This is a genomic window from Ruminococcus sp. 1001136sp1_2201st1_G3_2201SCRN_220225, from assembly GCF_040924365.1.
Classification (GTDB): Bacteria; Bacillota; Clostridia; order Lachnospirales; family Lachnospiraceae; genus Blautia_A; species Blautia_A faecis.
In genome coordinates this window covers 73,861-159,491 of sequence record NZ_JBCOME010000001.1, presented here as the reverse complement: position 1 = coordinate 159,491, position 85,631 = coordinate 73,861, and the positions used below count along the sequence as shown (strand labels likewise).

At 43.6% G+C, this 85,631-nt stretch carries 79 protein-coding genes, 1 tRNA gene and 2 pseudogenes; 66 read left to right on the top strand and 16 right to left on the bottom strand.

Going from position 1 to position 85,631, the window contains the following annotated elements; genetic code table 11:
• From AB5642_RS00785 to AB5642_RS00735, 11 genes and pseudogenes are all read left to right on the top strand, one after another.
• The coding region (locus tag AB5642_RS00785; RefSeq protein ID WP_368371410.1) for an HU family DNA-binding protein at positions 1 to 169 on the top strand (169 nt) is incomplete at its 5' end.
• A 72-nt stretch (positions 170 to 241) separates the two neighbouring features.
• Positions 242 to 481 carry an RNA-binding S4 domain-containing protein gene (locus AB5642_RS00780; RefSeq protein ID WP_173719375.1) on the top strand — a complete coding sequence of 80 codons (240 nt, stop codon included), beginning with the start codon at positions 242 to 244 and terminating at the stop codon, positions 479 to 481.
• A 101-nt stretch (positions 482 to 582) separates the two neighbouring features.
• The gene (yabP, locus tag AB5642_RS00775) at positions 583 to 864 is read left to right on the top strand and encodes a sporulation protein YabP (protein ID WP_173719376.1); all 282 of its coding nucleotides are present in this window, start codon (positions 583 to 585) and stop codon (positions 862 to 864) included.
• Positions 865 to 867: 3 nt separating this feature from the next.
• Positions 868 to 1,371 carry a spore cortex biosynthesis protein YabQ gene (gene yabQ, locus AB5642_RS00770; protein WP_368371402.1) on the top strand — a complete coding sequence of 168 codons (504 nt, stop codon included), beginning with the start codon at positions 868 to 870 and terminating at the stop codon, positions 1,369 to 1,371.
• Positions 1,325 to 1,639, top strand: a complete 315-nt coding sequence (locus AB5642_RS00765) for a septum formation initiator family protein (RefSeq protein WP_227198940.1) — start codon at positions 1,325 to 1,327, stop codon at positions 1,637 to 1,639. Before yabQ ends, AB5642_RS00765 begins: the two co-directional genes overlap by 47 nt.
• A 328-nt stretch (positions 1,640 to 1,967) precedes the next feature.
• Positions 1,968 to 2,030, top strand: a pseudogene (locus tag AB5642_RS00760) (DUF6783 domain-containing protein); the annotation flags it as partial.
• A 15-nt stretch (positions 2,031 to 2,045) separates the two neighbouring features.
• Entirely contained in the window at positions 2,046 to 3,536 is a 1,491-nt protein-coding gene (locus AB5642_RS00755; protein WP_227198939.1) for a SpoIIE family protein phosphatase, read from the top strand.
• A 122-nt stretch (positions 3,537 to 3,658) separates the two neighbouring features.
• A complete protein-coding gene (gene tilS, locus AB5642_RS00750; protein WP_173719379.1) occupies positions 3,659 to 5,194 on the top strand; it encodes a tRNA lysidine(34) synthetase TilS in 1,536 nt (511 codons plus the stop codon).
• On the top strand, positions 5,187 to 5,714 hold the full coding sequence (gene hpt, locus AB5642_RS00745) for a hypoxanthine phosphoribosyltransferase (protein WP_148463169.1): 528 nt from the start codon (positions 5,187 to 5,189) through the stop codon (positions 5,712 to 5,714). Before tilS ends, hpt begins: the two co-directional genes overlap by 8 nt.
• Positions 5,715 to 5,730: 16 nt before the next feature.
• Positions 5,731 to 7,581 carry an ATP-dependent zinc metalloprotease FtsH gene (gene ftsH / locus AB5642_RS00740; protein ID WP_148463170.1) on the top strand — a complete coding sequence of 617 codons (1,851 nt, stop codon included), beginning with the start codon at positions 5,731 to 5,733 and terminating at the stop codon, positions 7,579 to 7,581.
• A 342-nt stretch (positions 7,582 to 7,923) separates the two neighbouring features.
• Positions 7,924 to 10,056, top strand: a complete 2,133-nt coding sequence (locus AB5642_RS00735; RefSeq protein WP_227198937.1) for a glycoside hydrolase family 13 protein — start codon at positions 7,924 to 7,926, stop codon at positions 10,054 to 10,056.
• Positions 10,057 to 10,511: 455 nt separating this feature from the next.
• On the opposite strand, the gene AB5642_RS00730 is transcribed toward AB5642_RS00735, so the two are convergent.
• Positions 10,512 to 10,593: transfer RNA gene (locus AB5642_RS00730), tRNA-Tyr, on the bottom strand.
• Positions 10,594 to 10,795: 202 nt separating this feature from the next.
• On the opposite strand from AB5642_RS00730, the gene fba reads away from it, so the two are divergent.
• The 8 genes from fba to AB5642_RS00690 all read left to right on the top strand — a co-directional run bounded on the left by fba (position 10,796) and on the right by AB5642_RS00690 (position 21,485).
• Positions 10,796 to 11,665 carry a class II fructose-1,6-bisphosphate aldolase gene (fba, locus tag AB5642_RS00725; protein WP_148463679.1) on the top strand — a complete coding sequence of 290 codons (870 nt, stop codon included), beginning with the start codon at positions 10,796 to 10,798 and terminating at the stop codon, positions 11,663 to 11,665.
• A 312-nt stretch (positions 11,666 to 11,977) separates the two neighbouring features.
• On the top strand, positions 11,978 to 13,255 hold the full coding sequence (locus AB5642_RS00720) for an ABC transporter substrate-binding protein (protein ID WP_368371401.1): 1,278 nt from the start codon (positions 11,978 to 11,980) through the stop codon (positions 13,253 to 13,255).
• A gap of 194 nt (positions 13,256 to 13,449) precedes the next feature.
• Positions 13,450 to 14,304 (top strand): carbohydrate ABC transporter permease, encoded by an 855-nt coding sequence (locus AB5642_RS00715; protein ID WP_148463677.1) that lies wholly within the window; start codon positions 13,450 to 13,452, stop codon positions 14,302 to 14,304.
• Positions 14,304 to 15,140: a carbohydrate ABC transporter permease gene (locus tag AB5642_RS00710; protein ID WP_118581591.1), complete on the top strand. Its 837-nt coding sequence runs from the start codon at positions 14,304 to 14,306 to the stop codon at positions 15,138 to 15,140. Before AB5642_RS00715 ends, AB5642_RS00710 begins: the two co-directional genes overlap by 1 nt.
• A 271-nt stretch (positions 15,141 to 15,411) precedes the next feature.
• On the top strand, positions 15,412 to 16,956 hold the full coding sequence (locus AB5642_RS00705) for a response regulator (protein ID WP_173770007.1): 1,545 nt from the start codon (positions 15,412 to 15,414) through the stop codon (positions 16,954 to 16,956).
• Entirely contained in the window at positions 16,847 to 18,748 is a 1,902-nt protein-coding gene (locus AB5642_RS00700; RefSeq protein WP_243880113.1) for a sensor histidine kinase, read from the top strand. The genes AB5642_RS00705 and AB5642_RS00700 overlap by 110 nt, the downstream gene beginning before the upstream one ends.
• On the top strand, positions 18,732 to 20,579 hold the full coding sequence (locus tag AB5642_RS00695) for a sugar ABC transporter substrate-binding protein (protein WP_368371400.1): 1,848 nt from the start codon (positions 18,732 to 18,734) through the stop codon (positions 20,577 to 20,579). The genes AB5642_RS00700 and AB5642_RS00695 overlap by 17 nt, the downstream gene beginning before the upstream one ends.
• Before the next feature lie 3 nt (positions 20,580 to 20,582).
• On the top strand, positions 20,583 to 21,485 hold the full coding sequence (locus AB5642_RS00690) for a radical SAM protein (RefSeq protein WP_173770002.1): 903 nt from the start codon (positions 20,583 to 20,585) through the stop codon (positions 21,483 to 21,485).
• 222 nt (positions 21,486 to 21,707) lie between these two features.
• Here the strand turns inward: AB5642_RS00690 and AB5642_RS00685 are convergent, their stop codons facing one another.
• The 4 genes from AB5642_RS00685 to AB5642_RS00670 all read right to left on the bottom strand — a co-directional run bounded on the left by AB5642_RS00685 (position 21,708) and on the right by AB5642_RS00670 (position 23,822).
• Entirely contained in the window at positions 21,708 to 22,340 is a 633-nt protein-coding gene (locus AB5642_RS00685; protein WP_173719384.1) for a manganese catalase family protein, read from the bottom strand.
• A 6-nt stretch (positions 22,341 to 22,346) separates the two neighbouring features.
• Entirely contained in the window at positions 22,347 to 22,622 is a 276-nt protein-coding gene (locus tag AB5642_RS00680) for a spore coat protein CotJB (RefSeq protein WP_148462539.1), read from the bottom strand.
• Entirely contained in the window at positions 22,619 to 22,741 is a 123-nt protein-coding gene (locus AB5642_RS00675) for a spore coat associated protein CotJA (protein ID WP_226815951.1), read from the bottom strand. The genes AB5642_RS00680 and AB5642_RS00675 overlap by 4 nt, the downstream gene beginning before the upstream one ends.
• Before the next feature lie 427 nt (positions 22,742 to 23,168).
• Positions 23,169 to 23,822: a restriction endonuclease gene (locus AB5642_RS00670; RefSeq protein WP_148462538.1), complete on the bottom strand. Its 654-nt coding sequence runs from the start codon at positions 23,820 to 23,822 to the stop codon at positions 23,169 to 23,171.
• 602 nt (positions 23,823 to 24,424) lie between these two features.
• Here AB5642_RS00670 and trkA point away from each other — a divergent pair.
• The gene (gene trkA, locus AB5642_RS00665; protein ID WP_148462537.1) at positions 24,425 to 25,783 is read left to right on the top strand and encodes a Trk system potassium transporter TrkA; all 1,359 of its coding nucleotides are present in this window, start codon (positions 24,425 to 24,427) and stop codon (positions 25,781 to 25,783) included.
• A gap of 12 nt (positions 25,784 to 25,795) precedes the next feature.
• On the top strand, positions 25,796 to 27,235 hold the full coding sequence (locus tag AB5642_RS00660) for a TrkH family potassium uptake protein (RefSeq protein WP_148462536.1): 1,440 nt from the start codon (positions 25,796 to 25,798) through the stop codon (positions 27,233 to 27,235).
• Positions 27,236 to 27,335: 100 nt separating this feature from the next.
• Here AB5642_RS00660 and AB5642_RS00655 read toward each other — a convergent pair whose 3' ends face one another.
• Both AB5642_RS00655 and AB5642_RS00650 read right to left on the bottom strand, forming a co-directional pair.
• A complete protein-coding gene (locus tag AB5642_RS00655; protein ID WP_148462535.1) occupies positions 27,336 to 28,109 on the bottom strand; it encodes a DUF6062 family protein in 774 nt (257 codons plus the stop codon).
• Positions 28,110 to 28,144: 35 nt separating this feature from the next.
• The gene (locus AB5642_RS00650; protein WP_148462534.1) at positions 28,145 to 28,765 is read right to left on the bottom strand and encodes a TetR/AcrR family transcriptional regulator; all 621 of its coding nucleotides are present in this window, start codon (positions 28,763 to 28,765) and stop codon (positions 28,145 to 28,147) included.
• Positions 28,766 to 29,113: 348 nt separating this feature from the next.
• On the opposite strand from AB5642_RS00650, the gene AB5642_RS00645 reads away from it, so the two are divergent.
• The 25 genes from AB5642_RS00645 (at position 29,114) to recN (ending at position 56,446) form a co-directional block, all read left to right on the top strand.
• Positions 29,114 to 32,695 (top strand): hypothetical protein, encoded by a 3,582-nt coding sequence (locus tag AB5642_RS00645; protein ID WP_368366717.1) that lies wholly within the window; start codon positions 29,114 to 29,116, stop codon positions 32,693 to 32,695.
• 389 nt (positions 32,696 to 33,084) lie between these two features.
• Positions 33,085 to 34,305 (top strand): FtsW/RodA/SpoVE family cell cycle protein, encoded by a 1,221-nt coding sequence (locus AB5642_RS00640; protein ID WP_330589330.1) that lies wholly within the window; start codon positions 33,085 to 33,087, stop codon positions 34,303 to 34,305.
• A gap of 102 nt (positions 34,306 to 34,407) precedes the next feature.
• Positions 34,408 to 34,641 (top strand): acyl carrier protein, encoded by a 234-nt coding sequence (gene acpP, locus AB5642_RS00635; RefSeq protein ID WP_021924300.1) that lies wholly within the window; start codon positions 34,408 to 34,410, stop codon positions 34,639 to 34,641.
• Positions 34,642 to 34,972: 331 nt separating this feature from the next.
• Positions 34,973 to 36,427 (top strand): glutamate--tRNA ligase, encoded by a 1,455-nt coding sequence (gene gltX, locus AB5642_RS00630; protein ID WP_148462532.1) that lies wholly within the window; start codon positions 34,973 to 34,975, stop codon positions 36,425 to 36,427.
• 19 nt (positions 36,428 to 36,446) lie between these two features.
• Complete coding sequence (locus tag AB5642_RS00625; RefSeq protein ID WP_148462531.1) at positions 36,447 to 38,276, top strand: ATP-dependent helicase; 1,830 nt, start codon at positions 36,447 to 36,449, stop codon at positions 38,274 to 38,276.
• 263 nt (positions 38,277 to 38,539) lie between these two features.
• A complete protein-coding gene (locus tag AB5642_RS00620) occupies positions 38,540 to 39,688 on the top strand; it encodes a hypothetical protein (protein WP_148462530.1) in 1,149 nt (382 codons plus the stop codon).
• 87 nt (positions 39,689 to 39,775) lie between these two features.
• Positions 39,776 to 40,699 (top strand): stage III sporulation protein AA, encoded by a 924-nt coding sequence (gene spoIIIAA, locus AB5642_RS00615; protein ID WP_256144497.1) that lies wholly within the window; start codon positions 39,776 to 39,778, stop codon positions 40,697 to 40,699.
• Positions 40,696 to 41,211 carry a stage III sporulation protein AB gene (locus AB5642_RS00610; RefSeq protein ID WP_243243778.1) on the top strand — a complete coding sequence of 172 codons (516 nt, stop codon included), beginning with the start codon at positions 40,696 to 40,698 and terminating at the stop codon, positions 41,209 to 41,211. The genes spoIIIAA and AB5642_RS00610 overlap by 4 nt, the downstream gene beginning before the upstream one ends.
• 75 nt (positions 41,212 to 41,286) lie before the next feature.
• Complete coding sequence (spoIIIAC, locus tag AB5642_RS00605; RefSeq protein ID WP_021924294.1) at positions 41,287 to 41,481, top strand: stage III sporulation protein AC; 195 nt, start codon at positions 41,287 to 41,289, stop codon at positions 41,479 to 41,481.
• 44 nt (positions 41,482 to 41,525) lie between these two features.
• Positions 41,526 to 41,912, top strand: a complete 387-nt coding sequence (locus tag AB5642_RS00600) for a SpoIIIAC/SpoIIIAD family protein (RefSeq protein ID WP_118581049.1) — start codon at positions 41,526 to 41,528, stop codon at positions 41,910 to 41,912.
• Positions 41,909 to 43,177 carry a stage III sporulation protein AE gene (locus AB5642_RS00595; protein WP_368371399.1) on the top strand — a complete coding sequence of 423 codons (1,269 nt, stop codon included), beginning with the start codon at positions 41,909 to 41,911 and terminating at the stop codon, positions 43,175 to 43,177. Before AB5642_RS00600 ends, AB5642_RS00595 begins: the two co-directional genes overlap by 4 nt.
• Before the next feature lie 87 nt (positions 43,178 to 43,264).
• Complete coding sequence (locus AB5642_RS00590; RefSeq protein WP_148462526.1) at positions 43,265 to 43,831, top strand: stage III sporulation protein AF; 567 nt, start codon at positions 43,265 to 43,267, stop codon at positions 43,829 to 43,831.
• Positions 43,773 to 44,159 (top strand): hypothetical protein, encoded by a 387-nt coding sequence (locus AB5642_RS00585; protein ID WP_368371398.1) that lies wholly within the window; start codon positions 43,773 to 43,775, stop codon positions 44,157 to 44,159. The genes AB5642_RS00590 and AB5642_RS00585 overlap by 59 nt, the downstream gene beginning before the upstream one ends.
• 11 nt (positions 44,160 to 44,170) lie before the next feature.
• The gene (locus AB5642_RS00580; RefSeq protein ID WP_118581034.1) at positions 44,171 to 44,866 is read left to right on the top strand and encodes a SpoIIIAH-like family protein; all 696 of its coding nucleotides are present in this window, start codon (positions 44,171 to 44,173) and stop codon (positions 44,864 to 44,866) included.
• A gap of 136 nt (positions 44,867 to 45,002) precedes the next feature.
• Positions 45,003 to 46,592: a peptide chain release factor 3 gene (locus AB5642_RS00575; RefSeq protein WP_118581031.1), complete on the top strand. Its 1,590-nt coding sequence runs from the start codon at positions 45,003 to 45,005 to the stop codon at positions 46,590 to 46,592.
• Positions 46,593 to 46,775: 183 nt separating this feature from the next.
• Entirely contained in the window at positions 46,776 to 47,162 is a 387-nt protein-coding gene (locus AB5642_RS00570) for an Asp23/Gls24 family envelope stress response protein (RefSeq protein ID WP_118581028.1), read from the top strand.
• A 104-nt stretch (positions 47,163 to 47,266) separates the two neighbouring features.
• Complete coding sequence (nusB, locus tag AB5642_RS00565) at positions 47,267 to 47,824, top strand: transcription antitermination factor NusB (protein WP_118581025.1); 558 nt, start codon at positions 47,267 to 47,269, stop codon at positions 47,822 to 47,824.
• Positions 47,817 to 49,046 (top strand): exodeoxyribonuclease VII large subunit, encoded by a 1,230-nt coding sequence (gene xseA, locus AB5642_RS00560; protein ID WP_173715646.1) that lies wholly within the window; start codon positions 47,817 to 47,819, stop codon positions 49,044 to 49,046. Before nusB ends, xseA begins: the two co-directional genes overlap by 8 nt.
• A gap of 81 nt (positions 49,047 to 49,127) precedes the next feature.
• A complete protein-coding gene (gene xseB / locus AB5642_RS00555; RefSeq protein WP_118581019.1) occupies positions 49,128 to 49,352 on the top strand; it encodes an exodeoxyribonuclease VII small subunit in 225 nt (74 codons plus the stop codon).
• Positions 49,336 to 50,232: a polyprenyl synthetase family protein gene (locus AB5642_RS00550; RefSeq protein ID WP_173718414.1), complete on the top strand. Its 897-nt coding sequence runs from the start codon at positions 49,336 to 49,338 to the stop codon at positions 50,230 to 50,232. Before xseB ends, AB5642_RS00550 begins: the two co-directional genes overlap by 17 nt.
• A gap of 13 nt (positions 50,233 to 50,245) precedes the next feature.
• A complete protein-coding gene (dxs, locus tag AB5642_RS00545) occupies positions 50,246 to 52,129 on the top strand; it encodes a 1-deoxy-D-xylulose-5-phosphate synthase (RefSeq protein ID WP_173715645.1) in 1,884 nt (627 codons plus the stop codon).
• Positions 52,126 to 52,950 carry a TlyA family RNA methyltransferase gene (locus AB5642_RS00540; protein WP_173715644.1) on the top strand — a complete coding sequence of 275 codons (825 nt, stop codon included), beginning with the start codon at positions 52,126 to 52,128 and terminating at the stop codon, positions 52,948 to 52,950. Before dxs ends, AB5642_RS00540 begins: the two co-directional genes overlap by 4 nt.
• Before the next feature lie 55 nt (positions 52,951 to 53,005).
• On the top strand, positions 53,006 to 53,884 hold the full coding sequence (locus AB5642_RS00535) for an NAD(+)/NADH kinase (protein ID WP_173715643.1): 879 nt from the start codon (positions 53,006 to 53,008) through the stop codon (positions 53,882 to 53,884).
• A 191-nt stretch (positions 53,885 to 54,075) separates the two neighbouring features.
• The gene (argR, locus tag AB5642_RS00530) at positions 54,076 to 54,531 is read left to right on the top strand and encodes an arginine repressor (protein ID WP_118581008.1); all 456 of its coding nucleotides are present in this window, start codon (positions 54,076 to 54,078) and stop codon (positions 54,529 to 54,531) included.
• A gap of 238 nt (positions 54,532 to 54,769) precedes the next feature.
• Positions 54,770 to 56,446 carry a DNA repair protein RecN gene (gene recN, locus AB5642_RS00525; protein ID WP_173718389.1) on the top strand — a complete coding sequence of 559 codons (1,677 nt, stop codon included), beginning with the start codon at positions 54,770 to 54,772 and terminating at the stop codon, positions 56,444 to 56,446.
• Between the two features lie 30 nt (positions 56,447 to 56,476).
• On the opposite strand, the gene AB5642_RS00520 is transcribed toward recN, so the two are convergent.
• The 3 genes from AB5642_RS00520 to AB5642_RS00510 are packed head-to-tail and all read right to left on the bottom strand — an operon-like array spanning position 56,477 to position 58,047.
• Positions 56,477 to 56,602 (bottom strand): DUF6783 domain-containing protein, encoded by a 126-nt coding sequence (locus tag AB5642_RS00520; protein ID WP_334285686.1) that lies wholly within the window; start codon positions 56,600 to 56,602, stop codon positions 56,477 to 56,479.
• A gap of 30 nt (positions 56,603 to 56,632) precedes the next feature.
• Positions 56,633 to 56,698, bottom strand: coding sequence for a DUF6783 domain-containing protein (locus AB5642_RS00515; RefSeq protein ID WP_368366357.1), 66 nt, complete (start codon positions 56,696 to 56,698; stop codon positions 56,633 to 56,635).
• Between the two features lie 17 nt (positions 56,699 to 56,715).
• Positions 56,716 to 58,047, bottom strand: a complete 1,332-nt coding sequence (locus AB5642_RS00510; protein WP_237925934.1) for a SpoIVB peptidase S55 domain-containing protein — start codon at positions 58,045 to 58,047, stop codon at positions 56,716 to 56,718.
• A 572-nt stretch (positions 58,048 to 58,619) separates the two neighbouring features.
• Between AB5642_RS00510 and spo0A the strand changes: the two genes are divergently transcribed.
• From spo0A to AB5642_RS00470, 8 genes are all read left to right on the top strand, one after another.
• Positions 58,620 to 59,426 carry a sporulation transcription factor Spo0A gene (gene spo0A / locus AB5642_RS00505; protein WP_148462517.1) on the top strand — a complete coding sequence of 269 codons (807 nt, stop codon included), beginning with the start codon at positions 58,620 to 58,622 and terminating at the stop codon, positions 59,424 to 59,426.
• A 91-nt stretch (positions 59,427 to 59,517) separates the two neighbouring features.
• Positions 59,518 to 60,963 (top strand): glycogen synthase GlgA, encoded by a 1,446-nt coding sequence (glgA, locus tag AB5642_RS00500; protein WP_148462516.1) that lies wholly within the window; start codon positions 59,518 to 59,520, stop codon positions 60,961 to 60,963.
• Between the two features lie 394 nt (positions 60,964 to 61,357).
• Complete coding sequence (locus AB5642_RS00495) at positions 61,358 to 61,543, top strand: hypothetical protein (protein WP_148462515.1); 186 nt, start codon at positions 61,358 to 61,360, stop codon at positions 61,541 to 61,543.
• 12 nt (positions 61,544 to 61,555) lie between these two features.
• Positions 61,556 to 61,804 (top strand): spore coat protein, encoded by a 249-nt coding sequence (locus AB5642_RS00490; protein WP_118580993.1) that lies wholly within the window; start codon positions 61,556 to 61,558, stop codon positions 61,802 to 61,804.
• A gap of 655 nt (positions 61,805 to 62,459) precedes the next feature.
• Entirely contained in the window at positions 62,460 to 63,536 is a 1,077-nt protein-coding gene (gene recA / locus AB5642_RS00485) for a recombinase RecA (RefSeq protein ID WP_118580990.1), read from the top strand.
• 3 nt (positions 63,537 to 63,539) lie between these two features.
• On the top strand, positions 63,540 to 64,028 hold the full coding sequence (locus AB5642_RS00480) for a regulatory protein RecX (protein WP_173718391.1): 489 nt from the start codon (positions 63,540 to 63,542) through the stop codon (positions 64,026 to 64,028).
• 190 nt (positions 64,029 to 64,218) lie between these two features.
• Positions 64,219 to 65,775: a ribonuclease Y gene (gene rny, locus AB5642_RS00475; protein ID WP_118580984.1), complete on the top strand. Its 1,557-nt coding sequence runs from the start codon at positions 64,219 to 64,221 to the stop codon at positions 65,773 to 65,775.
• A 215-nt stretch (positions 65,776 to 65,990) separates the two neighbouring features.
• The gene (locus tag AB5642_RS00470) at positions 65,991 to 66,593 is read left to right on the top strand and encodes a stage II sporulation protein M (protein WP_173718392.1); all 603 of its coding nucleotides are present in this window, start codon (positions 65,991 to 65,993) and stop codon (positions 66,591 to 66,593) included.
• Positions 66,594 to 66,719: 126 nt separating this feature from the next.
• Here the strand turns inward: AB5642_RS00470 and AB5642_RS00465 are convergent, their stop codons facing one another.
• Entirely contained in the window at positions 66,720 to 66,878 is a 159-nt protein-coding gene (locus tag AB5642_RS00465) for a DUF6783 domain-containing protein (RefSeq protein ID WP_368072541.1), read from the bottom strand.
• Here AB5642_RS00465 and AB5642_RS00460 point away from each other — a divergent pair.
• Positions 66,837 to 66,950: pseudogene (locus AB5642_RS00460) on the top strand (DUF6783 domain-containing protein); the annotation flags it as partial. The gene AB5642_RS00465 and the pseudogene AB5642_RS00460 sit on opposite strands and share 42 nt — an antisense overlap.
• 24 nt (positions 66,951 to 66,974) lie before the next feature.
• Positions 66,975 to 67,856 (top strand): site-specific tyrosine recombinase XerD, encoded by an 882-nt coding sequence (xerD, locus tag AB5642_RS00455; protein WP_173718393.1) that lies wholly within the window; start codon positions 66,975 to 66,977, stop codon positions 67,854 to 67,856.
• A 394-nt stretch (positions 67,857 to 68,250) separates the two neighbouring features.
• Here the strand turns inward: xerD and AB5642_RS00450 are convergent, their stop codons facing one another.
• Both AB5642_RS00450 and AB5642_RS00445 read right to left on the bottom strand, forming a co-directional pair.
• On the bottom strand, positions 68,251 to 69,282 hold the full coding sequence (locus AB5642_RS00450; RefSeq protein WP_173718394.1) for a 3-deoxy-7-phosphoheptulonate synthase: 1,032 nt from the start codon (positions 69,280 to 69,282) through the stop codon (positions 68,251 to 68,253).
• 96 nt (positions 69,283 to 69,378) lie between these two features.
• On the bottom strand, positions 69,379 to 70,779 hold the full coding sequence (locus AB5642_RS00445) for an MATE family efflux transporter (RefSeq protein ID WP_173718395.1): 1,401 nt from the start codon (positions 70,777 to 70,779) through the stop codon (positions 69,379 to 69,381).
• Positions 70,780 to 70,982: 203 nt separating this feature from the next.
• Between AB5642_RS00445 and nifS the strand changes: the two genes are divergently transcribed.
• The 3 genes from nifS (at position 70,983) to AB5642_RS00430 (ending at position 75,692) form a co-directional block, all read left to right on the top strand.
• Positions 70,983 to 72,164 (top strand): cysteine desulfurase NifS, encoded by a 1,182-nt coding sequence (gene nifS / locus AB5642_RS00440; RefSeq protein ID WP_118580964.1) that lies wholly within the window; start codon positions 70,983 to 70,985, stop codon positions 72,162 to 72,164.
• A 186-nt stretch (positions 72,165 to 72,350) separates the two neighbouring features.
• Entirely contained in the window at positions 72,351 to 72,797 is a 447-nt protein-coding gene (nifU, locus tag AB5642_RS00435; RefSeq protein WP_118580961.1) for a Fe-S cluster assembly scaffold protein NifU, read from the top strand.
• A gap of 288 nt (positions 72,798 to 73,085) precedes the next feature.
• Positions 73,086 to 75,692 (top strand): cation-translocating P-type ATPase, encoded by a 2,607-nt coding sequence (locus AB5642_RS00430; protein WP_173718396.1) that lies wholly within the window; start codon positions 73,086 to 73,088, stop codon positions 75,690 to 75,692.
• Positions 75,693 to 75,857: 165 nt separating this feature from the next.
• Here AB5642_RS00430 and AB5642_RS00425 read toward each other — a convergent pair whose 3' ends face one another.
• A complete protein-coding gene (locus AB5642_RS00425; RefSeq protein ID WP_173718397.1) occupies positions 75,858 to 76,691 on the bottom strand; it encodes a histidinol-phosphatase HisJ family protein in 834 nt (277 codons plus the stop codon).
• Positions 76,692 to 77,060: 369 nt separating this feature from the next.
• Between AB5642_RS00425 and gap the strand changes: the two genes are divergently transcribed.
• The 3 genes from gap (at position 77,061) to tpiA (ending at position 80,358) form a co-directional block, all read left to right on the top strand.
• Positions 77,061 to 78,080 (top strand): type I glyceraldehyde-3-phosphate dehydrogenase, encoded by a 1,020-nt coding sequence (gene gap, locus AB5642_RS00420; protein WP_117851616.1) that lies wholly within the window; start codon positions 77,061 to 77,063, stop codon positions 78,078 to 78,080.
• Between the two features lie 143 nt (positions 78,081 to 78,223).
• Complete coding sequence (pgk, locus tag AB5642_RS00415) at positions 78,224 to 79,417, top strand: phosphoglycerate kinase (protein ID WP_118580955.1); 1,194 nt, start codon at positions 78,224 to 78,226, stop codon at positions 79,415 to 79,417.
• A gap of 188 nt (positions 79,418 to 79,605) precedes the next feature.
• Positions 79,606 to 80,358, top strand: a complete 753-nt coding sequence (tpiA, locus tag AB5642_RS00410; RefSeq protein WP_118580952.1) for a triose-phosphate isomerase — start codon at positions 79,606 to 79,608, stop codon at positions 80,356 to 80,358.
• A 597-nt stretch (positions 80,359 to 80,955) separates the two neighbouring features.
• Here tpiA and AB5642_RS00405 read toward each other — a convergent pair.
• Entirely contained in the window at positions 80,956 to 81,405 is a 450-nt protein-coding gene (locus AB5642_RS00405) for an Rrf2 family transcriptional regulator (protein ID WP_173718398.1), read from the bottom strand.
• Positions 81,406 to 81,714: 309 nt separating this feature from the next.
• Between AB5642_RS00405 and AB5642_RS00400 the strand changes: the two genes are divergently transcribed.
• The gene (locus AB5642_RS00400; protein ID WP_173715639.1) at positions 81,715 to 82,341 is read left to right on the top strand and encodes a DUF3786 domain-containing protein; all 627 of its coding nucleotides are present in this window, start codon (positions 81,715 to 81,717) and stop codon (positions 82,339 to 82,341) included.
• On the opposite strand, the gene AB5642_RS00395 is transcribed toward AB5642_RS00400, so the two are convergent.
• The gene (locus AB5642_RS00395; protein ID WP_015542174.1) at positions 82,263 to 82,910 is read right to left on the bottom strand and encodes a TetR/AcrR family transcriptional regulator; all 648 of its coding nucleotides are present in this window, start codon (positions 82,908 to 82,910) and stop codon (positions 82,263 to 82,265) included. The genes AB5642_RS00400 and AB5642_RS00395 overlap by 79 nt on opposite strands.
• Positions 82,911 to 83,078: 168 nt before the next feature.
• Here AB5642_RS00395 and AB5642_RS00390 point away from each other — a divergent pair, with 168 nt between their 5' ends.
• Genes AB5642_RS00390 through AB5642_RS00380 form a run of 3 tightly spaced genes read left to right on the top strand, consistent with a single transcriptional unit; the run spans position 83,079 to position 85,422 of the window.
• On the top strand, positions 83,079 to 83,849 hold the full coding sequence (locus AB5642_RS00390) for an AAA family ATPase (RefSeq protein WP_173718399.1): 771 nt from the start codon (positions 83,079 to 83,081) through the stop codon (positions 83,847 to 83,849).
• A gap of 17 nt (positions 83,850 to 83,866) precedes the next feature.
• A complete protein-coding gene (locus AB5642_RS00385; RefSeq protein ID WP_173715637.1) occupies positions 83,867 to 84,643 on the top strand; it encodes an ATP-binding protein in 777 nt (258 codons plus the stop codon).
• Between the two features lie 20 nt (positions 84,644 to 84,663).
• Positions 84,664 to 85,422 (top strand): AAA family ATPase, encoded by a 759-nt coding sequence (locus AB5642_RS00380; protein ID WP_173718400.1) that lies wholly within the window; start codon positions 84,664 to 84,666, stop codon positions 85,420 to 85,422.
• Positions 85,423 to 85,631: the final 209 nt, after the last annotated feature.

Sequence of the window (85,631 nt, the reverse complement as noted above, 5' to 3'; positions counted from 1 at the left end):
GAAAAAAGGTGAGAAAGTTCAGTTAGTTGGCTTTGGTACATTTGAAGTCAGCGAGAGAGCTGCCAGAGAGGGAAGAAATCCTCAGACTGGTGAGACCATGAAGATCGAAGCTTCCAAGGCTCCGAAATTTAAAGCTGGTAAAGCTTTAAAAGATATGGTAAACGCATAATCGCGTAAGCTTTTACAGGAGGAACTTTATAGTTCCTCCTTTTTTAAACACGCTCTGACATAGGAGAGTATTATGAGATTAGATAAATTTTTGAAAGTATCCCGCCTTATTAAGAGAAGAACTGTGGCAAATGAGGCATGTGATGCAGGAAGAGTGCTTGTAAATGATAAGCCGGCCAAGGCTTCTGTCCAGGTGAAGACAGGAGATACTATTGAAATCCAGTTTGGAAGCCGCAATGTGAAGGTGGAAGTGCTGGATGTGAAAGAGACTGTGAAGAAGGAAGAAGTTGAGAATCTGTACAAGTATGTTTAAGAGTTCTGTGAATGAAGGAAACAGTATTACTTAAGCAAGTTCTAATTTAACAGAAAATTTCATAGATTATCTGTGAACCCACATATTTGGGAGAGAGGGATTTGGAAGAAAAGGTTGTGAACATTTCCCATAAGCTGATACTGGATAACAGGAAAGAAGCATCTGTCACAGGTGTGAAGGATGTGATTTCTTTTGATGAAAAAGAAATCCTTCTTCAGACTGCAGACGGGAAGCTGCAGATTCGCGGCAGCGGGCTTCATGTAAAAGGACTAAACCTGGAAAAAGGAGAAGCTGCTCTTGCCGGACATGTGGATTCTCTTGTCTATTTGTCTAAAGAATCCCCACGAAAAGAAGAACCATTATTTACAAGGCTGTTCCGTTAAGCTATGAGCACATATATCTACAATGAGATCTGGCTTTTCGTCCGGGCTTTTGCAGGGGGTGCGGTGCTGATCCTTTGCTACAGCCTGCTTCAGGAAATAAGAGGGCTCATTTTCCGCAGTCCGGCAGCAGGAGGGATTTTGGACCTTCTTTATTGGGCGTGCGCAGGACTTCTGGTATTTGCAGGAATTTACCGGATCAACCAGGGAATCCTGCGTAGTTTTCTGTTTTTGGGAATTATATCAGGGGCATTTCTTACATATCTGACAATAAAACCTTTATTTGAAAAAATTTGTTATATAATCCTGGAGGTTCCTGTCAGATTCGTAAAAGAAATTTCAAAAAAATATATAAATTGGTTGCTATTTTTTTGTAAACGTTGTAAAATTTTAGTTAAGCAATCTGCAAATCAGTACAAAAATAGTACCAGAAATCATTTGCAGATGAGAAGAGGCAGGAAGCTTGGGAAAATCAGGGAAAAAACGAAGAAAAAAGACAATAGGGTATAATCATCTCGGGATGTTCGGTATTTCTCTGATCGTTCTGATTCTGATTCTGACGCTTATGGCACAGAGCCGGGACCTTAAGGAATCTCTTGCCGGCTATGAGACCAGGGCAGAGGCATTAAGCCAGCAGATTGAGGAAGAGCAGGTGCGTACTCAGGAGATTGAAGATCTGAAGCAGTATATGCTCACGGATGAGTACGCAGAGCAGGCCGCCAGAGAGAAACTGGGGCTTGTGAAGGAGAATGAGATTATTTTTCAGGAGGAGAAGTAAGGTTCTGGGAAAAACGAAGTTTGGAAGTTTCTGACGATATATTTTTCAATATGGTCGTCTTTGTTTGACATATATTTTCATACCTGTCCCCTATAATAGGCATAAGGTGGTGCCGAAGGTGATGTGAATGCAGCATTCCTTTGCAAAAACAAGGGCAGCAGTTAAAGACTGTTACTGTTCACTGGTAACGTTCCGCGAGGTGTTTTTTGTAAACAAAGTTCACAGAAAACCCGAGAATTGCGGCGCGAAATCATGCTTTGCATGATTTCTGTGCATCGCGAAGCGCGTTACTGTGAACGGAGTGAACAGTAACTAAAGACTACATGAACAGTGGGGCGTGCAGCTTGCGGGAATGCTTTTTCAAACAGGCTCTGGCACTGTAAGGCTGTAAAGGGGAGGGGAGAATATGCAGGAATGGATAGTTGCCATGCTCGTGATCAGTGTGCTGCTGGTGTTGCGGGACATGGCAAAAGTTTTTTTCAGGGGAAGAAGTTTCCTTAAGGCGGAGCAGCCGGCCGAAGAGAAAAATCCCCAGAAGGAGAAGGTGGAGCGGTATGCTGCTTCTTTTCGGAAGCTTGCAGACAGTTTTTACGGATTACCCTACCGAAAAGACTATTTAAGCAACGGCCAGGTGGATGGAATCATAAGGGAGACCTGTGATGAGATATGCAGCCACTGCTATCAGCGGGAAATCTGCTGGGGCACCCAGTCGCAGGAAATGTACAGAGGAAGTGAGCGGATGGTTCGTTCCCTGGAGGAGGGAAATCAGGAGAAAATACAGGAGGCAAAAAGCGACTGGATGAGTGTATGCAGTCGTTTTTCCCAGTATTATGAGACTATTGGTAACTCTTATATGAGAGAGCGGCAGAAGCTGATATGGGACAACCGGATGATCGAAAGCCGCCTTGCCGTGGCACAGCAACTCCAGGAGATGTCCAGAATCATGGATATGGTGGCAGAAGACCTGTACGACATTTCCATTGCGGATCCCCAGCTTATGACAGAATTGCAGAAGATTCTTAGGAAGCGTCACATTGTGGTGAGACAGGTCTGGGTGATGGATAAGGTGGAAGGGAGACGTGAGATTTTTCTAACCATGCGTGCCAGAAGCGGACAGTGCATTTCTGTTAATGAGGTGGCACAGCTTTTATCCCAGGAATTCGGAACTCCCATGGCGGCAGCTGGAGGGGGAAGAAGAATTGTAAATGGAGAATACCATACGGTTCATTTTGTGGAGGATGTAAGTTATCAGGTACTTTACGGAGTGGCAAAACTGACCAAGGAAATGGAGAAGGTTTCCGGAGACAATTATATTTGCAGACAGGAAGAGGCAGGACGTTTTGTAATGTGTCTTTCCGATGGAATGGGCTCTGGGGTGGAGGCATGCCGGGAAAGCGAGGAAGTGGTAGAACTTCTGGAACAATTTCTGGAATCCGGTTTTACCCAGGAGACGGCGGCGAAAATGGTGAACTCTGCTCTTGTGATGAAGGGACAGGAAGGGATTTTTTCAACAGTGGACATCTGTGCAGTGGATTTATATACGGGAATCTGTAATTTCCTGAAAGCGGGAGCTTCCGCCACTTTTATCAAGAGGGATCACTGGGTGGAGGCCATTTCTTCAGAGAGTCTGGCAGCAGGGCTGATACAGCAGGTGGATTTTGAAACATCTTCAAGGAAGCTGTATCACGGGGACTATCTGATCATGATGACAGATGGCGTTTTGGATGCGCTGCCAGCCATGCGGGAGGAGGAGACCATGAAAGAGATCATTATGGATATCCATGAAGAGACGCCCAAGGAGATGAGCCGGGGGATTCTGGAGCGGGTGCTGGGATACAGCGATTACTGCGCCCGGGATGATATGACGGTTCTTGTAGCTGGAATGTGGAAGAAATAGAATAATTATTTTTGGAGCAAAAAACAGATATGGAATCATATGAGCATATGAAATATATTTGAAAGAAGTAATATTGTTACGGTTCACGAAAGAATCAGTAACGTATCAGAGGCAGAGCTAGTATGTATCAGAAAGTGAAAGCATATATGAAAGAACATGGCATGGTAGTGGATGGGGATGTGGTCCTTGCTGGAGTTTCCGGAGGAGGAGACTCCATGGCTATGCTGGAAATGTTAAAAAGATATCAGGCTGAAGCAGCTTTTTCGCTGTGTGCGGTACATGTGCATCATGGAATCCGCGGCGAGGAAGCTGACAGGGATGAAAGAGTAGTAAGAGAGACCTGCGAAAAATGGACGATTCCTTTTTTATCCTATCATTACCCGGTACCGGAGCTTGCAAAGAAATGGAAAATGGGACTGGAAGAGACAGGAAGAAAAGTCAGACAGGATGCGTTTTCCAGGGCAGAAGCTGATTATTTTGGAAAATCAGAAACTGCCGACCTCCAGGGCGGAGGAAGAGTCTCTGCCGCCAGAGAAGGAAAATTACGGATCCGTATTGCTCTGGCCCACAATGAAAATGATGTGGCGGAAACTTTGCTCCACAATCTTTGCAGAGGAACGGGGCTGAAAGGTCTGGCTGCTATTTTGCCGGTGCGGGATGGAATTATTCGGCCCATTTTGTGTTTAAATAAACAGGAAATTGTCAATTATTTAATAAAAGAACAGATTCCCTATGTAACAGACAGTACCAATCTTACAGATGATTATACAAGAAATAAGATCAGACATCAGATATTGCCCATTCTGGAAGAACAGGTGAATACTTCTGCTGTCCGCCATATGGCGGAGACGGCCAGTCTTGTTAGTCAGGCAGAGGAGTATTTGTCCCGCCAGGGAGAACGCCTTGTGAAAAAGTATGGGGAAAACCGGGAACGGGGAATTTTCCTGTCAGAAGCATTCTGGCGGGATGAGCCTGCCATAGCTTCTTACGGAGTGCTTCAGGTTTTTGAAGACCTGGCTGGGAAACGTAAGGATTTTACAGCTGCTCATGTAAAAAGTGTGGAGAGCCTTCTGAAGCTTCAGGTGGGACGACGGATCAATCTGCCTTATGATCTGGCGGCGCTTCGAACTTATGGAGGAATTTTGCTGGGAGAAAGACAATTACTGGGAATGTCAGATAGAAATCTGAATCCAAAAGAGTACGATCCAGTGAAATCTGAAAAAAATCAGGAGAGGAATGCACTGCAAAAAAGTGTTCAGTTGAGTAAAAAGGAGCTGGAAGCTGTTTGTGAACAGGTACTTTTTACAGATAATGGTTTTCATCTGAAAATATTTTCTAATGAAGGCCAGAAGATTGAAGAAAAAAAGTATACGAAATGGCTAGATTATGATAAAATAAAACAGGAACTGTCCATCCGGACCAGACAGCCGGGAGATTTTCTCATTGTAGATGACAAAGGGAGCAGCAAGAAGCTGAACCGTTATTTTATAGATGAGAAGATCCCATCAGAGGAAAGAGACAGCATCTTGCTTCTATGTACCGGTTCTGAGGTTTTGTGGGTGGTGGGAGGCAGAATAAATGAGAATTATAAAATAGCTCCCAGAACCAGGAGAATATTGGAAATACAATACCAAGGAGGAAAAGATAATCATGAGTGAAAAAATCAGAGTTTTACTGGATGAGGAGACTGTGGAGAAGCGTATCTGCGAAGTAGCAGCCCAGATCAGTGAAGAGTACAAGGGAAAAGAAATCCACATGATCTGCGTTCTTAAGGGCGGAGTATTTTTCATGTGTGAGCTTGCCAAGAGAATCACAGTGCCGGTAACTCTTGATTTCATGTCTGTTTCCAGTTATGGAGATGACACCAAATCAAGCGGAGTTGTAAAGATCGTCAAGGATCTGGATCAGCCTCTTGAAGATAAAGAAGTTCTTGTTGTGGAGGATATTATTGATTCCGGAAGAACCTTAAGCTATCTGCTGGATGTTCTGAAGAGACGTAATCCAAACAGCGTGAAACTTTGCACCTTGCTGGACAAACCGGACCGCAGAGTGGTAAAAGGGGTTGATGTGGATTATTGCTGTTTCAATATTCCAGATGAGTTTGTTGTGGGCTATGGTCTTGACTATGCCCAGAAATACAGGAATCTGCCATACATCGGAGTGGTAGAGTTCGAATGAAAGGAGAATTATACAAGTGAATAAGCAGTCAGGCAGAATTGGCTTGTATCTTGTCCTGATCGTAGCTTTGATCGCAGGTTACCTGTATCTGAACAATCAGGTAGCTGTCCAGAGTGATTATACTTATGGACAGCTTGAGCAGGCAGTGACAGACGGTAAGGTGACCAGTGCCACGATTCATCAGAACAGTGAGGTTCCAACAGGTTCTGTGATCGTGAATATAAGCGGCGAGGGACAGAAGCGTATTTATGTGGCAGATGTAAATGAGGCAGAGCAGCTTCTTCGAGAGAGCGGGCTTGATCCTGCTGTTGAGGATGTGCCGAAGCAGAGTGTATTTCTGAATTCTGTTTTTCCGGTACTCCTTACCTGTGGTCTTATCATCTTCCTCATGCTGATGATGAACCGTCAGATGTCAGGTGGGGGCGGTGGTACCAATGCCAAGATGATGAATTTCGGCAAAAGCAGGGCAAGAATGTCCATGCCGGATGATAAGAAAGTGACTTTCCAGAACGTAGCGGGCCTGGAGGAAGAGAAGGAGGAGCTGAAGGAGGTTGTAGATTTCCTGAAGGATCCCCAGAAGTATACCAAGGTGGGAGCCAGAATCCCGAAAGGAGTTATCCTTGTAGGACCTCCAGGAACTGGTAAGACGCTTCTGGCCAAGGCTGTTGCCGGGGAAGCGGGAGTTCCGTTTTTCTCCATTTCCGGTTCTGATTTTGTGGAAATGTTTGTTGGTGTAGGTGCTTCACGTGTAAGAGATCTTTTCGAAGAGGGCAAGCGTCACGCACCTTGTATCATCTTTATTGATGAGATCGATGCTGTTGCAAGACAGCGTGGAACCGGCATGGGAGGCGGCCATGATGAAAGGGAACAGACTCTGAACCAGCTTCTTGTAGAGATGGATGGCTTCGGGGTAAATGAAGGCATTATCGTAATGGCAGCTACCAACCGTGTGGATATTCTGGATCCTGCAATTCTTCGTCCGGGACGTTTTGACCGCAAGGTTGGCGTAGGACGTCCGGATATTAAAGGAAGAGAAGAAATCCTCCATGTTCATGCCAAGGATAAACCTCTTGGCGAGGATGTAGACCTGAAACAGATCGCTCAGACTACAGCTGGCTTTACAGGTGCAGATCTTGAGAACCTGATGAATGAGGCGGCTATTGCTGCAGCCAGAAAAGGTCATGTATTTATTCGCCAGAAAGATATTAAGAATGCCTTTATCAAGGTTGGCATCGGTGCAGAGAAAAAGAGCAAGGTGATCTCCGAGAAGGAGAAAAGGATCACCGCTTATCATGAGGCAGGCCATGCAATCTTGTTCCATGTGCTGCCGGATATGGAGCCTGTTTACACCATTTCCATTATCCCTACCGGAATGGGAGCAGCTGGCTATACCATGCCTCTTCCAGAGAATGACGAAATATTTAATACTAAGGGTAAAATGCTTCAGGATATTACCACACTTCTTGGAGGACGTGTGGCAGAGGAGCTGATTTTTGGCGATATTACAACTGGTGCATCCAACGATATCAAGCGGGCTACCAGCGAAGCAAGAGCTATGGTGACCAAGTATGGTATGTCCGATAAGATTGGACTGATCTCCTATGGAGATGATGACGATGAGGTATTTATTGGACGGGATCTGGCGCACACCCGCGGTTACAGCGAGGATGTTGCCAAGGCAATTGACAGTGAGATTCACAGTATCATTGAGGAGTGTCATGACAATGCGAAGAAGATTATTTCTGAGCATATGGAGGTTCTTCATGGCTGTGCCAAGCTTCTTCTCGAGAAGGAAAAAGTTCATCGGGATGAATTTGAAGCACTTTTTACAATGGAAAAATCGGGTGAATCAAATGAAAGCATATAACATGCACAAAAAACAATAGCGATTTTTGTGAAGTTTGTGCACACTTTTTGGTGGACACATGGTACTATATACATCGTAAAAACCCCCCAATACATTATATAGTTTTTGCTACACCCCATAAGAAGAAATACCTTCTCCAAAAAAGACAGCTTTTACCGGCTGTCTTTTTTACGTTAAATGAATAAGGTATTTTAGAGTGTGTTTGAAATGTGGTGGGAGTTCTTTGGTGAAATCGTCGGTAAGATGGGCGGAAGTTTGGAGAATAAGCCGAATTTTAACAGTTGTGGGAAGAAACGTTTTCAGTTAAAATATAGAGTGTAATTTTTTAGAAAGAGGGATGTTATGGATCATAATAATGCAGATGTAATGAAAAAAATGCAATATATATTGAATATGAGGCCGGTTTTGAATACAGAGGCATTGTTCAGCGATGGTTCTGATTATTACCGTTGTCCGTCAAATCCCAAAGCAGGAGACAAGGTCCGTATCCGTTTCCGCACCAAGCGGAACAACGTAGATATGGTTTATTTAGTATACGATGGTAAGCGTCAACAGATGGAGCGTGTGGCCAAATCTAATGGATTTGATTATTATGAGACTTCTATTATTATGGGAGAGGAGATTGTCCGCTACCATTTTGAGATCACATACGGATGGGTGACCTGTTATTATAATTATCAGGGTGTTTCCATGAACCCGGAGGAGCGTCTGGAGTTTGAGATTTATCCGGATTATGATACACCCCAGTGGGCGAAGGGTGCTGTTATGTACCAGATTTTTGTGGATCGCTTCTGTAATGGGGATCCGACGAATGATGTGGAGGATCGTGAGTATTTTTATATTGGCGATATGACTTCCAGGGTAAGAGACTGGGGAAAAGTTCCGGCAGTAATGGGTGTGCGGGAGTTTTATGGCGGTGACCTGCAGGGAATTATGGACAAACTGGATTATCTGCAGGATCTGGGAGTGGATGTTATTTATCTGAACCCGATTTTTGTTTCTCCAAGTAATCACAAGTACGATATTCAGGATTATGAGTATGTGGATCCCCATTACGGCAAGATCGTGGAGGATATGGATGATGGCCTTCTGAATGAGGGGGACCGCGAGAATGCTCATGCTCGGAAATTTATTAAGCGTGTGACTGATAAGCGGAATCTGGAGGCAAGTAATGAACTGTTTGCAAAGCTTGTGGAGGAAATCCATAAGAGAGGCATGAAAGTAATCCTGGATGGTGTGTTTAACCATTGTGGATCTTTTAACAAATGGATGGACAGAGAGCGGATCTATGAGAACCAGGAGGGATATCCAAAGGGAGCGTATATTTCTGCAGACAGTCCATATAGGTATTACTTTAATTTCTATGATGAGAACCGCTGGCCGTACAATCCTACCTATGATGGATGGTGGACTCATGATACTTTGCCGAAGCTGAATTATGAAGCCTCCAGGGATCTGTATGATAAGATTCTGGAGATTGGTAAGAAGTGGGTTTCTGCGCCTTATAATGTAGATGGATGGAGATTGGATGTAGCGGCAGATCTTGGGCACAGCAATGAATTTAACCATCAGTTCTGGAAGGATTTCCGGAAAGCTGTAAAGGCGGCAAATCCCAATGCGATCATTCTGGCAGAGCATTACGGAAATCCGGAGAGCTGGCTGCAGGGGGATGAGTGGGATACGGTTATGAACTACGATGCCTTTATGGAACCTCTGACCTGGTTCCTGACGGGCATGGAGAAGCACAGTGATGAGTGCAGGGATGACCTTTATGGAAACAGTGATGCCTTTATTGGGGCTATGAAGACTCATATGAGGGCACTTCATATGTCTGCACTTTATACGTCCATGAATGAGCTGTCCAATCATGATCATTCCAGATTTCTCACCAGAACAAACCGCCGTGTGGGAAGGATTTCCTATGCCGGTGCGGAGGCTGCTTCCCAGAACATCAATCCTGCAGTGATGCGTGAGGGTGTTGTGGTGCAGATGACCTGGCCGGGAGCACCAACTGTTTATTATGGTGATGAGGCAGGTGTCTGTGGCTTTACAGATCCGGATAACAGAAGAACTTATCCATGGGGACATGAGGATCAGATGATGATTGCGTTCCACAGAGATATGATTAAGATCCATAAGGAATATGATTTCTTAAGTAATGGTTCCCTTGTGTTCCTCTGGAATGATTATCAGGGACTTTGCTTCGGAAGATTTTCCCATGATGAAAGAATGATCGTGATTCTGAATAACCGGAATGAGGATCGGGAGGTTGAGATTGAGGTCTGGAAGACGGGAATCAGCAGATTGAAGGATTCTGTATTGAAGCGGATCATGCTGTCTTACCGTGATGGATATACCACGGAGGAATATGAATATACAGCTAAGGCAGGTGTGATCAGGGTGCCGATGCCAGCGTTTGGGGCGATGGTGTTGTATCATAAGTGTGAGAATCCGACTATATTTGTGGAAGATTAAGGGACGCCGCGAGGAGGGACCTATGGGCTGACGGCCAGAGCTGCGGTTCCGGGATTTTCCATATACGCTTATTTGCAGGAGGTGGAGCAAACTCGGCCACGGGGTGGCCTCAGACAGTGCTCCACCTCCTGCGCATATATGAAAAATCCCTGGAATCCTCGCAATGGCCGCCAGCCCATAGGCCCCTCCTCGCGGCTGAGTATTCCAGGCGGAAAAAGAAAGTTTGGTATCAGGGCGCTTCGCTGCTGATACAGAGAAGAGGGATAAAAAACTCCAGAGCATATTCGCTCTGGAGAAATAGTGGATGGGGAAGGATTCGAATCGCTTTGGTGTATGACAGAAAAACTCCAGAGCGAATATGCTCTGGAGTAGTAATGGATGGAGAAGGATTCGAACCGCTTTGGCGTATGACAGCAAAACTCCCAGGTAAAAATACCTGGGAGTTTAGAATATAGTGGATGGAGAAGGATTCGAACCTTCGAAGGCATCGCCAGCAGATTTACAGTCTGTCCCCTTTGGCCACTCGGGAATCCATCCGTGAACGAATTTATTATATACAAAGAAGAAAGTTTTTGCAAGATATTTTTTCAGTTTTTTTGATATTGTACACGCGAGGGGAATGAAAAAAGAATCAATAACTCATTTTTTTTGCAAAGAGGTAGACGAATGGGGAAAAATCTGCTAAACTACAGACAATGGAAATAGTTAAGGTGTTTCCAAAGATAGGAGGAATTTTATCATGTATGAGTTAGTTAATGCAACAGAAATGCTGAAAAAAGCAAAAGCTGGACATTATGCAGTAGGTCAGTTCAATATCAACAACCTTGAGTGGACAAAGGCTATCCTGCTTACAGCACAGGAACTGAACTCCCCGGTTATTCTGGGCGTTTCCGAAGGCGCTGGTAAGTACATGGCTGGTTATAAGACTGTTGTTGGAATGGTTAAAGGTATGATGGAAGAGCAGAAGATCACTGTTCCGGTTGCACTTCACCTGGATCACGGTTCATATGAAGGATGCCTGAAATGTGTTGAGGCTGGATTCTCATCCATCATGTTCGACGGTTCTCATTACCCGATCGAAGAGAACGTTGCTAAGACTAAAGAACTGGTTAAGATCACAAGAGAGCACGGAATGTCCTTAGAGGCAGAGGTTGGCTCCATCGGTGGTGAGGAAGATGGCGTTATCGGTATGGGCGAGTGCGCAGATCCTAAGGAATGCAAGATGATCGCTGATCTTGGTATCGATTTCCTGGCAGCAGGTATCGGTAACATTCATGGTAAATATCCGGCTAACTGGAAGGGCTTAAGCTTTGAGACTCTGGATGCAATCCAGCAGCTTACAGGTGATATGCCGTTAGTACTTCACGGTGGTACAGGTATTCCTACAGACATGATCAAGAAAGCTATCGACCTTGGAGTTTCCAAGATCAATGTTAACACAGAGTGCCAGCTTTCTTTCGCAGATGCTACACGTAAATACATCGAGGAAGGCAAAGATCAGCAGGGTAAAGGATATGACCCACGTAAGCTTCTTGCACCTGGCTTCGATGCAATCAAGGCTACTGTTAAAGAGAAAATGGAAATCTTCGGATCCGTTGGAAAAGCCTGAATATGATTTTTCTCCGCATATGCGGAACGAGAAAGGGGACTGCGCAAGCAGTCCTCTTTTGCATATATGAGATGTTTCACAGACTGCTTTTTCCAACAGGTTCTGGCTTGTGACCCGAATTATTATTCAAAGTCCGGACCTGATAAAAATTGTAATGTTTTGTACAAGTTGCGACAAAATATCCATATTCAAATATCACTCTCTAAAAAAATGAACATGTTTCTTGATTTTTTATCATGGTTTTTTAACAGAAAAATCAGTATTATATAAACATCTTAAGAAACGGTTCTCAAAGAAAAGGAGAGTAAAATTATGAAGATGAGAAAAATCGTAGCAATGGGACTTAGCGCAGTTATGGCAGCTTCTATGGTACCGGCATTACCGGTTATGGCTGATGATGCATCTGGAAAGGTTTACTACTTAAACTTCAAACCAGAGCAGGATGAAGCATGGCAGAATCTGGCAGCAAAATATACAGAAGAGACAGGTGTTCCGGTAACAGTTGTTACAGCAGCTTCCGGACAGTATGAGACCACACTTCAGTCTGAGATGGCTAAGAGTGATGCTCCTACACTTTTCCAGGTAAACGGACCTGTAGGACTTAAGAACTGGAAGGATTATTGCTATGATCTGTCCGGATCTGATATCTACTCACAGCTTACATCTGATGCTTACACTGTAAAAGACGGTGATGCAGTTGATGGTATTGCATACGTAATCGAGTCCTATGGACTGATCGTAAACAAAACATTACTGGAAAAAGCTGGTTATACAGTAGACGATATTAAGAGCTTTGATGATCTGAAGAAGGTTGCTGATGACATCCAGGCAAGAAAAGATGAGCTTGGAGTGAAAGGTGCTTTCACAAGCGCTGGTATGGACGGATCCTCTGACTGGAGATTCAAAACACACCTTGCAAACCTTCCAATCTACTATGAGTATCAGGCAGATGGCATCGATGATACAGATGCAATCAAGGGAACATACCTTGATAACTATAAGAACGTATTTGATCTTTACATCACAGATTCTACCTGCGATGGAGCTGAGCTTTCCGCTAAGACAGCAGATGACTCCCGTAACGAGTTCATCAACGGAGATGCAGTATTCTATCAGAATGGTTCCTGGGAATATGGCGAATTGTCCAAAACATACAGCGATGACGAGCTGGCTATGATCCCGATTTACTTCGGTGTTGATGATGAGAACGAAGGCCTTGCAACCGGTACAGAGAACTTCTGGTGTGTAAACAAAGAAGCTTCTGAGGAAGATATCCAGGCAACACTTGATTTCATGAACTGGTGCGTAACTTCTGAGGATGGAACAAAGGCTATGTCAGAAGACTTGGGCTTTACAATTCCTTTCAAAACAGCACAGGAGCCCACAAACGTATTTGTAAAACAGGATGCAGAGTATACAGCAGCTGGCCTTACACCTGTATCATGGAACTTCACAACAATGCCATCTGAAGAGTGGAAGAACGGTCTTGGTACAGCGCTTACATTATATGCAGCAGGAAGCGGTTCCTGGGATGATGTAGTTTCCGCATTCGTTGACAATTGGGCAACTGAGAAAGCTCTTTCCGAATAATCGTAACAGGTAATAAATTTCTTTCCAACAGCATATAATATGTCCAGAAGAAATTCAGGACATAATATAGAATGGTGAACAGGGTGGGGAGGCGAAATACAGCCTCCCCATTTTAATGGGAAAATGATGTAATGTTTTGGGGTGGTGGATAATCTTCTACAAAGGTGTCATAACAGGAAAAGGAGGAGTGAAAAATGGTAGGAAAATCTCTGAAAAAATGGTGGCCGGTATTTGTTCTGCCAACATTGGCTGCATTTATTATAGGTTTCTTATGGCCGTTTATCTGGGGTATTTATCTTTCATTTTGTAAATTTTCAACTGTAAAAGATGTAGTCTGGGTTGGACTTTCCAACTATCAGAAAATTTTTATCGGCGGTGACTTCAGTCATGCATTCTGGCTGACCGTTGTATTCGCATTTGTTTCCAGTATTCTGATTAATGTGTTGGCATTTTCCATTGCATTGGCTTTGACAAAAGGCTTCAAAGGAACAAACGTGTTCCGTACTGTATTCTTCATGCCGAACCTGATCGGTGGTATTGTACTTGGTTATATCTGGCAGACACTGTTAAACGGTCTGCTTTCCATGTGGGGACAGCCTCTTCTGAAGTTGTCTGCAACAAATGGTTTTATTGGAATGATCATCCTGTTGTTATGGCAGCAGATTGGATATATGATGATCATTTATGTGGCTGGTCTTAATAACGTATCTCCGGATCTGATTGAGGCCGCACAGATTGATGGCGCAACCGCATCACAGATCCTGTTTAAAATCAAGATTCCGATGATCATGCCATCTGTTACAATTTGTACATTCCTTACTCTTACAAACGGATTCAAGATGTTCGACCAGAACCTTTCCCTTACAGGCGGAGATCCTGGAAAACAGTCACAGTTACTGGCACTGAACATTTACGATACATTCTACGGACGAAGCGGCCCTGCATGGAAGGGGATCGGCCAGGCAAAAGCAGTTGTATTCTTTGTACTGGTTGTTGTGATCGCGTTGATCCAGCTTCGTGCAACATCATCTAAGGAGGTGCAGGCATAATGGCAGATAAGAAAAAAAGTATTATCCCAACTATAATTCTTTCTATAATTTCAATTATCTGGATCTACCCGATTGTTATGATCCTGTTTAACTCCTTAAAAGTGGAGTCCGCAATTACTACATCTGGTGTTTTCCAGTTTCCTACATCTGAGACCTGGAACGGAATCCAGAACTTTATAGCCAGCGTCACACAGATGGATTTCCTGAAATCCTTCTGGTACAGCCTTGTGATCTCAGTTATGTCTGTTGTTTTGATTCTGCTTTGTTGCTCTATGTGCGCATGGTACATTGTACGTGTAAACGGCTTGCTTTCCAAGGTTCTGTATTACCTTTGCGTATTCAGTATGGTTGTTCCTTTCCAGATGGTTATGTTTACCCTGGCAAAAACAGCAGATACTTTGAAACTGAATAATCCATACACCATTTGCATTGTTTACCTTGGATTTGGTGCCGGACTTGCAGTATTTATGTTTACCGGTTTTGTAAAAGGAAGCCCGCTGGAAATTGAGGAAGCTGCCATGATTGATGGATGCAGTCCTCTGCAGGTTTTCTTTAAGATCTTGATTCCGATTTTGAAACCAACCATTATCTCTACTGCAATTCTGGAGCTGATGTGGGTATGGAACGATTATCTTCTTCCAACACTGGTTCTGGATATTAAGAAGTATAAAACAATTCCAATGGCAATCCAGTATTTCCGTGGAAGCTATGGTCATGTGCAGATGGGACCGATGATGGCAAGTATTATGATCGACATTATCCCGATTATTGTTGTATATCTGGTTTGCCAGAAATATATTATCGAGGGAGTTGTTGCAGGTGCAGTTAAGGGTTGATTTCTTTGGGTAAAAGAACGGTTTTTACCTGAGAAATTTGGAGATTATTCCCTTTTCAATATGATACCAGAATGTTAAAATAAAGATAGTTCTTTGCAGAGATGCGAGGGGCTATCTTTATCTTTATATAAGATTTCATGTGCGCCAGACAGAAAAAATGGGGCGAAGCAACAGGCGATATGAAATTTCTGGCTTTTCTGACAGACGGACATAAATGACAGTTGGAAGAGTTGTCCCGGTGTTAAATATAATAAAAGATCGGAGTACCAATATGTACAGAGTTTTGATAACAGACGATGAGAAAATTGAGCGGGAGGGAATTAAATTCCTTCTGGCACAGGAAGAGGGAGAATACGAGATCCATGAGGCTGCCAATGGCAGGCAGGCACTGAATGTATTGCGAAGTGAAGAGATTGATTTTCTTTTAACAGACATAAAAATGCCTCATATGGACGGTCTGGAGCTGGCTAGCAAGGTCAGAGAAGAGTATCCCAATCTTCCAATTGTAATTTTTAGTGGATACAGTGATTTCGCTTTTGCCCAGGAAGCTATGCGTTACGGAGTGAAGGATTACGTGCTGAAGCCGGTTGATCCGGATACCTTTCATACAACTATCGGGAAAGTAAAAGCAGAGCTTCAAAGTATCCGGTCCAAGAAGCAGAAGGAAGAGAAAGGGAAGAATTTTCTTCTTCAGTATTTTCTTCAGACTTACCTGTATTCCGGAAATGAAGAAGTGTTGAAAAAAGCTGGGGAGATTTTAGATGAATCTAACTGGGAGCAGTGGCACTGTGCGATTCTTATCGAATCAGATAAGGCATTTTTTGATAATGTTCCAGATAATATTGATGAGGAACTGATGCAGGGATTGCACCGGAATTTCTTTTACCTGAATCTGAATACCAGACAGTCTGTGCTGTTTTTTTCTGATGTGTACTGCGATTATCAGCTGGTTGCCAAGCATTTATATGACATTTTGAAGCAGAATCACTCTGCAAGTTTTCACCTTGCAGTGAGCAGCCGGTTTGAAGGGCATGAGGCGCTGCCTGAAATTATGTCCCAGTTGGAGCAGACCATGGAGGAGAAATTTTATCATCCAGATGTGCATGTGTTTAATAATGAGGCCTCTGACAGCCAGCCGGTGAATGCGGAGACACAGGATTCCCGTCTGATGGAGAAGATTTCCGAAGACATTTCCCGCAAAGATGTGGAGCAGCTGAAGAAGCATTTTGAGTGTCTGGTGAAGAAATATGAGAATGATACCCGTTTCTCTGCCATGTATGTGAAATTTGTTTTTTCCAATGTGATCCAGGAGCTTTTTCAGGAAAATCAATTCTCTGAGGAGCGGAAGCTGGATCATGAGGTAGAGCGGCTGTACAGTTGTACCAATCTGAAGCAGATCCTTGCAATCACCCAGGAGAATATTAAGGAGTACGAGGAGTTTCTGGAGCGTTCCATGAGTGATTCCAGAGATGAAGTTGCTTCTGTGAAGAATTATATTTACCAGCACTATGCGGAGGATTTAAGTCTTGAGACATTGGCGGAGAAGGTGTATTTGTCTTCTGGCTATCTCAGCTTTATTTTTAAAAAAGAGACTGGTATGAACCTGAACCGCTTTATACGTGTGGTTCGGATGGAAAAGGCGAAGGAGCTTTTGTGTAATTCTAATATGAAGGTGGCACAGGTCAGTGAACAGGTAGGAATCCCCAATGTTTCTTATTTCTGCAGAAGTTTCAGGGAATATTATGGAAGCAGCCCGGAGTCCTATCGGAAAGGAACCGGTGAAGAGGATGAAAATACCGGCAGTCATAAAGAATAAATTTGAGAATATGAAATATCGTCATAAGCTGACTATTCTTCTTGTGACAGCCAGCCTGGTTCCCATGATCCTGCTTGTATTGTATAGTCATGACCGCATGAGCAGTCTGCTCCGGGAAAAAGAAATGGAGGATATGTCTTCCATTCTGGAACAGACCGGAGAGGGAATCGACAGCCAGATAGAAGTTTTTTCCAGTCTTCTGAATTATCTCACTTATTCCCCGGATATTGAGGATCTGATCACTGAGAAAAATATGGATAATTATCAAGCGTATAGAAAGTATACAGAAGTAGCAGATCCTCTTTTGTCTGTACCAAAGTCTTATCATGATGCCATTATACAGATCCAGTTGTTTGCAGAAAGCATTAAAGTGCGCCATGAGTATACACTTGTGCCTTTGTCAGAGGTGGATAAGGAGTGGTGGTATGACAAACTGGAAGAGGATGTGTCTGTGCAGTGGGTGGTGGACAGCCAGATACCGGAGATTGCAGCTGTAAGGCGGATTTATACTGGCAGAGAGCAGACAGCAGTTCTTTGCGTTACACTGGATTATAATAAGATTTTTCAGCCCTTTGAAAAGATTATTTCTGCAGAATCCGGGGGCATGATCCTGGATAAAGGGGGAAATGTTCTGTTTCAGAAGGAAATGCTGGGTGAAAAGGAAGAAAAGGATTCGGGAGAGGCTGTCTCCAGGGAGTTTCTGGAGTCCGGGCAGGGAGATTATGCTTTTGTAAACCGGAAGAACGCGGCTTGCGGATGGATTTTTTATCTGTATAAGCTGCAATCAGCAGTGGACAGCTCTGTGTCAGGAATCCTGGTCAGCGAGATTCCCCTGATTGCGGCCTGTGTAGCCATAATTCTGGTGTTGGGACTTTCTTTTTCCAGACTTTTTACCAGAAAGATCGAGGAGCTTACCGATAACATGAACCGGGTAAACCAGGGGAGCCGTGAGGTTACGGTGGACAGCAATGCTGGAGATGAAATTGGCCTTCTGGTGCGCAGCTTCCGAAGCATGATGGACGAGATCAATCGTCTGATCCATGAGGTTTATGAGAATAAGATTGCGTTGAAAGAGTTTGAACTGAAGGCACTGACTGCCCAGATCAACCCTCATTTTTTGTATAACTCCCTGTCTGTTATCAACTGGATGGCTATTCGAAGCAATCAGAGGGAAATTAGTAAGGTTACTTTGTCCTTATCTATGTTCTACCGGACTGCTTTGAGTAAGGGGCAGGATATGGTAACTGTGGATAACTGTATTCAGAATATTAAGGCGTATCTGGATATCCAGCTGGTGATGCATGACAATGATTTTCAGGTGATCTGGGACATTGACCCGGAGGTGAAAGGAGATATTGTGCCTAAATTGCTGCTGCAGCCTGTTGTGGAGAATGCATTGGAGCATGGGCTGGACATGAAAGAAGAAGGAGAGAAGATTCTGAAACTGTTTTTTGTAAAGGACGGTGAGGATGTGCTTCTTGCTGTGGAGGATAATGGACCAGGAATGGAACAGGAAGAGGCAGATAAGCTGGTAACTTACAAGGCTTCCGGATATGGTCTTAAAAATGTCAATGACAGAATGCAGCTTCTTTATGGGATGGAGTACGGAATCAAGGTGTTTAGCCAGATTGATCAAGGCACCAGGGTAGAAATGAGAATTCCAAGAGAAAAAGCGGATGAGGAGGCTGTGGCAGCCGGAGAGTTTTCTACGAAAAAGTTTTTGCAGGAACCGGAAGAAGACACAGAGGACACAACAGGAAAGAAAGGTGGAAAAAGTGAAGAAAAAAAATAGAATTCTGGTATTGGGACTGACTTTTTCCATGGTGATTTCGTCTGGTTCATTGACAGGCTGTGATAGCGCAGCTGGAAATATGGGAAAAGAGACAACGGGTGTGGAATACGAAGAAGCAGATTATGAGCTTTCTGAGGAATCAAGCAGTGATTCCGGAATTGATGCAGCTGACCCAGGCACTGTAGACAACGAGACGGAAAAGACAGCAGAAAACAGAACGGATGCAGAGAAAAGTACAGAAACAGAAGAATCCCAGACAGATAATTCTACAGATAGCGGATTGTGGAAAAAAGCTTCCACAACTCCGTATGGAAAGTACCCGGAGCTTGTGACTTATACTTTAGGACAGATGAGCGGTGCCAATAATTCCAATCTTCCAGCAGGAAATACCTACGAAGACAGCGCTTATACCAGATATCTGAAAGAGATTCTGAACGTGCAGAATGAAAATGCCTATATGGAGCGGGAGGATCGCTACGACGAGTATGTGAATGTGCTGGTAAATGATCACACTTTGCCGGATGTACTGGTGGTTTCAGACAGGGAGACTTTAAATGTTCTTGTGGAAAATGACATGGTGGAGGATCTGACTGAGGTTTATGCAAACTGTACCTCCCCGAGAATCAAGGCCATGTATAACAGCTATGGTCCCCAGCTTCTCGGTGCAGGAACCTTTGATGGTAAGCTGATGGCGCTTCCGGAAGCAGTAATCGACCACGGTCCCTGTCTTTTGTGGATGAGAAAGGACTGGATGGATCAGCTGGGTCTTGCAGAGCCAGAGACTCTGGAAGAGGCTATGGATATTATCCAGGTTTTTCAGGAAAACAGGATGGGAGCAGAGGAAGGGGAAGATCCTGTGGGACTTGTGTGTGATACCAATTTTGTGTCTACTACCAGTCAGAATTATTCGGTGGAACCTGTTTTTGAAAAATTTTATTCTTATCCAAGAAGATGGATCAAGGACAAAGACGGGGAAATTGTCTATGGTTCTTTGACAGAGGAGACCAGATCTGCCGTTGCTTATTTGCGTGAGCTATATGAAAGAGGAATACTGGATCAGAACTTTGCCCTGCGTGCTCAGAATAATCTCCGTGATCTGGTAGTGGAAGGTAAATGCGGTGCGTTTTTTGGACTTTGGTGGGCACCGAATAATCCGCTTATGGATGTGGCTGAGAATGATCCGGAAGCAGACTGGGAGCCTTATTACCTTACTGCTGAATACCAGGAAAAAGATAACGTTTATGCTTCTTTTCGGGACAACAAATATGTGGTTGTGAGAAAGGGTTACGAACATCCGGAAATTGTAATGAAAATTATCAGTGTTCTGTTTGATTACAGCCGGTTCGAAGATGAGGAAAATGCGGATGAGATCAACAGCTATTTTGCTTTGAATGTGGACCCTACAGCCAGACCGCTGGTTATTAATGTGGATTATAATGAGGCAATTTATAATGTTACGAAGGATATCAGGAGAGTAATGTCCGGCAAGCAGAAGGCAAGTAATTTAAGCGCACTGGAGAAGTCTTACTATGATGCCTGTATGAAGTATTTGAGCGGGAAACATGTAACTGTAGAGGACTGGGCTGCGTACAAGTCCAGAATTTCAGCAGTGGGCGTGCTGGTTGACGGCCATTATAGTTCGGTGCGCAGAACATATCTGGTTGATTCGGATGGAGAGATTCCCAACATGCTTGCTTCCCTGGAGAAAAATGCCTTTATTCAGATGATCATGGGAGAGCAGCCCATGGATTACTTTGATACCTTTGTGGAAGAGTGGTATGACCAGGGGGGAAGGGAACTGACCGAGAAGATCAGAGAGGAGAATTCGTAATTTATGCGAGAAGAATTATTTAAGAATTGTACCTTATGCCCCCGGAAGTGTAATGTGAATCGTCTGGAGGGCAAAAGAGGATATTGTGGCATGGACAGTACTATAAGGGCTGCCCGTGCCGCTCTTCATATGTGGGAGGAACCTTGTATTTCAGGAAAAAAAGGATCAGGGGCTGTTTTTTTCTCTGGCTGCGGCTTGCGGTGCTGTTTCTGCCAGAACCGGGATATTGCCATTGGGGATTCCGGAAAAGAAATTTCAGTGGAGCGGCTTGCTGAAATTTTTCTGGAATTGCAGGAAAAAGGGGCGGCAAATCTGAATTTGGTCACTGGGGCGCATTATGTGCCGCATATTATTTTGGCGTTGGAGCTGGCCAGAGGAAAGGGAATGAATCTTCCAGTCGTGTACAATTCCAGTGGGTATGAGAGCGTGGAAACTATCCGGAGACTGGATGGCTATGTGGATGTATATCTGCCAGATATGAAATATATGGAGCCTGAATTGGCTGCTGCTTTTTCCAACGCAAGGGATTATCCGCAGGCGGCGCAGAGTGCAATTGCCGAAATGATGCGTCAGACCGGTCCCTGTCAGTTTGCGGAGGATGGATATATAAAACGCGGGACAATTGTTCGTCATCTGATTTTGCCAGGGCATACCAAAAATTCTATTGCAGTATTGAAATATCTGTACCGGACTTATGGGGAGGATATTTTTATCAGCGTAATGAACCAATATACGCCTGTCTGGAAGAATGAGAAATTTCCGGAACTGAATCGGAAAGTGACCAGACGAGAGTATGAAAAGGTGTTGGACGCTGCCATTGAGCTTGGAATCGAAAATGGCTATTTTCAGGAAGGAGAGACTGCGGAGGAAAGTTTTATACCGGCGTTTGATTATGAAGGGGTATGAAAGAAAAAGTATTATGCACGAATCCGATGATATAGTTCCAGAGGATATTTGTGGTGACTTTGAAGTTGAGTAAACGAACAATTGGTATGGGGAGAAAAAGCCTGCTGACTACTGTTTTGAAGCTGCCCAGCAATTGCCGGGCAGTATTAGAGCGTGTTTAAAAAAGGTTTTCTGTGAGATGTGTATTGCTGTTACGGTTATCTTTATGACCAGCAGCATATGCTATTTTGCTTCAGGTGCACAGCTTGCAGAGCAGGGATTGTCAAAGCCTGGATTGAAAGCGTAGAAGTTTTTAGCATCCAATTGTTCCTGGATGGAGCGAAGTGCTTCACCAAATCGCTGGAAATGTACCACTTCCCTTGCACGCAGGAAACGGATAGGATCAGCAACTTCCGGGATATTTCGTACTACACGGAGAATATTATCATAAGTGGAGCGTGCTTTCTGTTCTGCTGCAAGGTCTTCAAATAGATCCGTGATCGGATCACCTTTACTCTGGAATTCGCAGGCATTAAATGGAACGCCTCCTGCTGCCTGTGGCCACACGCCAACTGTGTGGTCAATATAATATGGTCCCAGCCCGGAATTCTCAATTTCTTCCATAGTGAGGTCACGGGTAAGCTGGTGAACCATGGTGGAAACCATCTCCAGATGCGCCAGTTCTTCAGTACCGATATCATTAAGCACAGCTGCAGAGGTTCGGTTCGGCATGGTAAAGCGCTGGGAGAGATAGCGCATAGAAGCACCGATTTCTCCATCCGGGCCACCATACTGGCTCATAATGAACTGAGCCAGCTTCGCATTTGGCGTTTTGATATTGATTGGATACTGTAATCTTTTTTCATAATTCCACATAAACTGTCACGCTCCTTCCTTTTCCCATGGAAATGGCTGCTGAGACCATTTCCATGCATTTTCACTGCTTACAGCTGCATTGTCGATGGTCAGAGGACCGTATTTCTCAGCATATTCGGCCATCAGCTGGTTGCGACGGTCAGAAATATCGGAAAAATAGCGCAATGCTTTTTGATCCTCAGGGTGAGTATCCAGATAAAGAAGCATGTCATTGACAGCGAAACTAACCTCATTGATCTGCTGTAAAAAAGAGCATCTTGGGGAAGGCTGCTTTCTCATCATCTTCGAATACCTCTCTTTCCACAGAATGGTTTACAAAGCTGTGGGAAAATAGTGCCCACAGACAAGGCATAATCAAGATCATAGGCTGAAGTGAAATTCTGATATGGTACATAGGCCATTGCTGGTGCTAGGTGTTTCAGGTGCTCATACATATTATCTGTTTTTGATGAAACTGGTTTAGCGCAAGGGCAGTTTGGTGTTTGGGAAATTGACGGATTGTATGAAGACTTCACAGGTATGAAATCACCGGAATTTTTATATGGTCTGGTACAGTCTGAGGACTCACAATTCATTTCGCTGCAAGAAGTCTGTCGCCGCATTTGCGACAGTGGAGCGGGAGAGAAATTCATCATCCCGCAGGTTCTATTATAAGGGCGGCAGCCCGAACGGTTCATCTGATAATTTTCCATAAACAGATCCTTTCCTTATTCCGTAAGGTCTTTCCCTTTATTCTATGTAAAAATATATAAATGTGTTTATATAAGAGAATGTAATAGTTACGTATACTGTTGGTGGTGCAGTGAAAAGAACGGATGGTATTTTTTATTATGGCTTTGGTTTTAAGAGATACACATGCACAAAATAAATCAGTGATGGAATCAGAAATACAAGATTTACACCGCCTGCCAGGAATTCAGGAACATTGCCTGTTCCTTGAAATGTAAATCCAAGGAAAAGGTACAGTGCTCCAGCTAAAGTACTTAACATCCAGTTCTCCCAGCCCAGCCAGCCAAGAAGCCCAGCCAGAATCAGGGAAAATTCCCGATAATACTGCATATAAGTATCCGAAGAAAATGGAAAAACATTTCTTAGAAGATAACATCCAAATAGGATTCCAAGAATATTCATTGCTCTCATTATTTCAAAAATCAGACTTGTACTCTTTAACATAGAGCAGTTGTCCCATAGCTTTACATCTAATTTATTGGCTGCGCTGATAGCTGCCTTGGTGAAAGTGCCATTTGTCATAACGATGCAGCGGTCGCAGTCATAGTATTTGCCCCCGGCATAGACCTCTTGCACTGCTTTATTCCCAACTGGATAAGAATAATATTTGCATTGAACTGCATATTTTGAAAAATGTTTGTAGGCAATGATGTCGACACCCTGGTCACCACTTTTTTTGGTAACTTCTACATGGTGAAATCCCTTTCGGCGCAGCATCCGGGCGCATTTATATTCAAATTTGTGTCCGTTCATCTGGTAAAATTCCTTATTTTGAGTTATTGTTTCGTTTTTTTATACAAAAACAGCAGAAATCGTTTCATGATTTTTTCAAAAGTCTTTCACACTTTTATCACATTTGTTTCGTATATTATTAACTGTAGAAAGCACCAAGTCTTTCTTAATTTAATATTTTTCTTTTTCATACGCGCCGGTGCGAAAGCACCGGCCTCCTTCCATTTCTGGGGAAAATATCCTGTTTATAAAGTTAACGGCGAAAGCCAAATTCGGGAAAATGAAATAAAGTATATTTATAGAGATAAAGTCATTGTACTACATATGAAATAAAAAGTAAACACCTGTTCGAACAACACGTTGCTGTTCACTCCGTTCACAGTAACGCGCTTCGCGATGCACAAAAATCACGCATTCGCATGATTTCGCGCCGCACTTCCCGGGTTTTGTGTGAACAAAGTTCACAGTTAACTTCAAACATACTCTAAGATTTACTGTAAGAAAATGACTATTTCCAAAAGCAAACAGTAGTGCTATAATAGCAGTGTTTAGAATGTTAGGAACAGACTCATTTTTTGTCTGTGACCTGACATTTTCCTATTATTTATATATTTGGAGGAGTTATGCAAATTATAATTGTCGGGTGTGGAAAAGTTGGACGTACACTTGCAGAGCAGCTTCAGGAAGAGGATACTGATATAACTCTGATCGATATCAATCCGGACAGGATTAATGAGATTACAGATGAAGTAGATGCTATGGGCGTTGTTGGAAATGGAGCAAGTATCAATACTCTTATGGAAGCGAGAATTGAGACTGCAGACATTCTTATCGCAGTTACTGTATCAGATGAGATGAACCTTCTATGCTGTCTGATCGCCCAGAAGACTGGTCACTGCCACACAATTGCCCGTGTGCGTAATCCGATTTACAGTAAGGAGATTGGTTTTATCAAGGAGCGTCTGGGTGTAACCATGATCATCAACCCGGAACTGGCAGCAGCCCAGGAGATTTCAAAACTTCTGCGTTTTCCATCCGCCATAAAGATCGATACTTTTGCCAGAGGCAAGGTAGAACTTCTGAAATTTAAAGTAATGCCTGAATTTGAACTGGATGGAAAGAGCATTCAGCAGATTACGGAGCACTTTCGCTGCGATATTCTTTTCTGCGCTATTGAGGGAAAAGATTATACTACCATTCCAGGCGGTACCAATGTGATCCGGAATGGAGATGTGATTTCTATTCTTGCTACCCCGCAAAATGCAGCAGTTTTCTTTAAAAAGATTGGCTTGAAGACCCATCAGGTAAAGAACACCGTGATCGTAGGAGGTGGAACTATTTCTTATTATCTTGCCAAGGCCCTGCTTGCCATGAAGATCAAAGTCAAGGTAATTGAGAAAGATAAGAACCGCTGTGAGTTCCTAAGCGAAGAACTTACAGATGCTACGATTATTAACGGTGACGGCACAGACCGTTCCCTTCTTCTGGAAGAGGGGCTGGAAAGTGCTGAGTCCTTTGTAACTTTGACCAATATGGACGAGGAGAATATTTTCCTTTCCCTTTTCGCAAAGACTATTTCAAATGCCAAGCTGGTTGCCAAGGTAAACAGACTTGCCTATGACGATATTATTGACAGTCTGGACATCGGAAGTGTTATTTACCCGAAATACATTACTGCAGATTATATTTTGCAGTATGTAAGAGCAACTCAGAATTCCATTGGAAGTAATGTGGAGACCTTGTATCACATTCTGGATGGAAAGGCAGAAGCTCTGGAATTTAAGATCTGTGATAATTCACCTATTGTAGGAAGGACATTGTCCGAACTGAATCTGAAGAAGAATCTTCTGGTTGGATGTCTTTACCGGGATGGCAGTGTGCGCATTCCTCGTGGACATGATGCCCTGGAGATTGGAGACAGAGTTGTAATTGTTACCACGAACAGAGGCCTTCGTGATATCAACGATATACTTGCAAAGTAAAGGAGTCCGGACATGAATTATTCCATGATATCTTATATTCTTGGCTGGATCTTCAATTTTGAAGCGGCATTTATGATTTTGCCAGGAATTACAGCAATCATTTACCGGGAAAAAAATGGTCTGGCATTTCTGATCACGATGTTGATCTGTCTCACAATTGGAATTCCACTTACCAGGAGGAAAAGAAAAAGCAAAGTATTCCATGCCAAAGAGGGTGCTGTTACAGTTGCTCTCAGCTGGCTGGTACTCAGTATTGCAGGAGCCCTTCCCTTTATTATTTCAGGAAGTATTCCACATCCTATAGATGCAATATTTGAGACTGTTTCCGGTTTTACCACGACTGGAGCCAGTATTTTGAACAATGTGGAGGCACTTTCTCACTGTATGCTGATCTGGAGAAGCTTTACCCACTGGATTGGCGGAATGGGAGTACTGGTATTTATTCTCTGCCTGCTGCCTCTTACCGGTGGATATCACATGAATCTGATGAAAGCAGAGAGCCCGGGACCGTCTGTCAGCAAATTGGTGCCGAAGGTACAGTCCACAGCCAAGATTTTGTATACCATATACATTATTCTGACTATTGTGGAGATCATTTTCCTTCTCATTGGAAAAATGCCTCTGTTTGATACATTGTGCCTTAGTTTTGGTACCGCAGGTACCGGTGGTTTTGGTGTCAAAAATGACAGCATTGCAAGCTACAGTACGTATAATCAGGTGGTGATCACGGTCTTTATGATTCTTTTTGGAATCAACTTTAATGCCTATTATCTGCTTCTGACAAAGAAAGTAATGCAGGCAGCGAAGAATGAAGAGGTACGTTACTATCTGGGGATTATTGGCCTGGCCATTGTAGCTATCGCCATTAATACAAGAGAAATGTTTACAAGCTTTGGAAGTGCTTTCCAGCAGGCTGCTTTCCAGGTGGGGTCCATCATTACGACTACTGGATATGCTACCACAGACTTCAATGTGTGGCCGGTATTTTCCAAGACCATTCTGGTTATCCTTATGTTTGTGGGAGCCTGTGCAGGAAGTACAGGCGGCGGTATCAAGGTATCCCGTCTTCTGATCCTGTGTAAATCTGCACGCAAGGAACTGCAGCTGTATCTGCACCCAAATGCAGTGAAGAAGATTAAGATGGATGATAAGGCGATTCCCCATGAGGTGGTGCGAGCTACAAACATGTTCCTGTTTGTGTACATTATGATTTTTGTTACTTCACTGTTGATCATAAGTCTGGACAATCTGGATATGGTTTCCAATTTCACCGCGATCGCAGCCACTTTGAATAATATAGGACCTGGGCTTGGAGCTGTGGGACCTACCGGAAATTTTGATACGTATTCTTATATTTCCAAGGCTGTCATGATCTTTGATATGCTGGCAGGAAGGCTTGAAGTATTCCCACTGTTACTTTTGTTTAAGAGAGATACCTGGAGAAAGTTCTGAAAACTGACAAATAAAAAACTCCTCAAATTAACACGCTCTAAAGAATGTTAATTTGAGGAGTCTTTATTTGCGTAAGCAACGAGCAGGAGCCTGTTTGGTCTTACTTGTCCATAGTATATGGCTCATCTGCCGGATATCCTCCTGCCGCTTTCTGCATTCCACGCGGCAGTGCATCCTTGGAAGTACGCCAGTCCGCATCTTTATTGCGGTAATCAAACTTATCGCAGAACCAGTCCAGATCATCAGAAAGCCTTTGCATATTCTGCTCCATCATTGGGAAAAGGATAGCGTAAAAGGCTTTTTTCTCTTTATCAGATAAAGCACTTTCAGCTGTTTCAACCAGATCTCCGAAATGGGGAATGCAAAATCCCTTACAGGTTTCAAAAAGCGGGAGAAATTCCTGGCTTTTTTTAAACAGTTCGAAAAAAGTATCCAGATATCTTGCATAGGTATCTTTATAAAAATTGCAGATATAGCAGGTATCTTCCTGTTCTTTTACCCATGCGCCAAGAGAAGTTTTCGGTGCATCTGTATCTGTGTTTCCCTTCTTAAATCTGGAAAAAACGGAAGCCCTGGAAGGAGCGAAAATCCTGATCTGTTCATGAAGCTCTTTTGTTTTGTACTGAAAATGGGTTTTCAGAATCAGCCCTGTACCCAGACGGTTTCCGTAGTCATACATTTTCTTATAGTGGGTACGACAAAAGCCCATTTTATCAGTTTCTGCCCGTACATCATCTTCCATATAAGATGCGCCGGCACCTAAAACGAAATCCATGGCATGCTGCTCCAGCTGGCGCTCCACAAAACAGAAAGGGCATTCGTCCCCTGCTTTAAAAGCATCCATCAGGGGAATGGTATATAATTTTTCTTTCATCTGTAAGGTCTCCTTCAGGATTTTAATGTATAAGTCTATAATTTTTCAACATCTGCTCCATGGATAAATGCCTGCAAAATACAGTCTATCGTCCGATGAAGATAAGGACGGTATTCAGCAAGACAGACTGGCTGGGAGTGAAGAATACAGCTGTAACTTGTGGAACTTACCAGTTCAATAATGGTAAAAAGAAGCAGCTCCGGGGAATCATACTGTACATCAGAATGATCCAGAAGATTGAGATATTCCTGGAAAAATGGAAAATCATCGTCATCTGCCTGTTCCTGAAACGCATCCTTAAAAACTCCCCAGGACAGATTCTTGGAAATAAAGCCAAGCAGACTACTCTCGGTTTCCAGCCTGTCCAGAATATTATCTACAATAAAGTGAAGCTGAGCAGTGAAACCGGTAATGTGGGAGGCTTCCAGAGCGTCATGTGCCTCGGAAAAAAGTTCGCCGGCTTTATGTGAAATCAGCTTATTTCGAATGTCATATTTATCTTTAAAATAGAGGTAAAAAGTTCCTTTCGCAACTCCTGCATTTTCCACAATATCGGAAATGGTTGTCTTGGCAAGCCCCTTAGTGGTAAAGAGTTCAAAGGCAGTGTTGTACAGAGCACTTTTCTTCCTTTTTTTATTTAACTCCAGTTTTCCCATGCCAGTTCCTCCTAAGCTTATGTCCGTCAGACATTCTATAAATAAAAGTTTACTGTCTCTCCCGGCAGCAATAAAAGCCGGTTGTTACAATTACAGCTTCACTATCTGAACTTTTCTTGATAATTATGGTGATTTATTTCTATTTTAAACAAAAATGACCAAAAGTCAATATCAAAACAGGAAAAGATTTGGATAAAAAGCAGATATTGACTACTGGTCAGTTTTGTTGTATAACTTTCATAGGCTAAGAGATGACTAACTGATGTCGGGAAAACAGATACGCTGCAGGACAGCGGGAGGAGTTTGCAGACGTCAGATATTTAACTAAGAATTAAGGAGTTGGCTAACATGAACCGAAATAAAAAGATTCTGAATGTTACAATGGCTGCCGGAATGGCTGCCGTCCTTGGAACTACACCGGTAATTGCTGCAGCCCAGGAAGCAGACAATGGAGTATCCAAGGAAGAAACCGTATATGTAAACGCCACTGCAGAAGGCGAAGTAAAAGACATCACCGTATCTGACTGGCTGAAGAATTCCGGATCAGCAGAGGGAGATGTATCCGATGTATCTGACCTGGAAGGAATCAAGAATGTAAAAGGTGATGAAACCTTTACCCAGGATGGTGACAAGGTTACATGGAATACAGACAGCAGTGATATTTACTATCAGGGAACTTCCAACAAGGAACTTCCGGTAGATATGAAGATCAAATATTATCTGGATGACCAGGAAATTACTCCAGAGGAACTTGCAGGCAAGAGTGGACATCTTCGTATGGAAGTTTCATATACAAACAAATCCAAAAAAACAGTAAAAGTTGATAAAAAAGACGTAGAAGTTTATTCTCCGTTTGTTATGGTAACCGGAATGATCCTTTCTTCCGATAATTTTTCCAATGTTACCATTGATAATGGAAAGGTGATTTCCGATGGCGACAAGGAAATGGTTGTAGGAGTTGCAGTTCCAGGTTTAAAGAATAGCCTGGATTTAAGCGATGACCTTTCCGATAAGATTGATATTCCGGAAGGCTTTACCATGGAAGCTGATGTTACAGACTGTACTATGGGAAATACTTTCACCATGGCAGTTACAGATCTGCTCAGCAGCCTGAATCTTGAAGATTCCGATGATCTGGATGAGCTTCAGGATTCCCTGGATGAGCTGGATGACGCAGCTGTGAAGCTGGTAGATGGATCCAAGGATCTTTTTGATGGTACTAAGGAGCTTTATGATGGAACGAAAGATCTCTATGATGGAACCGAAGATCTGAAAGACGGAACCAGCCAGCTTTATGATGGAGCCAAAGACCTGGATGACGGCGCTAAGACTCTGAAAGACGGAACCAGCCAGCTTTATGATGGAAGTAAAGACCTGGATGATGGAGCCAGCCAGCTTTATGACGGAGCTAAGACTCTTAATACTGGAGCCAGCCAGCTTTATTCCGGAACAACTTCTTTATATAGCGGAACAAAGACTCTGTACGATGGAACCAGAACTCTTTATGGCGGAGCCAATACACTGGCTTCCAGTTACAATGAATTTGATGCTGGTGTGGCAAGTGCCAAGACTGGTGCTTCCCAGTTAAACAGCGGTGCAAAAACATTGCAGAGCGGTATTTCCCAGTATACTGCAGGGGTAGATTCACTGGCTTCTGGTGTGAACAGCTACACAGAAGGTGTTGATACTGTAAACAGCAACATGGCAGAGTACAATAAAGGAATGAAATCCCTGACAGATGGTGTGAACAAATATGTGGCTGGTGGAAATCAGCTGGCAGACGGTGTAACCGCTTATGTAAATGGTGCAACTCAGCTGACTAACGGAGTAAGCACTTATGTAAGCGGTGCAAGTGCCCTGGCGCAGGGAACTAAGGACTATGTAAGTGGAACATCTGCACTGGTTGAAGGGGTAGGACAGCTGGCACCTGGAATCCAGCAGGCTTCAGAAGGAATCAGCGCTGCTTCCGCAAAACTTACAGAAATTGCCAAGAATGTAGCAGCTGCAAAGCCGGAAACAATGGTGAAGAGCCTGAATCAGTATGCAGATGGAGCTGATTCCCTGGCTGATGGTGTAACAGAATACGTTGGAAAAGTAGGTGAGGCTGCTTCTGGAGCAGCAAGTGTTGCAGAGGGGGCAAAGAGCCTGGCTGACGGTACAGCTGCTCTTGTTTCCGGTGCAACTCAGGTAAAAGACGGAATTGGAAAATTAAAAGAAGGAACAAGCTATTCAATCAGTCAGATCGGCGATAGTGCCTCTAAGACAATGAATGATTCCGCAGCAAGCATCCGTGAGGCAGCTGCCCAGATTGAGACTACGGTTACTGCACAGTCCGCAGGGGTATCTACAGATGCTGCCGCTGGTGCAATCAGTGCAACCCAGAGCTCTATGAGCAGTGCAATCGCAACTTTGCAGGGAGCACTTGGAACAGAGGGACTTGACGAAGGAACTGCAGCAGCTATTAATTCTGCAATCGAGCAGTTAAATGCAGGTCTTGGAAATGCTTCTGCAGCTCAGGGTGAGCTGGGTAACATTCAGGCTCAGTCACAGGTAGCTGTCCAGGCTGAGACAAACGGAAGCAGTGTTCAGGAATCCTTAAATGCGATTGCGTCCACCCTGGAAGGTGCAGCTGGCAGTATTTCAGAAGCAGCATCAGCGAGCTCTTCAACTTTAGCTGGTGAAGCAGATAAACTGATTGCAGGTGCAGCTTCTGTTGAATCAGGAGCCCAGACCGCAAATGCAGGAGCCGCACAGCTGAGCACAGGTGCTGATTCCCTGAACAGTGGAATGGCACAGCTGAAGGAAACAGGTGAAGGTCAGTTATCTACAGGAGCATCAAATCTGAAAGCAGCCGGAACACAGGTAAGAGAGAGTCTGACAGCAGTAAGCAGTCTGGTTGCAGGACTTGGAGATCTTTCTTCCATGACAGATTCTGTGAATCAGTTAGCAGAAGGTGCAAAACAGATTTCTGAAGGAAATGAGAAGCTTCAGGCTGGTTATAAACAGTTACAGGATACCAAGGCTGCTGAGACACTTACAAGCGGAGCAGATCAGCTCCTTAATAGTGAGAAGACTATTACAGATGGAATCAATACCCTTCAGGGCAAGGATAATGCCAACGCAACAGCACTTCTCAATGGCGCAAGTACATTAAAGAGTGCAAAGGAGAGCCTTGATGCAGGTATCAGTTCAATCAGCAAAGCAACCGGCAAGCTGGTAACTGGTGTTGGTCAGATTGCCGCAAATAGTGTGGCACTGAGAAGCGGAGCATCTCAGCTGACAGCAAGCAGTGATACCCTGAACAGTGGAGCATCCCAGCTGACAGCAGGAACCAAGAGCCTTGTAAGCGGAGCAGGTACATTAGTAGCAGCCAGTGGACAGGTAAAATCCGGTATTGCACAGTTAAAGAACGGTGCTGCAGATCTGAGAAGCGGAGCTTCCCAGTTAAGAAGCGGTGCAAACAGTGTTAATAATGGAACTCGTGAATTGAAGAGTGGTACATCTTCTTTAGTAAGCGGAACAAAAGATCTGAAAGACGGAACCAAGACTTTGAAAGATGGAGCTAAGGATTTGAATGACGGAGCTAAGACTCTGAAAGACGGAACAAGCAGTCTGAAAGATGGAGCTAAGACCCTGGATGATGGAGCAAAAGACCTGAAGGATGGGGCAAAAGATCTGAAAGACGGAGCTAAGACTCTGAAGGACGGAGCAAAAGATCTGAAAGACGGTGAGAAAGAGTTCTATGATGATGGTATCAAGAAACTGAAAGATACTATGGAAGAGGATTTCCAGAGTGTTCTGGATCGTCTGGAAGCACTCCAGTCTGATGATGCAGCTTATACATCTTTCACAGGAAAAGATGATTCCATGAGCGGCAACGTGAAGTTCATTATTGAGACAGAAGGCTTTGATGATGGCAGCGAAGACTGATCTTAAGCAGGTCAGATATAAATTTCTATAAGGAACAAGAGAAGGGCAGGAGAGTATCCTGCTCTTTTCTATTACGGGATAAATTCTGCAGCCGGTTACTGTTCGCTCAGTGACCAGTAACGCGCTTCGCGATGCACAGAAAGACGAACCTTCTTGTGACAAGCACAAGAAGTAGCGTTTGCTGCGCAAACTTAATTCTCGGGTTTTCTGTGAACTTTGTTCACAAAAAACACCTCGCGGAATGTTACCAGTGAACAGTAACTGCAGCCGTTACCGGTCACAGAGTAACAGCACCTTTGGGTTGCACCTGCAAAAAGAGTCTGCTATAATGAAAAACAATTAAGGAAATAAAAGAGTTTATATAAAAATGAACAGAAAAAGGTGATAAAGTGGATATTGCGAAAAAGAAAAAAGCAAGTATCCGGTCAGGAAAGAAAAAGGCAGGTCCTGGCTATAAGACCAAGATCAAAATGAAAAAAGCGAAATCAGATTACTATGATTTTAATCTGGTCGCAGTAATCATATTGATCATGTGCTTTGGCCTGATCATGCTTTACAGTACAAGCTCTTATATGGCGCAGATTAATGAAGGCGACGACATGTTCTACTTCAAGAAGCAGGCAATGTACAGTATTGGCTGTCTTGTGCTGGCAATTATAGTGTCCTATTTTGATTATCATATTCTGGCGAAATTTCCGTTTGTGATCTATGTAGCAGCCGCTTTTCTCATGGTGCTGGTAAAGACTCCCCTGGGAGTCACCTCTCATGGAGCGAGAAGATGGCTGAAGCTTGGGGTACAGTTTCAGCCGGCAGAGATTGCAAAGATTGCAGTGATCATCACATTGTCCTATCTGATCGTCAAAATGGGAAAGAGAGTGGAAACCTTGAAAGCTACTATGGTACTTCTGGGAATGGGCGGCATTCAGGCCCTGTTTGCATATGTGTTTACGGATAACCTGAGTACTGCTATGATTATTTTTGGGATTACCGTAGGTCTGGTGTTTATTGCACATCCAAAAACAAAACCATTTGTTATTCTTGCAGTTGTTGCAGTTATTCTGGTGGCAATCCTGGTATACAGTCTTTCTCATATGGATCAGAGCTCTAACTTCCGTTTACGTCGTATTCAGGTATGGCTTCATCCGGAGGATTATGCAAGCGGAGATGGCTATCAGACCCTGCAGGCTTTGTATGCAATTGGTTCAGGAGGTTTCTTTGGCAGAGGTCTTGGAAACAGTATCCAGAAGCTTGGAAGTGTGCCTGAGGCACAGAATGACATGATATTTTCTATTATTTGTGAAGAACTTGGGATTTTTGGCGCGATCATGGTTTTGGCGTTGTTTGGTTATCTGCTGTACAGATTATTTTTTATTGCACAGAATGCACCGGATATGTTTGGCTCCCTGCTTGTGAGCGGTGTTTTTGTACATATCGCTTTGCAGGTTATTATGAACGTGGCTGTAGTGCTGAACATCATGCCAAACACAGGTGTCACATTGCCATTTATCAGCTATGGAGGTACCTCCATTTTGTTCTTGATGGCAGAGATGGGACTGGCCTTAAGTGTGGCCAGACAGATTAAATTCCAGGAGCCGGAATTTATCCTATAATTCTCTTGACAAATGAGCCAGCAGATTATATACTTTCCGCAGTGTATGACATACGGCTGATGGAAGCCGGTTTTCGAGATATTTATTAAAGGAGAATGAGCAATGTTAGAAAAGATGAGTGAAATGATCGCAGAGCAGCTTAACTGCGACGCAGAGACAATTACAGCAGATACTTCTTTCAAGGATGACCTGGGAGCAGATTCCCTTGACCTCTTCGAGCTTGTTATGGCTCTGGAAGATGAGTACAACATCGAGATTCCGGCAGAAGAGCTTACAGAGCTGAACACAGTTGGTGATGTAATCGACTATCTGAGAGATAAAGGAATCGATGCTTAATTTTTTTCGCAGATGATGATCTCCCGCTACTGTTCACTGGTAACATTCCGCGAGGTGTTTCTGTGAACAAAGTTCACAGAAAACCCGAGAATTAAGTTTGCGCAGCAAACGCTACTTCTTGTGCTTGTCACAAGAAGGTTCGTCTTTCTGTGCATCGCGAAGCGCGTTACGGTGAACGGAGTGAACGTAACGATCTCCCTGAGGCTGGGCTTCAGGGGGATTTTTTCTATAGACATTTTGAATGGATTAGGTATATAATGTGAAAAGGCAGTTGCCATCACGGAATGGCAGCAGAAGATAAGAAAGAATAAACAGGGAGAATAGAGAAGACATGACTAAGATCAGAACCAGATTTGCACCAAGCCCTACAGGCAGAATGCATGTTGGAAATTTACGTACTGCGTTATACGCATATCTTATTACAAAGCATGAAGGCGGAGATTTTATTCTCCGTATTGAGGATACAGACCAGGAGCGCTATGTAGAGGGCGCTGTAGATATTATTTATCGTACTATGGAGAAGACTGGTCTTATTCATGACGAAGGTCCGGATAAGGACGGTGGATATGGCCCATATGTACAGAGCGAGCGCCAGGCACAGGGGATTTACATGAAATATGCCAAACAGCTTGTAGACCAGGGCGATGCATACTACTGCTTCTGCCAGAAGGAAGAATTAGAGAGCATGAAGCGTGTGGTAGCAGGCAAGGAGATTTCCATTTATGACAAACGCTGTCTGAAGCTTTCCAAGGAAGAAGTTCAGCGCCGTCTGGATGCCGGAGAGCCACATGTAATCCGTTTTAACATGCCTACAGAGGGAACTACCACTTTCCATGATGTAATTTACGGAGATATTACAGTAAACAATGAGGAACTTGAGGATTTGATCCTGATCAAATCTGACGGATATCCGACTTATAATTTTGCTAACGTTGTAGACGATCATCTTATGGGAATCACACATGTGGTACGAGGCAATGAATATCTTTCCTCTTCCCCTAAATACAACCGTATCTATGAGGCATTTGGATGGGATATTCCGGTTTATGTACATTGTCCACTGATCACGGATGAAACTCACGCCAAATTGTCCAAACGTTCCGGACATTCCTCCTATGAGGACCTTCTGGATCAGGGATTTGTTTCCGAGGCAATTGTAAATTATGTTGCACTTCTGGGATGGAGTCCGGCAGATAATAACGAGATCTTCAGCCTCAGGGAACTGGTTGAAAAATTTGATTATCATCACATTAATAAATCTCCGGCTGTATTTGATATCAACAAGCTTCGCTGGATGAATGGCGAGTATATTAAGAAAATGGATCCGGAAGTATTTTATGAGAGAGCACTTCCATACATGAAGGAAGTTCTGAAGGGAGACTTTAACTTTAAGAAAATTGCAGGAATGGTTCAGACCAGAATCGAAACTTTCCCTGACATTCCGGCATTGATCGATTTCTTCCAGGAAGTTCCGGAGTATGATGCATCTATGTACTGCCATAAGAAAATGAAAACAAACGAAGAGACTTCTCTTACAGTTCTGAAGGAAGTTCTTCCGTTTCTGGAGGCTCAGGAGGATTACACCAATGATCCGCTGTTCGCTTCCTTAAGTGAATTTGTCAAGGAGAAAGGTTACAAGAACGGCTATGTAATGTGGCCTCTTCGTACAGCTGTTTCAGGCAAGCAGATGACACCGGCAGGCGCTACCGAGATCATGGAGATCATTGGCAAGGATGAGACAATCCGCCGTGTGAAAGCTGCAATCGAGAAGCTTGAGAATCTGTAATGAAGAATCTGTCTCAATTATGAAGAAAAATCCATCTCAATTAAGGGCAATCGCCCACCTGTCAGGACCTATGATGGTTCTGGCAGGCCCCGGTTCGGGGAAAACTTCAGTGATCGTTGAAAGAACTGCATATATGACTGGTGAGGGGGAAATACCGGCGTCCTCTGTTCTTGTTGTAACCTTTTCCCGGGCTGCAGCAAAAGAGATGAGAGAGCGTTTTCTGAAGTTTACCGGACAGACCTCCACGGCTGTTACCTTCGGAACCTTTCACGGTGTTTTTTACGGAATCCTGAAGCAGGCTTATGGACTTGGTGCCGGCAATATTTTGTCAGAAGAAGAAAAATATGCCATTTTAAAAGAAATGACTCTGGAATTTGGTCAGGAACTGGCTCAGGAGGGAGATTTCCAGGAGGATGTGGCAAAGGAAATCAGCGTGGTAAAAGGGGGGAGGATTTCCCTGGATCACTATTATTCTTCCTGCTGCCCGGATGAGGTATTCCGCCAGATTTATAATGGGTATCAGAAGGCTTTGCGCCAGAGAAGAAAACTGGATTTCGATGACATGCTTCTTTGCTGCTATGAACTTTTTGTCAAGAGAAAAGATATTCTGGCGGCATGGCAAAACAAATTCCAATACATTATGGTAGATGAATTTCAGGATATCAACCATCTCCAGTATGATATTGTTAGGATGCTGGCAAAGCCCAGGGATAACCTGTTCATAGTGGGAGACGATGATCAGTCTATCTATCATTTTCGTGGCGCCAAGCCAGAGATCATGCTGAACTTTACCAAAGATTATCCTAAGGCAGAAACGGTTCTTTTGGACATTAATTATCGCTGTACGAAAAATGTACTTCAGGCAGCCATGAATGTGGTGGGCTGCAACCAGATCCGCTTTAAGAAGAGGCTGTCTACGCCAAATGAGCAGGGAAAACCTGTGAAGGTGATGGAATTTGACAATCCAAGAGAAGAGTATGTGAAGATTGCCGCTTTTTTGAAGAAGCGGCTGGAGACAGGAGAGAATCTGGAGGATACTGCAGTGCTTTTTCGTACCAATCAGGAGGCAGAGGGGCTTGTTGGAGCCTTGATGGAGTACCAGATTCCTTTTACCATGAAAGAACAGCTGCCCAATCTGTTCCGGCATTGGATCAGCAGAAACCTGATGGCATATCTGAAAATGGCAGCAGGAGACAGGACGAGAAAGCTTTTCCTGGAAATCATGAACCGCCCCAACCGGTATATAGCAAGGGATGCCCTGACACAGACCACAATCTCATTTTCTGCATTGAGAGATTTCTATAAAGATAAAGACTGGATGTGCGACAGGATTACCACACTGGAAACACATCTTCGGATTCTTTCCACTTTGGCACCCTATGCTGCAGTGAATTTTATCCGAAAAGGAATGGGCTATGAGCAATATCTGATTGAATATGCCCAGTACCGTAAAATTCGTCCGGAGGAGCTTCTTGAGGTCCTTGACCGCATACAGGAAAGTGCCAAAGGTATGAAAAACCTGGAAGAGTGGGAAAACTACATAGAGGATTACACAAAGAAGCTGGCTGAACAGGCGAAAAAACAGGAGACGAAAAGGGAAGGGATTGTAATTTCCACCCTTCATGCGGTAAAAGGGCTGGAATACGACAAAGTTTATATTATGAATGTAAACGAAGGGAGCATTCCCTATAAAAAGGCTGTTCTGGCAGAGTCTTTGGAAGAAGAACGCCGGCTTTTTTATGTAGGCATGACTCGGGCGAAGAAAGAACTTATGCTCTGTTATGTGCGACGTCAGTACGATAAAGAGCGTGCCCCTTCACGGTTTCTGGAAGAAACCGGGCTGTTCTAATTTCCTCTTGTAAACGTAAACCTGATAAAGTATAATGATGTCTGTTGTGAAATTATAACAAAAAAAGAGGTAACTATTTAGGAGACAGTATTTCGCGAGGTTGTTTTTGTGAACACAGTTCACAGAAAGCCCGGGAATTTCGGCGTGAAATCATGGAAAGCATGATTTTTTGTGTATCGCGAAGCATGCAATTGTAAAGCATGTAGTTGTGAAGGTACAGAACAGTTACCAAAAGAGTACTATTGCGGAAGCAGTGCAGATAAATGACGAAAAAGATGAAATGGAAAAACCGCATTTTCTGGCTCAGGATCCTGATCATGGTTCTGGTCATCGTGGGATCTTATCTGGCATATGCCTTTATATACAGAGGCAGAAATGAGCCGCCCACCAAGAGGAAAACCACTAATCAGGAAGCGGCTTACTATACTCTTCGTGGACAGATCCAGATGCTTTCCCAGAAAGAAGAGCTGATGGCATTTGCCTTTGAAGACAGGAAAAAGGAGCGGGAATACGGAACCTATATTATTCCCGGCCTGAAAGCAACACGAACCCTTCTTACCAGTGAGGGTGATATGCCGGCCATGTGTACCACTATGACACCGCAGGGTCTGGCAGTAACAGAGGATTATGTTTTTGTAAGTGCCTATTGCCATGCGAAAAAGCATAACTCTGTGATCTATATGATCAACAAAGAATCGCATCGTTTTATAAAAGAAATTATTTTGCCCGGACAGCCACATGTTGGCGGTCTGGCATATGACAGTGAACACCGGATTCTGTGGTATTCTTCAAATACGCAGGAACTTGCCCAGGCAGTGAGCCTTACCATGGAATCTATCGAAAATTATGACTATGATGCAGGCAGGCATCCTATCGCGACCAACCAGGTAGCCAGCCTTTACGGAATCGTCCGTGATTCCTTTATGACCTTTTATGATGGGTGTCTGTACGTTGGCTGTTTTACAAAATATACAGACAGTGCCATTGCAAGATATGCAGTAGATGATCAGGGAAACCTGATAAATACTATGGATGAAGGTCTGGGAATGAACTTCGGGATGGCGGTTCCCCTTGATTATTCCACCATTTCCGAACAGGCCCAGGGAATGACTTTTTATAACGACAAGCTTCTTTTGTCTCATTCCTTTGGAATTCTGCCTTCCAGAGTGGTATTTTATGAGAAATCCGATAAAAGGCTTTATGTAGATGAGAATTCTGCTGTCAGCTATCGGTTTCCGGAACGAATCGAACAGATTTTTGTGGATGGGGATGACTTGTACGTGCTGTTTGAATCCGCTGCTTATGCATATAGTTCAGCGTCTGTGAATATTGTGGACAGGGTTTTAAAACTGAGCCTTCCCAGAACGGAAGAATACCAGCAGAGCATACAGAGTAATGTGAGCCAGTATTAGAATGTGTCCAGAACTGAAATCTGGGGGATTTATTTAAGAATGAATCCGGGATTGTCCACATATATTAAAATTGAGAGGTGATACAACATAGAAGCAGAGCAGATTCAGAACCTGTTTGCAGGCAATATCCGCAGACTGTTGATGAATGCAAACCTTGATTATGACAAAATATATGAGATACGGTTAAGAGTAGGACGGCCGCTGTTCTACACCTATGACGGAGGTGAGGGTTTCCTTACCGACCATGATGGCAAATACGTGGTGACAAGGGAAGATCTGAAGGAAACCATGGAATATATAAGTGGTTATTCCCTTTATTCCTATGAAGATGAAATGCGCCAGGGATTTCTCACTGTTCAGGGAGGTCATCGGGTAGGTGTTACCGGAAAGGTGATTCTTGACGGCAATGAGATCCAGGGAATGAAATATATTTCCTGTATCAATGTACGTCTGGCTCACGAAGTGGTAGGCTGCGCAGACCAGGTGATGCCCTATATCCGCAAAAAAGACTGGGTAGCCCATACTTTGATCGTTTCTCCGCCAAGAGGGGGGAAAACAACCCTGCTCCGGGATATTATCCGTCAGCTGAGCAATGGTGAGGAAAAGAAAAAAATGCCGGGGGTAACGGTTGGCGTTGTAGATGAGAGAAGTGAGCTTGCCGGTTCCTATCAGGGAGTTCCCCAGAATGACCTTGGCATGCGTACAGATGTTCTGGACGGCTGTCCGAAGGCAGAAGGGATGGAAATGCTGATCCGTTCTATGTCCCCGGCAGTTGTGGCTGTAGACGAACTGGGACGGAAAGAAGACTTTAAAGCTGTGGAATCTGTGATCCACAGTGGATGTAAAGTGATCGCCACTGCTCATGGGAATTCCATTGAGGACGTGATCCATCAGCCTTATTTTGAAAAGCTGGTGAGAAGAAGAGTGTTTGAACGGTATATTTTCCTGGACAAGGGAGAACATGCAGGAACCATACTTGGAATTTATGACAGAAATGGGAGGCCTTGTTGAAAACAGCAGGAATCATTCTGATCCTTTTTTCCGGAACAGGTCTTGGGCTGTGTAAAAGCATGGAACTGACAGCCAGACTGAAAATTCTGGAAAAACTGGCGCAGCTTCTTCTGTTACTGAAAGGGGAAATCCGCTGCACAGGGGCGACGTTGGAAGATGCCTTTCTTGATGCTGCAGCAAAAATGCCAGGAGAGTACAGGCTTTTTCTCAAAGAAACTGCAGGATGGCTTCAGCAGCGGCCTGGAATTACCTTTGATGAGATTTTCAGGGAATGCGCGGTAAGACTGCTTCCCCTTCACAGGCTTTCAGAGGAAGAGCGGGAAAGCTTTCTTTCTCTGGGAGAAAAACTGGGATATCTGGACAGGGAAATGCAGGTGGCACAGCTCACACTTCTGGAGGAAGAGTTAGACTACAGGATAAAGATTCTGAAAAGTGCTATGCCAAAGCAGCAGAAAACATATCAGAGCATGGGAATTCTGGGAGGAATTCTGCTGGCAGTTTTGTTGTGGTAATTTCATATAATATCTGGGAAAATTGCCTGGAAAACGGTTATGTAAAGGCAGATAACGGTAAGAAAGGAGGCCCCCTTGGAAGTCAGTATTATTTTCAAAATAGCTGCTGTGGGGATTCTGGTCTCCGTACTTTCTCAGGTCCTGAAACACAGCGGCAGAGAGGAACAGGCTTTTTTAGTCAGCCTGGCAGGGCTTCTTGTGGTACTCTTCTGGATCGTACCATATATTTATGAGTTGTTTGACAGCATAAAAAAATTATTTGAATTGTGATCTGATTCACCAATATCCTGTCACCTGTGTTCAGGAGGTGGAAAATGGACATTATAAAGATTTCGTTACTAGGCGTATGCGGTGTTATTCTTGGATTTCTTATGAAAGGAACCAAACCGGAATACGCCTGTTTTATTACAGTTGGAATTGGTCTTGTGATCATGGGACTTGCTGTGGGGAAAATTTATTATCTGTTTGAATCTCTGGGAAAAATCCAGGAGACACTTCCGGTGGATACGGAATATATTTCCACACTGGTAAAAATGATCGGAATTACTTACATTGGCCAGTTTGCCTCCGGAATCTGTAAAGATGCAGGCTACAGCACCACAGCGGCTCAGATCGAGCTGTTCTGTAAATTGTCGGTGATGGTGCTGAGCATGCCGGTGCTTATGGCACTTCTGAAGACGATTCAGGAGTTCATGGTATGAGGTTCTGGAGAAAAAAACAAAAATGGCAGGTAATTGCTGCATTGTTGTTTGCAGTATGGATTCTGATGGGAACCAGAAAAATAAATGTAAACGCAGAGAACATGGAAGCAGAGAGTTTTACAGGTGAAACAGCAGTCGAAACAGAGGAAGAGACAACGGAGAAAACGGTAACAGCAGGTATTGGCTATCGTGCAGCTTCCGCTGATTCTGAGGGCATTACGGAGCAGCTGGTTTCTGACATGTCTTTCGAACAGGTACAAACTTTAATGGATGAAATGCTGGGAGAGGACAGCTTCTCCATAGGAACAGCATTAAAAAACATGATAAACGGCGAAACAGTATTTTCAAAAGAGGCGGTGCAGCAATTTCTGCGCAGCCTCTTTTTTGACCGGCTGGAAAAAGAACGGGCTAATTTTTTTCGCATTCTTCTTCTGGTGCTGGCAGCTGCTGTTTTTTCAAATTTTGCAGAGGTATTTGAAAACAGCCAGATTGGAGAGGTAAGTTTTTACATGGTATATCTTTTATTATTTACCATTCTGATGAACAGCTATCAGCAGCTTGGAGTTTCCCTTGGAAAACAGCTGGAGTGGATGACTCAGTTTATGAAAGGCCTGGCACCTGCTTATTTCGTGGCAGTTTCAGCAGCATCGGGAGCTGTCACGGCATCTGTATTTTATCAGGGGGTTCTTCTTCTGGTGTGGCTGGTGGAATGGCTTCTTCTCACTTTGATTCTGCCAGGGGCTAATCTGTATGTTCTTCTTTGTATGGTGAACCATCTTTCCAAAGAGGATATGTTAAGCAAGATGGCAGAGCTTCTGGAAACTATGATCAGCTGGAGCCTGAAAACCATGCTTGGGGCTGTCCTTGGGCTTCAGGCGGTACGAGGGTTGGTTGCGCCTGCCATGGATGCTATCAAACGAACTGCCCTGGGCAGAACTGCCGGAGCGATTCCGGCTGTGGGAAATGCCGTAAATGCGGTAACAGAATTGATTCTGGCAGGGGCACTGCTTGTGAAAAACTGTCTTGGAGCAATGGCAGTGGTGGTTCTGCTTCTTGCAGGAGCCGGACCTGTGATTCATTATGGTCTTCTATCCCTTAGCTATCGCTTCCTTGGTGCAGTGGCACAGCCTGTATCAGACAAACGAATCGTAGGCTGTCTTGGCACAATGGGAGAAGGCTGTGCCCTGCTTCTGCGGATCATGCTGACTGCGGAAATTCTGTGTGTGCTTACCTTTATAATTCTCATGGCGTCTGTAGGCGGATAAAAGTAACAGTAAGCGGAAATGAATCATAATAACCTGATCATATGACTGAGATATGAGACAAAAATGGGATGCGGGAAGTGATATATTATGAAAGAAGCCATCTACAGCTGGATCAAATGCCTTGCCATATTTTATATTCTGTTGACTATGCTCATCCATCTGGTGCCTACCGGGAAATATCAGCGTTATGTGCGTTTTTTTATGGGGCTTTTGCTGATGGCTATGCTGATCACTCCCATGCTTTCCATTCTGGAAAAAGCTAAGACACTGCCGGAAAGCTTTTCCAGCCTTTACCAGCAGGAGGAAAAAAAGCGGCTCACTCTTGATCTGGAAAATCTTCAGAAAAGCCTTCTGGAAAAAGGTGTGGAGGAGCAGCTTGAGAAAAATATTCCGGAATCTTTGAAAAAGAAAGGCATAGAAGTGACGGCATGCAAAGTACATATAGAAGGGGAGCTGTTAAAAGCCTGCCTGTGGACGAAGGCGGTGCCAGATGGAGAGCTTGAGAGGGGGATAAAAGATGAACTTGCAGCAAACTGGGGAATCCGGGAAGAAAACTGTGAAGTCCTTGCTTGGGAAAATGGGAAGCAGACAATGGGTGATTCTTCTCCTTCTGGGACTTCTGCTTACGGTGATCGCACTTCCGGTATCCAATAAAAAGGTTAGCTCCCCGGAAGTAAAAAGCAGTTCCTTTTTTTCTGCTTCTTCTGAGGAAAATACGGATGCAGAACGGACAGTTCTGGAGAAAAAACTGGAAGATCTTTTATCCCAGACAGAAGGAGTGGGAAAAGTGCGGGTGCTCCTTATGACGGGGGAAGAAAAAGACAGCAGCAGTTTCTACGATTCCGGAAATCAGGCGGTGACCGGAGTGCTGATCGCGGCGGAAGGAGCAGATAATTCTGTGGTTTCCAGGAATATTGTAGAAGGAGTTATGGCATTATTTCAGCTGGATGCCCATAAAATTAAAGTAATGAAAATGAAATGAGGAGAGGTAAAGTGAAAAAGATTCTGAAAAAGAACCAGGTAATCATTACTTCACTGGCGGTTCTGATCGCAGTTGCAGGATACCTGAATTTTGCAGATGTAGATCTTGGCCTGAAAAATAAGGAGGCAAGCGCGGACAGCAGCAGTATTCTGGAGGATGTAGACTATGATCTGACCGATGAAACAGCCCTTCTAGATGAGAACGGGGCGGATAGCAGCCTTACGGATGTGCAGGATCAGACCACCAGCACGCCGGGGGAAGCTGTACTTACTGCGGCTTCTGATTTTGCGGCCCAGGCCAAACTTTCCAGAGAACAGATCCGTTCCCAGAATAAAGCAGACCTGCAGGCTATTATTAACAACCAGGATCTGGGAGATGACCAGAAGCAGGAGGCTGTGAGCACAATGGTTTCCATGGCGGATCTGACGGAAAAAGAGTCGGCAGCAGAACTTCTTCTGGAAGCCAAAGGCTTCGAAAATGTGATCGTAAACCTTACCGGAGAAACGGCAGATGTGGTGGTTCCGGAAGCAGATCTGACAGATGCAAAACGGGCTCAGATTGAAGACATTGTGAAAAGAAAAACGGGAATTGCGCCGGAAAATATTGTGATCACGCCGTTAAATGAAAGCGAGGAAGAACTGGTAAATAAAGATGAATCACTGGAGACTTCCGTGGATATTGATGATGATACTACAGTAAATCCGTGATAATACTACAGTAAATCCATGATATACCCCCTTGACAGTGCAGCAGTCCTTATACTAGAATAGGAATGCTGCAAAAATGTAAGAATACACGCTCTAGAGCGTGTCTGAAATAGAGAATTCAAATAGGAGGCTAAACGTGTCGAAGTATACGAAAGAAATAGAAAAAAGAAGAACCTTTGCCATCATTTCCCACCCGGATGCAGGTAAGACTACTCTGACTGAGAAATTCCTGCTGTATGGCGGAGCCATTAATCTGGCCGGTAGTGTTAAAGGAAAGGCAACGGCCCGCCATGCAGTATCGGATTGGATGGAAATTGAGAAGGAGAGAGGTATTTCCGTTACTTCTTCCGTATTGCAGTTTCATTATGACGGTTACTGCATCAACATTCTGGATACTCCTGGACATCAGGATTTCTCAGAGGATACTTATCGTACCCTGATGGCTGCAGATTCTGCAGTTATGGTAATCGACGGGTCCAAGGGTGTTGAGGCACAGACCAGAAAGCTGTTCAAGGTCTGCGTTATGAGACACATTCCTATTTTTACTTTTATCAATAAAATGGACCGTGATGCCAACGATACCTTTGATCTTCTTGACGAGATCGAAAAAGAGCTTGGAATCGCAACCTGTCCTATTAACTGGCCAATCGGTTCCGGTAAGAAATTCCGCGGTGTTTACGACCGCAACACGAATAAGATCCTTACTTTCACAGATACCCAGAAAGGTACCAAGGAGGGAACTATTGAGGAAATCGATCTGGATTCTCCTCATGCACTTGAGGTTATGGATCCGGAGCAGAAAGAACAGCTTCTGGAGGAAATCGAGCTTCTGGATGGCGCAAGTGCCGAGTTCGATCAGGAGATGGTAAGTAAGGGAGAACTGACTCCTGTGTTCTTTGGATCCGCTCTTACCAATTTTGGTGTTGAGACTTTCCTGGAGCATTTCCTGAAGATGACTACGTCACCTCTTCCAAGAATGGCAGACTCAGGTCTTGTTGATCCTATGAGCGATGATTTTTCTGCTTTTGTATTTAAGATTCAGGCAAATATGAATAAGGCTCACCGTGACAGAATTGCATTTATGCGTATCTGCTCCGGCAAATTCGATGCCTCCCAGGAGGTTTATCATGTACAGGGGGATAAGAAGATGAGACTTCTTCAGCCCCAGCAGATGATGGCTGAGTCACGCCATGTAGTTGAGGAGGCTTATGCAGGAGATATTATCGGTGTATTTGATCCCGGTATTTTCTCTATTGGAGATACGATCTGTACGCCTGGAAAAAAATTTGCATTTGAGGGCATTCCTACATTTGCACCGGAGCACTTTGCAAGGGTAAGACTTCTGGATACCATGAAGAGAAAGCAGTTTGTAAAGGGAATTAACCAGATCGCACAGGAAGGTGCCATCCAGATTTTCCAGGAGCTTTACGGAAATATGGAAGAGATCATTGTGGGCGTTGTTGGTGTGCTCCAGTTTGATGTTTTGAAATATCGTCTGGAGAACGAGTATAATGTGGAAATTCGTCTGGAAAATCTGCCATATGAGCACATCAGATGGATTGCGAACAAGGATGAGATTCAGGTGGACAAGATCGTCGGAACTTCTGACATGAAGAAGGTTACAGATCTGAAAGGCAATCCGTTGCTTCTGTTTATCAATGCATGGAGTGTGGGCATGACAGAAGACAGAAATCCGGATTTAATATTAACAGAATTCAGTAAATAACTCTTTTCATTTTTGACGCATTTTGCTATAATTAAAGAAAGTCTCGGATAGAAATAGAACTGCGCAGATGCGTGGGATAGTCCGTTTCGTGTAAATACGCCGTAAGGCAGATTTGACGCTGGCCTCGGGGAAAGATGCGAATTTTCCGGCAGCCGGCAGATTAAACCTAGGAGGTTTGTAAGCATGGCAGAGAAGAGAACAACATATAAAATACAGGATATTGAGGGAATCGGTGAGGTTCAGATCGCAGATGAGGTCGTTACTATTATCGCCGGACTTGCCGCTACAGAAGTAGACGGAGTCGCCTCCATGGCAGGTAATATTACCAATGAGCTGGTAAGCAAGCTTGGAATGAAGAATCTCTCCAAGGGAGTTAAGGTTGAAATTGTTGACAGTGTGGTAAGCGTTGACCTTACCCTGAATATTGAATATGGCATGAATATCCTTGAGACCAGCAAGAAGGTTCAGGAGAAAGTAAAAGCAGCCATTGAGAACATGACAGGACTTGAGGTTGCAGATGTCAATATTCATATTGCAAGCGTAGATATGGAGAATGAAAAAAGCAAGTAAACGAAAAAAGGAAAGTAAACCTTTCCTTTTTTTTCTATGAATGTCTGCGTGAGCTGGCATTTCTTTGCAGGGATTTTCGGGAGTTACAGATAGTAGGAGGAAACATGAGAAGAAGGGAACAGAGAGAACATATTTTTAAGCTGCTTTTTATCAGCGAGTTTAATACACAGAAAGAAATGGAAGAGCAGCTGGCTTTATATTTAGCTGATATTGAGAATCTGGAAGAGAGCGACCGGGACTATATCAGCCGCAAATATATGAACATTATGAACCACACAGATGAGCTTGATGAGAAGCTGAACAGCATCAGTATGGGATGGAAGACAAGCCGTATGAACCGTGTTGATCTGACAGTTCTTCGTCTGGCTGTGTATGAGCTTGAATATGAGAAAGAGGAAGTGCCGGTAGGAGTTGCCATCAATGAGGCTGTAGAACTGGCGAAATGCTTCGGTTCTGAAGAGTCCGGTGCATTCGTAAACGGAATCCTTGGAAAGATTGCCAACCCGGATAAGAAGGTTGCTGCAAGAAAGGCATCTTCTAAGAAAGAAGAACAGACCTCTGCAAGACCGAAATCCGGTTTCAAGGTAAAGGATCCTTCCAAAAAGGTGGTAGTTGTCAACCGCAATGTAAGCTCTAGGGCACCGGAAAATAAAAATGAATAATGTCTATTCTGTTGGTCAGGTAAACCGCTATGTGAAGAACATGTTTACCCAGGACTATTTTTTACAGAATATTTATGTAAAGGGAGAGGTATCCAACTGTAAATACCACTCCACAGGACACATCTATTTTACCTTGAAGGACGAAGGCGGCACACTGAAATGCGTTATGTTCGCAGGTTCCAGAAGAGGTCTTGCTTTCCGCATGAAAGACGGAGACAAGGTGATAGCCGGGGGCAGAGTAGATGTTTATGAAAGAGATGGCGCATATCAGTTCTATGCGAAGGAGATTACTTTAGAGGGAGCTGGTGCGCTTTATGAAAGATACCTGGCGTTGAAGCAGGAGCTGGAGGATATGGGAATGTTTGCACAGGAGTACAAGCAGCCCATACCGGAATTTGCCCACAGAGTGGGGATTGTCACATCTCCTACAGGTGCTGCGATTCGGGATATTATCAACGTTTCCACCCGAAGAAATCCTTTTATCCAGAGTATTCTTTACCCGGCACTTGTGCAGGGAGAGGGAGCAGCGGCCAGTATTGTACGTGGTATCCGCATGCTGGACGAGGCAAGCGTGGATGTGATCATTGTAGGCCGGGGCGGTGGTTCTATCGAGGAACTATGGGCTTTTAACGAAGAAGAGGTGGCAAGGGCGATTTTTGAGTGCCATACACCTGTAATTTCTGCAGTGGGACATGAGACTGACTTTACCATCGCGGATTTTGTGGCGGATCTTCGTGCCCCTACACCTTCAGCAGCGGCAGAACTCGCCTATTTTGACTGCCGGACTCTTTTAAATTCCATGCAAGGGTATCAAGAACGGCTGGAACGGGCAGTGTGGAATAAAATTGACGTAAACAGGGCAAAACTGGAAAGATATGGAACACGTCTTCAGTATCTGAATCCAGAGAGCCGTCTGCGTGACCGTCAGCAGTATGCGGCAGATGTGCAGGAACGAATCCAGTCTGCCATGGAACAAAAGATAAAAGATAAAAGACACAGACTGTCCCTCTATCTGGAAAGGTTTCACGGTCTTTCTCCTCTTCGGAAGCTGAATCAGGGTTACTCCTACGTTTCTGATAAGGAAGGAAAGACATTGACAAGCGTTTCACAGGTAAAACAAGGGGATGGTCTGCTGATTTATGTTACAGATGGTACAATAGAGGCGTCTGTACAGAATACAAAAGCCAGCAGTTACGGAGCAGATACAGACAGTGAAAAATAAAGTCAGCATGCAGATCGTGCATAGCTAGTAAAAGACTTCTGTGCACAATGTGTGCAGCAATAAAGACGGAGGTGCGGAAGGATGGCTGATGAGAAAAAAGAAGAGAAAACTCTGGAGGAGGCTTTTTCAGAGCTGGATGTTCTGGCGGGAAGACTGGAAGACCGTGAGACCTCCCTGGAAGATTCATTTCGCCTTTATAAACAGGGAATGGAGCTTCTGAAATATTGTAATGATAAGCTTGATACTGTTGAGAAAAAAATGCTGCAGATGAATGAGGATGGTAGCCTTGGTGAATTTTCAAGATGAATTAAAAAAAAGAACAGAAGAAATTAATAAAGTGATCCAGTCTTATCTTCCTGCAGAGGAAGGTTTTGCGAAGACTATGGCACAGGCAATGAATTACAGTATTCTGGCAGGAGGAAAGCGCCTTCGCCCTATGCTGATCCTGGAAACCTTAAGGCTGTTTGGAGGAGAAGAGAAGCTGGCATATCCTTTTATGGCAGCAATGGAGATGATTCATACCCATTCACTGGTCCATGATGATCTTCCGGCTCTTGATAATGACGATTACCGGAGAGGACGTCTTACTACTCATAAAGTTTATGGGGAAGCTATGGGGGTTCTTAGCGGTGTGGCACTTCTCAATTATGCTTATGAAGTGATGCTTACAGCTTTTGACACGGCAGATACACCAGATTGTCAGGCACATGTGATTCAGGCACTGAAGGTAATGTCCCATAAGACCGGACTTTACGGAATGCTTGGCGGACAGAGTGTGGATGTGGAAAATGACGGCAAGCCTATGAGCCGTGAGATGATTGATTATATTTATGAGAATAAGACTTCTGCACTTATTGAAGCCTCTGTGATGACAGGCGCAATTCTTGGAGGTGCCGCGGAAGAAGAGACTGCTATAGTAGAAAAAGCAGCAAAAAATATCGGCCTTGCGTTCCAGATCCAGGATGATATCCTGGATGTGACCAGCACCGAGGAAGAGCTGGGTAAGCCAATTCACAGTGATGAGAAGAACCATAAGACTACTTATGTGACACTTATGGGAATTGAGAAAGCATCACAGCAGGTGAAGAAGCTGTCAGATGAGGCAGTTACTTTGTTTGAAGGACTGAATAAGAAAAATGAATTCCTGTTTACTCTGGTGAACGAGCTGGTGGGACGCAGGAAGTGAAAGAAGGATACAAATGATTCTGGATAAAATAAAAAAGCCCAACGATATTCACAAAATTCCTCTGGCTGAATTTCCGCAGCTGGCAGAAGAAATACGAAGCTTTTTGATTGAATCCGTCAGCAGGACAGGAGGACATCTGGCATCCAATCTTGGAGTGGTAGAACTTACACTGGCACTGCATAATGTACTGGATTTTCCAGATGACAAGCTTATTTGGGATGTAGGCCATCAGGCATACACTCATAAGATCCTCACCGGACGAAAAGGTGAATTTGAGACCCTGCGCAAGGAAGGCGGACTGAGTGGTTTTCCAAAAAGAGGGGAGAGCAATTGCGACTCTTTTGACGCGGGACATAGCTCAGATTCTATTTCTGCAGGCCTTGGTTATGTGCATGCAAGGGATCTTCTTGGAGAGAATTATCATGTGGTTTCTGTGATCGGCGATGGTGCGCTTACAGGCGGTATGGCTTATGAGGCGCTGAATAATGCAGCCGAATTGGATACCAATTTTATAATTGTTTTAAATGACAATAATATGTCAATCTCTCCAAATGTAGGAGGAATGTCAAATTATCTCAGTGCGATCCGTACTGCAGAAGCATACACCGGAATGAAAATGAGCTTGAATAAGGCGGTAAAAAAGATTCCCCGTGTGGGAACCGCTATGGTGGATGCTGTGAGAAGGACGAAAAGCAGCATTAAGCAGCTTTTTATTCCGGGAATGCTCTTTGAAAATATGGGCCTGACCTATCTTGGACCGGTGGACGGGCATAATATGCGCCAGATGATGCGCCTTTTTAATGAGGCAAAGCGTGTGAAGGGACCGGTTGTGGTTCATGTTCTTACAGAAAAGGGACGTGGCTATGAACCTGCGAGACAGAATCCGGATATGTTTCATGGAATCGGACCGTTTGACATCAAGACTGGAAAGCCAACCCAGAAGAAGGTCTGTCCGGGTTATACAGATGTGTTTGCAGATGCTTTGTGCCAGGTGGCAGCAGAAGAAGAGAAGCTGGTTGCCATTACAGCTGCCATGCCTGATGGTACCGGGCTGAAAAAGTTTTCCCAGAGATTTCCAGACCGGTTCTTTGATGTGGGAATTGCAGAAGAGCATGCAGTTTCCTTTGCAGCCGGACTGGCACTTGGCGGAGTAGTCCCGGTGGTTGCCATTTATTCCTCCTTTTTGCAAAGAGCTGTGGATCAGATGCTTCACGATGTGTGCATGCAGAAGCTTCATGTGATCTTTGCAGTGGACAGGGCAGGTCTTGTTGGAGCAGATGGTGAGACACATCAGGGCAATTTTGACATTTCCTATCTCAGCATGATGCCTGGAATGACAGTGATGGCACCGAAGAATGACTGGGAGTTAAAGGAAATGCTTCGCTTTGCTGTGAAAGCGGATGGCCCGGTAGCAATCCGTTACCCAAGAGGTAATGCATATCAGGGGCTGCAGGAATATCAGACAGCTGTGGAGATGGGGAAAAGTGAAGTCCTTCACAGCGGTTGTAAGGTAGCAGTTCTGGCACTTGGAAGCATGGTGGAGATCTGTGCAGAGGTCTGCAGTGAATTACAGAAGGAAGGAATTGATTCTACCTTTGTAAATGTCAGATTTGTAAAGCCATTAGATACAGCTTTGCTGGATCAGCTGGCGCGGAATCACAGCCTGGTGGTAACAGTAGAAGAAAATGTGCAAAATGGTGGCTTTGGACAGCAGGTATGCGGTTATATGGAAGAACATCATCCTGGTATCCAGGTGCTGCCAGTGGCTATTCCGGATCGTTTTGTGCCTCATGGAGGTGTGGACAGTCTTAGGGTACAGCTGGGGCTTAGCGCCAATGCCATTGCAGAGAAGATAAAGAAAATTTCAGGTAACTATTCAGAAGGAATAAGAGAATGAAGAAACGATTGGATATGATGCTGGTGGAGCGCGCTCTTGCACCTTCCAGAGAAAAAGCAAAAGCATATATCATGGCCGGACAGGTTTATGTAGATGGTCAGAAGGAAGATAAAGCAGGCTCCATGTTTACTGAAACGGTGAAAGTGGAAGTCAGAGGAAACACCCTTCCATATGTAAGCCGCGGCGGCCTGAAGCTTGAAAAAGCAATGAATGAATTTGATGTAAGTCTTGAGGGGAAGGTGTGCATGGATGTAGGCGCCTCTACAGGCGGTTTTACAGACTGTATGCTTCAGAATGGCGGTGTGAAGGTATATTCTATTGATGTGGGATATGGCCAGCTGGACTGGAAGCTTCGCAACGACCCAAGAGTTGTGTGCATGGAGAAAACCAACATTCGCTATGTGGTACCGGAGGATATCCAGGAGAAACCTGCATTTTCCTCTATTGATGTTTCCTTTATTTCCCTGACCAAGGTACTGGGACCTGTGCGAAATCTTCTTACAGAGGATGGCGAAATCGTCTGCCTGATAAAACCCCAGTTTGAGGCTGGCAGGGAAAAGGTGGGAAAGAAAGGGGTTGTCCGTGATCCTGCTGTACACGAGGAAGTGATAGAGAAGGTGAGGGATTTCGCCATGAGTATTTCCCTCGAGCCATGCCATCTTTCTTTTTCTCCGATCAAAGGACCAGAGGGAAATATTGAATATCTTCTGCATCTGAAGAAAAGACTGGAGGGAACGGAGGTTCCGGACAGTCTTACTGTGAAAGTGGAGGATGTGGTTGCACAGGCACACGGAGCATTGGATAAACCGGCAGAAAAATAGTATGCAGTTGAATGCTGTTGCTTACAGGGGCAGTAAACAGATACAGGACTTTGGTATGAATAAGTTTTATATTATAACCAACAATGAAAAAGATAAAAATCTGGAATTTACAGACCGGGTAGTGGATTATCTTGGAAAAAGAGGCGGACACTGTGAAGTTCAGCTTGCAGGAAGACAGACCGTGGGTCCGTTCCACTATACGGATCCAAGAAAGATTCCGGAAGAAACACAGTGCATTATCGTACTTGGCGGTGATGGAACCCTTCTTCAGGCTGCCAGAGACATTCAGGCGGCTCACGATAAGAAGCGTAGTCAGATTCCCCTTCTGGGAGTCAATCTTGGAAATCTGGGCTTTCTGGCTGAGGTGGACAGGCAGTCTGTATACCAGGCTCTTGACAAGCTTACGGAGGATGTCTACGAGGTGGAAGAGAGAATGATGCTCTCCGGGACTGTTTACCGGGGAGACAGGGTCATTGGCAAGGATATTGCCTTAAACGACATTGTAATTGCAAGGGAAGGTCCCCTTCGTGTTGTAAGATTTAAAAATTTTGTCAATGACGAATATCTGAACTCTTATAACGCTGATGGAATTATTATTTCTACACCTACAGGTTCGACAGGATACAGCCTTTCTGTTGGCGGTCCTATTGTTTCACCAAGTGGAGAGATGACGATTATGACACCGATCGCGCCACACACTCTGAACAGCCGAAGCATTGTTTTCCCAGCGGAGGATGTGATCACGGTGGAAATGGGAGAGGGACGTCACCAGGATTGTGAAAAAGGGCTGGCTTCTTTTGATGGGGATTCTGAGATTCCAATGATCACAGGAGATAAGATTGTGATCCGAAAGGCAGAGGTGAAAACCAGGATTTTGAAGCTGAATCATCTTAGTTTTGTTGAAGTGTTGAGACAAAAAATGAGGGATAGCTGATTTTTATTAATGTATCAGAATACAAATATTATTATAAGTATTGATCATAGTATGGGAATTTTATTGATAATATCATTTTCAGAATGCGTTGCAAAGGTTCATTCAGAGCTTGTTTGAAAAAGGGGTATTGTAAGTGACAGCCTTTTTTAACAGACTTCAGGGCAGAAAATCTTTGCAGGGGAGGTTAAGAAGTGAAATTAGCAAGACATGAGAAAATTATCGAACTGATAAAAGAATATGACATAGATACACAGGAAGAGCTTGCAGCCAGATTGAATGAAGCCGGTTTTAAGGTGACACAGGCTACGGTTTCACGAGATATCCGTGCACTGAAAATGACCAAGGTTGCAGGAAAAGACGGGAAATCCCGCTATGCCATCCTGCAGGATACACAGCCAGGGCTTGGGGACCAGTATACAAGAGTGTTAAATGATGCGGTTGTGTCCATTGAGGTTGGACAGAATCTGGTAGTGATCAAAACAGTTACCGGAATGGCAATGGGAGTTGCCACAGCTCTGGATGCCTTGAAATGGCCGGAAATCCTGGGCTGTATTGCAGGAGATGACACGATTATGTGTGCCTGCAAAAGCTCTGAGCTGGCGGAGGGTGTCATGGAGAAGCTGGGCAGTATTTTGAACAGAAGATAAAAATGGAAACAGTTTGCATGACCGGAATTTTCAATCGGGTTTCAGAGCTGACTGAGAACATAAAGTGGATCGGGCAGGGAGTTCCTGCTCGATTGTTGCTATCTGAAGGGCATGTGTGGCTTTGAAGCATAGCGTTGCTTGACATTACATATGGCATTTAGACCTGTTTATAAGGGTATGAGAAAAGAGTAAGGAGTTACTGTCCATTTGAATATACAGTAACGTAAGGAGGTCAACCTTGTTAGTACATTTACACGTAAAAAACCTTGCACTCATAGATGAAATTGAAGTGGAATTCGGACCAGGGCTGAATATCCTCACCGGTGAGACTGGTGCCGGTAAGTCCATTCTTCTCGGTTCCATGCAGCTGATCCTGGGAGGAAAGACATCCAGAAGCATGATCAGGGAAAATGCGCCCTATGCACTGGTAGAGCTTTTATTTCAGGTTGAAAATACGAAAGCAAAAGAAGCACTTGCCGCACTTGATATTTATCCGGAGGACGGACAGATCCTCATGTCAAGAAAAATCATGGACGGCAGGAGCATTAATAAGATAAATGGGGAGACAAGCACTGTCAGCCAGATGAAGGCCGCTGCAGCCTGTCTTCTTGACATTCACGGGCAGCATGAGCACCAGTCCCTTCTCTATGAGGAGAAACAGCTGGAAATCCTGGACGCTTATGGCCGTGAGAAAATCTTTCCGGAAAAAGAGAAGGTGAAAGCTGCCTATCAGGAATATAAGAAATGTCAGGCAGAACTGAAATCCCTTGATATGGACGAAGAGCAGAAGAATCGGGAAATGGCTTTTCTGGAATTTGAGATCAATGAGATTGAGAAAGCATCTCTGGTTCCAGGAGAAGACGAAGAATTGGAAAAGCAATATCGAAAGCTCTCCAATGGACGCAGAATTATCGATTCCCTGCAAAGTGCCCATTCCCTTACCGGATATGATGGACAGGGAGCTGGGGAAGCAGTGGGAGAGGCTCTTCGGGAGCTTTCCAGAGTGACAGAGTACGATGATCAGCTGGAATCCCTTTCCCAGACCTTAAGCGAAGTGGACGGACTTCTCAATGATTTTAACAGGGAGCTGTCCTCCTATATGGATGACATGACTTTTGATGAGTCCGTATTTTATGAGACAGAGCACCGCCTGGATCTGCTCAATGGTCTGAAAGCCAAATACGGTCAGCGTATCGAAGAAATCCAGGAATACCAGAAAAAACAGCAGGAAAAGCTGAACAAACTTCAGAAGTATGAAGAAATTTTCGAGGCTTCCAGGGAAGAACTGAAAAAGGCAGAGAAAAAGCTGGAAACAGCCTGCAGCCGTCTTTCGGAAATTCGTAAAGAATACAGCCATCAGCTGGAGAAAAAGGTAATCCAGGGATTAAAAGACTTAAATTTCCTGGATGTACAGTTTGCCATCACGTTTTCCAGAAGAAGCAGTTTTACAGAGAATGGTTATGATGAAATCCAGTATGAAATTTCCACAAATCCGGGAGAAAGTCTGAAGCCCCTTGGTAAAATCGTATCCGGTGGTGAGCTTTCCAGAATTATGCTTGCACTGAAGGCAATCCTGGCAGACCGTGACCAGATCGAAACATTGATTTTTGATGAAATAGATACGGGAATCAGTGGACGTACTGCTCAGAAGGTTTCTGAGAAAATGGCAGTGATCGGGCATCATCATCAGGTGCTCTGCATTACCCATCTTCCCCAGATCGCAGCCATGGCAGATTCCCATTTTGAGATCGAGAAGCAGGTTGAAGGCACCAAGACCACCACTCAGATCCATCCCCTTGATGAAGAAGCCTCCATCCGCGAACTGGCCCGTCTTCTTGGGGGTGCCCAGATCACTGGCGCTGTGCTGGAAAATGCAAGGGAGATGAAAAAACTGGCCAGGGAGTGCAAGGCATAATTCCTTTTTGTAGATTGAGAAAATGAGTTTTCAAACATGTAAGTTGAAATCCTCTGTGAGACAGGCTCCTGTCTGACAGGGGATTTCTGAGTATATCAGAAGCTTTTTCAGGCAGGCTCCGGAGCGAGTCTGAAAAATCATTCCCGCAATCTGCACGCCCCACTTTGCGGTATATTTTGCCCGAATTCAGTTGCCGTAGTCCGCTACGGCGCCCTCATCCGGGCAAAATCTCCCACAAATCGTGACGCACATCTTGCAGAAAGCCTTTTTCAGACACGCTCCAGCATGTTTTCAATAAAAATTCCATACCCACTTGCCGCATCCTGGACAAAAACGTGGGTTACCGCACCGATTACTTTTCCATTTTGCAGGATGGGACTGCCTGACATGCCCTGGACAATGCCGCCGGTGGTGTTAAGAAGCCGCTGATCGGTGATATGGATGACGAAACTTTTGTTAGTGTCCTCGTGGTTCATGTCGATTCTGGTGATTTCTGCATCGTATTCTTTTACTCCATTACCTACATCACACAGAATGGAAGCCGGACCGGTCTGTACTTCCTGTTTGTAGCCGATTTTCATCTGGCGGAGGGAAATTGGCAGAGAATCATTTCCGGAAAAACTGTCTGCAAAATCCCAGAAAGAAGTTTTGGACTGGTTAAAGCTTTCAGAAGCATTGACCGTATCATCTGAAGCAGAAGCTGCGGCCTGGAGCTCTGTAATATTATTGCCAGAACTGCTGGTGAAACTGCCGTAAATTCCATTTGAACTATTTACACGAATCTGTCCGATCACATTGTCATTTCTGTAACGGATCAGCCCGGAAAGTTCTCCGGGACTTCCTTTTTCCCCTTTTTGCACTCCGAGAATCTGGGCACAGTAAAGATTTCCTCCCTTTATTGACAAAAGATTTCCTGTGTCGATATCGCTGATTCCATGGCCAAGAGCACCGAAATTTCCGTTTTTTGTTACATAGGTAAGGGTTCCGATTCCCTGGGTATCATCCCGGACCCAGATTCCAAGCTTGTACTTTCCGGAAGCATCCTGTGCCGGGGAGAGAGAGACCGGAATGGTACTGTTATTTCTTCGCACGCTTACCGTAACAGGCTTTCCATCAATAGTTTCCAGATCGTTAATTAAATCCTGCTTGCAGGATATTTTCTGCTCATTTAGTGCAACAATATAATCGCCAGGCTTTAAAATATTTTTTGCCGGATCCTGCATCTGCCCATTTTTAGAAAGGATTTCTCCGGTGTCGATCACAAGAACTCCGTCTGTTTCCATGTAAATCCCCACTGTGCTGCCGCTGACCAGAATGGTGTCTGCCTCTGTTGGTTTCACTTTAATATTCTTGAAAGCTATTTTTCCAAAAAGTCTGCAAGGCAGTTGGTAGCTGCCTTCCCCGGAAGCAGTGATTGTATCTCCGAAAGATACAAAAGGAAGATTGGAAATCTGGGAAAGGTCAAGTCCTGAATTTTTGTCAATGTGTATTTCATCCGGAATTTTCCGGTCCAGATAACGATATCCCAGAAATACCATTGTCAGAAGGTCAAGGACAAGACAGAGCAGGATAAAATGTTTGTATTTTCGTTTCTGGTACATGTTTTCACATCCTTTTCTTTTGTTTTTCACTGTGCTGGTACAGCAAATATTAAGTAACCGCTATAGTGACTTGTCTGATTTTTCATATACTGTGTCAATATAGCAGAAACTTAATTTTCACTGTACTAGTATGGAGAAAAATCATGATTTCACTCTTGTATTTTTATGAACCTGTTCCATATCTTTCAATCATAAAACGCGAAAAAAATAAACTGTGTTAAATTGAGAGTCGGTGTAAAACGCTGTCTTAATATAAAAATTTCCTCAGAAAAAATGAAATTATTGTCGCTAAAAGACGCAAAAAAACTCGAAACTAATCGAACGAAAATGCAGTAAAAACGGCAGTTTCGGCTTGATTTCCCCATGGCAGTTCCACTATAATAGACGTTGTTACAGCAAAGGAAAATTTTTCTGAAAAATGTGCAAGAGCAAACAGGGCCCTGCTGTTTTGTACAGGTGATAGGAAGATATTGGGAAGAAAAACGCGTTTGGTTCCTGATATCAGAAATATAGCAACTTTCCGGCTGTGGATTGCCGGAGAATTTTCAAAATAGTAGAAGGAGAATGGCCTCATGGAAAAATTGAATGTGGCAATTGCGGACGATAATGAGAAAATGGTGGAGGTACTGAGTAAGATCATTGATCAGGACGAAGACCTGAAACTGGTTGGAAAAGCACATAATGGAGAAGAAATCTGTAACATCATAAAGGAAAAACAGCCTGACGTGGTTGTACTGGATATTATCATGCCAAAAGTTGACGGACTTTCAGTGATGGAGCGCTTCAGTCACGATGAAAATTTGAAAAAAGTGCCGTCATTTATTGTGGTTTCGGCAGTGGGACAGGAGCGGATCACAGAGGACGCTTTTGATCTTGGAGCAGATTATTTTATGCTGAAGCCTTTTGACAACAAAATGCTGCTGAACCGGATCAAACACATCCGCCGGGCGGGAGAGAGACGCGCCAGGGAAATGAACCGTCCAAGACAAAAGGAAGAGGAAAATACTTACAATCCAGGAAATCTGGAAACGGATGTGACAGATATTATACATGAAATCGGAGTACCTGCACATATTAAAGGTTATCAGTATCTGCGGGATGCCATTATTTTATCCGTAAATGACATGGAAATGCTGAATTCTATTACAAAAATTTTATACCCAACCATAGCCAAACGCCATCAGACAACGCCAAGCCGCGTGGAGCGGGCTATCCGCCATGCCATTGAAGTTGCATGGAGCCGTGGAAAAATGGATACCATTGACCAGCTGTTTGGCTATACAGTGAGCAATGGGAAAGGAAAACCTACCAATTCCGAGTTTATTGCACTGATTGCTGACAAAATCAGACTGGAATATAAAAATCGTTCTTTCCAATGAGCCGAATTTGGGGTATAATAAAAGACAAAAGCAGGTTACTGGCATTAAGTGGCAGTAACGTTATTTGCTATTACTAAGGAGGGTTTTTTGGATGAAAAGAATTCTTTTTGCAACATCAGAGGCAGTGCCTTTCATTAAGACCGGAGGATTGGCTGATGTAGCCGGCTCACTGCCGAAATGCTTTGATAAACGTTATTTTGATATTCGCGTGATCTTACCGAAATATGCCTGCATGAAGCAGGAATGGAAAGATAAAATGGAATATGTCACACACTTCTACATGGATCTTGGATATAAGAACTGTTATGTAGGTATTCTTCAGATGGAGTATGATGGCATTAAGTTCTACTTTATAGATAATGAGTATTATTTCAGTGGACCGAAGCCATATGACAGTGCTCCGTGGGACCTGGAGAAATTTGCATTCTTCTCCAAGGCAGTGCTTTCCGTACTTCCGGTAATCGATTTCCGTCCGGACATTATTCACTGCCATGACTGGCAGACTGGTCTTGTTCCTGTTTATCTGCACGACAGCTTCCAGCAGAATCAGTTCTTCTGGGGAATTAAGACCATCATGACCATACATAACCTGAAATTCCAGGGTGTATATGATGTGAAGACGATCAAGGAGCTTACAGGACTTTCCGATTACTACTTTACACCGGATAAGCTGGAAGCATACAAGGATGGCAACTTCCTGAAGGGTGGTATTGTATTTGCAGATGCTGTTACTACAGTAAGTAATACATATGCAGATGAGATCAAGACACCGTTCTATGGCGAAGGTCTGGACGGACTGCTCCGTGCACGCTCCAATAGTCTGCGTGGTATTGTAAATGGTATTGATTATAATGATTTTAATCCGGAGACAGATATTAATCTGTCAGCTCGTTATAATGCTACCACTTTCCGTAAGGAGAAGGTTAAGAATAAAATCCAGCTACAGAAAGATTTAGGACTTGAGCAGGATCCGAAGGCTATGATGATCGGTATTGTTTCCCGTCTGACAGATCAGAAGGGATTTGACCTGATCGCTTATATCATGGACGAGCTTTGTCAGGATAGTGTACAGATTGTAGCTCTTGGCACAGGAGATGAGCGCTATGAGAATATGTTCCGTCACTTTGACTGGAAATATCATGGCAAGGTTTCTGCACAGATTTATTACGATGAGAGCATGTCTCACAGAATCTATGCAGCTTCTGATGCATTTCTGATGCCGTCATTGTTTGAGCCATGCGGTCTGAGCCAGCTGATGAGCCTTCGTTATGGTACTCTTCCAATCGTCAGAGAGACAGGTGGTCTGAAGGATACGGTAGAGCCTTACAATGAATTCGAAGGAACAGGAACTGGATTTTCATTCAGCAATTACAATGCACATGAGATGCTTTCCACGATCCGCTATGCAGAGCGCATTTACTATGACAAGAAGCGCGAATGGAATAAGATGGTAGACCGGGCTATGGCAAAGGATTTCTCATGGAGTAATTCCGCACGCCAGTATGAAGAGATGTACAACTGGCTGATCGGGGAATAAGGATTCTGTAAGAAATATGCCATTTAAAGTACGGATATAGATATATATGGTACATAATATATACGGTACATAATAAGATGAAATTCGGACATACTACTTTCTGTAAAGTGTCCGCCTCAGGATACAGGAGAGATTAATTTTCTCCTGTATTTTGTATATATGGACATTTGAAGGCTGTCGAAAACAAAGGTTCCATACTGTTGGTTTTCGCTACAGAAATATTTTAGTTACTGTTCACTGGTAACATTCCGCGAGGTGTTTTTTGTGAACGTAGTTCACAGAAAACCCGAGAAGTGCGGCGCGAAATCATGCAAATGCATGATTTCTGTGCATCGCGAAGCGCGTTGCTGTGAACGGAGTGAACAGTAACATATTTTAACAGGAGGCAGGTTATATGAACCAAATTTCAGAACTGGATCTACAGAATTTACGTCACCTGATCGGCGGATTTGACACCACCCATTGTAAAATGGAGGAGTATGCAAGTAAGGCTACAGATGCCCAGGTAAAACAGTTTTTCCAGAAGTCTGCCCAGTCGGCAGTGGACTGCAAAAATCAGCTTATGCAGTATTTACAGTAGGAGGTGCCGCAGATGAATGAAAAAGTGATGGTAGCAGATACCCTTGCCGGAATTAACGGTGAACTGACCCGTTATGGGGAGATGATCCCTCAGACAGAGAATCCTCAGCTGAAACAAACCTTAAAACAGATGAGAAATCAGTGCGAGATGTCCCAGGAGGAGATTTACCAGATTGCCCGTGCAAGAGGCTATTATGTGCCGGCAGCTCAGGCAACAAGGGAAGAAGTGGATCATGTCAGAAGCGTGCTTAGCCAGGGATAAGAGGGGCTAGTGTTACTGGTCACGGAGTGAACAGTAATGGGATAGTAAATAACATCCGGGTTGCAGGAAATAATTCTTGTAATTCCGGATGTTTTGCTATATAGTAGAATTACTGACAGGAAAACGACAATATAAAAGTCGTATACGATTCATTTCAAAATTTACCGGAGTTTTGTCTGTCTCCGGGTATACAAGAATTTCACACCCGTATTCCGGGATGATTCCACCGGTGAAAATAACTTTACAGTTCGTTTGGCTTAACATGAAAAATAAAATTTTTATATGGCGAGTAGGGGCTTGACAAGTGAACTGATTTAAGATAGTATGTACTACAGAGAAACGAACATAGGTTCGTATTTGCGCAAGCAAGAAGATCCTGGCTGCTGTTCACTGGTAACGTTCCGCGAGGTGTTTTTGTGAACAAAGTTCACAGAAAACCCGAGAATTGCGGCGCGAAATCATGCTTTGCATGATTTCTGTGCATCGCGAAGCGCGTTACTGTGAACGGAGTGAACAGTAACAGATCCTGGCTGCTGTTCACGGATAAGGTTCTGCCAGGTGCCTTTTGTGAATGGTAACAGGTTATACAGTCCGGTTAATGATTACAGAAATTACTACGGACTTGTCTGATTATTAAGAATAGGAGATCGGAATAATGATAAATGAAGAGAAGAAGAAAGCGCTGGAAGCGGCTCTTGGACATATTGAGAAGCAATATGGCAAGGGCTCTGTAATGAAACTGGGTGAGTCCAGTGCCAATATGCAGGTGGAGACTGTTCCTACCGGTTCCCTGAGCCTTGACATTGCACTTGGGGTAGGCGGTGTGCCGAAGGGACGTATTATAGAAATCTACGGACCAGAGTCCAGTGGTAAGACCACTGTTGCATTACATATGGTAGCCGAGGTTCAGAAAAGAGGCGGAATTGCCGGTTTTATCGATGCCGAGCATGCTCTTGACCCTGTATATGCGAAGAACATCGGCGTAGATATTGATAATCTTTACATTTCCCAGCCGGATAATGGTGAGCAGGCTCTGGAGATTACAGAGACCATGGTTCGTTCCGGTGCAGTTGACATTATCATCGTGGATTCCGTTGCAGCTCTGGTTCCCAAGGCAGAGATTGATGGTGACATGGGAGACAGTCATGTAGGTTTGCAGGCACGTCTGATGTCACAGGCACTTCGTAAGCTGACCGCTATTATCAGTAAGTCTAACTGCGTTGTGATCTTTATCAACCAGCTCCGTGAGAAGGTTGGTGTTATGTTTGGTAACCCGGAGACAACTACTGGTGGACGTGCCCTTAAGTTCTATTCATCCATACGTCTTGATGTACGCCGTGTAGAGACATTGAAACAGGGCGGCGAGATGGTTGGAAACCACACCAGGATCAAGGTTGTTAAGAATAAGGTTGCTCCGCCATTTAAGCAGGCTGAGTTTGATATTATGTTTGGTACCGGCATCTCCAAGGAAGGGGATATCCTTGATCTTGCTGCTGAGAATTCCATTGTGAATAAGAGCGGTGCATGGTATGCATACGAAGGAAATAAGATCGGCCAGGGACGTGAGAATGCCAAGCTGTTCCTGAAAGAGCATCCGGACATCTGCGATGAGATTGAACGCAAGGTTCGTATCCATTATCACCTTCTTCCAGGTGAGGAAGAAGAGCAGCAGGATGTGAAGCAAGAAGAAACTACACCAGAATCTGACGCTCCGGCAGCAGAAGAGGAATAAAATATGGCGGTTACACCTGAAGAGCAAAAGAATGCCAGAAGAAAGGCAATGCTTCTTCTGGAGCATATGGACCGTACAGAGAAAGGCCTGTCTGACCGGCTGCGTCAGGCAGGCTTTTCAGCAGAAGCCACAGAGGATGCCATGAACTATGTGCGTTCCTATGGGTATCTGAACGATTACCGCTATGCCATGAATTATATTTCCTTCCGCATGGGAACCAAGAGCCGTCAGAAGATTCTCCAGGGGCTTTCAGGGAAAGGAATTGACCGCGAGACTGCCCTTGCAGCCTGGGAAGAGGCTGCAGAGATTGAAGAGCCAGATGAACTGGCCATTCTCCGAACTACAGTAGAGAAAAAGTGTCAGCCTGGTACTGCCCTGGACGAGAAGGGGATGCGCCGCCTCCAGGGATTTCTCCTTCGAAGAGGTTTTTCCTATGGAGATATTTCCCACGTGCTGGAAGACATGAATATTACCTGTGAGAGAAGCTATTGATAAATTGCTGGATTCTTTCTGTGCATCGCGAAGCGTGTTACTGGTCGCGGAGTGAACAGTAACGCTAGACGTTTCTTTGGAAATTTAAATTTTGTTTTTGTGTAGAAAAACTTGACATAATTCTAAAAAAAAGATAAACTTGTATTGTTGTGATTGCACAATGAAAACTAAATATTGAGGAGGTGCTCCTGTGACAACAATTATTGTTGCAGTTGTCGCTGTAGTAGCCACTCTACTGATTGCAGTTCCTATTACTAGTAAAGTTTCTGTGGATAACAAAGTTAAGAAAGACGCAGAAACGATTGGGTCAGCTGAAGAAAAGGCCAGAGGCATCATTGATGAAGCCTTAAAAGCGGCCGAAACAAAGAAACGTGAAACTTTATTGGAAGTAAAGGAAGAATCTCTCCGTACAAAGAACGAACTGGAGAAGGAAACCAAGGAACGTAGAAACGAACTGCAGAAATATGAGAAGCGTGTCTTATCGAAGGAAGAAACCGTTGATAAGAAAGCTGAAGCAGTTGAGAAGCGCGAGGCAGAGTGCACAGCGAGATTTGCTGAATTGCAGAAGAAAGAAAAGAGAGTAGATGAACTCGAGCTGAAAGGAGTACAGGAACTGGAACGTGTTTCCGGTCTGACCTCCGAACAGGCAAAAGAAGAATTGCTCAGATCTGTGGAAGACGATGTTAAAGTTGATGTTGCCAGACTTTACAAGGAACTTGAGAGCCAGGCGAAGGAAGAGGCAGGAAAGAAAGCCAAGGAATATGTGGTAAATGCCATTCAGAAATGTGCGGTAGACCATGTTGCCGAGACTACTATTTCCGTAGTGCAGCTTCCAAGCGATGAGATGAAGGGACGTATTATCGGACGTGAGGGACGTAATATCCGTACTATGGAGACCCTGACAGGTGTAGACCTTATCATTGATGATACTCCTGAGGCAGTAGTTCTCTCATCATTTGATCCTATCAGACGTGAAGTGGCAAGAGTAGCACTTGAGAAACTGATCGTAGATGGACGTATCCATCCGGCCAGAATCGAGGAAATGGTTGAGAAGGCACAGAAAGAAGTTGAAACTCAGATCCGCGAGGATGGCGAGAATGCAGCTATGGATGTTGGAGTTCATGGTATTCATCCAGAGCTTCTGAAACTTCTTGGACGTATGAAATTCCGTTCAAGTTATGGACAGAATGCGCTGAAGCATTCTATTGAAGTAGCACAGCTTTCCGGTCTGCTTGCCGGTGAAATTGGTGTAGACGTGCGCATGGCGAAACGTGCCGGTCTGCTTCATGATATCGGTAAATCTATTGACCATGAAGTTGAGGGATCCCATATTGAGATTGGTGTAAACCTTTGTAAGAAATATAAGGAATCACCTATTGTGATCAATGCGGTAGCAGCACACCACGGTGATGTGGAGCCAGAGAGCCTTATTGCCTGTATCGTGCAGGCAGCAGATGCGATTTCCGCGGCGCGTCCAGGTGCCAGAAGAGAGACACTGGAGACTTATACCAACAGACTGAAGCAGCTTGAGGATATTACCAATCAGTTCAAGGGGGTTGAGAAATCCTTTGCAATCCAGGCTGGTAGAGAAATCCGTGTTATGGTAGTTCCTGAGCATGTGAATGATTCTGAGATGGTACTTCTCGCAAGAGACATAGCGAAGCAGATTGAGGCTGAGCTTGAGTATCCGGGTCAGATCAAAGTCAATGTGATCCGCGAGAGCAGAGCTGTTGATTATGCCAAATAATCGGAGTTAATTTACATTAAGAAATATTAAGAAACCGCTTCCGCATTTTTCATACTATATGAAGGATGCGGAGGCGGTTTTTATTATGAAAGTCCCGGACGGCAGCCATGAACGAGCTATGCTTGCATGGGCTGATTCATGGAAAATCAAAAAGAATTTTTTTATGTAATTCATAATCAAATCATCGCTTGCGTACAATGGTACAGGGTGAATATATGGAAAATTTACTCAGTATCAAAAAGAAAAGTTTTTTTCCAGGACTGACTTTGCTGCTTGCAGGATTTCTTGCAGGAATGCTGATCCCGAACTTTATATACCGTTTTTCCTGGAAGCAGCAGGCATTTTCCGCAGTGTACCTTTTGGAAACCTATGGGAAAACAGAAGCAGGAGGAATCGATTATCTTTTGCAGATTCTCTGGATGCGCGGTGGGATTTTTTTCCTTTCTCTAATCTGTGGTTTTACTGTATTTGGAGTCCCTATGGCAATTATGGCGATGTTTTTTACCGGGATTGGACTGGGAATCGTATTTTCCATGTCTATTCTGCAGTTCGGACTTACCGGAGGCGCAGTTGCCGTAGCACTTCTTTTTCCGCATTATCTAATCTATCTGCCATTATGGGATTCGGTGTATCAGATGGTCTACAGGGAATCTATGGGAATCTGGCGCAATCATGGAATTTTTCCACAGAAAGTAAGCGCTTATCTCCTGAAAGTGCTCTTATATACAGCTTTATACGGTGTGGGAATTCTTTTGGAATGGCGTGTAAATCCATGGATTTTAAACAAAATTCTGGATTTTTCGAAATTTTTTGAATGAGAATAATATGAAAAATACAAGATATAGTATTGGTTACCATAAAAGCGACGTTATTTTGTAAAATGGGCAAAAAAAGCTTGTTTTTATACGATTTTTGGCCGAAAAAAAGGTTTGATTTTATGTCAATTACAAAGTATAATACAAATACATTTTAAGATCAGTTATTGTGGGGAGGTAGCCCGTTCCTGCAATAAAGCGTGAAAGAGCAAATGCAATGGACAATAGGAATTCCGGGCGAAATCTCCCACAAATTGTGACGCACATCTTACAGAAAGCCTTTTTCAAACACGCTCCAGAATCTTTTTCAAACATGGTCTAAAGCAGTATGATCGTGGACTATATGAAATGAATTTATAACAAAAGAGACAGGAAGTAAACAATATGGAACAGGAAATACGCGAGTTTATTGAATACTTACATAATACGAAAAAAACATCCCAGAATACAGAGGTTTCCTATCAGCGGGATCTGAACAAGATGGCTGCATACCTGGAAATGAAGGGGATTATGAAAGCGGAAGATGTCCGTGAATTTGATCTTATGGGATACATGGATTATATGGAGAAAGAGAACTTCGCGTCATCCACTATTTCAAGAAGTGTTGCTTCCATGCGTGCTTTTTTTCAACACATGTTTGCACTTAGGAAGATGGAAGAGAACCCCACAGATAATCTGAAATCTCCAAAGGTAGAGAAGAAGCTTCCGGAGATTCTCAGTATTCAGGAAGTTGACGATCTTTTGAAGCAGCCAGATCTGACTACGCCTAAGGGAATTCGGGATAAGGCTATGTTAGAGCTTTTATATGCCACTGGTATGCGTGTCAGCGAACTGATCCATCTGGAGACCACAGATGTAAACCTTCAGCTTGGCTATGTGGTTTGCCAGGAGAATAAAGAGCGTATCATTCCGATTGGAAATGTAAGCAAGGAAGCGTTGAATCTTTATCTTGAAGAGGGACGTAAGGTATTTGTGAAAGATGATTCAGAGCATGCGCTGTTCACAAATTGCTCCGGTAAGGCCATGAGCCGTCAGGGATTCTGGAAAATGCTGAAAGGCTATGCCCAGGAGGCTGGAATTCACAGAGATATTACGCCACATACATTGAGACATTCTTTTGCAGTACATATGCTGCAGAATGGAGCAGACATCCGAAGCGTCCAGGAAATGCTGGGACATTCCGATATTTCTACGACTCAGGTATATTTAAGCATGAATATTAACCGGATGCGAGATGTGTATATGAAAGCACATCCAAGACATTGAGAAGAGCGAATAAGATGATAACTGTCCATGGGAGAGACCTGTGGGCAGTTTTTTATGTAATAGGAAATTCCGTTGGAATTTCCTATTACATAAAAAGCCCTACCGGGCAGGATCGCACTGCGGCGGAAAGGTAGTTGTCGCTCGAGGCGACCCACCGCAGGCGGAGAATCCTGCAAGCAGGATTCTTTTTTATGTAATGAAAATTCTGCAAAGTAAGATTCTTTCTTGTATTATAAAAATGTTTGACCGAAAATTCTATCGAAAGATATTAGAGCGTGTCTGAAAAATCTCCCGCATTCCGAAATCAGAATACAGGAGATAAATAAATTTTATTTCTGAAAATATACCGCAAAGTGGGGCGTGTAGATTGCGGAAATGATTTTTCAAACAGGCGCTAGCACATCTCAGCGATTGTATAAAGCAGCTTCTCAGATTCTTCCCATCCAAGACAAGCATCTGTAATGGATTTACCATATACATGGTTTGGTCCGATCTTCTGATTGCCTGGCTCAATGTAGCTTTCGATCATAAGACCCTTTACCAGCCCACGAACATCAGAATCAACCTGACGGCTGTGAAGAACTTCTTTGGCAATACGGATCTGCTGCTCATACTGCTTGTTGGAGTTGGAATGGTTGGTATCCACGATGGTAGCCATGTTCTTCAGGTTCTTAGCGGAATATTTCTCGAAAAGAAGACGAAGATCTTCGTAATGGTAGTTCGGAATAGCCTCTCCGTGTTTGTTTACAGCACCACGAAGAATGGTATGTGTCAACTCATTTCCAGTAGTTACAACTTCCCATCCTCTGTAGATAAATGTATGGCTGCCCTGAGCTGCAACAACAGAGTTCAGCATAACACTGAAGTCACCACTTGTAGGATTCTTCATTCCCGCCGGAACATCCATACCGCTGACAGTGAGACGGTGCTGCTGATCCTCAACAGAACGTGCTCCTACAGCAACATAGGAAAGAAGATCGGAAAGGTAACGCCAGTTCTCTGGGTAAAGCATCTCGTCTGCACAGGTAAATCCGCTTTCCTCAATAGCGTGGATGTGCATTTTACGGATGGCAACAAGACCGGCAAGCATATTAGGTTTTTTCTCCGGATCTGGCTGATGAACCATTCCTTTATAACCCTCTCCGGTAGTACGGGGTTTATTTGTATAAACACGAGGAATGATTAAAACTTTATCCGCGATCTTGTCCTGAACTTTGCGAAGTCTCAGCAGATAGTCGCATACAGCATCTTCATTATCTGCAGAACAGGGACCAATGATTGCAAGAAATTTATCGGATTTTCCGGTGAATACGTCACGGATTTCCTGATCACGTTTCTCTTTCAGTGCCTTGATCTTTGCATCAATGGGATATTGGTTGCGGATCTCGTCGGGGGTTGGAAGCTTTTTGATGAATTCAAATCCCATGGTATTTTCTCCTTTTATCGGCAAAATTTATTTTCGATTCAATATTATAGACTATGATGGAAAAAATGTCGATAGGCAAATTGCGGGAATGATTTTTCAAACATGCTCCAGTCTGTTTAGATAAATGAAATGAAGCAAGGTAAGAATCAGTTGGGAAAGGAGCATTCCGTAAAAATATCCACGGATTCCAAGCACAGGAATAGAAAAGAAAACAAATCCAATTCGGATACACACTCCTGCAATATTGTGAAATAGGCAGGCATCTGGGCGCCCGAGACCGTTCAGAATACTTTCCAGTGCAGTATTTGTATAAAGAAAAGGGCAGATAAAAGCTAACGTTCTTATATAAATCCCCGCAGTTTCGCTGTGAAAAAGAAAATTTCCCAGTGATTTTCCGAAAATAAAGAAAAAGAATGTACAGAAACCTCCGAAGAAAAAGCAGTTTTCACAGGTGCGGCGGATCACATGCCGAATTTTTTTTTCATGACCGAGGGCCTGTAAACCAGCCACAGAAGGCATCAGCATAACAGAGGCAGAATTTGTCAGTGTCGCCGGGAAAAGAATCAGCGGCAGCGCCATTCCGGTAAAAATTCCGTACACAGACAGGGAATCAGTCTGATTTATTCCAGACAGAAGCAATCTTTGGGGAATAAGAACCATTTCGATGCCAGAGAGTAAGGTAAGCAGCAGCCGGTTGACAGAGTGGGGAACTGCAATCTGGGCGATTTCTTTTAAAAGAACATTTATGGAAGTGGCAGTATTGTTTTTGGCAGAAGGTGAATTTCTGTGAGCACCTTTGCTCATACAGAAAAATACTCGTAAAATACGTCGAAGCAGTCCGGTGCCTGGTTTGTAATTTTCCCTGGAAAAATCCAGTCCAAGCGCCAGCATACATGCTGCAGTGGCTGTAAGCTCACTGAAAAGTGCACCTCCGGCCGCTATTACAGGGGTAATCTCTTTTTTCTGGGAAATCAGAATCAGGTAGATCACGTAAGTGCTGCCGATCCGGGAAGTCTGCTCAAGAAGCAGGATAAAAGCTGGAATTCCAGTCGTTTTTCTGGCATAATAAAAGCTGTTTACGCATGAATGCAAGGCTGAAAAAGGAAAACTAAAGGCAAGAATACGAAGCAGAACCGCAGTACGCGGCTCTTTTAACAAGGCAGAAGCCACAAAATCTGCATTCCAATAGACCAGAAAAGATAAAAGTCCGCAAAGTGCCATCGAAAGAAATGTTCCAAGAAGCAACGCATCTCTGGACTCTTTTTCTTTTCCAAGGGCAGTGAAAGAGGCACACAGCCTGGAAATAGCAGCCTGAATGCCCATACAGCAGGCTGCCAGTACGATTGCGTGAACCGGAAGCGTAAGCTGGTAAATTCCAACTCCCTGTGCACCAATAGTATGAGATAAGAATATTCTATAGAAGAAACCCATCAGGCGGCTGACAAGGCCGGTAAGAGTAAGAATCAGGGTTCCTTTGATAAAAAGTTTGTCAGACATAAGAATCCGCCTATCCTCTTCATCCTTTTAATTAGTTTATGCTGTAAATGTGCCTTGACAGAACTGTTATTATCTGGTAAAGTGGGATAGAAATCCAAGCGAAATACTAGGAAATAGAAAAGTACCTAAGGAGATAGATGAAATAACCCTTTCCCGGGAGTCTTTCATATCGAATTGATACCAATAAACCAGGAGGAAGAAAAATGGGAAAAATGATATATCTGGATAATGCGGCTACTACCAAGACCGCTCCGGAAGTAGTAGAAGCAATGCTTCCTTATTTTACCGAAATGTATGGAAATCCATCCAGCATTTACGACTTCGCATCCAAGAGCAAAGAAGGCGTCAGCAAGGCAAGAGGCCAGATCGCAGATGCACTTGGTGCCAAGAAAGAAGAAATCTATTTCACAGCTGGCGGTTCAGAGTCTGATAACTGGGCACTGAAAGCCACCTTTGAAGCATATAAATCCAAAGGAAACCACATCATCACAACCAAAATTGAGCATCATGCAATCCTTCACACCTGCGAATATCTTGAGAAAGAGCGCGGAGCGAAGATCACATATCTTGATGTAGATGAGAATGGTATTGTGAAGCTTGACGAGCTTGAGAAAGCTATTACACCAGAGACGATTCTGATTTCTGTTATGTTTGCGAACAATGAGATCGGATCTATCCAGCCGATCAGGGAAATCGGTGCAATTGCCAAAGAGCATGGCATCCTTTTCCACACAGATGCAGTACAGGCTTTTGGACAGGTGCCGATCAATGTAGATGAGTTAGGAATTGATATGCTCAGCTCCAGTGGACATAAGCTGAATGGACCGAAGGGAATCGGTTTCCTTTACATCCGCAAGGGTGTTAAGATACGTTCCTTTGTACATGGTGGAGCGCAGGAGAGAAAGCGCCGCGCAGGTACAGAGAATGTTCCTGGAATCGTAGGTTACGGCGTTGCTGCAGATCGTGCAGTCCGCACTATGAAAGAACGTACAGACAAAGAGATTCAGGTAAGAGATCATTTCATTGAAAGAATCCTGAAAGAGATTCCGTATGTGAAATTAAATGGTGACCGCACCAAACGTCTTCCGAATAATGTAAATGTAAGCTTCCAGTTCATCGAAGGAGAGTCCATGTTGCTTATGCTTGACAATTATGGCATCTGTGCATCCAGCGGTTCCGCCTGCACATCAGGCTCCCTGGATCCGTCCCATGTACTTCTGGCTATCGGACTCCCACATGAGATTGCACATGGTTCCCTGCGTATGACCTTAAGCGAGGAGACTACCATGGAAGATGCTGATTTTGTAGTAGATAAGCTGAAAGAAATCGTAGCTTACCTGCGATCAATGTCTCCATTATATGAAGATTTTATAAAAAAACAGTAACTGTTCAGTACCTTCACAGTTACACGCTTCGCGATGCACAGAAATCATGCTTTGCATGATTTCGCGCCGACATTCTCGGGTTTTCTGTGAACTACGTTCACAAAAAACACCTCGCGGAATAGTGCCTGCTGAATAGTTAAAAAAAATAAAAAATTTGATTAAAACACTTGCCAGGAGGAAAAAAAGATGTATAGTGAGAAAGTAATGGATCATTTCCAGCATCCACGTAATGTTGGAGAAATAGAGAATGCAAGCGGTGTCGGTACAGTAGGAAATGCCAAATGCGGCGATATTATGAGAATTTTCCTGGATATCGATGACGAGACACATATTATCAGAGACTGCAAATTCAAAACCTTCGGCTGCGGTGCCGCAGTAGCAACCAGCAGTATGGCTACTGAGATGGTAAAAGGTAAAACTATTGAGGAAGCCATGAAGCTTACCAACAAGGCTGTTATGGAGGCTCTTGACGGACTTCCGCCAGTGAAAGTACACTGTTCTCTTCTTGCAGAGGAGGCTGTACATGCTGCACTGTGGGATTACGCACAGAAGCATCACATTGAGATCGAAGGTCTGAAGAAACCGAAGTCTGACATTCACGAGGGTGAAGAGGCAGAGGAAGAAGAGTATTAATAGTTACTGCGAACTGCAGTAATTATAAAGTGTCGTCATCGATACAAAAGAATAATATTTTTTACAGGAAACCGAATCCTTAAGCAGATTTATTTCGTTACAGATAAATAGGTGGTAAAGATGAGGCAGACCGTAAAGAGAATTCATCAGGGCGGATGTTATCATCTGCCCTATTTTAATACAATGGCACGAACGGTTTTTTGACCTTTTGACACTGGTATCATACAATGGGAAAAAGAGTAAAACGGAAACATCCTTAAATAAAACATAAGAATGAAGGAAGTAACGATGACAGGACTGACAAACGAACAGGTACAACAAAGAATTGAAGAGGGGAAAATCAATGTCAATGAGAATCCCAACACAAGGAGCTATAAGCAGATCGTAAGGGAGAATGTGCTTACATTTTTCAACTTTCTGAACCTGGCCCTGATGATTATGGTATTGCTGGTTGGTTCCTATAAGAACTCCATGTTCATGGGAATTATTGTGATCAATACGGTGATCGGAATCATCCAGGAAGTGCGTGCGAAAAAGACGCTGGATAAGCTGGCTATCCTTACAGAGAGCAAGGCAGTGGTCTTGCGTGAAGGGAAAAAATGGTCCATTTCCACGGAGAAGCTGGTTCTGGATGATATCCTTTTTCTGAAAACAGGAGATCAGGTGCCCGCAGATGCCAGGGTGCTTGAGGGCAGTATTGAGGTCAATGAATCCCTGCTGACAGGAGAATCTGACAATCTTCAGAAAAATGAAGGGGACGAGCTTTTTTCTGGAAGTTTTGTTACATCCGGAGAGGCCTGCTGTCAGGTTATCCATGTAGGTAAGGACAATTATGCTTCCCAGATCACCAGCGAGGCAAAGGAATTTAAACGTCATAATTCCGAGTTGCGCAACTCTCTGAATGCGATTTTGAAGACCATCAGTGTGATCATAGTTCCTATGGGAATGCTGCTGTTTTATAAGCAGTATTATATTGCTGGAAACGGAATCAGAGATGCAGTAGTTAATATGGTAGCAGCTGTCCTCGGAATGATCCCGGAGGGACTGGTGCTCCTTACCAGCGTGGCGCTGACGCTTGGTGCGCTGACGTTAACCCGTAAGAATACCCTGGTGCAGGAATTGTATTGTATTGAGACTCTGGCGAGAGTGGATACCCTCTGTCTGGATAAAACCGGAACCATCACAGCCGGTACTATGTGCGTGGAACAGGTACAGCCCTATGTGGAAGGGATGGAGATCAAGGCTCCGGAAGCAGAAAATGAGAATATAAGCGAAAGTACAATAAATGGAACAGCGAATCAAGCTCAGAAAGTTCCAGAAATGGCAGCTGCAGAGGCGCAGTCTGAAGTATCCGTGGTTGCGGCACAATTGCAGATAGGAGTTGTTATGGGAACTACTGAACAGCTGTCAGCACAAGATTCACAGGGCAATGTCAATACTGATTTAGCCATCAGCGGCGCCCAGCCAGAATTGACCATGGGTGAGATCGAACGTGTCATGGCAAACATGATGTCCGTTTTAAAGGACAAGAACGCCACCGCAGATGCACTCCACAAACGCTTCTCCAGAAGAACGGACATGCCGGTAGATCATTGCATTCCGTTTTCCTCAGATCGCAAATACAGCGGTGTAGCCTTTAAAACAGAAGGAACTTATCTGATGGGTGCTGCCCAGTTCCTTTTCCCGGATGGAAATGAAAACTTGATCAAGCAGTGTGCTGCTTATGGAAAAGAAGGCTTACGTGTTCTGGTGTTGGCGCATAGCCCAAACCTGAATCGGGAGAATGAGCTTCCGGAAGGGTTAAAGCCGGTTGCGTTATTTATGCTTACTGACATTATCAGGGATAATGCCCTTGAAACCCTGGCATTTTTCAAAGACCAGGGCGTAGATCTGAAAGTGATCTCCGGTGATGATCCTGTGACTGTTTCTGCCATTGCAAAAAAAGCAGGCCTGGAGAATGCAGATAAATATATTGATGCCACCACTATCACCACACCGGAGGATATGGAGCGTGCCGTTGCAGAGTGTTCCGTATTCGGCCGTGTAACTCCGCAGCAGAAGAAAGAGATGGTGCTTGCCCTTCAGAAACAGAAGCATACAGTTGCCATGACCGGTGACGGTGTGAACGATGTTTTGGCACTGAAAGAGGCAGACTGCAGCGTGGTTATGGCAGAGGGAAGTGATGCTGCCAAGAACATTGCAAATGTAGTGCTCATGGATTCCAATTTTGCCGCTATGCCGGAAATTGTGAACCAGGGACGCCGTGTGGTGAACAACATCCGTACCGCAGCCTCCATGTTCCTGATCAAAACTATTTTCTCTGTGCTGCTGTGTCTGATCACTATTTTCTGGGGCGATAGCTATCCGTTTGAGCCAATTCAGATGTCCCTGATCAGTGCCTGCGCAGTGGGTATCCCAACCTTCCTGCTCGCCCAGGAAAACAACTTCAACAAGATTGAGAGTGGTTTTCTGCGTTATGTATTTATGAATGCATTCCCAGCAGCAGTCACCATTACGGGATGTGTATTTACCATTATGCTGGTCTGCCAGAACGTTTACCATAGCAATGTAATGCTGAGTACAGCCTGTTTCCTGGTAACCGGATGGAACTACATGGCAGCTTTGAAGACGGTATACGCGCCTCTAAGCAGGTACAGGAAAATCATTATTTATGGTATGCAGTTCATTTTTTTCTTCGCAGCCGTATGTGTGCAGAACCTGCTGGCACTTGGCTCCCTGGAATTCGGAATGATCATCCTGGTATTTATCCTGATGACCTTCTCTCCGGTTGTAATCGAAGTTATCACAGAATGGTGCAGATCTTTGTATAACAAGGCACATGAGAAGGAAAAGAAAGGAATTATTTCTCTGTTTTTGGAGAAAGTGCAGAAATAATGACTGACCTGGTCTTGAGTGGCAATCAAAAATAATACCTCAAGCTGAATTTGAAAAGAAACGCAAAAAATGCTTCATCGCTTGTTATGGCGATGAGGCATTTTTTTAACATGCTCTAAAAGCCGGGCTGATTTCTTCTGCCGGATATGGAAAAACAGGGCTTCGTTATAACTTTACAAAGTTTGGTTTCCGATCTTTAAATACTGTATAATACTCAAATCCACATTCTTTCAGCACCTGCGCAGCCCTATCAAAAGCGTATCCTATTTTATCCGGTGTATGCGCGTCAGCACCAATGGTGATGATTTCGCCCCCTAGTTCTTTATAACGCCGGATGATATCCGTACATGGGTTTGGCTCTCCAAGACCGTAGTGATAACCGCCGGTGTTGACTTCCAGTCCTACATTTGTGTCTGCCAGTTTTTTCAGAATCGCATCCAGAATGTTCCGATATTTTTCATAAGAATAAAACTGGTTTTTGTTTGGACCGTAGCGGACAATATAATCCAGATGTCCATAAGTGTCCATTTCATGAAATGCATCCAGATTCTCCAGAATGGATTCAAAATATTCAAGATAAGCCTTTTCCTCGTCCCTGTCCTGGAAAAATTCCGGGTAGTAGGGGTCAGCACCGTGGACTACGTGAGAAGAACCAATCACGAAATCGAAAGGATATTCCTTTAAAAGATTGTGAAAATATTGTTTAAGATGAAGCTGCAAACCGATCTCAATACCGAAATGGATGTGAATCTGATTCTTGTAAGTCTCTTTCAGTTCGTTGAGTTTAGTGTAATAGGCGGGAATATCCAGGGCAAATTCCAGGTCATCCGGAGTTGGTGGATAGTCTGGATCCAGATGCTCTGTAAAGCAGATTCCCTTAAACCCCAGTGCAATGGCCTGGCGGATCATATCCGCAGTGGGAGTGCCGGAATCTGCGGAAAATTCAGAATGCATGTGGCAGTCCCACAAAACTCCGGGAGAGTTGGAAAGTATTTTCATAATAACCTCCTTATAAATTATAAACCAAGAAAAGTATTTTAAAAATATATTTTCTGTAAATATAAAGATATATTTTATGGATAAGTGTACAGCGAAGGAACATGTGAAAAAAATTCTTCCTACACGAAAAAGAAAGGAAAAAACGTGCATAAATGCTGCCAATGTGTCATAAAAGGGACTTAATTGTCTCATTTGAGAGCAGTATATCATATCAGAGAATATTTGTGGCAATTTGCCTGTTATTTTTTTGAAAATAGGCTTGAATTTTTGTTCGGAATTAGGTACAATACGCTATAGGTTGATGTTTCTTTCACAAAGATTGAAGCACTCACATAATTTTTACCATTTAATTCATAGGAGGAATTTATCATGGCAGTAAAAGTTGCAATTAATGGTTTTGGACGTATTGGTCGTCTTGCATTCCGTCAGATGTTCGGTGCAGAAGGATTTGAAATCGTTGCTATCAACGACTTAACATCTCCTAAAATGCTCGCTCACTTATTAAAATATGACTCAACTCAGGGAAGATATGCTCTTGCAGATACAGTAGTAGCTGGAGAAGATTCCATCACAGTTGACGGAAAAGAAATCAAAATTTATGCAAAAGCTAACGCTGCTGAGCTTCCATGGGGAGAGATCGGTGTAGACGTAGTTCTTGAGTGTACTGGATTCTATACATCCAAAGACAAAGCTCAGGCTCATATCGATGCAGGTGCTAAACACGTTATCATTTCCGCTCCGGCTGGAAACGACCTTAAGACAATCGTTTACAATGTAAACCATGAGACTCTTACAAAAGAGGATCACATCATTTCCGCAGCTTCCTGTACAACAAACTGCTTAGCTCCAATGGCTAAAGCACTTAATGACCTTGCTGCAATCAAATCCGGTATCATGTGCACAATCCACGCTTACACAGGCGATCAGATGACACTTGACGGACCGCAGAGAAAAGGCGATCTGAGAAGATCCCGTGCAGCTGCAGTTAACATCGTTCCGAACAGCACAGGTGCTGCTAAAGCAATCGGTCTTGTTATCCCAGAACTGAACGGCAAACTGATCGGTTCCGCACAGCGTGTTCCAACCCCAACAGGTTCTACTACAATCCTTACAGCAGTTGTTGAAGGAAATGTAACTAAAGAGCAGATCAACGCAGCTATGAAAGCAGCTTCTAACGAGTCCTTCGGATACAACGAAGATGAGATCGTTTCCAGCGATATCGTTGGTATGAGATTTGGTTCTCTGTTCGATGCTACTCAGACAATGGTTCTTCCACTTGAGAATGGCACAACAGAGGTTCAGGTTGTTTCCTGGTATGATAATGAGAACTCCTACACAAGCCAGATGGTTCGTACAATCAAACACTTTGGCAAACTGCTTAACGCTTAATTAGTAGCAGAGTAGGGTTTTCGAATGCTGACAAGCTATAGTTTGGCGGCATATGAATAAGACTCAGAGAAGGGTCCGGTCTGAATAGGACCGGACCCTTTTGTCTGTATAAAAAGTTAAATTTTATAAGGAGGCATAACAAGATGCTGAATAAGAAATCTGTTGATGACATCAACGTAAAAGGCAAAAGAGTCCTCGTAAGATGTGACTTCAATGTACCTCTGCAGGACGGCAAGATTACAGATGAGAACCGTCTGGTAGCAGCTCTTCCTACAATCAAGAAGCTTGTTGCAGATGGTGGAAAGATTATCCTTTGCTCTCACCTTGGAAAACCGAAAGGAGAGCCGAAACCGGAGCTTTCTCTTGCACCTGTTGCTAAACGTCTCACAGAGCTTCTCGGACAGGAAGTGAAATTCGTTCCAAGCCCGGTTGTTGTAGATGACACTGTAAAAGCAGCAGTAGCTGACATGAAAGACGGCGAGATCATTCTTCTTGAGAATACCCGTTATCGTGCAGAAGAGACTAAGAACGGTGATGAATTCAGCAAGGAACTTGCTTCTCTTTGCGATGTATTTGTAAACGATGCATTTGGTACCGCTCACAGAGCACACTGCTCTAACGTTGGTGTTACCAAATATGTAGATACAGCTGTTGTTGGATATCTGATGCAGAAAGAAATCGATTTCCTCGGAAACGCTGTAAACAATCCTGATAGACCATTCGTAGCTATCCTTGGCGGCGCTAAGGTTTCCAGCAAGATCTCTGTTATCAACAACCTTCTTGACAAGGTGGATACTCTGATCATTGGTGGTGGAATGTCCTATACATTCTCCAAGGCTATGGGCGGACACATTGGTGTTTCCCTTTGCGAGGATGATTATCTTCAGTATGCATTAGACATGATGAAGAAGGCAGAAGAAAAAGGCGTTAAGCTTCTTCTTCCGGTTGATAACAGAATTGGTGATTCCTTCTCCAATGATTGCAATATCCAGGTTGTAAAACGTGGTGAGATTCCGGATGGATGGGAAGGAATGGACATCGGACCAGAGACAGAGAAACTTTTCGCTGACGCTGTAAAAGATGCCAAGACAGTTGTTTGGAACGGACCGATGGGCTGTTTCGAAATGCCGAACTTCGCTCATGGCACAGAGGCTGTTGCCAAAGCTCTTGCTGATACAGATGCTACAACTATCATCGGTGGTGGTGATTCCGCAGCAGCTGTTAACATCCTCGGCTATGGTGACAAGATGACACACATCTCCACAGGTGGCGGTGCGTCTCTTGAATTCCTTGAAGGAAAAGAGTTACCTGGTGTAGCAGCAGCTAACGATAAATAAATAGAGCACTTAATGAAAGCAAGCTGTAAGCGCAGCTTGAATTATGTGCGAATTTGGTTCGAAGGAACTTAATGAGAGCAAGCCAACGGCGCAGACCAGCTGACTTTCATATATGGTGATGTCGCCTGCCGGCGACATGTCCGTTTAGTGAATCGAACTTCCTTATCACACAAAAGGAGATATATAAAATGTCTAGAAAGAAAATTATTGCCGGAAACTGGAAAATGAACATGACTCCAAGTGAGGCAGTTAAATTAGTTGAAACTTTAAAACCATTAGTAGCTAATGATGACGTTGACGTAGTATTCTGCGTACCGGCTATTGATATTCTTCCTGTAGTTGAGGCTGCAAAAGGCTCCAACATCCAGGTTGGTGCTGAGAACATGTACTTCGAGGAGAAAGGTGCTTTCACAGGCGAGATTTCCCCGAACATGCTTACAGACGCTGGTGTTAAATACGTAGTTCTCGGACACTCTGAGAGAAGAGAGTACTTCGCTGAGACAAGCGAAACTGTAAACAAAAAAATGCTTAAAGCATTTGAGCATGGAATTACTCCAATTATGTGCTGTGGAGAGACTCTTGATCAGAGAGAGCAGGGCGTAACTATGGACTTCATCCGTCAGCAGGTTAAAGTTGGTTTCCAGAATGTTACAGCTGATCAGGCTAAAACAGCCGTTATCGCTTACGAGCCAATCTGGGCTATCGGAACTGGTAAAACAGCTACAACTGAGCAGGCTCAGGAAGTTTGCGCAGGAATCCGTGCTTGCATCGCTGAGATCTATGATGAGGCAACTGCAGCAGCAATCCGCATCCAGTACGGCGGATCTGTAAACGCTAAGACAGCTCCGGAGTTATTTGCTCAGGCAGACATCGACGGCGGTCTTGTAGGCGGTGCATCCCTGAAACCAGAGTTCGGCGATATCGTAAACTATAACAAATAATAAAATAATAGCTATTTTTTAGCTAATGTGTCCAAGCGAGAAGTAATTAAACGCCCCTAAACACAAGGATGATTGGTAAATATTACCAATTGAATTGTGGGTAGGGGCGTTTTATAATTTACCTACTATCACCTTTTGGTATCACTTTTGGAAGGAAAAATCACTGTCATTCAAATAAGCAGAAATAATGAAATTAGGTATCGTTATTACGAGGCCGATTTCATAAATGTCCATATAAGTTGTTAAATGCCTTTAGACGCTGATAGCTAGAGCATTTAGCGGATTTCCGACTTGGATAAAACTCTATATAAATTCATGTAATTTTTTGAAAAATGGCCCACTTTGTGGCCTACTAACTTTTGATCGAAGTCCTAATATGGTAAGAAGAAGCGCCTGTAGGAACGCTTCTTTTTTTCTGTACAGGAAAGACCGCCTGTGGTGCGCTGCTGAATTTAAAAATGCCCGCACGGAGGCGGGCATGATAACAAGAAAATCCCTGGATTAGAAAATATAAAAATTTTACTCGCCAAATCGTTATCAGATTCTTCATCATTTAGAAGATAATCCATATCTGGAAGTCCATTCTCGTTTCTCCTGCTATATAATATTTTGTAAATCATTTTGCATGGATGTTCGCTGATAATAAGTATTTATGATATCCTGTAAAGTAATTGTATTCATCTTTTCTTCAGTGTTTTTTTGAATTTCATTATAGAATCCCTGCAAGGACAACTGAATATTAATGCCAACGCCACAATCAGGGTTGGTATGAGTATCTAAATGAAGTAGCGGTTTCTCGCCCTCCACTGCTTTATAAATATCCAGCAACGTAATCTGGTCTGCTGGTTTTGAAAGAGAAGGACGGGCATGTCCAGCTACAGTGGTCATAAGTTCGGCCTTTTTCAGTTTTAACATGAGCTGGCGTACAAAGCCGGGATTTGTATGGACACTTTCTGCAATTGAGGCACTGGAGAGGGATTTTTCCTGGTTGATAGCAATCAGAACCATTACATGGACAGTATCGCTTAATTTCGTTGAGTATTTCATGATAAGAAACTCCTTGTAGTATGATATAATGATTTTGGTTTCACGTATTTGAGGCGAAAATATTTCTGGTTTGTCAAAAACATCCCAAGTTCTCAACAGCTCTTTTTAATGTGTTGAGAAACAGTACATATTTTTTATTTTGATGATTGTACATAATATAATTACAACTATAATGAAACTTAAAGGAAAAGTCAACACAGGAATGGATAAAAGAGAATCCGGATAAAGCCAGATTTATGAAAACACCAAAATCTTTGCATAAACATTGATTATTATATGATGCGATAAAATATCAACAAAGGAGAACTTATGGAATACAAAAATCAAACAGAAAATCGTGCATTTCAGGAAATGTTGCACGCAGCAGTAAAACGGCTGCAAAATCGCTCCGGAGAGGATCTTGCTGCAAAAAGTGGGGCTGTTTTTCAAAGCAGCCGAAATGTGCTTGAAGTACAGAGCTTTTACGAAAAGATTGAAATTCAACTCCCTGAGTTTCGTATTAACTCAGACATGGACGAATGGCATTATCTGACATTGCTGCATTATCTGGATATGGCTGATGGAACAGAAGGTTCACAGAAGCTCATTACTTTTGGTAACCTGAAAGATGGATTGATTCGGGGGACCAAGTTTGACCGGACTGCAGAGCAGAAACTGGAAAAGCTTTTGCAGGACAAAGATCCTGAGAAAATTCAGAAAGCATGTACAAGTCTGGGTGCAGAATTTACAGAGACAAAGGCGGATCTATGTGCTGTTTTTCCAGTTTTTCCAAGATATTCAGTTACTTTAAAAATATGGTTTGCAGATGAAGAATTTCCTGTATCTGGAAAACTATTTCTTCAGGATCATGCCGATCATTATCTGAGTGTAGAAGATGCGGTAACAGTTGGAGAAATTTTGCTGCAAAAATTATCGGAAGCCTTTTCTTCTCTCTGATCATGAATCAGAAAACTTTCCAGTCCGGCTTTGATAAATTTGTCGATTACTGTCTGAATCTGTTTCCAGTCATTACAGTGATTGCGGAGCATCAGTCTGTTGATGGAAAGGCAGCCATTCATTTGAAAATAAAAAACCGATTCTGCCTGTTCAAAGGTCAGGAGGCTGTGTGACATAAGCCAGGTCACATAGCCTTCTTTTGTATTTTCTGCTATTTTTTCCAGAAGAATAGGGGCAATTGCATCATCCAGAAACAGTGCCCTGTATTGTGATTCCATCTGTATTTTCTGACAGAACGGATAGGAACAGCTTTTTTGATTTAGACAGAATAAATGATCTACCGTTGTTAACATATCCTGAGTCATATCATTAAAAATATCTGATAATACATCATGGATATCGTAGTAATGAAGATAAAAAGTGCCACGGTTGATTTCAGCATTTTTGCAGATCTCTGTAACTGTAATTTTCGTAAAACTTTTCTGCTTTAACAATTCTAAGAACGTATCTTTTATGGTTTGCCTGGTATAGCGGGTACGGCGATCTTGTTTTCTCGTTTTTTCTGACATTATATACTCCTGTATTAGTTAGTATCATATAATTTCTCAACAATTTTTCTGATGTGTTGAGTAACCATACAAATCTCACAGACTGATTATTGTAATTTATATAGTAACAACTATAATGAGGTTTAAAGAAAAAGTCAACAGATTGTTCAGAATTTTAGGAGGAAAAACATGGGACATGTAATTGCAGTATCAGGAAAAGGTGGCGTAGGAAAAACAACTCTTTGTGGATTGTTGATCCAGTATTTATGTGAAAGCGGAAAACGTCCGGTCCTGGCGGTGGATGCAGATGCAAATGCAAATTTGAACGAAGTGCTCGGTGTTGAGCCGGAGGTCACACTTGGGGAGCTGAGAGAGGAAATTGAGCGGGCAGGCGTAGATCCACGATATCAGATTCCATCTGGTATGACGAAACAGGCATATCTGGAAATGCGTCTTTCTGATGCGATTGCGGAAGAAGATGATTATGATCTGATGGTAATGGGGCGAACCCAGGGACAGGGCTGCTATTGCTTTGTAAATGGTCTTGTACAGACCCAGGTTCAGAAACTGCAAAGCCATTATCCATATATTGTGGTTGATAACGAAGCAGGTATGGAACATATCAGCAGAGGAATCCTGCCAATGATGGAAGTTGCGATTCTTGTAAGTGACTGTTCCAGAAGAGGTGTTCAGGCAGCCGGACGTATTGCAAAGCTGATGAAGGAATTAAACTTTAAACCACAGAAAACCGGATTAATCGTGAATCGTGTTCCAGATGGAAAACTGGATGCCGGAACTCTGGAAGAAATCCGAAATCAGGGACTGGAACTGTTAGGGGTTGTACCACATGATGACCAGGTATATCAGTATGACTGTGATGGAAAGCCGATCATACGGCTTCCGAAAGATTCTCCTGTAAGAAGTGCATTGGAAGGAATTGTAAAGAAGTTGGGATTGTGAGTTGGAGGATTGAAAGTATGAAGATTACAGTATGTGGCAAAGGTGGCTGTGGAAAAAGTACAGTATCAGCGCTGCTTGCCAAAGAATTTGAACGAATGGGAAAGACTGTTCTTGTAGCTGATTCTGATGAATCAAATTATGGACTGCATCGCCAACTTGGTGTAAAGCTTCCAAGGGATTTTATAGAGTATTTTGGTGGTAAGGAGAAAGCTTTTAAAACAATGATGGCAGGAGAGATTCTTGATACTGTGAAGTTGTCTGCATTTGCAAAAAAGTTCTATTCGGAACCATTTACATTGAATGAGATACCCGAAGAATATATTTCACGAAACAATGGCGTGATGCTTATTTCCAGTGGAAAAATACATCAGGCAAATGAAGGCTGTGCCTGCACAATGAATAGTATTTTAAAGCAATTTATCAAACATCTGACGGTAGGAGAAAATGAAGTTGTATTGTTGGATATGGAAGCTGGCGTAGAGCATTTTGGACGTGGTGTAGATAACAGTGTGGATTTAATCTTAATGATCGTAGATCCTTCTTTTGAATCATTGAAATTGACGAAAAAAATCCAACAGCTAGGGGACAGCATTGGGAAAACTGTATTTTTTGTGTTAAATAAAGTAAATGAATTGGTTTTGCCAACAATGTTGGAGTCTATTGACGATCAGAGTAAGGTGTTGGCAGTTATTTCAACAGATACAGAAATCGCAAGAAAGGGATTGGTTGGAGATGAACTAATGATGGAAATTCCGGAAATTCATATGCTTGCAAGGAAAATTTTGAAGCAATAAATGAGAGGAAGTAATGAGAAATGAAAATAGCCGTAACAGGAAAAGGTGGTGTAGGAAAGACCACAATCGCTGCAACTCTTGCAAGATTATATGCAGATGAAGGAAAAACAGTGTATGCAGCGGATGCAGATCCGGATGCGAATCTGGGACTGGCACTAGGTTTTTCAGAGGAAGAACTGGCAGAGATTATACCAGTCAGCAAAATGAGAAAGCTGGTGGAAGAACGGACCGGAGCGGATAAAAGCAATACATTTTACAAAATCAATCCAAAAGTTGACGATATTCCGGAGAGATATTCGAAATTTCGTAATGGTGTCAGATTATTGATTCTTGGAACAGTAGAAACAGCCGGAAGCGGCTGTGTCTGCCCGGAAAATGTAATGCTTAAACGGATCATCAACAATCTTATTCTGCACAGAGAGGATGTTGTGCTGCTGGATATGGAAGCAGGTTTGGAACATCTTGGAAGAGGGACAACAGAAGGCATGGATCAGTTTATCGTTGTGATAGAGCCAGGAGCCAGAAGTGTTCAGACTTATAGAAACGTAAAGCGTCTGGCAGAAGAACTGGGGGTAAAGAAAGTAAGAGTTGTTGCAAATAAAATCAGGGATGTAAGTGATGAAGCATTTGTGAAAGACAGAATACCGGAAAGTGATTTGCTGGGATTTGTTCATTATAATCCGGAAATTATGAATGCAGACAGAGAGGGAGTTTCTCCTTATGATTTCAGCCAGACAGCAGTAGATGAGATAAAAAAAATAAAAGAAAAATTAGGTTAAGAAAATAATAGAATATATACAGGAAAAAGGTGAAAAAATGGGATTTTTTTCAGGATGTATGGATGCCAGAAGCATGACTTCAATTAAAGAAGTTAAATGTCCGAAATGTAGTGCAGATATAGAAGTATTTGTGAGAGATGGAAAAACAGTTGGCGAAAGTGTATGCGATAACTGCGGATATATGATAAAAGAAAACCAGATTGCACAGC

What these genes read in the sequence shown, in the direction of transcription:
- fba (WP_148463679.1), top strand. Translation starts at nt 10,796, where the DNA reads ATGTATGAGTTAGTTAATGCAACAGAAATGCTGAAAAAAGCAAAAGCT.
- AB5642_RS00735 (WP_227198937.1), top strand. Translation starts at nt 7,924, where the DNA reads ATGGATCATAATAATGCAGATGTAATGAAAAAAATGCAATATATATTG.
- AB5642_RS00490 (WP_118580993.1), top strand. Translation starts at nt 61,556, where the DNA reads ATGAATGAAAAAGTGATGGTAGCAGATACCCTTGCCGGAATTAACGGT.
- pgk (WP_118580955.1), top strand. Translation starts at nt 78,224, where the DNA reads ATGCTGAATAAGAAATCTGTTGATGACATCAACGTAAAAGGCAAAAGA.
- AB5642_RS00445 (WP_173718395.1), bottom strand. Translation starts at nt 70,779, where the DNA reads ATGTCTGACAAACTTTTTATCAAAGGAACCCTGATTCTTACTCTTACC.
- AB5642_RS00715 (WP_148463677.1), top strand. Translation starts at nt 13,450, where the DNA reads ATGGTAGGAAAATCTCTGAAAAAATGGTGGCCGGTATTTGTTCTGCCA.
- AB5642_RS00570 (WP_118581028.1), top strand. Translation starts at nt 46,776, where the DNA reads ATGGCAGAGAAGAGAACAACATATAAAATACAGGATATTGAGGGAATC.
- tilS (WP_173719379.1), top strand. Translation starts at nt 3,659, where the DNA reads ATGTATCAGAAAGTGAAAGCATATATGAAAGAACATGGCATGGTAGTG.
- AB5642_RS00405 (WP_173718398.1), bottom strand. Translation starts at nt 81,405, where the DNA reads ATGAAATACTCAACGAAATTAAGCGATACTGTCCATGTAATGGTTCTG.
- xseA (WP_173715646.1), top strand. Translation starts at nt 47,817, where the DNA reads ATGAATAATGTCTATTCTGTTGGTCAGGTAAACCGCTATGTGAAGAAC.
- AB5642_RS00690 (WP_173770002.1), top strand. Translation starts at nt 20,583, where the DNA reads ATGCGAGAAGAATTATTTAAGAATTGTACCTTATGCCCCCGGAAGTGT.
- AB5642_RS00620 (WP_148462530.1), top strand. Translation starts at nt 38,540, where the DNA reads ATGACGAAAAAGATGAAATGGAAAAACCGCATTTTCTGGCTCAGGATC.
- AB5642_RS00650 (WP_148462534.1), bottom strand. Translation starts at nt 28,765, where the DNA reads ATGGGAAAACTGGAGTTAAATAAAAAAAGGAAGAAAAGTGCTCTGTAC.
- AB5642_RS00675 (WP_226815951.1), bottom strand. Translation starts at nt 22,741, where the DNA reads ATGGCCTATGTACCATATCAGAATTTCACTTCAGCCTATGATCTTGAT.
- tpiA (WP_118580952.1), top strand. Translation starts at nt 79,606, where the DNA reads ATGTCTAGAAAGAAAATTATTGCCGGAAACTGGAAAATGAACATGACT.
- AB5642_RS00480 (WP_173718391.1), top strand. Translation starts at nt 63,540, where the DNA reads ATGGCGGTTACACCTGAAGAGCAAAAGAATGCCAGAAGAAAGGCAATG.
- AB5642_RS00685 (WP_173719384.1), bottom strand. Translation starts at nt 22,340, where the DNA reads ATGTGGAATTATGAAAAAAGATTACAGTATCCAATCAATATCAAAACG.
- AB5642_RS00625 (WP_148462531.1), top strand. Translation starts at nt 36,447, where the DNA reads ATGAAGAAAAATCCATCTCAATTAAGGGCAATCGCCCACCTGTCAGGA.
- AB5642_RS00705 (WP_173770007.1), top strand. Translation starts at nt 15,412, where the DNA reads ATGTACAGAGTTTTGATAACAGACGATGAGAAAATTGAGCGGGAGGGA.
- AB5642_RS00495 (WP_148462515.1), top strand. Translation starts at nt 61,358, where the DNA reads ATGAACCAAATTTCAGAACTGGATCTACAGAATTTACGTCACCTGATC.
- AB5642_RS00645 (WP_368366717.1), top strand. Translation starts at nt 29,114, where the DNA reads ATGAACCGAAATAAAAAGATTCTGAATGTTACAATGGCTGCCGGAATG.
- AB5642_RS00660 (WP_148462536.1), top strand. Translation starts at nt 25,796, where the DNA reads ATGAATTATTCCATGATATCTTATATTCTTGGCTGGATCTTCAATTTT.
- AB5642_RS00430 (WP_173718396.1), top strand. Translation starts at nt 73,086, where the DNA reads ATGACAGGACTGACAAACGAACAGGTACAACAAAGAATTGAAGAGGGG.
- trkA (WP_148462537.1), top strand. Translation starts at nt 24,425, where the DNA reads ATGCAAATTATAATTGTCGGGTGTGGAAAAGTTGGACGTACACTTGCA.
- AB5642_RS00385 (WP_173715637.1), top strand. Translation starts at nt 83,867, where the DNA reads ATGAAGATTACAGTATGTGGCAAAGGTGGCTGTGGAAAAAGTACAGTA.
- AB5642_RS00720 (WP_368371401.1), top strand. Translation starts at nt 11,978, where the DNA reads ATGAAGATGAGAAAAATCGTAGCAATGGGACTTAGCGCAGTTATGGCA.
- AB5642_RS00595 (WP_368371399.1), top strand. Translation starts at nt 41,909, where the DNA reads ATGAGGTTCTGGAGAAAAAAACAAAAATGGCAGGTAATTGCTGCATTG.
- nusB (WP_118581025.1), top strand. Translation starts at nt 47,267, where the DNA reads ATGAGAAGAAGGGAACAGAGAGAACATATTTTTAAGCTGCTTTTTATC.
- acpP (WP_021924300.1), top strand. Translation starts at nt 34,408, where the DNA reads ATGTTAGAAAAGATGAGTGAAATGATCGCAGAGCAGCTTAACTGCGAC.
- AB5642_RS00380 (WP_173718400.1), top strand. Translation starts at nt 84,664, where the DNA reads ATGAAAATAGCCGTAACAGGAAAAGGTGGTGTAGGAAAGACCACAATC.
- AB5642_RS00400 (WP_173715639.1), top strand. Translation starts at nt 81,715, where the DNA reads ATGGAATACAAAAATCAAACAGAAAATCGTGCATTTCAGGAAATGTTG.
- yabQ (WP_368371402.1), top strand. Translation starts at nt 868, where the DNA reads ATGAGCACATATATCTACAATGAGATCTGGCTTTTCGTCCGGGCTTTT.
- gltX (WP_148462532.1), top strand. Translation starts at nt 34,973, where the DNA reads ATGACTAAGATCAGAACCAGATTTGCACCAAGCCCTACAGGCAGAATG.
- xseB (WP_118581019.1), top strand. Translation starts at nt 49,128, where the DNA reads ATGGCTGATGAGAAAAAAGAAGAGAAAACTCTGGAGGAGGCTTTTTCA.
- AB5642_RS00425 (WP_173718397.1), bottom strand. Translation starts at nt 76,691, where the DNA reads ATGAAAATACTTTCCAACTCTCCCGGAGTTTTGTGGGACTGCCACATG.
- AB5642_RS00670 (WP_148462538.1), bottom strand. Translation starts at nt 23,822, where the DNA reads ATGAACGGACACAAATTTGAATATAAATGCGCCCGGATGCTGCGCCGA.
- hpt (WP_148463169.1), top strand. Translation starts at nt 5,187, where the DNA reads ATGAGTGAAAAAATCAGAGTTTTACTGGATGAGGAGACTGTGGAGAAG.
- nifU (WP_118580961.1), top strand. Translation starts at nt 72,351, where the DNA reads ATGTATAGTGAGAAAGTAATGGATCATTTCCAGCATCCACGTAATGTT.
- gap (WP_117851616.1), top strand. Translation starts at nt 77,061, where the DNA reads ATGGCAGTAAAAGTTGCAATTAATGGTTTTGGACGTATTGGTCGTCTT.
- AB5642_RS00510 (WP_237925934.1), bottom strand. Translation starts at nt 58,047, where the DNA reads ATGTACCAGAAACGAAAATACAAACATTTTATCCTGCTCTGTCTTGTC.
- AB5642_RS00655 (WP_148462535.1), bottom strand. Translation starts at nt 28,109, where the DNA reads ATGAAAGAAAAATTATATACCATTCCCCTGATGGATGCTTTTAAAGCA.
- AB5642_RS00700 (WP_243880113.1), top strand. Translation starts at nt 16,847, where the DNA reads ATGTTTCTTATTTCTGCAGAAGTTTCAGGGAATATTATGGAAGCAGCC.
- AB5642_RS00710 (WP_118581591.1), top strand. Translation starts at nt 14,304, where the DNA reads ATGGCAGATAAGAAAAAAAGTATTATCCCAACTATAATTCTTTCTATA.
- glgA (WP_148462516.1), top strand. Translation starts at nt 59,518, where the DNA reads ATGAAAAGAATTCTTTTTGCAACATCAGAGGCAGTGCCTTTCATTAAG.
- recA (WP_118580990.1), top strand. Translation starts at nt 62,460, where the DNA reads ATGATAAATGAAGAGAAGAAGAAAGCGCTGGAAGCGGCTCTTGGACAT.
- nifS (WP_118580964.1), top strand. Translation starts at nt 70,983, where the DNA reads ATGGGAAAAATGATATATCTGGATAATGCGGCTACTACCAAGACCGCT.
- dxs (WP_173715645.1), top strand. Translation starts at nt 50,246, where the DNA reads ATGATTCTGGATAAAATAAAAAAGCCCAACGATATTCACAAAATTCCT.
- spo0A (WP_148462517.1), top strand. Translation starts at nt 58,620, where the DNA reads ATGGAAAAATTGAATGTGGCAATTGCGGACGATAATGAGAAAATGGTG.
- AB5642_RS00680 (WP_148462539.1), bottom strand. Translation starts at nt 22,622, where the DNA reads ATGATGAGAAAGCAGCCTTCCCCAAGATGCTCTTTTTTACAGCAGATC.
- AB5642_RS00390 (WP_173718399.1), top strand. Translation starts at nt 83,079, where the DNA reads ATGGGACATGTAATTGCAGTATCAGGAAAAGGTGGCGTAGGAAAAACA.
- AB5642_RS00540 (WP_173715644.1), top strand. Translation starts at nt 52,126, where the DNA reads ATGAAGAAACGATTGGATATGATGCTGGTGGAGCGCGCTCTTGCACCT.
- AB5642_RS00755 (WP_227198939.1), top strand. Translation starts at nt 2,046, where the DNA reads ATGCAGGAATGGATAGTTGCCATGCTCGTGATCAGTGTGCTGCTGGTG.
- xerD (WP_173718393.1), top strand. Translation starts at nt 66,975, where the DNA reads ATGGAACAGGAAATACGCGAGTTTATTGAATACTTACATAATACGAAA.
- AB5642_RS00600 (WP_118581049.1), top strand. Translation starts at nt 41,526, where the DNA reads ATGGACATTATAAAGATTTCGTTACTAGGCGTATGCGGTGTTATTCTT.
- AB5642_RS00470 (WP_173718392.1), top strand. Translation starts at nt 65,991, where the DNA reads ATGGAAAATTTACTCAGTATCAAAAAGAAAAGTTTTTTTCCAGGACTG.
- AB5642_RS00590 (WP_148462526.1), top strand. Translation starts at nt 43,265, where the DNA reads ATGAAAGAAGCCATCTACAGCTGGATCAAATGCCTTGCCATATTTTAT.
- AB5642_RS00780 (WP_173719375.1), top strand. Translation starts at nt 242, where the DNA reads ATGAGATTAGATAAATTTTTGAAAGTATCCCGCCTTATTAAGAGAAGA.
- AB5642_RS00535 (WP_173715643.1), top strand. Translation starts at nt 53,006, where the DNA reads ATGAATAAGTTTTATATTATAACCAACAATGAAAAAGATAAAAATCTG.
- AB5642_RS00450 (WP_173718394.1), bottom strand. Translation starts at nt 69,282, where the DNA reads ATGGGATTTGAATTCATCAAAAAGCTTCCAACCCCCGACGAGATCCGC.
- AB5642_RS00395 (WP_015542174.1), bottom strand. Translation starts at nt 82,910, where the DNA reads ATGTCAGAAAAAACGAGAAAACAAGATCGCCGTACCCGCTATACCAGG.